Source organism: Trueperella sp. HMSC08B05, assembly GCF_001808405.1.
In the GTDB taxonomy this organism is placed as follows: Bacteria; Actinomycetota; Actinomycetes; order Actinomycetales; family Actinomycetaceae; genus Trueperella; species Trueperella bernardiae.
Window position 1 is genome coordinate 73,786 of sequence record NZ_KV793231.1, and the last position, 115,343, is coordinate 189,128.

Annotated in this window: 103 protein-coding genes, 1 tRNA gene and 1 riboswitch (2 of these 105 only partly in view); of the genes, 68 read left to right on the forward strand and 36 right to left on the reverse strand. The window is 66.6% G+C overall.

Annotation, left to right across the window (positions count from 1 at the left end):
- Both HMPREF3167_RS09760 and HMPREF3167_RS01540 read right to left on the reverse strand, forming a co-directional pair.
- Window positions 1–2, reverse strand: a 2-nt sliver of a protein-coding gene (locus tag HMPREF3167_RS09760) for a hypothetical protein (RefSeq protein ID WP_160326856.1). It extends 175 nt beyond the left edge of the window; only 2 of the gene's 177 nt are visible here; its start codon straddles the left edge of the window (only 2 of its three bases are visible, at window positions 1–2); its stop codon lies beyond the left edge, outside the window.
- Window positions 3–1,253 carry a PspC domain-containing protein gene (locus HMPREF3167_RS01540; RefSeq protein ID WP_070445101.1) on the reverse strand — a complete coding sequence of 417 codons (1,251 nt, stop codon included), beginning with the start codon at window positions 1,251–1,253 and terminating at the stop codon, window positions 3–5.
- Window positions 1,254–1,387: 134 nt separating this feature from the next.
- Between HMPREF3167_RS01540 and HMPREF3167_RS01545 the strand changes: the two genes are divergently transcribed.
- Together HMPREF3167_RS01545 and HMPREF3167_RS01550 are read left to right on the forward strand one after the other, a co-directional pair.
- Window positions 1,388–2,551, forward strand: a complete 1,164-nt coding sequence (locus tag HMPREF3167_RS01545; protein ID WP_070445104.1) for an ATP-binding protein — start codon at window positions 1,388–1,390, stop codon at window positions 2,549–2,551.
- The gene (locus tag HMPREF3167_RS01550) at window positions 2,548–3,189 is read left to right on the forward strand and encodes a response regulator (protein WP_070445107.1); all 642 of its coding nucleotides are present in this window, start codon (window positions 2,548–2,550) and stop codon (window positions 3,187–3,189) included. The genes HMPREF3167_RS01545 and HMPREF3167_RS01550 overlap by 4 nt, the downstream gene beginning before the upstream one ends.
- A 7-nt stretch (window positions 3,190–3,196) precedes the next feature.
- Here HMPREF3167_RS01550 and HMPREF3167_RS01555 read toward each other — a convergent pair whose 3' ends face one another.
- A complete protein-coding gene (locus HMPREF3167_RS01555) occupies window positions 3,197–4,564 on the reverse strand; it encodes an L-serine ammonia-lyase (protein ID WP_062612366.1) in 1,368 nt (455 codons plus the stop codon).
- 119 nt (window positions 4,565–4,683) lie between these two features.
- Here HMPREF3167_RS01555 and thrS point away from each other — a divergent pair, with 119 nt between their 5' ends.
- The 15 genes from thrS (at window position 4,684) to HMPREF3167_RS01630 (ending at window position 19,956) form a co-directional block, all read left to right on the forward strand.
- The gene (gene thrS, locus HMPREF3167_RS01560) at window positions 4,684–6,699 is read left to right on the forward strand and encodes a threonine--tRNA ligase (protein ID WP_371258049.1); all 2,016 of its coding nucleotides are present in this window, start codon (window positions 4,684–4,686) and stop codon (window positions 6,697–6,699) included.
- Window positions 6,700–6,708: 9 nt separating this feature from the next.
- Window positions 6,709–7,335, forward strand: a complete 627-nt coding sequence (gene pgsA / locus HMPREF3167_RS01565) for a phosphatidylinositol phosphate synthase (protein WP_068538334.1) — start codon at window positions 6,709–6,711, stop codon at window positions 7,333–7,335.
- Entirely contained in the window at window positions 7,332–8,291 is a 960-nt protein-coding gene (locus HMPREF3167_RS01570; RefSeq protein ID WP_070445110.1) for a phosphatidylinositol mannoside acyltransferase, read from the forward strand. Before pgsA ends, HMPREF3167_RS01570 begins: the two co-directional genes overlap by 4 nt.
- The gene (locus HMPREF3167_RS01575) at window positions 8,288–9,412 is read left to right on the forward strand and encodes a glycosyltransferase family 4 protein (protein ID WP_062612374.1); all 1,125 of its coding nucleotides are present in this window, start codon (window positions 8,288–8,290) and stop codon (window positions 9,410–9,412) included. Before HMPREF3167_RS01570 ends, HMPREF3167_RS01575 begins: the two co-directional genes overlap by 4 nt.
- Complete coding sequence (locus HMPREF3167_RS01580) at window positions 9,409–9,993, forward strand: hypothetical protein (RefSeq protein WP_068538331.1); 585 nt, start codon at window positions 9,409–9,411, stop codon at window positions 9,991–9,993. Before HMPREF3167_RS01575 ends, HMPREF3167_RS01580 begins: the two co-directional genes overlap by 4 nt.
- Before the next feature lie 4 nt (window positions 9,994–9,997).
- A complete protein-coding gene (locus HMPREF3167_RS01585) occupies window positions 9,998–10,534 on the forward strand; it encodes an NUDIX hydrolase (protein WP_244899202.1) in 537 nt (178 codons plus the stop codon).
- 52 nt (window positions 10,535–10,586) lie between these two features.
- Entirely contained in the window at window positions 10,587–11,345 is a 759-nt protein-coding gene (locus tag HMPREF3167_RS01590; RefSeq protein ID WP_062612380.1) for a YebC/PmpR family DNA-binding transcriptional regulator, read from the forward strand.
- 2 nt (window positions 11,346–11,347) lie between these two features.
- Complete coding sequence (gene ruvC, locus HMPREF3167_RS01595; protein ID WP_070445113.1) at window positions 11,348–11,956, forward strand: crossover junction endodeoxyribonuclease RuvC; 609 nt, start codon at window positions 11,348–11,350, stop codon at window positions 11,954–11,956.
- A gap of 79 nt (window positions 11,957–12,035) precedes the next feature.
- Entirely contained in the window at window positions 12,036–12,626 is a 591-nt protein-coding gene (ruvA, locus tag HMPREF3167_RS01600; protein ID WP_062612387.1) for a Holliday junction branch migration protein RuvA, read from the forward strand.
- Window positions 12,627–12,628: 2 nt separating this feature from the next.
- A complete protein-coding gene (gene ruvB / locus HMPREF3167_RS01605; protein WP_070445116.1) occupies window positions 12,629–13,639 on the forward strand; it encodes a Holliday junction branch migration DNA helicase RuvB in 1,011 nt (336 codons plus the stop codon).
- A gap of 99 nt (window positions 13,640–13,738) precedes the next feature.
- The gene (yajC, locus tag HMPREF3167_RS01610) at window positions 13,739–14,107 is read left to right on the forward strand and encodes a preprotein translocase subunit YajC (protein ID WP_062612392.1); all 369 of its coding nucleotides are present in this window, start codon (window positions 13,739–13,741) and stop codon (window positions 14,105–14,107) included.
- Window positions 14,108–14,130: 23 nt separating this feature from the next.
- Window positions 14,131–15,963 (forward strand): protein translocase subunit SecD, encoded by a 1,833-nt coding sequence (gene secD, locus HMPREF3167_RS01615; protein ID WP_070445119.1) that lies wholly within the window; start codon window positions 14,131–14,133, stop codon window positions 15,961–15,963.
- Window positions 15,963–17,051, forward strand: a complete 1,089-nt coding sequence (gene secF, locus HMPREF3167_RS01620; RefSeq protein WP_070445122.1) for a protein translocase subunit SecF — start codon at window positions 15,963–15,965, stop codon at window positions 17,049–17,051. Before secD ends, secF begins: the two co-directional genes overlap by 1 nt.
- Window positions 17,048–17,602: an adenine phosphoribosyltransferase gene (locus HMPREF3167_RS01625; protein WP_062612397.1), complete on the forward strand. Its 555-nt coding sequence runs from the start codon at window positions 17,048–17,050 to the stop codon at window positions 17,600–17,602. Before secF ends, HMPREF3167_RS01625 begins: the two co-directional genes overlap by 4 nt.
- A gap of 56 nt (window positions 17,603–17,658) precedes the next feature.
- Window positions 17,659–19,956 (forward strand): RelA/SpoT family protein, encoded by a 2,298-nt coding sequence (locus tag HMPREF3167_RS01630; RefSeq protein ID WP_068538327.1) that lies wholly within the window; start codon window positions 17,659–17,661, stop codon window positions 19,954–19,956.
- Here HMPREF3167_RS01630 and HMPREF3167_RS01635 read toward each other — a convergent pair.
- Together HMPREF3167_RS01635 and HMPREF3167_RS01640 are read right to left on the reverse strand one after the other, a co-directional pair.
- The gene (locus HMPREF3167_RS01635) at window positions 19,907–20,416 is read right to left on the reverse strand and encodes a hypothetical protein (RefSeq protein ID WP_070445125.1); all 510 of its coding nucleotides are present in this window, start codon (window positions 20,414–20,416) and stop codon (window positions 19,907–19,909) included. The two genes, HMPREF3167_RS01630 and HMPREF3167_RS01635, sit on opposite strands and share 50 nt — an antisense overlap.
- 106 nt (window positions 20,417–20,522) lie before the next feature.
- Window positions 20,523–21,884: a DUF349 domain-containing protein gene (locus tag HMPREF3167_RS01640; RefSeq protein WP_244899204.1), complete on the reverse strand. Its 1,362-nt coding sequence runs from the start codon at window positions 21,882–21,884 to the stop codon at window positions 20,523–20,525.
- Window positions 21,885–22,025: 141 nt separating this feature from the next.
- Between HMPREF3167_RS01640 and HMPREF3167_RS01645 the strand changes: the two genes are divergently transcribed.
- From HMPREF3167_RS01645 to HMPREF3167_RS01660, 4 genes are all read left to right on the forward strand, one after another.
- On the forward strand, window positions 22,026–22,745 hold the full coding sequence (locus HMPREF3167_RS01645) for an MBL fold metallo-hydrolase (RefSeq protein ID WP_062612403.1): 720 nt from the start codon (window positions 22,026–22,028) through the stop codon (window positions 22,743–22,745).
- Between the two features lie 70 nt (window positions 22,746–22,815).
- Window positions 22,816–24,135, forward strand: coding sequence for a histidine--tRNA ligase (hisS, locus tag HMPREF3167_RS01650; protein WP_070445128.1), 1,320 nt, complete (start codon window positions 22,816–22,818; stop codon window positions 24,133–24,135).
- Window positions 24,128–25,864, forward strand: a complete 1,737-nt coding sequence (locus HMPREF3167_RS01655) for a dynamin family protein (RefSeq protein ID WP_068538324.1) — start codon at window positions 24,128–24,130, stop codon at window positions 25,862–25,864. The genes hisS and HMPREF3167_RS01655 overlap by 8 nt, the downstream gene beginning before the upstream one ends.
- Complete coding sequence (locus tag HMPREF3167_RS01660; RefSeq protein WP_062612408.1) at window positions 25,861–27,420, forward strand: dynamin family protein; 1,560 nt, start codon at window positions 25,861–25,863, stop codon at window positions 27,418–27,420. Before HMPREF3167_RS01655 ends, HMPREF3167_RS01660 begins: the two co-directional genes overlap by 4 nt.
- Here the strand turns inward: HMPREF3167_RS01660 and HMPREF3167_RS01665 are convergent.
- Both HMPREF3167_RS01665 and HMPREF3167_RS01670 read right to left on the reverse strand, forming a co-directional pair.
- The gene (locus HMPREF3167_RS01665) at window positions 27,417–29,147 is read right to left on the reverse strand and encodes a DEAD/DEAH box helicase (RefSeq protein WP_082661070.1); all 1,731 of its coding nucleotides are present in this window, start codon (window positions 29,145–29,147) and stop codon (window positions 27,417–27,419) included. The genes HMPREF3167_RS01660 and HMPREF3167_RS01665 overlap by 4 nt on opposite strands.
- Before the next feature lie 70 nt (window positions 29,148–29,217).
- Window positions 29,218–30,618, reverse strand: a complete 1,401-nt coding sequence (locus tag HMPREF3167_RS01670) for an MFS transporter (RefSeq protein ID WP_070445131.1) — start codon at window positions 30,616–30,618, stop codon at window positions 29,218–29,220.
- 157 nt (window positions 30,619–30,775) lie between these two features.
- Between HMPREF3167_RS01670 and aspS the strand changes: the two genes are divergently transcribed.
- Genes aspS through HMPREF3167_RS01685 form a run of 3 tightly spaced genes read left to right on the forward strand, consistent with a single transcriptional unit; the run spans window position 30,776 to window position 34,461 of the window.
- Entirely contained in the window at window positions 30,776–32,590 is a 1,815-nt protein-coding gene (gene aspS, locus HMPREF3167_RS01675; RefSeq protein ID WP_062612412.1) for an aspartate--tRNA ligase, read from the forward strand.
- Entirely contained in the window at window positions 32,591–33,334 is a 744-nt protein-coding gene (locus HMPREF3167_RS01680) for a GNAT family N-acetyltransferase (protein ID WP_070445135.1), read from the forward strand. It begins immediately after the preceding gene.
- Window positions 33,331–34,461 (forward strand): hypothetical protein, encoded by a 1,131-nt coding sequence (locus tag HMPREF3167_RS01685; RefSeq protein WP_143601926.1) that lies wholly within the window; start codon window positions 33,331–33,333, stop codon window positions 34,459–34,461. The genes HMPREF3167_RS01680 and HMPREF3167_RS01685 overlap by 4 nt, the downstream gene beginning before the upstream one ends.
- On the opposite strand, the gene HMPREF3167_RS01690 is transcribed toward HMPREF3167_RS01685, so the two are convergent.
- Window positions 34,445–36,934 (reverse strand): MMPL family transporter, encoded by a 2,490-nt coding sequence (locus HMPREF3167_RS01690; protein ID WP_070445136.1) that lies wholly within the window; start codon window positions 36,932–36,934, stop codon window positions 34,445–34,447. The genes HMPREF3167_RS01685 and HMPREF3167_RS01690 overlap by 17 nt on opposite strands.
- Before the next feature lie 118 nt (window positions 36,935–37,052).
- Here HMPREF3167_RS01690 and HMPREF3167_RS01695 point away from each other — a divergent pair, with 118 nt between their 5' ends.
- The 29 genes from HMPREF3167_RS01695 (at window position 37,053) to hisG (ending at window position 67,611) form a co-directional block, all read left to right on the forward strand.
- On the forward strand, window positions 37,053–38,387 hold the full coding sequence (locus HMPREF3167_RS01695; RefSeq protein WP_068538319.1) for a replication-associated recombination protein A: 1,335 nt from the start codon (window positions 37,053–37,055) through the stop codon (window positions 38,385–38,387).
- 122 nt (window positions 38,388–38,509) lie between these two features.
- Window positions 38,510–39,130 carry a 30S ribosomal protein S4 gene (gene rpsD / locus HMPREF3167_RS01700; RefSeq protein ID WP_062612421.1) on the forward strand — a complete coding sequence of 207 codons (621 nt, stop codon included), beginning with the start codon at window positions 38,510–38,512 and terminating at the stop codon, window positions 39,128–39,130.
- A gap of 63 nt (window positions 39,131–39,193) precedes the next feature.
- Complete coding sequence (locus tag HMPREF3167_RS01705) at window positions 39,194–39,553, forward strand: DUF948 domain-containing protein (RefSeq protein WP_062612422.1); 360 nt, start codon at window positions 39,194–39,196, stop codon at window positions 39,551–39,553.
- A 57-nt stretch (window positions 39,554–39,610) separates the two neighbouring features.
- Window positions 39,611–42,277: an alanine--tRNA ligase gene (gene alaS / locus HMPREF3167_RS01710; RefSeq protein ID WP_070445137.1), complete on the forward strand. Its 2,667-nt coding sequence runs from the start codon at window positions 39,611–39,613 to the stop codon at window positions 42,275–42,277.
- A gap of 3 nt (window positions 42,278–42,280) precedes the next feature.
- A complete protein-coding gene (gene ruvX / locus HMPREF3167_RS01715; RefSeq protein WP_062612426.1) occupies window positions 42,281–42,739 on the forward strand; it encodes a Holliday junction resolvase RuvX in 459 nt (152 codons plus the stop codon).
- A gap of 1 nt (window position 42,740) precedes the next feature.
- A complete protein-coding gene (gene mltG, locus HMPREF3167_RS01720; protein ID WP_101923461.1) occupies window positions 42,741–43,892 on the forward strand; it encodes an endolytic transglycosylase MltG in 1,152 nt (383 codons plus the stop codon).
- Window positions 43,889–44,557: a hypothetical protein gene (locus HMPREF3167_RS01725; RefSeq protein WP_068538317.1), complete on the forward strand. Its 669-nt coding sequence runs from the start codon at window positions 43,889–43,891 to the stop codon at window positions 44,555–44,557. Before mltG ends, HMPREF3167_RS01725 begins: the two co-directional genes overlap by 4 nt.
- Window positions 44,558–44,634: 77 nt before the next feature.
- Entirely contained in the window at window positions 44,635–45,189 is a 555-nt protein-coding gene (locus HMPREF3167_RS01730) for an A24 family peptidase (protein WP_070445140.1), read from the forward strand.
- A 43-nt stretch (window positions 45,190–45,232) separates the two neighbouring features.
- A complete protein-coding gene (gene aroC / locus HMPREF3167_RS01735) occupies window positions 45,233–46,444 on the forward strand; it encodes a chorismate synthase (protein ID WP_070445144.1) in 1,212 nt (403 codons plus the stop codon).
- A complete protein-coding gene (gene aroB / locus HMPREF3167_RS01740; RefSeq protein ID WP_070445147.1) occupies window positions 46,444–47,994 on the forward strand; it encodes a 3-dehydroquinate synthase in 1,551 nt (516 codons plus the stop codon). The genes aroC and aroB overlap by 1 nt, the downstream gene beginning before the upstream one ends.
- Entirely contained in the window at window positions 47,991–48,521 is a 531-nt protein-coding gene (locus tag HMPREF3167_RS01745; RefSeq protein WP_062612436.1) for a nucleoside/nucleotide kinase family protein, read from the forward strand. Before aroB ends, HMPREF3167_RS01745 begins: the two co-directional genes overlap by 4 nt.
- An 81-nt stretch (window positions 48,522–48,602) precedes the next feature.
- Window positions 48,603–50,495, forward strand: a complete 1,893-nt coding sequence (locus tag HMPREF3167_RS01750; RefSeq protein ID WP_070445148.1) for a heavy metal translocating P-type ATPase — start codon at window positions 48,603–48,605, stop codon at window positions 50,493–50,495.
- 89 nt (window positions 50,496–50,584) lie between these two features.
- Entirely contained in the window at window positions 50,585–51,142 is a 558-nt protein-coding gene (efp, locus tag HMPREF3167_RS01755; protein WP_062612438.1) for an elongation factor P, read from the forward strand.
- Window positions 51,142–51,639 carry a transcription antitermination protein NusB gene (locus tag HMPREF3167_RS01760; RefSeq protein WP_068538311.1) on the forward strand — a complete coding sequence of 166 codons (498 nt, stop codon included), beginning with the start codon at window positions 51,142–51,144 and terminating at the stop codon, window positions 51,637–51,639. Before efp ends, HMPREF3167_RS01760 begins: the two co-directional genes overlap by 1 nt.
- 55 nt (window positions 51,640–51,694) lie before the next feature.
- Window positions 51,695–52,084, forward strand: coding sequence for a carbamoyl-phosphate synthase domain-containing protein (locus HMPREF3167_RS01765; protein ID WP_070445149.1), 390 nt, complete (start codon window positions 51,695–51,697; stop codon window positions 52,082–52,084).
- Window positions 52,084–55,350 (forward strand): carbamoyl-phosphate synthase large subunit, encoded by a 3,267-nt coding sequence (carB, locus tag HMPREF3167_RS01770; RefSeq protein WP_068538310.1) that lies wholly within the window; start codon window positions 52,084–52,086, stop codon window positions 55,348–55,350. The genes HMPREF3167_RS01765 and carB overlap by 1 nt, the downstream gene beginning before the upstream one ends.
- 173 nt (window positions 55,351–55,523) lie before the next feature.
- Entirely contained in the window at window positions 55,524–55,835 is a 312-nt protein-coding gene (gene mihF / locus HMPREF3167_RS01775; RefSeq protein WP_062612445.1) for an integration host factor, actinobacterial type, read from the forward strand.
- Window positions 55,836–55,897: 62 nt separating this feature from the next.
- A complete protein-coding gene (gene gmk, locus HMPREF3167_RS01780) occupies window positions 55,898–56,449 on the forward strand; it encodes a guanylate kinase (protein ID WP_062612447.1) in 552 nt (183 codons plus the stop codon).
- A gap of 51 nt (window positions 56,450–56,500) precedes the next feature.
- Window positions 56,501–56,767, forward strand: a complete 267-nt coding sequence (gene rpoZ / locus HMPREF3167_RS01785; RefSeq protein ID WP_062612449.1) for a DNA-directed RNA polymerase subunit omega — start codon at window positions 56,501–56,503, stop codon at window positions 56,765–56,767.
- On the forward strand, window positions 56,757–58,022 hold the full coding sequence (gene coaBC / locus HMPREF3167_RS01790) for a bifunctional phosphopantothenoylcysteine decarboxylase/phosphopantothenate--cysteine ligase CoaBC (RefSeq protein WP_244899205.1): 1,266 nt from the start codon (window positions 56,757–56,759) through the stop codon (window positions 58,020–58,022). Before rpoZ ends, coaBC begins: the two co-directional genes overlap by 11 nt.
- The gene (gene metK / locus HMPREF3167_RS01795) at window positions 58,019–59,203 is read left to right on the forward strand and encodes a methionine adenosyltransferase (RefSeq protein ID WP_070445152.1); all 1,185 of its coding nucleotides are present in this window, start codon (window positions 58,019–58,021) and stop codon (window positions 59,201–59,203) included. Before coaBC ends, metK begins: the two co-directional genes overlap by 4 nt.
- 30 nt (window positions 59,204–59,233) lie before the next feature.
- A complete protein-coding gene (locus HMPREF3167_RS01800; protein WP_062612453.1) occupies window positions 59,234–61,324 on the forward strand; it encodes a primosomal protein N' family DNA-binding protein in 2,091 nt (696 codons plus the stop codon).
- Window positions 61,325–61,466: 142 nt separating this feature from the next.
- The gene (gene fmt / locus HMPREF3167_RS01805; RefSeq protein WP_062612455.1) at window positions 61,467–62,378 is read left to right on the forward strand and encodes a methionyl-tRNA formyltransferase; all 912 of its coding nucleotides are present in this window, start codon (window positions 61,467–61,469) and stop codon (window positions 62,376–62,378) included.
- Complete coding sequence (locus tag HMPREF3167_RS01810) at window positions 62,375–63,784, forward strand: transcription antitermination factor NusB (RefSeq protein WP_062612457.1); 1,410 nt, start codon at window positions 62,375–62,377, stop codon at window positions 63,782–63,784. Before fmt ends, HMPREF3167_RS01810 begins: the two co-directional genes overlap by 4 nt.
- A gap of 20 nt (window positions 63,785–63,804) precedes the next feature.
- Window positions 63,805–64,467, forward strand: a complete 663-nt coding sequence (gene rpe, locus HMPREF3167_RS01815) for a ribulose-phosphate 3-epimerase (RefSeq protein WP_062612460.1) — start codon at window positions 63,805–63,807, stop codon at window positions 64,465–64,467.
- A 21-nt stretch (window positions 64,468–64,488) separates the two neighbouring features.
- Window positions 64,489–64,613: riboswitch (FMN riboswitch) on the forward strand.
- A gap of 67 nt (window positions 64,614–64,680) precedes the next feature.
- Window positions 64,681–65,451: an ABC transporter permease gene (locus tag HMPREF3167_RS01820; protein WP_062612461.1), complete on the forward strand. Its 771-nt coding sequence runs from the start codon at window positions 64,681–64,683 to the stop codon at window positions 65,449–65,451.
- Complete coding sequence (locus HMPREF3167_RS01825) at window positions 65,448–66,461, forward strand: ABC transporter substrate-binding protein (RefSeq protein ID WP_062612463.1); 1,014 nt, start codon at window positions 65,448–65,450, stop codon at window positions 66,459–66,461. The genes HMPREF3167_RS01820 and HMPREF3167_RS01825 overlap by 4 nt, the downstream gene beginning before the upstream one ends.
- Before the next feature lie 33 nt (window positions 66,462–66,494).
- Window positions 66,495–66,758 (forward strand): phosphoribosyl-ATP diphosphatase, encoded by a 264-nt coding sequence (locus HMPREF3167_RS01830; RefSeq protein WP_062612465.1) that lies wholly within the window; start codon window positions 66,495–66,497, stop codon window positions 66,756–66,758.
- Between the two features lie 7 nt (window positions 66,759–66,765).
- Window positions 66,766–67,611, forward strand: a complete 846-nt coding sequence (gene hisG / locus HMPREF3167_RS01835; RefSeq protein ID WP_068538305.1) for an ATP phosphoribosyltransferase — start codon at window positions 66,766–66,768, stop codon at window positions 67,609–67,611.
- A gap of 17 nt (window positions 67,612–67,628) precedes the next feature.
- Here hisG and HMPREF3167_RS01840 read toward each other — a convergent pair whose 3' ends face one another.
- The gene (locus HMPREF3167_RS01840; protein WP_062612469.1) at window positions 67,629–68,726 is read right to left on the reverse strand and encodes a DUF3866 family protein; all 1,098 of its coding nucleotides are present in this window, start codon (window positions 68,724–68,726) and stop codon (window positions 67,629–67,631) included.
- A gap of 32 nt (window positions 68,727–68,758) precedes the next feature.
- Between HMPREF3167_RS01840 and HMPREF3167_RS01845 the strand changes: the two genes are divergently transcribed.
- From HMPREF3167_RS01845 to HMPREF3167_RS01875, 7 genes are all read left to right on the forward strand, one after another.
- A complete protein-coding gene (locus tag HMPREF3167_RS01845; RefSeq protein ID WP_068538304.1) occupies window positions 68,759–69,667 on the forward strand; it encodes a helix-turn-helix transcriptional regulator in 909 nt (302 codons plus the stop codon).
- Entirely contained in the window at window positions 69,552–70,619 is a 1,068-nt protein-coding gene (locus HMPREF3167_RS01850) for a helix-turn-helix transcriptional regulator (protein WP_082661073.1), read from the forward strand. Before HMPREF3167_RS01845 ends, HMPREF3167_RS01850 begins: the two co-directional genes overlap by 116 nt.
- Entirely contained in the window at window positions 70,598–70,963 is a 366-nt protein-coding gene (locus HMPREF3167_RS01855) for a hypothetical protein (RefSeq protein ID WP_062612474.1), read from the forward strand. Before HMPREF3167_RS01850 ends, HMPREF3167_RS01855 begins: the two co-directional genes overlap by 22 nt.
- A complete protein-coding gene (locus HMPREF3167_RS01860) occupies window positions 70,960–71,859 on the forward strand; it encodes a diacylglycerol/lipid kinase family protein (protein ID WP_070445155.1) in 900 nt (299 codons plus the stop codon). Before HMPREF3167_RS01855 ends, HMPREF3167_RS01860 begins: the two co-directional genes overlap by 4 nt.
- Window positions 71,856–74,456, forward strand: coding sequence for a DEAD/DEAH box helicase (locus tag HMPREF3167_RS01865; protein ID WP_070445158.1), 2,601 nt, complete (start codon window positions 71,856–71,858; stop codon window positions 74,454–74,456). The genes HMPREF3167_RS01860 and HMPREF3167_RS01865 overlap by 4 nt, the downstream gene beginning before the upstream one ends.
- 218 nt (window positions 74,457–74,674) lie before the next feature.
- Window positions 74,675–76,141, forward strand: a complete 1,467-nt coding sequence (lnt, locus tag HMPREF3167_RS01870; protein ID WP_068538301.1) for an apolipoprotein N-acyltransferase — start codon at window positions 74,675–74,677, stop codon at window positions 76,139–76,141.
- The gene (locus HMPREF3167_RS01875) at window positions 76,138–76,881 is read left to right on the forward strand and encodes a polyprenol monophosphomannose synthase (RefSeq protein WP_070445161.1); all 744 of its coding nucleotides are present in this window, start codon (window positions 76,138–76,140) and stop codon (window positions 76,879–76,881) included. Before lnt ends, HMPREF3167_RS01875 begins: the two co-directional genes overlap by 4 nt.
- 20 nt (window positions 76,882–76,901) lie before the next feature.
- Here the strand turns inward: HMPREF3167_RS01875 and HMPREF3167_RS01880 are convergent, their stop codons facing one another.
- From HMPREF3167_RS01880 to pepN, 5 genes are all read right to left on the reverse strand, one after another.
- Window positions 76,902–77,255 carry an RNA polymerase-binding protein RbpA gene (locus HMPREF3167_RS01880; RefSeq protein WP_062612484.1) on the reverse strand — a complete coding sequence of 118 codons (354 nt, stop codon included), beginning with the start codon at window positions 77,253–77,255 and terminating at the stop codon, window positions 76,902–76,904.
- A 311-nt stretch (window positions 77,256–77,566) separates the two neighbouring features.
- Window positions 77,567–78,079 (reverse strand): MerR family transcriptional regulator, encoded by a 513-nt coding sequence (locus tag HMPREF3167_RS01885; protein WP_070445164.1) that lies wholly within the window; start codon window positions 78,077–78,079, stop codon window positions 77,567–77,569.
- A 175-nt stretch (window positions 78,080–78,254) separates the two neighbouring features.
- Entirely contained in the window at window positions 78,255–79,004 is a 750-nt protein-coding gene (locus tag HMPREF3167_RS01890; RefSeq protein ID WP_062612487.1) for a transcriptional regulator FtsR, read from the reverse strand.
- Complete coding sequence (locus tag HMPREF3167_RS01895) at window positions 79,001–79,447, reverse strand: FHA domain-containing protein (RefSeq protein ID WP_062612701.1); 447 nt, start codon at window positions 79,445–79,447, stop codon at window positions 79,001–79,003. Before HMPREF3167_RS01895 ends, HMPREF3167_RS01890 begins: the two co-directional genes overlap by 4 nt.
- Before the next feature lie 79 nt (window positions 79,448–79,526).
- Entirely contained in the window at window positions 79,527–82,040 is a 2,514-nt protein-coding gene (pepN, locus tag HMPREF3167_RS01900) for an aminopeptidase N (protein WP_070445167.1), read from the reverse strand.
- A 70-nt stretch (window positions 82,041–82,110) separates the two neighbouring features.
- Between pepN and HMPREF3167_RS01905 the strand changes: the two genes are divergently transcribed.
- Together HMPREF3167_RS01905 and HMPREF3167_RS01910 are read left to right on the forward strand one after the other, a co-directional pair.
- A complete protein-coding gene (locus HMPREF3167_RS01905) occupies window positions 82,111–82,872 on the forward strand; it encodes a dimethylarginine dimethylaminohydrolase family protein (protein ID WP_070445170.1) in 762 nt (253 codons plus the stop codon).
- A gap of 88 nt (window positions 82,873–82,960) precedes the next feature.
- Window positions 82,961–83,037 (forward strand) — tRNA-Pro (locus HMPREF3167_RS01910).
- A 250-nt stretch (window positions 83,038–83,287) separates the two neighbouring features.
- Here the strand turns inward: HMPREF3167_RS01910 and HMPREF3167_RS01915 are convergent.
- The 8 genes from HMPREF3167_RS01915 to xerD form a co-directional block, all read right to left on the reverse strand.
- Window positions 83,288–84,409, reverse strand: coding sequence for a 6-phosphofructokinase (locus HMPREF3167_RS01915; RefSeq protein WP_068538297.1), 1,122 nt, complete (start codon window positions 84,407–84,409; stop codon window positions 83,288–83,290).
- A gap of 76 nt (window positions 84,410–84,485) precedes the next feature.
- Window positions 84,486–85,898 (reverse strand): ribosome biogenesis GTPase Der, encoded by a 1,413-nt coding sequence (der, locus tag HMPREF3167_RS01920; RefSeq protein ID WP_068538513.1) that lies wholly within the window; start codon window positions 85,896–85,898, stop codon window positions 84,486–84,488.
- A gap of 19 nt (window positions 85,899–85,917) precedes the next feature.
- Window positions 85,918–87,699: a prephenate dehydrogenase gene (locus HMPREF3167_RS10155; protein ID WP_068538296.1), complete on the reverse strand. Its 1,782-nt coding sequence runs from the start codon at window positions 87,697–87,699 to the stop codon at window positions 85,918–85,920.
- The gene (locus HMPREF3167_RS01930; protein WP_062612495.1) at window positions 87,696–88,445 is read right to left on the reverse strand and encodes a pseudouridine synthase; all 750 of its coding nucleotides are present in this window, start codon (window positions 88,443–88,445) and stop codon (window positions 87,696–87,698) included. The genes HMPREF3167_RS10155 and HMPREF3167_RS01930 overlap by 4 nt, the downstream gene beginning before the upstream one ends.
- A complete protein-coding gene (scpB, locus tag HMPREF3167_RS01935; protein WP_062612497.1) occupies window positions 88,442–88,993 on the reverse strand; it encodes an SMC-Scp complex subunit ScpB in 552 nt (183 codons plus the stop codon). The genes HMPREF3167_RS01930 and scpB overlap by 4 nt, the downstream gene beginning before the upstream one ends.
- Window positions 88,986–89,831: a segregation and condensation protein A gene (locus HMPREF3167_RS01940; protein ID WP_070445173.1), complete on the reverse strand. Its 846-nt coding sequence runs from the start codon at window positions 89,829–89,831 to the stop codon at window positions 88,986–88,988. The genes scpB and HMPREF3167_RS01940 overlap by 8 nt, the downstream gene beginning before the upstream one ends.
- Window positions 89,831–90,688, reverse strand: coding sequence for a ParA family protein (locus HMPREF3167_RS01945; RefSeq protein ID WP_070445176.1), 858 nt, complete (start codon window positions 90,686–90,688; stop codon window positions 89,831–89,833). Before HMPREF3167_RS01945 ends, HMPREF3167_RS01940 begins: the two co-directional genes overlap by 1 nt.
- 30 nt (window positions 90,689–90,718) lie before the next feature.
- Window positions 90,719–91,645, reverse strand: coding sequence for a site-specific tyrosine recombinase XerD (gene xerD, locus HMPREF3167_RS01950; protein WP_083281031.1), 927 nt, complete (start codon window positions 91,643–91,645; stop codon window positions 90,719–90,721).
- A gap of 97 nt (window positions 91,646–91,742) precedes the next feature.
- Between xerD and tkt the strand changes: the two genes are divergently transcribed.
- From tkt to HMPREF3167_RS01970, 4 genes are all read left to right on the forward strand, one after another.
- The gene (gene tkt / locus HMPREF3167_RS01955; protein WP_070445177.1) at window positions 91,743–93,818 is read left to right on the forward strand and encodes a transketolase; all 2,076 of its coding nucleotides are present in this window, start codon (window positions 91,743–91,745) and stop codon (window positions 93,816–93,818) included.
- An 8-nt stretch (window positions 93,819–93,826) separates the two neighbouring features.
- Window positions 93,827–94,927 carry a transaldolase gene (gene tal, locus HMPREF3167_RS01960; protein WP_148132366.1) on the forward strand — a complete coding sequence of 367 codons (1,101 nt, stop codon included), beginning with the start codon at window positions 93,827–93,829 and terminating at the stop codon, window positions 94,925–94,927.
- Window positions 94,928–94,992: 65 nt separating this feature from the next.
- Window positions 94,993–96,519, forward strand: coding sequence for a glucose-6-phosphate dehydrogenase (gene zwf / locus HMPREF3167_RS01965; RefSeq protein WP_062612507.1), 1,527 nt, complete (start codon window positions 94,993–94,995; stop codon window positions 96,517–96,519).
- A 5-nt stretch (window positions 96,520–96,524) separates the two neighbouring features.
- Window positions 96,525–97,436 (forward strand): glucose-6-phosphate dehydrogenase assembly protein OpcA, encoded by a 912-nt coding sequence (locus HMPREF3167_RS01970; RefSeq protein WP_070445181.1) that lies wholly within the window; start codon window positions 96,525–96,527, stop codon window positions 97,434–97,436.
- A 195-nt stretch (window positions 97,437–97,631) separates the two neighbouring features.
- On the opposite strand, the gene secG is transcribed toward HMPREF3167_RS01970, so the two are convergent.
- The 9 genes from secG to uvrA form a co-directional block, all read right to left on the reverse strand.
- Window positions 97,632–97,877 carry a preprotein translocase subunit SecG gene (gene secG, locus HMPREF3167_RS01975; RefSeq protein WP_062612511.1) on the reverse strand — a complete coding sequence of 82 codons (246 nt, stop codon included), beginning with the start codon at window positions 97,875–97,877 and terminating at the stop codon, window positions 97,632–97,634.
- Between the two features lie 112 nt (window positions 97,878–97,989).
- Complete coding sequence (gene tpiA, locus HMPREF3167_RS01980; protein WP_070445184.1) at window positions 97,990–98,766, reverse strand: triose-phosphate isomerase; 777 nt, start codon at window positions 98,764–98,766, stop codon at window positions 97,990–97,992.
- Window positions 98,767–99,960: a phosphoglycerate kinase gene (gene pgk / locus HMPREF3167_RS01985; protein WP_068538290.1), complete on the reverse strand. Its 1,194-nt coding sequence runs from the start codon at window positions 99,958–99,960 to the stop codon at window positions 98,767–98,769. It lies immediately after the preceding gene.
- Between the two features lie 124 nt (window positions 99,961–100,084).
- Window positions 100,085–101,089 (reverse strand): type I glyceraldehyde-3-phosphate dehydrogenase, encoded by a 1,005-nt coding sequence (gene gap, locus HMPREF3167_RS01990; RefSeq protein WP_062612517.1) that lies wholly within the window; start codon window positions 101,087–101,089, stop codon window positions 100,085–100,087.
- Between the two features lie 209 nt (window positions 101,090–101,298).
- Window positions 101,299–102,279, reverse strand: a complete 981-nt coding sequence (whiA, locus tag HMPREF3167_RS01995; RefSeq protein ID WP_062612519.1) for a DNA-binding protein WhiA — start codon at window positions 102,277–102,279, stop codon at window positions 101,299–101,301.
- A 47-nt stretch (window positions 102,280–102,326) separates the two neighbouring features.
- Window positions 102,327–103,274 (reverse strand): gluconeogenesis factor YvcK family protein, encoded by a 948-nt coding sequence (gene yvcK, locus HMPREF3167_RS02000; protein ID WP_070445186.1) that lies wholly within the window; start codon window positions 103,272–103,274, stop codon window positions 102,327–102,329.
- Window positions 103,271–104,224 (reverse strand): RNase adapter RapZ, encoded by a 954-nt coding sequence (gene rapZ, locus HMPREF3167_RS02005; protein ID WP_062612523.1) that lies wholly within the window; start codon window positions 104,222–104,224, stop codon window positions 103,271–103,273. The genes yvcK and rapZ overlap by 4 nt, the downstream gene beginning before the upstream one ends.
- Window positions 104,225–104,243: 19 nt before the next feature.
- Window positions 104,244–106,226 carry an excinuclease ABC subunit UvrC gene (gene uvrC, locus HMPREF3167_RS02010; RefSeq protein ID WP_070445189.1) on the reverse strand — a complete coding sequence of 661 codons (1,983 nt, stop codon included), beginning with the start codon at window positions 106,224–106,226 and terminating at the stop codon, window positions 104,244–104,246.
- Window positions 106,227–109,091, reverse strand: coding sequence for an excinuclease ABC subunit UvrA (gene uvrA, locus HMPREF3167_RS02015; protein WP_070445192.1), 2,865 nt, complete (start codon window positions 109,089–109,091; stop codon window positions 106,227–106,229).
- 94 nt (window positions 109,092–109,185) lie between these two features.
- Here uvrA and HMPREF3167_RS02020 point away from each other — a divergent pair, with 94 nt between their 5' ends.
- Together HMPREF3167_RS02020 and HMPREF3167_RS02025 are read left to right on the forward strand one after the other, a co-directional pair.
- On the forward strand, window positions 109,186–109,461 hold the full coding sequence (locus tag HMPREF3167_RS02020) for a YciI family protein (protein WP_062612532.1): 276 nt from the start codon (window positions 109,186–109,188) through the stop codon (window positions 109,459–109,461).
- Window positions 109,445–110,437, forward strand: a complete 993-nt coding sequence (locus HMPREF3167_RS02025) for a bile acid:sodium symporter family protein (RefSeq protein ID WP_062612535.1) — start codon at window positions 109,445–109,447, stop codon at window positions 110,435–110,437. The genes HMPREF3167_RS02020 and HMPREF3167_RS02025 overlap by 17 nt, the downstream gene beginning before the upstream one ends.
- Before the next feature lie 5 nt (window positions 110,438–110,442).
- Here the strand turns inward: HMPREF3167_RS02025 and HMPREF3167_RS02030 are convergent, their stop codons facing one another.
- The 5 genes from HMPREF3167_RS02030 to rpsA form a co-directional block, all read right to left on the reverse strand.
- Window positions 110,443–111,522 (reverse strand): TerC family protein, encoded by a 1,080-nt coding sequence (locus tag HMPREF3167_RS02030; protein WP_083281039.1) that lies wholly within the window; start codon window positions 111,520–111,522, stop codon window positions 110,443–110,445.
- A 241-nt stretch (window positions 111,523–111,763) separates the two neighbouring features.
- Window positions 111,764–113,812, reverse strand: a complete 2,049-nt coding sequence (gene uvrB / locus HMPREF3167_RS02035) for an excinuclease ABC subunit UvrB (protein WP_062612537.1) — start codon at window positions 113,810–113,812, stop codon at window positions 111,764–111,766.
- A 29-nt stretch (window positions 113,813–113,841) separates the two neighbouring features.
- On the reverse strand, window positions 113,842–114,693 hold the full coding sequence (gene coaE, locus HMPREF3167_RS02040; protein ID WP_062612539.1) for a dephospho-CoA kinase: 852 nt from the start codon (window positions 114,691–114,693) through the stop codon (window positions 113,842–113,844).
- A 2-nt stretch (window positions 114,694–114,695) separates the two neighbouring features.
- Window positions 114,696–115,244 (reverse strand): pyroglutamyl-peptidase I, encoded by a 549-nt coding sequence (locus HMPREF3167_RS02045; protein ID WP_062612541.1) that lies wholly within the window; start codon window positions 115,242–115,244, stop codon window positions 114,696–114,698.
- 87 nt (window positions 115,245–115,331) lie between these two features.
- Window positions 115,332–115,343, reverse strand: the final stretch of a protein-coding gene (gene rpsA, locus HMPREF3167_RS02050; RefSeq protein WP_062612544.1) for a 30S ribosomal protein S1. The gene runs 1,455 nt beyond the window's last position; the window shows 12 of its 1,467 coding nt (coding positions 1,456–1,467); its start codon lies beyond the right edge, outside the window; its stop codon occupies window positions 115,332–115,334.

Genomic DNA, 115,343 nt, shown 5'->3' on the forward strand with positions numbered 1-115,343 from the left:
ATTTAATTTCCTTTCGGGAGTGAGCTGAGATAGAGGGATCCGTAGGAGAAGTTGATGGTGGCCGTAGTGACGGCATCGGGGTTGGTGATGGCGGCGGGGGAGTAGATGCGCACGCTCTCCCCGGCCCCGAGGTGGACGTTGCTCCACCATCTCTCGTCCGGGTTGTCGCCCGTGTCGTAGACGGGTTCGGTCCAGGTTTCGCCGGCGACGTCGACCCGCCAGGGTTCCCAACCGTTGAGGGCGACGTCGGCCACGCCGTAGACGTCTTCGTTGCGGGTGACTTCGATAATGATTGGGTCTGATTCTCTGAAGAGGTAGGGGGCGTCGGCGAGGATGAAGGCGTCGACGTTGTAGTCGCGCAGCTGGCCGGGATCGCTGTTGACCCCGGAGTGGGACACGGACAGCAGTGAGGGCCGCTCGCTCGAGCCGAAGGAGACGAGCTCGAGGTTCGGCGCGGTCACCATGGATGTGGGCATGATGAGGGCGATCGCGAGCGCGGCCGACGCCGGCAGGGCCAGGAACCAGGCGAGCGCGGTGAGCCATGTGGCTCGCAGGCCGCGCACTCCGGCGTACATGACGCCGATGGCGACGATACCAAGGCCCACGCTGAGCGCCATGAGGATCGCGGCGACCTTGCCCGGCACGGCGAGCAGCGCGATCGCGCTGCCGATAAAGGCGATGGCGACGACGACCGAGATGGCCTGTCCGCCAAGTGCCGGCTTTTTGGACTTGGGCTCCTTGAGCGGCCGCACCGGGTGAGCGGGCGCGGGGAATTCTGAGCCCGGCCCGTACGGCGCGGACCCGAACTGGGCGGCATCGTACACGCCACGCGGCGTGCTTCGCCGCCCGTTGCGCCAGAGCACGAAGAACACAGAGACGAGGATCACCAGTACGCCCATCAACGCCAGGCCGGGGGCCCGGTTGAGCGCGAAGTCGGCCCAGACGGCGACGAATGGCACGAAGACCACCGCGCCCACCAGGATGAGGATGATGGAGGCCGCAAACGCGGAGTCAGGATTGCGCAGCGCGCCTTCGGCCACGATCTCCTCCGTGGCGTAGGAGGGAATGAGGAGCCAGCCGAGCCCATAGAGGAGGAAGCCGATTCCGCCGACGATGGCGAGCGCAACGAAGGCCAGGCGGACCAGCACGGCGGAGATGCCCCAGCGGTGGGCGAGGCCGGCACAGACGCCGCCAGCGAGTGCGTCAGGCGTGCGGCGCAGGGGCCGGGAGCGAAGGGAGTCGTAAAGTTTCATGTCTTCATTCTTCGCTATCGACGGGCCCGAATCGGCCCTGAACACCCCTGAAAGAACCCTGATCCTTCCCCGAAAACCCCTGATTTCGGCCGTTCGTGGTTGGGTTCGGGGCCGCGGGGTGAGACGATCGAAGCATGGAAGACTATGCAGATCTCTTGGCGCCGTGGGCCACCGCGCGCCCGGCCCTTGAGCGGCGGGAGCCCAAGATCCTGGCCGGCGTGTGCCAGGGACTCGCCCAGCACCTTGGCGGGTCGGTGCGCATGTGGCGGTTGGCCTTCCTTCTGCTGTGCTGGACCGTGGTGCCCGTGGTTGTCTACGCGGTGCTCGCGCTCACGCTGTCGCGCGAGGGGGCCGACGTCTCCACGCGCCGGCTCGTCAAGCCGCTCGCGTCCGGCGAGGACTCCCGGCCCACCACCGCCGTGGCACTCGGCGCGATGGGCGTCATCATCCTGCTCGTGATCGTCGGATACTTCCCGGGCGCGCTCGCCGTGCTTCCGCTCGCACTCATCCTCGCCGGCGGCGCGATCGCCTGGTCCGTCCAGGGCCGTTGGGCCAGCCTCGCGCTCGGAGTCGGCCTGCTGGTTGCAACGATGGGCGCGGTCGTCGTCGTGGAGAACGTGGTCGACAGCGCCGACGCCACCACCGCATTCCTTACGGGCTTCGCCGCGCTCGCCGTGGGCGCCTTCGTCCTCTACCCCTCCCAGATGCGTTCGCGCATGCACGCCCGCGAGCAAGACGCCCAGCTCGTCCGGGAGGAAACCCGCGCCGACATCGCTGCCCACCTGCACGACTCCGTCCTCCAGACCCTCGCCCTCATCCGCTCGCGTGCCGACGACGCCGACGCCGTCCGTGTCCTCGCTCGCCAGCAGGAGGCTGAGTTGCGCGACTACCTCTATTCAGACCGGCGTGATGACACGTCGGTAGCCACTGTCCTCACCCGGCGTGCGCGGGAGGTGGAGGCGACGTACGGCGCGCAGGTCGACGTCGTGATTACGGGGGATATGGAGGTGACGGCGCGGACGCAGGCCCTCATCGACGCCGCCGGGGAGGCCCTGACGAACGCGTGCAAGCACGGAGGTAGCCCCATCTCGATGTACGCCGAGCTGGGGGACGGCGGGGATGTGTGGGTGCGCGACCGCGGTGAGGGCTTCGACGTGGGTAGCATTGGTGAGGACCGGCGCGGGGTGCGCCACTCGATCTACGGGCGCATGGAACGCGCGGGCGGGCGCGCGAACATCCGCTCCCCGCTACCGACGGGCGGCACCGAGGTCCACATGAGCGTGGAGGAGGAACAATGAAAGTCATCGTGGTCGACGATCACGCCCTGGTCCGCGCGGGCATCATCGCCCAGATCGACGGGCAGGGCGTTCAGGTGGTAGGCCAGGCGGCGAGCGTGGACGAGGCGATCGATGTGATCCGGGCCGTGGACTGTGACGTCGTCCTGCTCGACGTCCACCTGCCCGGCGGCGCGGGCGGAGGCGGCGCGGAAGTCATCCGGGCTTTCGCCGGCGAAGGCGGCCCGCGCTTCCTTGCCCTTTCGGTGTCGGACGCGGCTGAAGACGTTGTGTCCGTCGTGCGCGCGGGTGCGCGCGGCTACGTCACCAAGTCCATCAACAGGGACGAGCTCATCGAGGCGCTCGAACGGGTGGTAGCCGGCGACGCCGCCTTCTCACCCAAGCTTGCGGGCTTCGTCCTTGACGCCTTCGGCACGTCGCGCAGCGCCGTGGCCGAGCGTGACGAGGAGCTCGACCGGCTCTCGGCGCGCGAGCAGGACGTCATGCGGCTCATCGCCCGCGGCTACACCTACAAGGAGACCGCCTCCGAGCTGTTCATCTCGGTCAAGACCGTGGAGACCCACGTGTCGGCCTGCCTGCGCAAGCTTCAACTTTCCAACCGCAAGGAACTCTCGCGCTGGGCGGCGGCCCGGGGTATCTAGTCGCCCGTCAGCACTCGATGACGTTGACGCCCACGTGCACCGCGAGCCCGCCGAGTGCCGTCTCCTTATATTTGGCCTGCATGTCCTTGCCCGTCTCGCGCATGGTGGCGATGACGGAGTCGAGGGAGACGAGGTGCGAGCCGTCTCCGCGCAGGGCGGTGCGGGCGGCGGCCACGGCCTTGATTGCGGCGATGGCGTTGCGCTCGATGCAGGGGATTTGCACCAGGCCACCCACCGGGTCGCAGGTGAGACCGAGGTTGTGTTCCATCGCGATCTCGGCGGCGTTTTCCACCTGGCGGGGACTGCCACCGAGCACGGCGGCGAGGCCCGCGGCGGCCATCGAGCACGCCGATCCGACCTCACCCTGGCAGCCGACTTCGGCGCCCGAGATGGAGGCGGTGGTCTTGAAGATCATGCCGATCGCGCCGGCGGTGAGGAGGAAGGTCTCCACCGCATCGGCGTCGAGCCCGATGAAGTCACGGCAGTAGTGCATGACGGCCGGGATGATCCCGGCGGCGCCGTTCGTGGGCGCGGTGACCACACGGCCGCCCCCGGCGTTCTCCTCGTTGACTGCCAGCGCGTAGAGCCCGATCCAATCCATGGCCCGAAGCGGGTCGAGGGCGTCGGATTCGGCGAGGAGGGCGGTGTGGAGCTTCGGGGCGCGGCGCAACACCTGGAGGCCACCGGGGAGCACACCCTCGTGACCGAGCCCGGTGGCAACGCACCCCTGCATGACCTCCCAGATGGCGGCCAGCCCGCTCGCGATCTCCGCCGTGGTGTGCAAAGCGAGTTCGTTGGTGCGCGCAACTTCGGCGATCGACATGCCGGTGCGATCGCAGATGAGGAGCAGCTCGTCGGCCGTGCGGAAGGGGTGGGGGAGGTCGGCGGTGGGGATGATGGCCATGTCGGCGTCCTCCTCGCACACCACGAAGCCGCCGCCCACGGAATAATAGGTGCGCTCAAACACGAGCTCCTCGCCGCTCCATGCGCTCATCGTCATAGCGTTGGGGTGCCCGGGAAGCTCGGTACGGCCGATGAGCTCGATGTCGGTGGCCGGGTCAAAGTCGATGGTTACCTGCCCGTCCGCCGTGGCGAGCGGAAGGCGACGATCGGTGCGGACCTTCCCCACGGCGTCGCCGACCCGCTCAGGCTGCACGCGCGCCGGTTCAAAGCCCATGAGGCCGAGGATGACAGCCTTGTCGGTGCCATGCCCGATCCCGGTGGCGCCCAGCGAGCCGTAGAGCCGCACCCGCACGCGGTGAACCGTGCCGGGCAGGTGGCCGGCAAACATGTGGGCGGCCGTCATCGGCCCCGACGTATGCGAGGACGACGGGCCGATCCCGATCTTGAACAGGTCAAACACGCTTAAGCTCATGGGACGATAGTAACGGTATGCAGGGCTTCACATGAAGGTGAGAAAAGAGCCGCTCACGTGGCGGGGTATGATGGCGACGTGCGTACCTTGTCTGTGCGTACCGGATGAGAGGAGCCAGGGTGCCCAACCTAGTAATTGACGGCGACTCGCTGCAGATCAGCGAGTCCGTGAGCGGCATTGACCACTTCAAGGACAGCAAGGAGATCGTAGCGCTTCGCGTGGACGGCGAGCTGAAGGACCTGGCCACGGACCTGGCCACGTTGCCCGACGGCGCCACTGTCGAAGGAGTCACGATCCACGAGCAGGACGGCCTGAACATCCTGCGCCACTCGGCCACCCACGTGCTCGCCCAGGCGGTCCAGAACAAGTTCCCGTCCGTCAACCTCGGCATCGGCCCGTTCATCACCGACGGCTTCTACTACGACTTTGGCAACATCCCCGCCGTCACCCCCGAGCTCCTCAAAGAGCTGGAGAAGGACATGGCGCGGATCGTGAAGGAGGGCCAGCGTTTCGTGCGTCGCCCGATTTCCGACGACGCCGCCGCGGCCGAGCTCGCCGACCAGCCCTACAAGCTCGAGCTCATCTCCCTCAAGGGCGGCTCCGACGCCGATAACGACCAGGCGGCCGAGGGGGCCTCGGTGGAGGTCGGCGGGGGAGAGCTGACGATGTACGACAACGTCAACCGCCGTGGGGAGACCGTCTGGACCGACCTGTGCCGCGGCCCGCACCTGCCGAACACGAAGCTCATCGGCAACGGGTTTTCCCTCACCCGCTCCTCGGCCGCCTACTGGCGCGGGGACCAGGCCAAAGACTCCCTCCAGCGCATCTACGGTACCGCGTGGCCGAGCAAGGACGAGCTGCTCGCCTACAAGACACGGATCGAGGAGGCGCAAAAGCGGGACCACCGCAAGCTCGGCAACGAGCTCGACCTCTTCTCTTTCCCTGACGAGATCGGCTCCGGCCTGGCAGTCTTCCACCCCAAGGGCGGCATCATCCGCATGGTGATGGAGGAATACTCCCGCAAGCGCCACCTGGAGGCCGGCTACTCCTTCGTTAACACCCCGCACATCACCAAGGGCAACCTCTTCCAGATCTCGGGCCACCTGGATTTCTACCGCGACGGCATGTACCCGCCCATGCACATGGACGAGGTGGTCGACGCCGAGGGCAATGTGGTCAAGGAAGGCCAGGACTACTACCTCAAGCCGATGAACTGCCCGATGCACAACTTGATCTTCCGCTCCCGCGGGCGCTCCTACCGCGAGCTGCCGCTGCGCCTGTTCGAGTTCGGCACGGTCTACCGTAACGAGGCCTCCGGCGTCATCCACGGCCTGACCCGCGCTCGCGGCTTCACCCAGGACGACGCCCACATCTACTGCACCCGGGAGCAGATGAAGGAGGAGCTGACCGCGCTGCTCGACTTCGTGCTGTCGCTACTCAAGGACTACGGCCTGGACGACTTCTACCTCGAGCTGTCTACCAAGGATCCGAAGAAGTACGTAGGTGATGACGAGGTGTGGGAGGAATCCACGCGCGTGCTCGAGGAGGTGGCCACCGCCTCCGGCCTGGAGCTGGTGCCGGATCCGGAGGGCGCCGCCTTCTACGGGCCGAAGATCTCGGTTCAGGCCAAGGACGCACTCGGGCGCACCTGGCAGATGTCCACCATTCAGCTCGACTTCAACCTGCCCGAGCGCTTCGAGCTCGAATACACCGCACCCGACGGCTCGCGCCAGCGCCCGGTGATGATCCACCGCGCGCTCTTCGGCTCGATCGAGCGCTTCTTCGGCGTGCTGACTGAGCACTACGCGGGGGCCTTCCCGGCGTGGCTCGCGCCGGTGCAGGTGCGCTGCGTGCCGGTGGCCGAGGCCTTCGACAACTACCTGTTCGAGGTGGCGGACAAGCTGCGGGCGCGGGGCGTGCGCGTGGAGGTCGACACCTCCGATGACCGCTTCGGCAAGAAGATCCGCAACGCCTCGAAGGACAAGATCCCCTTCACGCTTATCGCTGGTGGCGACGACGCGGCGGCCGGCGCGGTCTCCTTCCGCATGCGCGACGGCTCGCAGGACAACGGCATTGCCGTGGACGAGGCGATCGAGCGCATCTGCGCGGCCATCGACAACCATGAGAACCAGTAGGGAGTAGCCATGCTGTCTCGCAGCGGCCGGCCGCTGGCCAAGGTCATCTTCGGCCCTATCGCCAAGGCCCTGGTCCGGATGGGGGTCACCCCCAACGCCGTCACGATTGTGGGCGGGGTGGCCTCCTCGGCCGCCGCGCTGGTCCTCTTCCCGCTCGGCTACCTGCTGGTGGGTGCGCTTGTGGTGACCATTCTCGTCATCTTCGACAACCTCGATGGTCAGATGGCGCGCATGACGAGCAAGAGTACGAAGTTCGGGGCCTTCCTCGATTCGACCATGGACCGCTTCGCGGACGGGGCGATCTTCGCCGCGCTCGCCATGTGGGGCTACCTCCAAGCCGACGAGCCGACGAAGGCCTGGGTGGTGTCGGGAGCGATCGCGGCCGCCGTCGTCGGCGGAATCGTTCCGTATGCCCGGGCGCGCGCCGAGGGCGTGGGCTATTCGGCGTCGGTGGGGCTGGCCGAGCGGGCCGACCGCCTGGTGTTCGCCCTCATCCTCGTGCTCGCCACCGGGTTTGGAGCCACGCACTGGGTGATGGCGATCGGTCTGTGGGTGCTCGCGGTGCTTGCCCTGTTCACGGTGGGGCAGCGGATCGTCTACGTCTACAAGCAGATGGCACAGGCTGGTGACGCGTGAATATCCTGCGCGTATTTGCGGCCGCCTCGTGGCTGGTGAAGACGCTGCCTGAGCCGGTGGGCCGGGCGATCTTCCGGGCCGTTGGTACGGTCACGGGCGCGTCGAACATGCGCGGGGCCGTCCAGCTGCGGGCGAACCTTGAACGGATTGTGCCCGCGGCCGGCTCGTGGCGGGCGCGGCGGCGCAGCGCGAAGGCCATGCGCTCGTACATGGACTACTACTATGAGATGTTCCGGCTGAGCTCGCTCACCCCCGACCAGATCGACGCACGCGTGAGCTGTGAGAACGTCGAGGCGTTCCGGGAGCACCTGGCGGCGGGGAGGTCCGCGTCGGCGGCGCTGTTGCACACCGGCAACTGGGACCTGGCAGGGGCCTGGGCCACGAAGCACCTCGCGCCGGTGCACTCGATTGCAGAGAAGCTCAATCCGCCCGAACTCGCGGACCAGTTCCTCGATTTCCGCCGCTCGATCGGGTTGACCATCTACCAGACCGGCGGCGGGGCGATTGCGAGCCTCGAGCGCTCGATGCGCGAGGAGTCGGTGATCGTCACGCTCCTGTGCGACCGCGACCTGTCGGCCTCCGGTGTTCAGGTGAATCTGACGGGCAAGCCGGTGCGCGTGGCGGTCGGCTCGGCCCTGCTTGCCCAGCGCACGGGAGAGCCCATGTGGCCGATCACCATCGTCACCGACGATTTCGGCCACGACGCCGAACGGGTGCGCCGCTCCGGGAGCCGCTACGGTATCAAGATCATCTTCGGCGAGCCGATCAGCGCCGGCGTCGGCCCGGAGGCGAGCGCGGAGGAGCGCGAGGCCGACATCTTGCGGATGAACCAGGAGTGGCTGGACCAGGTGGGGCCGTTGCTTGCCACGCACGTGACGGATTGGCATATGCTTCAAAAGGTATTCGTCGAGGACCTGGACCCCGAGCGGCTGGCCAGGGCGAAGGAAACCACATGAAGATAGGAATTGCCTGCGGGTATTCGTGGGACGTGCACGGGGGCGTGCAATATCACATCCGCGATCTTGCCAAGGAGCTCATCGTGCGCGGACACGAGGTGTCGGTCATTGCACCGGCGGAGAACACGCCTGCGGAGGAGTTCGTGTGCCCCGTCGGCGCGGCGATCCCGGTCCGCTACAACGGCTCGGTGGCCCGCCTCAGCTTCGGGCCGCGGGTGAACCGCGAGGTGCGTAAGTGGCTCAAGCAGGGCGACTTCGACGTGCTCCACGTGCACGAGCCCTTCACCCCGTCGGTATCGATGCTGGCGCTCATGAGCGCCGAGTGTCCGGTGGTCTCCACCTTCCACACGGCGATGGACCACTCGCGCATGCTGACGCTCGCTTCCCCGTTCCTCGTGCCAATCCTGGATAAGATCCAGGCGCGCATCGCGGTGTCAGAGGAGGCCCGGCGCACGGCCGTCCAGCATCTGGGCGGGGACGCCTGGGTGATCCCCAACGGCGTGTTCGTCTCCGACCTGCAGATCGACGGTCCTGACCCGCGCTTCACCGGCACGCCCGAGGCGCCCACGCTGGCCTTCCTTGGCCGGCTGGACGAGCCGCGCAAGGGCCTGCCCGTGGTCGCCGAGGCCTTTGACCAGATCCGCGCGGCGCATCCCGGCGTGCGGATGCTCGTGGCGGGCAAGGGCGATGAGGATGAGGCCCGGCGCATGTTCGGCGCCGACGCGCAGGCCGTGGAATTCTTGGGCCCGGTCTCCGATGAGGACAAGGCGCTCTTGCTCGGCAGTGCGGATGCCTATCTTGCGCCCAACACGGGCGGGGAGTCGTTCGGCATCATCCTAGTGGAGGCGATGAGCGCGGGCGCGTTCGTCGTCGCCTCCGACATCCCGGCCTTCCGCGCGGTGTTATCGGATGGGGAGTTTGGCGTGCACTTCCGCAACGAGGATCCGGGCGACCTGGCACGCGTGGTCAACGAGGCGCTCGCCGATCGGCCGATGCGCGAGCGGGTGGCCACGCTCGCCTCCGAGGCCGCCTGGCGCTACGACTGGGGGACCGTGGCCTCCCACATTCTGTCCGTCTACGAGACAGCGATCCGCACGGCAAGGATCGAGGTGGAGCCGTGATCTGGAAGACCGTCCTCCTCGTGATCCTTGGCCTCCTTATCCTCTCCGTCATCGCGGCGACCCTCTATGCCCGCTCGCTCGACCGCGTCCACAAGAACGTCATGAAGTCGCGCGTGGCCCTCGAGCGCGCGTTGGCCGACCGGGCCCAGGCCGCCCTTCGCGTGGCGCGCTCGGGCGTACTCGACGTGGCAAGCTCGATCGTACTGGCCGACCTCGCCACCGAGGCGATCGAGGCCGCCGCCTACCCGATTGTCGACGACGGCCTGGACGCCATCGACATCGACGACGAGGGGCGCGCGCTCACCGGGCGCGCGGGCGAGGCGCCGGACCGCCTCAGCCTCGAATCGGAGCTCAGCCGTGCACTGCGCCACTCGGTGGACCAGTTGGATTCCGCCCCGCCGGAGCTGGAGGGCCTGGAGCGCGCCCGGATCGCGGTGCAGATGACGCGCCGCTTCCACAACAACCACGTTGCCCAGGCGCGCCGGGTGCGGCGTAACGCCTTCGTGCGCCTGCTCCACCTGCACGGCCGGGCGCCCGAGCCGCAGATGGTCAACCTTGACGACCGGCTCGACCGTGAGTGAGACCGTGAGCGAGTGGCCACTCGACGCCGACGGCTTCCCGCACCGCAGCGCGGGCCGCTGCGTCGTGTTCAACACGCGCGGCCAGATCCTCATGATCCTCGGCCACGACATCGACCGGCCCGACTACCGCTGGTGGTTCACGCCCGGGGGCGGGCTGATGGAAGGTGAGTCGCCGGCTGAGGGCGCGGCGCGCGAGCTCACGGAGGAAACCGGGCTGAGCGTGGAGCCGGGGCGGCTGGAAGGGCCCGTGCTCGACCGTCGTTCGACCTTCCGCTTCTACTACGTCACGCGCAAACAGGACGAGCTCTTTTTCCTCCTGCACGTGAACGAAGCCGAGGAGGCGCGGATCGACTCTCGGGCCGGCGCGCGCCTGACCGAGCAGGAGTTGGAACTATTGGACGACATGCGCTGGTGGGACCTCGATGAGCTCGCCGCGGCGGAGGAGTCCGGGGAGCTTGTTTTCCCCGTCGGGCTCGTCCAGATGGCCCGACGGTGGCGCTCGGGCTGGGACGGCGAGCTCATCCACGCCGTTGAAGAATAGACGCGCGGGCGTTGTACAATGACCTGCGTACGTGAGTCGAAAGGAAGAATACGTGTCAGGACATTCCAAGTGGGCAACCACGAAGCACAAGAAGGCCGCGATCGATGCTAAACGCGGCAAGCTGTTCGCACGCCTCGTGAAGAACATCGAAGTCGCGGCGCGCTCGGGCGGCGGCGACCCCGATGGTAACCCCACCCTGTACGACGCCATTCAAAAGGCCAAGAAGAACTCCGTGCCGGCCGATAACATCAACCGCGCCGTCAAGCGCGGCTCGGGCGAGGGCGGGGACGCCGTCAACTACGAGTCGATCATGTACGAAGGCTACGGCCCCGGCGGTGTGGCGATCCTGCTTGAGTGCCTCACAGATAACCGCAACCGTGCGGCGTCCGACGTGCGCGTGGCGCTGACCCGCAACGGCGGCACGCTGGCCGACCCGGGCTCGGTTGCCTACATGTTCTCCCGCAAGGGTGTTGTTGAGGTGCCGGCCGAGGGCAACGACGAGGACGAGCTGCTCATGGCCGTTCTCGACGCGGGCGCCGAGGAAATCACCAACTACGGGGAAACCTTCGAGATCCTGTCCGAACCGAACGACGTGGTTGAGGTGCGCAAGGCCCTGCAGGGCGCGGGCGTGGACTACAACTCGGCCGAAGTGCAGTTCGTGCCCTCGATGAAGGTGGGCGTGGACCTGGACACGGCGCGCAAGGTCATGAAGCTCATTGACGCGATCGATGACCTCGACGACATCCAGAACGTCTACTCCAACGTCGACATCTCGCCCGAGATCGCGGCGCAGCTGGAGGAAGAGGACTAAGAGTGCGTGTCCTGGGCGTTGATCCCGGCATGACGCGCTGCGGGATCGGCGTGGTCGATGCGCGGGGGAGGCAGGTGACAATCGTCGCTGTCGACGTCGCCCACACCAAGCCCGAAATAGCGCCCCACCAGCGCCTGCTCATGATCTCGAATGCTATCGAGGAGGCAATCCGGCTCTACCGGCCGGAGGTGGTGGCGATCGAGCGGGTCTTCGCCCAGGAGAACGTGCGCTCCGTGACCGGCACGGCCCAGGTGGCAGGGATCGCGATGCTAGCGGCGGCGAAGGCATCGTTGCCGCTCGGAATGCACACCCCGTCGGAGGTTAAGGCCGCCGTGACGGGCAACGGCCGGGCCGAGAAGGCCCAGGTCCAGCTCATGGTCCAGCGGATCCTGCGCCTCGATGCCCCGCCGCGCCCGAAGGACGCCGCGGATGCGCTCGCCGTGGCGATTTGTCATGCCTGGCGTGGAGGAGCCACCCACCCGGACCGCTCCCAGCACGGCGGCGCCGGCATGTTGCCGCGCGTCGAGGGCAAAGACCTCACCCCGGCTCAGCGGATGTGGGCCAACGCCGAACGACTATCGCGTAGGCACGGCGCCGTCGAGCCCAAGTAGCTGACCTGCCACGGCGCCCCTGTCGACACGGCCAATCACGAACGGCTATAATCAAACATATGTTCGAATCGGAGGGTACATGATTGTTTCCTTGCGCGGTCCGGTCCTGCGCGCGTCGGCCACGGAGGCCGTCATCGAGGCAAGCGGCGTCGGTTACGTTTTTTCTGCCACCCCCGACACGCTCGCCCAGCTACGCGTGGGAGAGGAGGCCTTCGTCCATATCGCGATGGTCACCTCGCGCGAGGGGGAGTCGTCCCTTTTCGGTTTTCACGACGACGACGCGCGGGTCACGTTCGACGTGCTGCGGTCCGTCACGGGGATCGGCCCCCGGTCGGCGCTGACGATCCTGGCCACGTTGCCGCCCGATGAGCTTCTCCGCGCGATCGAAAGCAAGGACGAGGCGAGCCTCGTGCGCATTCCGGGGGTGGGGAAGAAGTCAGCCCAGCGGATGGTGCTGGAGCTGGCTGGAAAGCTTGGCCCGGCCGTCGGGGCGGAGCCGGCGGAGTCGGCATCGTCGCATGAGGAAGACGTGATCGCGGCGCTCGTGGGCATGGGCTGGAAGGAGCGCGACGCGGCGGCGGCACTGGCCGAGGCGCTGAAGGTCACGCCCACGGGCACGCTCGCCCAGCTGCTGCGCGCGTCCCTGCAGGTCCTCGGGCAGCGGAGGTAGCGGTGAACGAGTACACGGATCCGGACGCCACCGATATCGAACGTGCCCAAGAGGCGGCACTACGCCCGAAGGTCCTCGAGGAGTTCGTGGGCCAGGAGGTCGTGCGTGACCAGCTCTCGCTCGTGCTCGAGGCGGCCGTGCAGCGCAACAAGTCGGCCGACCACGTGTTGCTCGCCGGGCCGCCGGGCCTGGGCAAGACCACGCTGGCGATGATCATTGCCGCGGAGGTCAACGGCGCGTTGCGGTTGACCTCCGGGCCGGCAATCCAGCACGCAGGTGACCTCGCCGCCGTCCTGTCCTCCCTCAACGAGGGGGACGTGCTCTTTATTGACGAAATCCACCGCCTTGCCCGCACGGCCGAGGAGATGCTGTACCTGGCGATGGAGGATTTCCGTGTAGACGTGATGATTGGCAAGGGGCCGGGCGCCACGTCGATCCCGTTGCCGCTGCCGCCGTTCACGGTGGTCGGAGCCACCACCCGATCGGGCCTGTTGCCGGCCCCGCTACGTGACCGCTTCGGGTTCACCGCGCACCTCGATTTTTACTCGGTGCCCGAGCTCGCCCTCATCGTGGAGCGCAACGCGCGCAAGCTCGCCGTCGAGCTCACTGCGGACGCGGCCCATGAGATCGCCTCGCGCTCGCGCGGCACGCCCCGCATCGCCAATCGGCTGCTGCGCCGGGTGCAGGATTGGGCGCAGGTGCGCGGCAGCGGGGTGCTGGATCTCGACGCGGCGCGCGCCGCCCTCGGGGTGTTCGAGGTGGACAAGAAAGGACTCGACCGGCTGGACCGCGCCGTGCTCGACGTACTGTGCATTCGCTTCCGCGGCCAGCCCGTGGGCCTGTCCACGCTCGCCGTGTCGGTGGGCGAGGAGCCAGAGACCGTGGAGACCGTGGCCGAACCCTACCTGGTGCGCCAGGGTTTCATGATCCGCACCCCGCGCGGGCGGCAGGCCACCTCGCTCGCTTTCCAGCACCTGGGCCTTGCGGCGCCGGAGGAGACGCTGTTTTCGTGACTCGCTCCACGGCGGGAGAACATCGACCGTCTGGGTGAATGCGGGTAGACTTGTACGGTTGTCACAAAGCAACAAACGCTTTGGTCGATTGGAGAAAAGATGCCCGGTATTCCCGTTGAGTTGGTGATCCTCACGGTCGTCATGCTCGGTTTTTTCTGGCTGATGAACCGTGGCGCGAAGAAGGCGCAGAAGGCTCAACTCGCCAAGCGCGAAGAAGCCCTCGTGGTGGGCAATAACGTCATGACGCAGGCCGGCTTTTTTGGCCGTATCGTTGACATTGATGGTGACGCTGTAACCCTCGAATCCCCCTCGGGAGATGAGACGGTGTGGCTGCGCACGGCGATCGTGGCCCAGATGGACATCCCACTCGGCAACAGTGAAGAGGATGAGACGGAGGACGTCGAGGCATTCCTCGACTCCCAGGAGGCCGACCCGGACCTTTCCGACGATTCCAACACCGATAAGTAAAGACGAGGCTCAAAGGAACTAACGTGTCGTCAAGCCACCTGGAGGATCCGACGCCGAAGCCGTGGCGCCGCTTGACCGTCCTCTTTATCCTTGTTCTCGCACTCGTGGGCTCCCTCATCGCAGGGAGCCTGAGTGGCGACAAGACCAGATTCACCCCGGATCTCGCACTCGACCTCGAGGGCGGTACCCAGATTATCCTTACCCCGGTCACAACCGACGGCTCGGAGGTGACTGCCTCCGATATCCGCGAGGCAATCAACGTCATCCGCCAGCGTGTGGACGCCACGGGCGTGGCTGAAGCCGAGATCACGGCCCAGGGCGGTTCGAACATCATCGTCGCTCTGCCGGGCACGCCGTCGAAGGAGACGCTCGACCTGGTGCGCACGTCGGCCGTGCTGCGCATGCGCCCGGTGCTGTCGATCCTGAACCCCGCGCCGATGGATGCCCAGTCGGTCGTCGCCGCGCTGGGGGAGAATGCGGGCGATCTTGACCCGGCCACGATGGACGCGGCCGCGGTCGATGAGGCGATCCGAAAGCTCGCTGACGTCGACGGCGATGGGGAGCTGTCGGCCGAGCCGGCGCAGACGCCGGAAAACGCCTCGGATACGAACTGGATCACCGAGCAGGTGATGTACGACGCGTACACGCTCGATTGCACGGTTCCCGATTCGCGCCCGGCGGAAAAGACGGATAGCCCGGACACCGCGATCGTTGCCTGCGAGCCGGATACGACCACCAAGTACATCCTTGGCCCCTCGGAGCTGGACGGCACGCAGCTTGACAGCGCGTCGTCGTCGCCGGCCACGAACCAGCAGGGCCAGCCCACGGGCGGCTGGGCAGTCAACATGTCCTTCAATTCCGAGGGCGGGAAGATCTTTGGCGATGTCACCACGCGCCTGTCTGAGCTCAAGGAGCCGCGCAATTCGTTCGCGTCCGTACTCGATGGCCGCGTCATTTCCTCGGCCCGCGTGTCCTACCCGATCACGGGCGGCCAGGCGCAGATTACCGGCCGCTTCACGGCGGACGAGGCCGGGGCGCTGGCGAACCAGCTGAAGTTCGGCTCGCTGCCGTTGCAGTTCAACGTCCAGTCCGAGGAACAGATCTCCGCGACCCTTGGCGCCGAGCAGCTGAGCTCGGGCCTCATCGCCGGCCTGGTGGGCCTGGTCCTCATCGTCATCTACATGATCTGGCAGTACCATGCCCTGGGCGTGGTGGCGATTGGCTCGATCCTCACCTCCACGGGCCTGTCCTACCTCATCATCAGCCTGCTGTCGTGGACGATGGGTTATCGCCTGTCGATGGCGGGAGTGCTCGGTATCATCATTTCGATCGGCGTGACGGCGGATTCGTTCATCGTCTATTTCGAGCGCATCCGTGACGAGATCCGTGACGGCCGATCCGTGGCCAGCGCGGTTCAGCACGGCTGGAACCGTGCCCAGCGTACGATCATCATCTCTGACCTGGTCAACCTCACCGCTTCGGTGGTGCTCTTCCTTCTCACGGTTGGTTCGGTGCGCGGCTTCGCCTTCACACTCGGCGTGACCACGGTGCTTGACCTCGTGGTGGTCATGATGTTCACCTACCCGATCATGACCCTGATTTCGCGCAGCGCGTTCTTCGGGAAAGGCAAGCGCGGCTCGGGCATGGACACGAAGAAGCTTGAGTCAACTCCGCGCTACCGTGGGCGCACGGTGCCCGAGCGCAAGCAGAACAAGCCCAAGGATGCGATGGTGGCCGCCGACGGCGCCGTCATCCACGACTACGAGATGCCCGACGCCCGTTTCACCGGCGAATCGCTTGCCCAGCAGCGTGCTCGCCAGAGGCGAGAGGCGCGCCGGAAGGAAGGAGACCAGTAATGTCGATGTACTCCTTTGGTAACGGCCTGTACACGGGCAAGCGTTCCTACAACATCGTGGGGCAGCGCAAGCTGTGGTTTAACATCGCGATCGTCGCCGTCCTTCTCTCGCTGGCGTCGTTTGCGATCCGCGAGCCGAACCTCGGTATCGAGTTCCGCGGGGGCTCCCAGTTCACGGTCTCGGGCACGGCCACCCTCGATCACCAGCCGGCGTACGACGTCGTCGGCAAGGTGTCGACGTCGGTGCCGCGCGTGTCCGATGTTGGCCAGGAGGCCATCCGTGTCCAGACTGAGTCGCTGGACGACACGAAAACCCAGGAGGTGCGCGCCGGCCTGGCCGAAGCCTACGACGTGCCGGAAGCGGACGTGACGTCTACGTACATCGGCCCTTCGTGGGGCCAGGACATCCTGGCCCAGGCGATCCGAGCCATGGTGATCTTCATGGTGCTGATCTCGGTGGTCCTCATCATCTACTTCAAGTCTTGGACCATCGCGGTCGGCGCGATCGGCGCGCTCTTGCACGACTTCGTAGTCACGCTCGGGATCTACTGGATCTTAGGCTTCGAAATCGCGCCCGCCACGATCATCGGCTTGCTGACGATCATGGGCTACTCGCTCTACGATACCGTGGTGGTGTTCGACAAGGTGCGTGAGAACACGGCCGAGCTCGAGCACCAGACGCAGATGACGTACGCGGAGGAAGCGAATCTGGCGATCAACCAGACCCTCATCCGTTCGCTCAACACCTCGGTCACCGGCTGGCTGCCTGTCATCTCGGTGCTGATCGTCGGTGTGTGGTGGCTGGGCGCGGAGACGCTGCGCGACCTGGCGCTGGTCATGTTCGTGGGCATGGTGCTCTCGGCCCTGTCCTCGGTGTTCCTGGCGGCTCCGCTGGCGGTGTGGCTGGCTGAGCGTGATCCGAAGATCAAGGCACACACCGCCCGCGTCACTGCGCGGCGCGAGGAGATTGGCGTCGAGAGAACTGACAATGAGAAGGAAAGTGCGGGTACCGTGGTAACCGAGCGTGTTTCCGGCGGCCATAAGGGCCAGCGGTCCCAGCCGAAGCGAAAGAAAAGGAATAAGCGATGAGCACTGAGGCTATCTTCCCTCAAGACTCCGTAGCACTTGTTAAGTCCCACGTGCGCGAGGTGGAGGACTTCCCGGCGCGTGGTGTCCTCTTCCGTGACATCACGCCCCTGATTGCCGACGGCGAAGCGTTCGCCTCCCTCATCAAGATCCTGGCCGATCGTTACCGCGGCAAGTGCGACGCGGTGGCGGGCCTCGAATCGCGTGGCTTCATCCTCGGCGCCCCGCTCGCTCACGAGCTCGGGATCGGCATGCTGACCGTGCGTAAGGCCGGGCGTCTGCCGGGCCCCGTCGTCGGCGTGAATTACGACCTGGAGTATGGGTCGGCTCGCATGGAACTGCAGCCCTTCACGGTGAAGGACGGCATGCGCGTGCTCGTTATCGACGACGTGCTCGCCACCGGTGGCACGGCGGGCGCGGCCTTCCACCTCATCGAGAAGGCGGGCGGCAAGCCTGCTGGCCTGTGCGTGCTGCTCGAGCTGGCTGACCTCGGCGGGCGTGAGTACCTGGCCGAGCGCTACGACTACCCGGTGGAGTCGGTCATCAGCTACTAGGCCTGCGCCCATGTGGGGCTTCGTCATTGCTGATCACGGTGACGTATAATCCCCACATGGATGCAAAGGTCAACGAAGAGGAACCGCGGGTACGCTCGCGGCTTTCCTGGCTCGGGCGCAAGAGCGATACGCCCACCCTGCTCGAGCCACTCATGCGCGCTATCGGCAACCGCAAGCTGGATAAGGCGCGCATTATTCGTGCCTTTGAAACCGCCGAGCGCGCGCACGCTGGCCAGATGCGAAAGTCGGGTGAACCTTACATCACCCACCCGGTGGCAGTGTCCACGATCTTGGCCGAGCTAGGGATGGATGAGGACACGCTGGTGGCCGCGCTCCTGCATGACACGGTGGAGGACACGAGCTACTCGCTCAAGCAGCTCACGCGCGACTTCGGCTGCACGGTGGCGTTGCTGGTGGACGGGGTCACGAAACTCGACAAGGTCGAATACGGCGAAGCCGCCCAGGCGGAGACCGTGCGCAAGATGGTCATCGCGATGGCGAAGGACATCCGCGTGCTGCTTATCAAGCTGGGCGATCGGCTCCACAACGCGCGCACGTGGAAGTATGTGAGCCCGGGCTCGGCGCAGAAGAAGGCGCGTGAGACCTTGGAGATCTACGCCCCGCTTGCCCACCGTCTGGGTATGAACTCGATCAAGTGGGAGCTGGAGGACCGCTCGTTTAAGGAGCTCTACCCGGCTGTCTACTCCGAGATCGAGCGAATGGTCCAGGACCGGGCGCCGGAGCGCGAACGCTACATCTCGCAAATGAAGGCCGAGTTGGAGCGGGAGCTGGGCAAGGCCAAGCTCCGCTGCACGATCTCGGGCCGGCCCAAGCACTACTACTCGATCTATCAGAAGATGATCCTGCGCGGGCGCGATTTCGAGGACATCTACGACCTCATCGGCGTGCGCGTGCTGGTGGAGGAGATCCAGGACTGCTACACGGCCCTCGGCATCGCCAACTCGCTCTACGTCCCCGTCCAGGGGCGCATCAAGGACTACATCGCTTCCCCGAAGTTCAACCTCTACCAGTCGATCCACACCACCGTGATCGGGCCGGGCGGCAAGACGGTGGAGATCCAGATCCGCACGTATGAGATGCACAAGCGCGCCGAGTTCGGTGTCGCCGCTCATTGGCGTTACAAGGAGAACCCGAACGCGGAGAAGGCGGATACGAGCGCGCAGGCGGACACGCAGCTGGAGTGGCTGCGCCAGCTGGTGGATTGGCAGCGCGAGACGGCGGACCCGAAGGAGTTCCTCGACTCGCTGCGCTTCGAGATGTCGGGCAGCCAGGTCTACGTCTTCACCCCGATGGGCGAGGTCATGGAGTTGCCCACGGGTTCGACTCCGGTAGACTTTGCCTACGCCGTCCACACCGAGGTCGGTCACCGCACGGTGGGGGCGAAGGTTAATGACAAGCTGGTCACCCTCGATCACCGGCTCGAATCTGGCGACACGGTAGAGATCATTACCTCTCGCTCAGAGGACTACGGGCCGTCCCAGGACTGGCAGGAGTTCGTGGCCACCCCGCGGGCGCGGTCGAAGATCAAGGCGTGGTTTACGAAGTCGCGCCGCGAGGAGACCGTGGAGCAGGGCAAGGACAAGCTGGCCCGCGCGATCCGCCGCAAGAACGAGCCGGTCCAGCGCCTCATGTCACACGAGACGCTCAAGGCCGTGGCGCAGGACCTGTCCAAGCGAGACGTCACCGAGCTGTATGCCAGCATCGGGGAGGGTACGATCTCTCCGGAGACCGTGGTGCGTCGCCTCATTTCTTCCCAGGGCGGCACCGCCGGCGTGGAGGAGACGATGGCCGAGGCGGTCACTCCCACGCGCATCCAGCACCAGCAGATCGGGTCGGCGTCGTCGGCGGTCATCGTCTCAGATATCGAGGACACGGACGTGCTGGTCAAGCTCGCCAAGTGTTGTATGCCGGTGCCGCCTGACGAGATCGTCGGCTTCATCACGCGCGGCAGTGGCATCTCGGTGCATCGCAAGGACTGCACGAACATGCGTTCGCTCAAGCGTGAGCCGGAGCGTTTCATTGACATCGCGTGGGCCGACGACGCCGACTCGAACGTCTTCCTCGTCCAGGTCCAGATCGAGGCGCTCGACCGCAAGGGCCTGCTGGCGGACGTCACGCGTGCGCTATCAGAGCACGACATCAACATGCTCACCGGCTCGATGAACACCTCCAACGAGCGAGTGGCCCGGCTCAACTTCACCTTCGAGATGGCGGACCCGCGCCACCTGCAGCAGGTGCTGACCGAGCTACGCAAGATCGAGGGCGTGCACGCCGCCTACCGGCTTACGGGCTCGGCGAGAGAGGCTGTCCGAGCTCACGGGGGAGCTGAGTAAGGATCTCGCGCACGCGCGTGATGCCGTGAGTGGAGAGCTGGTAGGCCCGCTGTTCGATGGCCGCCACACTGGTGCCGGCGCGCACGAGCAGGCACAGGAGTTCGACCGAGTCTTCGCGGTTGGCCATGAGGTCGATCGCGGTGCGCTCGAGTGTGGTGACGAACTTGCCGCCCACTTCGGTCAGGTCCGTGCCCGGCATCGACGACGCCGGCACGGCGTCCACCTGCTCTTGGAGCTGGGGCGTGTGCCAGCCGGTGTGGATGAAGAGGGCTGATTCGCGCACGAAGGCCTTGCCCGGCTTGCGCATGGCAAGGAGCTGGGCGCGTGATTCGGGCGTCTTGCACAGGTCGACCCCGACGTAGCCGATGTCGCCGATGTCGATCATGAGGCCGGCGCCGGCGAGGGTGCGCGCCTCGTGGTGCTCGGCGAGTGACTGAGGTTGATAGATGTGGAGCGTCATGAGGTGATTCCATCACGTCGCGCGAGGGACGCTGCGCGTCTTCCCACACCTGTGGACAAAGAAAACGCCGCCGGAAAAACCGGCGGCGTCTTCCACGTCATTCGGCCTAGTCGCCTTGGACCGCGCTCAGCCATGCCTTGCGGGCGGCGAGGGCGTCCTCGTACTCCTTGACCTTCTTCTCATCCCCTGCCTCGCGGGCCTGGGCGATCTGGGTCTCGAGCTCGTCGATGAGGTGCTGGAGCTGTTCAGCCATGCCGGCGGAGCGCTCGTCCTTCTCCGGGTCGGAGTTCTTCCACTGCTCGGATTCGGCGTCGCGGATCTGGGTCTCGATGTCACGCATGCGGCCCTCAGTGCGCTGCATGTCAGCACGCGGCACGCGGCCGATGGCGTCCCAGCGCTCGCCGATCGCGCGGATCTGCGCCTTGGCGTAGTCGATGTCGGTCACCGGCAGGAGCTTCTCGGCCTCGGCCAGTAGCTCGAGCTTGCGGTCGCGGTTGGCGGCGAACTCCTCGTCGATCTCGGCGTTGTAGGCGTTGCGGGCCTCGTAGAAGCGGTTCTGGGCGGCGCTGAAGCGCTCCCACAGCGCGTCGTCTTCACGCTTGTTCATGCGGCCTGCGCGCTTCCACTCGTTCATGAGCTCGCGGAACTGGCCCGAGGTAGGGCCCCAATCGGTGGAGTCCGCGATCGCCTCGGCGCGTGCGATGAGGGCCTCCTTGCGCGCGGTGATCGCCTTACGCTCCGAATCGCGTTGCGAGAAGAACTGGCGGCGGTGGCGGTCAAAGGTGGTGCGTGCCGAGGAGAAGCGCTTCCACAGCTCTTCTTCCGTGGTGCGGTCAATGCGCGGGGAGTGGCGCTGGGCGTACTTCCACTGCTCGAGCAGGTTGGTCAGCTCCGCGCGCGAATTCTTCCAGTGCGTGTTCGCCGGGTCCTGCGCGGCGACCGCCTCGGCCGCCTCGACGATCGCGGTGCGCTCGGCAACGGAGGCCTTCTTCGCCTCTTCGCGCTCGGCCTTGACCTGGGCGCGGCGCTCTTCGGCGGCGCCCTCAAGGCTTTCCACGCGCTTGCGCAGCGCTTCGACGTCGCCGACGACGGCGGGCTCGCGCAGCTGCTCGGTCAGCGCCTTGATGGAAGCTGAAATTTCCTCGGGGGAAATGTTGGCCAGGCGGGCCTCGAGCAGGCTTACCTCGTTTTCCAGGTCGAGGTAGCGGCGCACGTACAGGCCGAGGGCGTCCTTATCGGAGCCATCGATCGTGTACTGGCCGACGATGCGTTCGGCGTCGTTACCGGAGGAGCGCAGCCACACGTTGCCTTCGTCATCCACGCGGCCCCACTTGGCGGCCGCCGCTGCCGCCGCGTCGTCGACCTCGGGAACCGGGGCTGCCACCTGCGGCTTCGGGCGGGGCGCCGGGATCGGCGTTTCCTGCGGTGCCTCGGTTGTGTTCATGGACTCGTTCGTGGACTCGGTCATGAGATTCTCCTCAGTAGACGGGGTTGGCGGTGCCACACCGTTCGCGTATGTCGTGGAACAGTCTACGCGGTTTATAGTCCATTTTTCGCATTCTGGTTATCTTAGATGCGCTCAAAGTTGGCTTAACGGTAGCGTGAAGACATGTACTTCCTTCGTAACAGTGACACGTTCCTTCAGGCCAACACCTACATCCTCGCCGCGCAGTCCTCCGCGCTCGTGGTCGACCCGGGCGCCGGCTCGCACGCCTGGGTGCCCGGCGCGCTCGAGAAGCGCGGGCTGAGCCTGGGTGCCGTTCTGCTCACTCACGGCCACCCGGATCACGTGTGGGACGTGGCGACGGTCGCGGGATCGGCTCCGGTCTACATCCCGGGCCCGGACATGTACCGGATGGACGACCCGGCCGCCTACCTGCCGGTCGATCCGTCCCGCGCCCTGGCCCTTTCGCGCATGGGCGCCCAGCCCTGGGTCAAGCCCGAGGGCCTGCGTGAGCTACCGGCCGAGGCGTTTTCGGGGCCCTTCGAGATCGTGCCGGGAATCTCGATCCGCGCGCTGCCGGCGCCCGGCCACTCCGAGGGCTCCACGGTCTTCCTCCTCGAAGGCAATCCCGCCCCGGACCGCGAGGGCGCGATGATGTCCACCGGCCAGGTCGAGCCGATCATGCTGGCCGGTGACGTGCTGTTCAACGGGGGAGTGGGTCGCACGGACCTGCCGGGCGGTGACGAGCAGAAGATGGCCGCCAGCCTGCGCCTGCTGGTCCAGGTGATCAAGCCCGAGACCGCCGTCTTCCCCGGCCACGGCCCGTCCACCACGATGTTCCACGAGGTGCGCCACAACCCCTACCTGCACGCGGCGATGAGCTAAATTAGCGCTGATTCGGTGTTGGGGCGCGGCTGATTCTTAGTTCGGGGCCGAAAGATGGAAGAATAGGCCCATGGCTAAAATTGCACCTCTGTCTGGTTTTCCCGAATGGCTCCCCTCCGGTCGCATCGTCGAACAGCACATGATCGACGTCCTGCGCTCCACGTTTGAGCTGCACGGGTTCTCCGGCATCGAGACCCGCGCGGTGGAGCCGGTGGAGCGCCTGCTGTCGAAGGGCGAGACGTCGAAGGAGATCTACCTCCTGCGCCGCCTGCAGGATCAGGGCGCGGACTCCGAGCTCGGGTTGCACTTTGACCTCACGGTCCCGCTGTCGCGCTACGTGCTGGAAAACGCCGGGCACCTTGACTTCCCCTTCCGCCGCTACCAGATCCAGAAGGTCTGGCGTGGCGAGCGCCCCCAGGACGGGCGTTTCCGCGAGTTTTTACAGGCCGACGTCGACGTGGTTGGGCAGGACACGCTGGCCTTCCACCACGAAATCGAGCTGCCGCTCGTCATGGTAGACGCCCTGTCCAAGCTCCCGATCCCGCGGGTGAAGATCCTCGCCTCGAACCGCAAGGTCGCCCAGGGCTTCTACCAGGCGATCGGGCTGGAAGACGTGGAGGAGACCCTGCGCATCCTTGACAAACTCGACAAGGTGGGGCCGAAGGTCGTGGCTGAGATGCTGGGCGAGATTGGCGCGAGCGAGGACCAGGCGCGCCTGGCGCTCGAACTCGCGGGCATTCGTGGCGACGACGCCGGCGTGGCCGATCGCGTCCTCGCCCTCGGCTGCCGATCCGAGCTACTGGACGAGGGTCTCGAAGAGCTGGTGGCCTTGGTCGAGGGAGCGAATGACCTGATCCCGGGCTCGGTGAGCGCGGACCTGAAGATCGCCCGCGGCCTGGACTACTACACGGGCTCGGTCTACGAATCGGTGCTCGAGGGGCACGAGGACCTGGGCTCGGTATGCTCGGGTGGCCGCTACGATTCGCTGGTCTCGGACGGCAAGAAGACCTACCCGGGGGTGGGCCTGTCGATCGGCGTCTCGCGCATCCTCGCCCGCGTCATCGGCCGGGAACTGGTCACGCCCACGCGCAAGGTGCCCACCGCCGTGCTCGTGGCGGTCAACGACGAGGGCGAGCGCCGCCACGCCGAAAAGACGGCTCAGCAGCTTCGGGGGCGCGGGGTCGCGGCCGAGGTCTCGCCGAACTCGGCGAAGTTCGGCAAGCAGATTCGCTACGCCGATCGACGCGGCATCCCCTTCGTGTGGTTCTCCACCGACGACGGCGAGCAGGTCAAGGACATCCGCTCCGGCGAGCAGGTGGTTGCTGACGCCGCGCAGTGGGTCCCGCCGGCCAGCGACCTTACCCCCGAGCTTCGGGGGAGCGATGAATGACTTTCCCCAGCTGCCCTCGCGGGTAGCGGCCGAAGTGCGTCCGTTCCGCGAGAGCCTCGACGCACTCGTTTTTCCGTTGGCAATGGCGGGGAGCGAGGATAGCCTGTCGCTGTATGCGGATGCGATCAACCAGCTCGATGACTACGTCATCCCGCGCTACGAGACGCTCGAGGCCCCGCTGCTGGCCGTCTTCGGAGGTTCCACGGGCGCCGGAAAGTCCACCCTCATCAATTCGATGCTGGGTGAAGAGGTGGCACTGGCCTCCGCGATCCGGCCCACGACGCGCCGGCCGCTCCTGTTGCATCACCCCGAAGACGCACACTGGTTTACGGATCAGCGCATCTTCCCCCACCTGGCCCGCGTCATCTCGCACGGCCCCGCGGACCTCGATTCTGCGGGCGAGGCGGGCGACGAGCTCGAGATCCGTGCCACTGACCTGATCCCGCGCGGGATGGCGCTCCTTGATTCGCCGGATATTGACTCGGTGGTGGTGGAAAACCGCCACCTCGCGGCGCAGTTCCTGGCCGCCGCCGACCTGTGGGTTTTCGTCACCACCGCCGCCCGATATGCGGATGCGATCCCGTGGGCGATGCTCGATGAGGCGGCCGAGCGCAACGTCGTCGTCGGTATCGTGCTCAACCGCGTGCCACCGGGGACGGGAGCGCAGGTGCGCCCGGACCTGGACCGGATGCTCGGCGAGCGCGGGCTCGACCACGCGCCGCTTTTCGTCCTGTCCGAACAGAAGCTGCAGGACGGGATGGTTGCCGCCGCCGACGTCGCTCCGATCCGTGGGTGGCTCGAGGGCCTGGCCTCCGATGCGCAGGTGCGGGCCTCGGTGGCGCGTCAGACCCTGACGGGCACGGTGGACAAGCTCCTTCACACCGCCTCTGACATCCTGGCCGGCTACGACGAGCAGCTCGCGGGCGCGGATTCCCTGCGCTGGGACATCAACGCGGCCTTTGACCGCGCGGAGGACGCGCTGCGCCGCCAGGCCTCGGACGGCTCGTTGCTGCGCGGCGAGGTGCTCTCGCGCTGGCAGGACGTGGTGGGCACCGGCGAATGGGCCCGAAAGCTTGAGAAGGGCGTGTCCTCGCTGCGCGACCGCATCACGGGCTTCTTCAAGGCGAGCGTGGATACCTCCACCGTGGAGGAGGCGCTCGAGGACAACGTGCTGGCACTGCTCCTTGCCGAGGCCGACGCTGCTAACGCCCACATCAGGGACGCGTGGCGCGCCGGGATCGCCGGGCCGCTGGTGGAACGCGCGAAGGAGCGCCTACGCGGGGAGGCGGAGCGGCGGGAGGCCGCCGAGCGGCTCGTGCGCGAATGGCAGGCCGCCCTCATCGCGCTCATCCGTAATGAGGGCGAGTCCAAGCGGCTGACGGCCCGGGCGCTCGCCTTCTCAATCAACGCCGTGGGCGTTGCCCTCATCATCGTCGTCTTCGCCTCCACCGGGGGGCTGATCGGCGGGGAGATCGCTGTGGCGGGCGGCACCGCTGTCGTGGCACAGCGCGTGCTCGAAGCTGTTTTCGGCGACGAGGCCGTGCGCCGGATGGCAAAGGAGGCGCGCGAGGACCTGGACGCGCGCGTGCGGGAGTTCCTCGGGGCGGACCGAGCGGCATGGCAGGGTGTCATCGACGAGCTGGGCCTCAGCCGCCAGATCCGCGACGACTACGCGCGCCAGCTTCGGGCTTTAACCGAGGCGAAGATTGCCGACGGGAGGAACCTATGAGCCTGACTGAGTCGATCGGAGACCTCCACGCGGCTGTCGAGATCGCGCAGGCGAAGGTCCCTGGCGCGGTGGGCGAGGCCGCGCTGGTGCTCGACCGCGCAGTTCAACGCCGGTCGTTGACCACCGACGCCACCGTCATCTCGGTTGCCGGCCCCACGGGGGCGGGCAAGTCCTCGTTGGTCAACGCGATCGTGGGGCGCCCGGTGACGCGCGCGAGCGCGATCCGGCCCACCACCGCCCAGCCCGTGGCCGTCACGAATACGCCGGCCGCCGAGATCCTCGACTGGCTCGGCATCACCGAGCGCCACGAAGCCCCGCTTACCGACGCGGGCGCGGCCGTGCTCATCGATCTTCCCGACGTCGATTCCACAAACTTCGATCACCGCGAAGCGGCCCACCGGCTGACCGAGCTGGTCGACGTCGTCGTGTGGGTGCTCGACCCGCAAAAGTACGCCGACGCCGTGGTCCACGAAGACTACCTGGCCGAGCTCGCCGAGCACGCGGCCACAACGATTGTGGTGCTCAACCAGGTCGATAGGCTGGACGAGGCCACGCTCGCCGACGTCCTGGCCGACACTCGCCGCCTCCTGCGCGCCGACGGGCTCGAGGTCCCGGTGCTCCCGGTGTCCGCGACGACGGGCCGGGGCGTGGACGCGCTACGGGCAAGGATTGACGACATCGTGGCCGAGCGCGCGGCGGCGGAGAAAAAGCTCGCGGCGGACATCCGCACCGAGTCGCGCAACATGCTCGGGCGCATTCATGCCGACGGCGGGCGGCCCGCGACAACGGCCGCCGACGTCCCCTTCGAACCTGTTGCCTCGGCGCTCGCCGTGGCGGCGGGCTCGCGCGTGGTGGCGAAGGCATCAGCTGACTCCTACGAGCGGCGGGCGAGGCAGGCCACCGGCTGGCCCGTCACGCGCTGGCTGGCCCGGCGCGGGATCGATCCGCTCAAGCGCCTGCGCCTCGACACGGGCGGGGTCTTGGACGTGGTAGCGTACGTTTCGCCGTCGCAGGCGGCGGTGGCCCGCGGCAAAATCCGCGAATATGTGGAAGCCTCGACAGCACACATGCCCGCCGCGTGGGCACACCAGACCCGCGAGGAGTTGGGCGAGCGCGCCGAGCGGCTCATCGGCGGACTCGACACCGCGCTCTCCGGGGTGGACGTCGAAGCCCGCCGTCGGCCCGCGTGGTGGCTGCTCATGAATCTGTTGCAGTGGCTGGCGCTGGCGGCCGCGATCGCCGGCGGCGTGTGGCTGCTCGGGCTCGCGTTCGCTGATTCGCTCCAGCTGCGCCTCAGCGAGCCGCCCGGGTGGGGGATCTTCCCGCTACCCACGCTCATGCTCGCCGGCGGGCTTCTTGCCGGCTGGCTCCTGGCCGCAATCGGGCGGGTGCTCGCCGGGCACGGAGCTCGCCGCATGCGCCAGCGCGTAGGTGCGCGCATCGACGTCGCCTTCGCAGACAAGGCCCGCGCCGAGCTTGCCGTGCTGGACGAGGAGCGCTCGGCCTACGCCCATCTCCAGGAACTCCTGGGCGGGCTGACGAAGTCGAGCGCCTAGCGGAAGTGGCGCGGCCGGCGCTGAGCGCGGTCCCGGCCGCGCATACCCGGGCCGGAGTCCTTGGAGATGTTGAGGTCACGCCCGGACACGCGCGCCTTGGCGATACGGCGCTGGGTGTCGCGGTCGATCTCGCGGTCGATCTGGACGAGCGAGAACGTGGGGTAGATGTCGATTCGGCCCAGCTGGGATCCGTTGAGGCCGCCCTCGTTCGTGAGCGCACCCACGATCGCGCCGGGGGAGACGCCGTCGCGGCGCCCAACCTCCACGCGGTACATCGTGCCTTCGCCCTCGAAGGTCTTCGGCTTGTTCTTCCGGCCCTCGCGACCCTGGCGTGCCGGGCGCTCTTTGCGATCCTTGCGCCCCTTCCGGTCCTCGCCTTCGAAGCGGGCGGTGAGGCGCTCGGGCTCGTCGTCGGACTGCGGGCCCGGGTCGCGCACTCCGATTGCCAGCAGCGCGGCGATGAGGTCCTCCGGAGAAAGCGGGTGCTCGGCGTCTACCTGCTCGGCACGGAACTCGGCAATGACGTCGCGGTAGACCGACAGGCGGCCCACTTCGTAGCGATCCTTGGCCTCGGCCATGAGCCGGCGGGCGCGCAGACCGGACACCTCGGCCGGGGTGGGCAGCTCTACCTGCTCCATGTGAGCGCCGGTGATGTGCTCGATGCGACGCAGGCGGCTACGCTCCTTGGGCGTGACGAAGGTCAGCGACGTGCCCTCGCGCCCGGCGCGCCCAGTGCGGCCGATGCGGTGGACGTAGGTGTCGACCTCGCGCGGCACGTCGAAGTTGACCACCAACCCGATGCGCTCCACGTCGAGCCCGCGGGCGGCGACGTCGGTGGCTACCAGCACGTCGAGCGTGCCGGTGCGCAGGCGATCGACAAGCTTCTCCCGGTCGCGCTGCTGCACGTCACCGGAGAGGGTTGCGGCTTGCACGCCGCGGGTGGATAGCTCGATGGCGAGTTCCTCGGCAGTGGCGCGGGTGCGGACGAAGACGAGGGCGGCGTCGGCCGGCGTCGTGGCAAGCACGCGGGCAAGAGCGCCGATCTTGTGGCGCGAGGGCACCACCGCATAGGTCTGGTGGATCGTCTCGATCGTGGATGCCGGGGGAGCCACCGTGACCTCCACTGGGTCAGTCATGTGTGTCTCGGCCACGCGGCGGATCGGCGTGGGCATCGTGGCCGAGAACAGCGCCGTGATGCGCTCCTCGGGCAGCCCGGAGGCGATCTTCTCCACGTCCTCGGCAAAGCCCATGCGCAGCATCTCATCGGCCTCGTCGAGAACGAAGTAGCGAACGGAATCGAGCTTGAGCGCGCCCTTGTCAATGAGGTCCATAACGCGCCCCGGCGTGCCGACCACCACCTGCGCTCCGTCCTTCAGCGCGCCGATCTGTGGCACGTAGGACGAGCCGCCATAGACGGCCACGACGTCCAGGCCCGTGGTAGTGGAGGCAAACTTGTCTATCGCGTCGGCGCCTTGCATGGCGAGCTCGCGCGTGGGGGCGAGCACGAGGGCCTGGACCTTGGGTAGGTCAGGATCGACATGGGTGAGCATCGGCAGGGCGAAGGCCGCCGTCTTGCCGGTGCCCGTCTGGGCCACGCCGACGACGTCGCGCCCCTTGAGGAGGGGTGGAATGGCCTCGGCCTGGATCGGGGTGGGCTGGACGTAGCCCATGTCGGAGATGGCGGACAGGATGTGTGCGGGCAGGTTGAGCCCAGAAAATGACGTCATAAGTACCTAAGAGTGCGAAAGCCAGGCCGGATAAAACGCGGCGGCGCGGCGCGAGTGCGCCGCCATCAGTCTAGTGTTCGGAGGTGGTGGCCGACAGCGACGCAGGGGTGACATCTAGCACCCGAGAGCCCACCCACACGCCCACCGCCAAGATCGCGGTCATCGTGCCGATCACCCACACGAAGGCCGCGTGGCCCTGGGGGAGGGTGAGGGCGTAGATGATGCCGCACCAGGCCACGAACAGTGCTGAGCCGAGCGTGTCGGCGATCGACAGGGAGGCCGATGTGCGCCCGTGCCGCTCGGGCGGGGTCAGTGCAAGGGCGTGGACCGTGAGAGCGGGGTAGACCAGCCCAATGCCGAAGCCGGCCACGAGCCAGCCGATGAGGGCCGTAGCTCCGGGCACCGATGCGGATGCGGCCGTGATGGTGGCCGCCGTGCCGAAGGCCTGGACGAGCGTGCCGACGACGGGCGCCGCCGCCCGGTAGCGTTCGTCCGTCACGCGCCCGCTCACCCACGAGCCGATCGCCCAGGTCACCGAGCCGAAGGTCATGATCATGCCGGCCTGGGTTGCGGACCAGCCATGGACCTCCTTAAGCATGAGCGGGAGGAAGACCTCCACCGCGATGTAGGTGCCGTTGATCGCCAGGCGCAGCAGGACGGTGGCGGGCAGGCCGCGCCGAGCACGGAACGTGGCCCGCGGCAGGAGCGGACGGGCGAGGAACAGCACGAGGGCCGACAGACCGATGACCAGCGCGATCGCCTTTGCGTCGAATTCCTCGGCGCTGAGTCCGGAGAGTAGCTGGATGCCGAGGATCACCACGCCGGCCGTGGAGGAGAAAGCCACGGTGCGCTTGTAGCCGGAGACCGGCTGGTGTTCGTGCAGGTCCGGGAACCGGCCGAACTGCTTGAGGATGACCGGCGCGCTGAGGATGAGGAGCACGGGCACGATGCCGAAGACGAGGCGCCAGTTGAGGTGTTCGACAAAGAAGCCGGCCACCAGCGGGCCCACCAGGGAGGGCAAGACCCACGCGGCGGCGAAGGAGGAAAAGATGCGCGGCTGGCGCGCAGGCTCCACATAGTTGCCGACGAAGACGTAGAGCGGAACCACGATGAGGCCTCCGCCCAATCCCTGAATCGCACGCCCGAGCACGATGATTTCCACCGACGGCGCGAGCGTGGCCACGATCAGCCCGCCGGTGAAGAGGGCCAGGCCCGTGTACAGGGAAACTTTCGGTCCCTTCGCGTCACACCACGGCCCGGCGAAGGCGGTGGTGATGAGCTGGGTGGCGAGCGTGACGCCCGAGGCGAGAGCGTAGAGGTTGCGCCCGTCAAGGATGTCGACCACGTAGGGCATGGCAGTTGCCACGGCGAGGGCCTCGAAGGCGACCAGGCTGATGAGACTCACTGCGAGGATCACCAGCCACTGCTCAAGGCTCCGACTAATTCGCTGCTTCTTTCGTGCTTGTCTCACACCACGATCGTAAGATCCAATGTTGGAAACGGCACGCCTCGCCAGGTGTGATCTTAGCCCGCTTCGGCGTAGAGTTTTCCACGTGTTCCCCGCCCGTCTCGCGGGAGGACATCACCCGCCCGTCTCGCGGGTGAGACCACAATTGAAAGAGGTATACGTGATTCGTACCCGGATGGCAGGATCCCTGCGAAAAGAAGACATCGGCAGCACCGTCACTCTGGCGGGCTGGATCGATCGGCGTCGTGACCACGGAGGGATCGCCTTCCTTGATCTGCGTGACGCCTCTGGAATCGCCCAGGTCACGGTCCGCGAGGAGGTCGCACACGAGCTGCGCTCCGAGTTCGTGGTCAAGGTGACCGGCACCGTCATGGAGCGCCCCGAGGGCAACGCGAACGCGAACCTCGCCACGGGTGACGTCGAGGTGGAGGCCATCGAGGTCGAGATCCTCAACCCCTCCGCGCCGCTCCCGTTCCAGATCTCGGATCACGCCGAGGACGCGGGCTCTGTTAACGAGGAGACCCGCCTGAAGTTCCGCTACCTCGACCTGCGCCGCTCGTATGAGCAGAAGGCCATCCGCCTGCGCGCGAAGGTCTCCCAGGCTGCCCGCCGCGTGCTGGACGGCCACGACTTCGTGGAGATCGAGACCCCGACCCTGACGCGCTCCACGCCCGAGGGCGCGCGCGACTTCATCGTGCCGGCCCGCCTCGCGCCGGGCTCGTGGTACGCCCTGCCGCAGTCGCCCCAGCTGTTCAAGCAGCTGCTCATGGTGGCCGGCATGGAGCGCTACTACCAGATCGCCCGCTGCTACCGTGACGAAGACTTCCGCGCTGACCGCCAGCCCGAGTTCACCCAGCTCGACGTCGAGATGTCGTTCGTCAACCAGGACGACGTCATCGCGGTGGCTGAGGACGTGCTCAAGGAGATCTGGGCGCTGATTGGCTACGATCTCACGACGCCGATCCCGCGCATGCCGTACAAGGAGGCCATGGAACGCTTCGGTTCTGACAAGCCGGACTTGCGCTTTGGCCAGGAGCTCGTGGACCTCACCGAGTACTTCAAGGACACCCCGTTCCGCGTATTCCAAAACGAATACGTGGGCGCAGTCGTCATGCCCGGTGGCGCCTCCCAGCCGCGCCGCACGTTCGACAAGTGGCAGGAGTGGGCGAAGGCGCGCGGCGCCAAGGGCCTGGCCTACGTCACCATCTCCGAGGACGGGACCCTGGGCGGCCCGGTGTCGAAGAACATTTCCGACGCCGAGCGCGAGGGCCTGGCCGAGGCCACCGGCGCCAAGCCAGGCGATTGCATCTTCTTCGCCGCCGGCAAGCCGGCCGCCTCGCGCGACCTGCTCGGGGCCGCCCGCCTCGAGATCGGCAAGCGCTGCGGCCTCATCGACGACAACGCCTGGGCGTTCGTGTGGGTGGTCGACGCGCCGCTGTTCAAGCCCACCGCCGACGCCGAGGCGGAGGGCGACGTCGCTGTTGGTGGCGGCAAGTGGACGGCGGTCCACCACGCCTTCACCTCGCCCAAGCCCGAGTGGCTCGACTCCTTCGACCAGGACCCGGGCAATGCCCTGGCCTACGCCTACGACATCGTGTGCAATGGCAACGAAATCGGCGGCGGCTCGATCCGTATCCACCGCGCCGACGTCCAGGAGCGCGTGTTCAACGTCATGGGCATCGACGAGGAGACCGCGAACAAGCAGTTCGGCTTCCTGCTCGAAGCCTTCAAGTACGGTGCCCCGCCGCACGGCGGCATCGCCTTCGGCTGGGACCGCATCGTCTCTCTGCTCGTGGGCGCGAAGTCGATTCGCGACGTCATTGCCTTCCCCAAGATCGGCAACGGCTGGGACCCGCTCACGGATGCCCCGGCGCCGATCACCGTGCAGCAGCGCAAGGAGGCCGGTGTGGACGCCAAGCCCAAGGCCAAGAAGGACGCCGACAAGGGCGAGGCCGAGAAGGCCGACGCCGAGTAGATGCTCGGAGCGTCAGCGGCTTTTTGGCGCCTGAACGCCTGGGGCGGGGAGGTCCTCGAACGCGAGGAATCTCCCGGCCTCGGCCTGGTGCTACTTGGCGGGGAGGCCGGCCCCACGCTCATCGCGTACGGTGAGCCCGGGTCGGCCATCCCGGCCCTGACCGACCTCGCAGGCCGCGGGGTTATTCCTGCGCGCACAATGATCAACCGCGAGGTCTACGGCGCGCTCGACGAGCCCCTGCGCGAGCACTTCGGCCCGAACTGGGGGCACGCCTGGGACTTCTTCTGGGCCGACCGCCCCCTCGCGCCGGTGGAGCACTGCGATTCCGTGGAGTTTTGTGCTGCGGGCAGCGCCCAGATGGACGGCGTGCGCGAGGAGATTCGCGCCGCCCTGCTTGCCTCCAACCCGATTTCCGACGCCGTGGGCGAGCTTGACCACCTCGACTGGTTCTTCCTGCGCGCCCCCGATGGCAATATCGCCACCGTTATGGGCGCAGAGAAGGTCGGGGAAGGGATAGGTTTCCACGGGCTTGGCACCGTCCCCGACTACCGGGGTAACGGGTATGGGGGAGCGACGATGGTGGGAGCCGTCAATGCTGCCCTCGAACGCGGTGCGTTCATTCGGTTTGGCGTGTGGGCCTGGAACGAGGGCGCGATGCGGCTCTATACCCGGCTCGGCATCACCCACGACGGTGCGATTATCTCCGGGCGCGCCGAGCCGTTTGAAGAACTGAGGGGCACGTGAGCGCTCGGCTGATGCGCAGCCCCCTCGGGCTCGCGGTGGTCCTCGCGCTTGCCGGCTGCTCGGTCGGCGGCGCGGACGCCCTGTGGTCGATCCCCGTGGGCGGGCTGTACAACGTGCAGTTTGCCGACCTGGGCGACGTCGTCGTCATCCCCCGCGGGCAGGCCATTGAGGGCTACGACACCTCCGGCACGCAGCTGTGGAGCGTGACGCTCGCCGACGAGGCCGAATCGTGCGTTGCTGCCGGCGCGGGCGCGATGTGCGTGGCCGGCACCCAGATCTTCGTAGGCCGCGACGGGCAGGCGGTCGCCCGGCCCGACCTAGCCTTCATCGCCCAGGCGGGGGACAAGGCCTACTACGCGCGCGGCGACGCGGACGGCGTCGTGCTCATCGAGGCCGACGCCGACGCCCCGATCGACCAGCTCGGCGGGGAAGTGCTCGCTCGCTACGAGGGGCGTACTTCTTATTTGCCGGACGGCACGCCTGTCGAGCGCGCCGATTCCTATCCCGAGCCCCTCCAGCGCCTCCTCGACGTGGGCGTGCTCGACGCCGACTCCCCGTGGCTCAACCCCGCTGGAATCGCCTCGATCGCACGACCGCTGGCCGACGGCTTCGTCGTCGTCGAGGCCGGGCAGATCACCGTCAGCGACGTCGAGCCGACCGTGCTCACGCTTTTCGACTTGGACGGCAACGAGACCGCGCGCCTCGAGGCCACGCCCGCGCTGACGATGAACCTCAGCCCGCGCTGGACGCTCGCCACGCTCGAGCAGATCGTGGAGGAGGCCAACGCACTCGATACCTCCCGCGCCTTTGTGTTCGACGACGCCCGAGTGGTCGGTTTCGAGCAGGCCCTTACCGACTCCGTGGCCCCCGGCTACGCCGACGTCGAGGCGCTGATCGTGGGCGGGCAGATGCTCCGCTTCGATGCGATCCGGCCCGAAACCCTCCAGCTCTCCGTGCTCGACTACCCCTACGTGTCCGTGGCGGGCACCGGCTCGGGATCGGTGGTGGCGACATTCGACATCGTTACCGGCGAGCGCGTGATCGAGGCCAGCTGCTGGCAAAACGGCGCCGTCTACTGCGCCACGCCCACGGAGCTGTCCAAGATCGACCTCAGTGGACGATCTTGAACTTCTCGTAGACCTTCTTCAGCGGCGCGGGCGCCCACCAGTTCCACTTGCCGAGTAGCGTCATGGTGGCCGGCACGAGGAGCATGCGCACGAGGGAGGCGTCGATGATGACAATCATTGCCAGCGCCACGCCCACCTGTTTGATCGCCAGCATGTCGCCGAAGATAAAGCCGACAAACACGGCCACGATGATCGCGGCAGCCGAGGTGATGATGCGCCCGGAGCGCTGCAGGCCCATCTCAACCGCCGTGTCGTTGTCGTGACCCGCGTCCCAGTATTCCTTGATACGGGCGATGAGGAAGACCTCGTAATCCATGGCCAGGCCCAGGCCGAAGGCGATGGAGGCGGCGACCACGAAGGTCTCCAGGCCCACCGACTGCGGCAGGCCCAGCAGGCCGTGCTCGAAGACGAAGACCGTGGCGCCCATGCCGGCAAACAGTGAGAGCGTGTTGATGACAAGGGCCTTGATCGGTGCGATGACCGAGCCGGTCATGAGGAAGAGCAAGATGAGCACCGCGATCGCCACGATCGTCACCGCGATGGGCGCGCCGTCCTTGATCGAGTTCGTGAAGTCGAGCTGGAGGGCGGCCGCGCCTCCGACGTACGTGTCGTAGCCGGCGTCGTAGGCGCGCAGCTCCTTGACCGCGTTGGTGACCTCGGGGCCCACCTGGTCGGGAGCGTCCATATGGAACTTGATGAGGGTTTCGCCATCGTTCATCGCTTCGGCGGGGGCCACCCAGTCCACCCCGTCGATCTGCTCGATGCGATTGATAAGGTTGGCGGCGTCGTCCGGGCTCGTGTCGGCGATGACGGTGATGGAGGGGGCGGCGAGGATCTCGTAGTCCTGCATGCCGTCGTAGGCGCGGGCGGCGCTCGTGTGCTCGGGGATATATTCCATGAAGTTCGAGCGCATCGTGAGGTCGCGAACCGGCATCACCATGAGCACGAGGATTGCGGTGACCGTGATGAGGATCGGCCACGGGCGGCGGTGGACCCACTTCGCCAGGCGCGAGAAGGTGCCCTCGTCGGAGGCCGTGTCGCCCACCTTCTTCACGATCGTGCGGAAGACGGGCACGCCCGAGAGCCACGAGGGGCGCACGAGCCGGCGGCCGAGCAACGTAATCATGGCTGGCACCATGAGCACGGCCGTGGAGACCGCGAGGATGGTGACGATGATGCCTCCGATCGCGATCATCTTCAGCATAGGCGCCTCCATGACGGCCAGGCCGGAGATCGCGAAGGCGATGGTGAGGGCGGAGAAGGAGACGGTGCGGCCGGCCGTGGCCACCGTGGCGGCGACGGCGTCCGTGACCACTCCCGAGACATCGTCGGGAAGCGCGTGCGGGTCAAGCCCGCGCCGCTCGAGCTGCTCGGTGACCTCCTCGCGGTAGCGGGAGACGATGAGCAGGCCGTAGTCGATCGAGAGGGCCATGCCGATCACGGAGATGATGTTGAGGACGAAAGAATCGACGTTCGTGACGTGGGTCAGCACCCACAGCAACCCCATGCCCGTGGCGATCGAGGTCAGTGCGCCGATGAGTGGCATGCCGGCGGCGATCAGGCCGCCGAAGACGACCACGAGGAGGAAGAGCGCGATCGGCAGGCCCACCGCCTCGCCGGTGATGAGGTCAGACTTGACCACCTCCATGATCGCGCTCTCGAAAACGGCCGAGGAGCTGACGTCGGCGTGCGCGTCCGGGTTGACCTTCTGGATCTCTTTTTCGAAGGTGGCGGTGGCGGCGAGCACGTCGTCGGTGGGGGAGGAATCCTCCGCGGCCTCCACGCTCACCACGAAGCCGCCGTCCTTGCGCAGGGCGTCGGCCGGGTTGTCCTGCTTCGCCATCTCCTCGGCCACGGCCTGCCGCGCACCTTGCTCTATCTGGGCGGTGGCGGTCTCCCTGGCCTGTTGCTCCACCTGGGCGCTCGCCTGCGCGCGGGTCTGGGCGGCCACCTCGTCGGTGGGCGCGCCTGGGTACTGCTGGGAGAACTGGGCCACCGCCCCGTCCACGGCCTGCTGGATCTGCGGCTCGGCCTGGGCAAGGGCCTGCTGAACCGCGCGGTCGATCGTGGCCTGGTTCTGCTCGAGGGCCTGGGCGACGGCGTCGTCGGTGGCCCTCTGGATGCCCTCGGTGAACTGTTCCTCAACCGAGAGGGGGTCGACGACGTCGGTGACACCGGAAATGGAGGTCAGCTGCTCGCGGAAGTCGGCGATCTGCGTGGAGACGTCGGCGGTGTCGACGCCCTGGACCACGATAACGGAGGAATCGGGGGCCGTGTCCGCGTTCGTTTTCTGAATGACGATGTCGGATTCGGTATTCGGCACCATTGACTCCGACGACTGCATCCGCGCGAACAGGTTGCCCTGGCCGAATCCCCACAGCGCCGAGGTGGCGCCGAGGACCAGGAGAAGGACCCAACCGAGGACGAAGAAGTGTGGTCTGCGCGCGATGGCGTGGCCGATCCGATCAAACATAATCTCACCTTCCCATGTGCCTCTATTATGCCAATCTTCGCCCGCGCCAGTCACTCGAGTTCGCCGTCCGCGCTCGGGCGTGCGCAAGTTTGTCGGAGGCGGGAGATATGCTGAAGGAATGGATCTGTTTGACTCCCAATCGATGAGCGTGGACGGTACTCCGGCCGATACCTCCGCGCCGCTTGCCGTGCGCATGCGTCCGCGCACGATCGATGAGGTGGTGGGCCAAAGCCACCTGCTCGGGCCGGGCCAGCCGTTGCGTCGGCTGATCGAACCGGACCGCGGGGGCGCGCCCAGCTCGGTGTTCTTGTGGGGCCCTCCCGGAATCGGCAAGACCACCTTGGCCTACCTCGTGGCGCGCCAGGGCAATCGTCGTTTCGTGGAGATCTCGGCCGTCTCGGCCGGCGTGAAGGAAGTGCGCGCCGTCATCGCCGAGGCGCGCGACCACCTGGTCACCGACGGCACCGACACGGTCCTGTTTGTGGACGAGGTCCACCGCTTTTCCAAGACCCAGCAGGACGCGCTGCTGCCGGCGGTGGAAAACGGCTGGGTGATCCTTATCGGCGCCACCACCGAAAACCCCTCGTTTTCCGTCATCTCCCCGCTGCTCTCGCGTTCACTCCTGCTTACCCTCCACCCGCTTACCGACGCCGACATCGAGACCCTCGTGCGCCGCGCGCTGACCGACGAGCGCGGGTACGGCGGCAAGGTACGGGCTGAGGATGAGGCGGTGGCCGAGATCGTCCGGCTCGCCGGCAACGACGGGCGGCGCTCGCTCACCATCCTCGAGGCCTCCGTGGTGGGGGACCACCTCACGCTTGCTGACGTCGAAGCGGCGGTTGACGTCTACGCCGTGCGTTACGATCGCGGCGGCGACCAGCACTATGATGTGATCTCGGCCTTCATCAAGTCGATCCGCGGATCGGACGTGGACGCGGCCATCCACTACCTGGCGCGCATGCTCGAGGCGGGGGAGGACCCGCGCTTCGTGGCCCGACGCCTCATGATCTCCGCGGCTGAGGACGTGGGGATGGCAGACCCGTCGGCGTTGCAGACTGCCACGGCCGCGGCGCAGTCCGTGGCGCTCGTGGGCATGCCGGAAGCACGCATCATCCTGGCCGAGGCGGTGGTCCACCTCGCCACCGCACCGAAGTCCAACCGCGCCTACCTGGCGATCAACAAGGCGATCGCTGACGTGCGGGCGGGCAAGATCGGCGCGGTGCCCGTCCACCTGCGCGACCAGTCGGTCAAGGCCTCGAAGGTTGCGGCGCAGTCCACGGGCCGCAACATCCCCTACGTTTACCCGCACGACGTGCCGGACGGCGTGGCCGCCCAGCAGTACCTGCCCGACGAGCTGGTGGGCACCGCTTACTACGAGCCCCTGAATCGTGGTTACGAGGCCAATATCACGTCCCGGCTGGAGCGGATCCAGGCGATTTTGCGGGGTAAGTAGTGCTACCATGTCACGGTTGCTTCCGTTGAAGTGACACTCCCACGCGGAGTCCATCCTGGGGCCTTAGCCGTTTGTTGTTGGTCCCGTGCATTGCACGCCATGAGTAGACAGGAGAGATATTTATGGCTGGAAACCGTTCCCGTAAGTCGGTGCGTCAGTCGCGCGCCCTTGGTATTGCCCTCACCCCGAAGGCGGAGCGCCTCATGCAGCGCCGCCCGTACCGTCCGGGCGAGCACGGCCGCGGCCGCGTCAAGGAATCCGACTACTCGATTCGTCTGAAGGAGAAGCAGCGCCTGCGCGCACAGTACGGCATCCGCGAGGCCCAGCTTCGTAAGATCTGGGATGAGGCCCGCCGCATGGAGGGCATGGCCGGTGAGAACCTGGTCGAGCTCCTCGAGATGCGCCTCGACGCCCTCGTGCTTCGCGCCGGCTTCGCCCGCACGATCGCCCAGGCCCGCCAGGTGGTCGTCCACCGCCACGTCCTCGTGGACGGCAAGCTCGTGGACCGCCCGTCGTTCCGCGTCAAGCCCGGCCAGGTCATCCAGATCAAGCCGCGCTCGCAGGCCTCCCCGCAGTTCATGGTGGCGGCCCAGGGCCAGCACGCCGACGTCCTGCCCGCCGTCCCCGAGTACCTCTCGGTTGACCTGACCAAGCTCCGTGCCGAGCTGGTGCGCCGCCCGAAGCGTGCCGAGGTTCCGGTCACGTGTGACGTGCAGATGGTCGTCGAGCACTACTCGCGATAAGCTATCTGGACAACGCGCCGCGGTTAGCCGTGGCGCGTTGTCATTTCCAGATAAGCTAGCCCCATGGCAGACATTACTCTTGGACAGATCGCCGGCGTGCTGGCGGCCCTCGGTTTCCTCGTACTCGTGTATTTCTCGATTAAGCCGTTGCGCAAGCTGTGCGATGTGCTCGATCGGATGACCGAATCGCTGCGGGAGCTCACTGAGCACACCCTCCCGGCGATTGATGAGGCGGCCCAGACCGTGGCCGAAACCAACCTGCAGGTGAAGAAGCTTGACGCGATCACCGAGGCGGCCGCCCGCACCTCCGAGGACATCTCGGCGATGACCACCTTGGTCACTTCCACCGTTGGCGCGCCCTTCCTCGCCGCGCGCAAGGGGGCGGAGAAGGTGCGCGACGCCTTCGGTCCCAAGAAGCTTTAGATTTTTCTGTTGTTGTAACGCTACCAATGTGCTCACGCGCTTTGAGATGGGAGTTCAATGCGTACTTCTGAGATTCGTCGCCGCTGGCTCGACTACTTCGCCAAGCACGACCACGAGATCGCCGAGTCGGTTCCACTCGTGTCCCCGGATCCGTCCATCCTCTTCACGATCGCCGGCATGGTGCCGTTTATCCCGTACATCGTTGGCACGGAGGAGGCACCCTTCCCGCGCGTGGCCTCGGTCCAGAAGTGCATCCGCACGAATGACATCGACAACGTGGGCCGCACCACCCGCCACGGCACGTTCTTCCAGATGTGCGGCAACTTTTCCTTCGGCGATTACTTTAAGGAAGGCGCGATCGACCTCGCCTTCGGTTTGCTGACCACGCCTGTCGACGACGGCGGCTATGGCCTGGAGAAGGACCGCCTGTGGGTGACGATCTGGGAGGAGGACGAGGTGTCCTACAACCACCTGACGCAGGTGGTGGGCCTCGATCCTAAGCACGTGGTGCGCCTCGCGCGTGAGGAGATCTTCTGGTCCACGGGCCAGCCTGGCCCGGCGGGTGGATGCGCCGAGATCCATTACGACCGCGGCCCGGACTTCGGCCCGGAGGCCGTGGGCGGCAACGTTGACCCGGGCGGCGACCGCTACCTGGAGATCTGGAACCTCGTGTTCGACGAGTTCATGCGCGGTGAGGGCACGGGCAACGACTACCCGCTGCTCGGCAAGCTCGACCAGACCGCGATCGACACGGGCGCGGGCCTGGAGCGCATCGCCTACCTGCTCCAGGGCAAGAAGAACATGTACGAGATCGACGAGGTCTACCCCGTCATCGCCGCCACCGAGGAGCTGACGGGCAAGGAGTACGGCGCGGATGAGGAAGATGACGTGCGGATGCGCATCGTGGCCGACCACGTCCGTTCCGCGCTCATGCTGATCGGCGACGGCGTCCGCCCCGGTAACGACGGGCGCGGCTACGTGCTTCGCCGCCTCATCCGCCGCGCGGTGCGCTCGGTGCGTCTGCTCGGGTTCGAGGGGATGGCGCTGCCCACCCTCCTGCCGGCGTCGATGAACGTGATGAAGGAGTCCTACCCGGAGCTGGAGCGTGACTTCGCGCGCATCTCCCAGATCGCCTACGGTGAGGAGGAGGCCTTCCGCCGCACGCTCGAATCGGGCACCCAGATTTTCAATGAGGCGGTGCGCCAGGCGAAGGCCGACAGCGCTGAGCTTCCGGGCCAGACGGCCTTTACTCTCCACGACACCTACGGCTTCCCGATCGACCTCACGCTCGAGATGGCCCACGAGGCCGGGGTCGAGGTCAACGAGGAGGGCTTCCGCGCCCTCATGCAGGAGCAGAAGGACCGCGCCCGCGCTGATGCGCTGGCGAAGAAGACCGGCCACGTGGACGCCTCGGTTTACCACAAGATCGAGGAGGAGTCCGGGGGTGCAACCCGCTTCCTCGGCTACACGGACTACGCCGCCGAGGCGAAGGTAGTGGCCATTCTCAAGGACGGCCAGCCTGTGCCGTTTGCCGAGGCGCCGGCCCAGGTCGATGTCGTGCTCGACCAGACCCCGTTCTGGGCCGAGCAGGGCGGCCAGCTGGCTGACCACGGCACGATCTCGGTGGCGGGCGGCGGACTGCTCGAAGTGGGCGACGTGCAGATGCCGATCAAGGGCTTGTTCGTCCACCGCGCCAGCCTCACCGAGGGCTCGGTGGCGCTTGACGACGCCGTCTACTGTCAGATCGACGTCGACCGCCGCGAGCAGATCGCCCGCGCTCACACCTCCACGCACATGGTGCACGAGGTGCTGCGCGAGGTGCTCGGCCCGGAGGCCACCCAGGCTGGTTCGGAGAACGCGCCCTCGCGGATGCGTTTCGACTTCCGTCACGGCTCGCAGGTTTCGGCTTCCGACCTGTCGGCGATTGAGGCCGAGGTCAACAGCAAGCTGCAGGACAACCTCGCGGTCACAGACCAGATCATGAGCCTGGATGAGGCCAAGACGCTCGGCGCGATGGCGCTCTTCGGGGAGAAGTACGGCAAGGAGGTCCGGGTCGTCTCGATCGGGGGAGACTGGTCGCGCGAGCTGTGCGCCGGCACCCACGTGGGCGACACGGGCGAGATCGGCCTGGTCTCCATCCTGGGCGAGTCCTCGATCGGTTCGGGCGTGCGCCGCGTGGAGGCGCTGGTAGGTCGCGGGGCCTACGCCGAGGGCGCCAAGGAACGCGCGCTCGTGAGCCAGCTCAGCTCGATGACGCGCGTGCGCCCCGAGGAGTTGCCCGAGCACATCGAGTCGCTCATGGCCAAGCTACGCAAGGCGGAGAAGGACCTGGAGACTCTGCGCACCGAGAAGCTGACCGCCGGCCTCGCCGCGCTCATCGAACAGCGCCGGCAGGCGAATGGTGTCAACGCCGTCATCCACGATTTCGGCACGGACGCCGATCCAAACCAGGTGCGCCAGCTCGCCGCCCAGATCCGCGAGCGCCTGGGCGAGGCGCCCGCCGTCGTCGCGCTGACCTCGGTGTCGAAGGGCCGCCCGTCGGTGGTCATCGCCACGAACCAGGCCGCGCGCGAGCACGGCATCAAGGCCGGCAAGCTCGTGTCGGTTGCCGCGAAGATCCTCGGAGGAGGAGGCGGCGGAAAGGACGACATGGCGCAGGGCGGCGGCCAGGATCCGGCCAAGATCAAGGAAGCGCTCAGCGCCATCTTCGGTCAGATCGGCTAGGCCGTGAGGGTAGGTGTTCGATTCGGGGTCGACGTCGGTGCCGCGCGCATCGGCGTCGCCCGAAGCGACTCGGCGGGCATCCTCGCCACGCCCGTGACCACGCTGCGTAGCGGCAAGGGCGACGTCGACGCGGTGGCGAAGATGGTCCGCGAGGCCGACGCGCTCGAAGTGATCGTGGGCCTGCCGCTCAACATGGACGGTACGGAGGGTGCATCGGCGAAGAAGGCGCGCTCGTGGGCGCGCCGGCTCTCGCGGCGGATCGCGCCGGTGGCGGTGCGGATGCTGGACGAGCGGCTGAGCACGGTGCAGGCGCACCGCCAGTTGCACGAGGCCGGGCGTAAGGAGATCACCCATCGGCGTGTTGTGGATCAGGCGGCAGCGGTTATCATTTTGGAAAACGCGCTGGAACAGGAACGCATGAGCGGTCGTGTACCGGAGCTGGTGCAGACTGCGGAGGAATAACGTGTCACAGCTTTTTGAGAAACTCCCTGATTCGCAGGGTAAGAATAAGGCGGGTTTGCGCGCCACGCAGCGGCGCAAGCGGGGCCTGCGCACGGCCGTGGTCACGTTCGTCGCGGTTGTTCTGCTTGTCATGTCGGCCGTTGTGGCTCTGCCGCACGTGCAGTCGCTGCTATCGCTTGATCGGCCGAGCGCCCAAGACTACGAGGGCGAGGGGAGTGGTGAGGTCATCGTGACCATTCCCGAGGGCTCGACCGGCCGGGATATTGCCGCGATCCTCGTGGAGGCCGACGTCGTCGCCTCCGAGCGCGCGTTTGTAGACGCGTTCCAGGCCGATCGCCGTGCGTCGTCGATCCAGGCTGGCTCGTACCGGATGAAGTCGAAGATGTCGGCGGTGGCGGCGCTTGCCAGCCTGCTCGACCCGGGTTCGCGGGCCGAGCTGAACGTGACGATCCCGGAGGGCTTTACCCTCCAGCAGGTGACGGACCGCCTGGTCAACGTCATGGGCTACGACGCGGCGGAGATCGAGGCCGCGCTGGCCGACCCCGAGGGGCTGGGCCTGACCGCGGAGGCGAACGGCAACGTGGAGGGCTGGCTCTCGCCAGTCACCTACTCGTTCGCCCCGGATACGACGGCGAAGGAAGCGCTGTCCACGATGGTGTCCAAGCGCGTGAGTGAGTTGCGCTCCTCGGGGATCCCGCAGGAGAAGTGGGCGCGTACGATCATCGTGGCCTCGATCGTGGAGCGCGAGGTCAATTGGCCGGACTACTACGCCCAGGTGGCCCGCGTCATCGAGAACCGCTTGAATGATTCGGGCCAGGTGAATGGCAGGCTCCAGATGGATTCGACCGTGCTGTATGGCGTGGGCAAGTCCGGCGGCGTGCCCAGCCGCGAGGACCTTGCGCACGACAACCCGTACAACACCTACCTCCACGCGGGCCTTCCGCCCACCGCGATCTCCAACCCGTCCATCGAGGTCATCGAGGCCTCGGCGAACCCGCCGGCGGGGGATTGGCTCTACTTCGTGACCGTCAACCTGGATACGGGCGAGACGAAGTTCGCCTCCAGCCTCGATGAGCACAACGCCAATGTCGAAGAGCTCCGCCAGTGGGTGTCCGATCACCCGGATGCCGCCCAGTCCGAGAGCGACAATTGATCGGGGTAATCGGGCTCGACCCGGCACCGTTTCGGCTTGCCGGTGAGGTGGCCGAGCTCGGCGCCGTCAACCTCGACTTTCCCGGCGCCGGCTTCGCCTTCGAGATCGACGCCGCCCCTGACTTGAGGGAGGAGTGCGACGTCGTGGACGGACTCGCGTCCCGCGTGGGCGCGATCGACACGCTCGCCTTCCAGCCGATGGGTGCCTCCCGGATGGCGGTGGGCTTCGCCGCGCTGCCGGGCGCGCTCGGGCGGACGCTCGATGCCCATCTCGGAGTGCATTCCGGCGGCGGCACGCGCCGGGCAGTCATCGTGGGCTCGGGCGCGGCGGCGGCATGCTCGGTGGCGGCCCTCGTCCAGCACCGCTACCAGGTCCTCATCGCGGCGGATGCCCCTGGAGTGGCAGTGAGCGCCGCGCACAAGATGAACGTCGACGTCGAGCTCGTGCGGCCCGCAGCGCTTGCGGACGAGATCGACCTGCTGGTCCAGACAGTGGCTGAGCGGCCCGAGGTGGCTCCGCGCGTGGTGGTGGACCTGGCCGGTGTGTGGGCGGAAGCAGACTGCCGGGTGATCGGTGCAGCGGAGGTCACAGCGCGCCAGCGACAGGACCAAATCCGGGTGCTGACGGGCAAGAACGTTGAGCAGGCCGAGATCCTCGCCCTGTAATCAAGGGCGGGATACCAGCGGCGCCGGGCCTGTGGAGAACTTCGCGGCTGAAGTGCGCGAATCGCTAGCCTGAGGGCATGCATCCGCTCCTTTACGATTCCATGACGAACCGCCAGGCCGCGCTCGTGGTGGTGGCGAGCGCGCTCGCCTCCGCCTGGACGGCAGGGCTTGCCTGGGCCTGGCAGGGGCAGTGGTGGCTGCCGGCCGTCTGCGCCGCGCTGTTCTACCCGCCGCTGGCCATCAACGCTGTGATCGACGCCCGTCACCACGTGTTGCTGAAGAACTGGACGCACCTGGCGGGCGCGATCGCCGTCCTAGCCTTCGTGGCGGCGGGAGCGCCGTGGCGGGGCCTGGCGGTCGGCGCGGCGGTGGCGGTGCCGATGTTCGCGGGGTCGGTCTTTTCGCGCGGGCGGCTCATGGGCATGGGGGACGCGCGGCTCATCGTGGCGCTCAGCCTGTTCAATTCGATCTGGAACCCGCTCGGCGCCTTGTACATGATCTGCGCCAGCTTCGTTCTGCACGTGCTCTACGTGCTCGCCCGCTCGCTGTTTGCTCGCGTGACGCTGCGCTCCCGCCACGCGCTCGGACCTTGGCTCGTGGCTGGGTCCTTCCTTACGTTTGCCATCGCGTGAGCGCCCCGGGCACCGGGCGGCGCAAGATGGCACAATAGGGGGCATGATTCGGTGGAGTACGGCAGGTGAGTCCCATGGCCCGGCACTGGTGGCCCTCTTCGAGGGTATGCCGGCGGGCGTGCGCGTGACCAGTGAGGACATCAAGCACGCGCTGTGGCGGCGACGGCTCGGCTACGGGCGTGGCAGCAGGCAGAAATTCGAGCAGGATGAGCTGACGATCCTGTCCGGGATCCGCCACGGCGAGGCGCTTGGCTCGCCCATCGCGCTTGAGATCGGCAACTCGGAGTGGCTCAAGTGGTCCACGGTGATGAGCGCCGACCCGGTCCCGCCTGAGGCCCTCCTTATCGACGCCGGTACGGGCGACGAACGGGAGGTCTCCCGGAACAAGCCGCTCACCCGGCCGCGCCCGGGGCACGCTGACCTCGTGGGGATGAACAAGTACGGCTTCGACTCGGCACGCCCCGTTCTCGAGCGGGCCTCGGCCCGCGAGACGGCGGCCCGGGTGGCGCTCGGCGAGCTGGCAAAGCAGCTGCTGCGCCAGGCGGCGGGCGTTGAGATCGTCTCTCATGTGGTGGAGGTCGGCTCCGTGCGCGGTTCGGACCTCACGCTCCCCACGCCGGAGGATACCGCCACGCTCGACGAGTGCGACGTGCGCCAGCTGGATCCCGAACTGGCCGCCGCCTTCCGTGCCGAGGTGGACGCGGCGAAGAAGGACGCGGACACGCTGGGCGGCGTCGTCGAAGTGGTGGGCTGGGGCGTGCCTCAAGGGCTGGGCACGCACGTGCGCGGGCAGGATCGCCTGGACGCGCGGCTGGCCGGCGCGCTCATGTCGATCCAGGCGGTGAAGGGCGTGGAGATCGGCGACGGCTTTGAGACGGCCCGCCGGCGCGGGTCGGCCGCGCATGACGAGATTGTCCGCGAGGCCGGGCACCTGGCACGGCTGACAAACCGGGCCGGCGGCATTGAGGGCGGCATGTCGAACGGCGAGCCGATCGTGGCCCGCGTGGCCTACAAGCCGATCTCGACAGTGCCGCGCGCGCTGCGCACGATCGACACCGCCACGGGCGAGGCGGCCACGGCCCTCCACCAGCGCTCCGACACCACGGCCGTGGTGCCCGGGGCCGTGATTGCGGAGGCGATGGTGGCGCTCGTGTTCGCCGAGGCGCTCGTGGAGAAGTTCGGCGGGGACTCGCTGGCCGAGATCCGGCGCAACCTGGATTCGTGGTGGACCTCGATCGACGAGGTTCGAAGGTAATGGGACCTCGCGCGATCTTCATCGGGATGCCCGGGGCGGGCAAGTCGACTGTAGGCAGGCGGGTCGCCGCCGCGCTCGGCCTCGAATTTCGCGATTCGGACGAGCTCATCGCCGAGCGCACCGGTCGCTCCGTGCCCTCGATCTTTGAGTCCGAGGGGGAGGCCGCGTTCCGCGAGATCGAGGCCGACGCGATTGAGTGGGCCAGCCACGAGTTCGAGGGCATCCTCGCGCTCGGCGGCGGGGCCGTGCTCCACGAGCGTACGCGCCGCTTGCTGGCCGACCAGCACGTCGTCCTCATCGAGGCCACCGACGAGGAGCTGACCCGGCGGGTGAGCCGTTCGCGGACCGTGCGCCCGCTGCTGCGCAAGGATCCGGCGGGCCAGATCAAGAACCTGCGCCGCCATCGCTCGACGCTCTACCATAGCGTCGCCAATTACGTTGTTTTGTCTGACGCGCGCCCGGTGGCCCGCGTCGTTGATGAGGTGGTGAATTACTTGGAGGCTCCCCACAGGCGCATTGCTGTTGCGGGTCAGGACTACGAGGTGGTGATCGGGCACGCGCTCGCCTCGGACGTGGTCAAGCTTGCGACCACGAAGTCGCGGGCGCTGGTCGTTTACGGCGAGGACGTGTCGCGGTATGCCGAGCCGATCATTACCGAGCTGACGATCTCCGACATCCCGTCCTCGGCTTTCATCATTCCGCGGGGCGAGGAGGCGAAGACGGCCGAGGTCCTCGAGCGCGGCTGGCACGCCGCCGGGGATGCCCACCTTGGGCGCGACGGCGTGGTCATCGCGGTGGGCGGGGGAGCGACCACCGACCTGGGAGGCTTCCTCGCCGCCACGTGGCTGCGGGGCGTGGCCGTCATCCAGGTGCCCACCACGCTGCTGGGCATGGTGGACGCCGCCGTGGGCGGCAAGACGGGTATCAACTCCGCCCACGGCAAGAACCTGGTGGGCGCGTTCCACCCGCCGCTCGGCGTCTTTTGCGATGTTGATACGCTCGCCACGCTCGACGCCGCTGAACTGCGCGCTGGCATGGGTGAGGTGGCCAAGTGTGGCATGATCGCCGACACCGAGATCCTCAGCATTATTGAGGCCGGCGACGCCGAGGCGAAGCGTTTCGAGCTCATCGCCCGCAGTGTCCAGGTCAAGGCCGACATCGTCTCGGACGACCTGCGCGAGTCCGGCCAGCGCGAGTTCCTTAACTACGGCCACACGCTGGCCCACGCGATCGAGGCCTCCTCCGATTACCGGGTGCGTCACGGCGAGGCGGTGGCAATCGGTTGCGTGTTTGCCGCAGCCCTTGCCGAGGCCGCCGGGGTGGGGCCCGCGGGCCTGGCCGAGCATCACCGCAAGATCCTCGCCGCACTCGAGTTGCCCACCACGTACGCGGGCGCGAGCCGCGAGGAGTTGCTCGCGATAATGTCCTCGGACAAGAAGGTGCGCGGCGGCCAGCTCCGCTTCGTCGTCCTGCGCGAACTTGGCGTGCCCGAGATCCTCACCCCCACGCCCGAGCAGCTGGATGTCGCCTTTGCGGAGGTGGGCCTGTGAGTGCGATCTTCCTCATCGGTGCCCCGGGCACGGGCAAGTCCGCCGTCGTGGGCGAGCTCGCCAAGCTCGGCTTCACGGCCGCCGACGTCGACGCCGCGGTCGCGGCCGCGCACGGCTACTCGCTCGAGGACTTCTACGTACTGCTCGCCCCGGAGCAGCGCAAGGTGCTCGTTGCCGAGGCGCTGTCCGACTTCCTTGACGACGTCGACTCCGACCCGGCCGGCCGCTGGGCGCTGGCTATCCCCTCGGACGCGCTGGGGGACTCGCTGGATGACCCCGAGCACGTGCCTGTCCGCGAGCGCCTGCGTGTGGGCACGGTGGTCAAGCTGACGGCCGACCTGTCCACGCTCGTCACTCGCAACGGGCTCATCGGCCAGCGCTCGGCCACTCTGGTCATGCCGCGCAAGGAGTTCCGGCTTATGCTGGGCGCTCGGGACGAGGTCTACGATGCCGTCGCGGACCGCATATATGATACAACACGGCGAGATGTGGCCGAGCTGGCGAAGGAGCTCGTAGGGCTGGTTTAGCAGTGCTTCGCTTAGGTTTACCTACACTAGGGCCGCCTTACCTTCGTTGTTACTGGAGTCGTTCCAGAATACGATAGGGGTATGGCCAAGAAGTTTGTCTCCCAGTATCCGCTCGTGGCAGTCATCGCCGTGGTCGCGGCTGTCGGCGTTGTGCTCACCGCGATGGGCAACGAGCCTGCCGCCAAGGTGATCGTCTCCGCGGTGGCGCTCCTCATCGCCGCTCTGCAGTTCAAGGGCATGATCGACACCCTGAGGGAGCACAGCTTTGGCATCGACATCCTCGCGGTCACGGCGATCGTCTCCACCGTGGCGGTGGGCGAGTACTGGGCCGCGCTCGTCGTGTGCCTCATGCTCACCGGCGGCGAGGCGCTCGAGGACTATGCCGAGGGCCGGGCGAGCGCGGAGCTGACGGCCCTGCTCGAAGGCGCGCCGACCGTGGCCTACCGCAAGGCGGACGGCGGGATCGAACAGATCGACGTCGATGAGGTGGCGGTGGGCGACGAGCTGGTGGTCCGCCCGCACGAGGCGGTGCCGGTGGACGCCGTGCTCCTGTCGGAGTCGGCGCTGCTGGATGAGAGTCAGCTGACGGGCGAGTCCATGCCGGTCAGACGCCGCGCGGGTGACACGCTGCTCGCGGGCTCCATGAACGACGCAGACGCGATCGAGGTCCGGGCCCGAGCTGTCGCGGCCGATTCCCAGTACCAGCGCATCGTCTCGCTCGTTACCGAGGCGCGCGAGTCCAAGGCGCCGTTCGTGCGGCTGGCCGACCGAGTGGCCCTTCCCTTCACCATCATCGCCTTCATCATCGCGGGGGCTGCGTGGGCGGCCACGGGCTACCCGATGCGTTTTGCCCAGGTGCTCGTGGTGGCCACCCCGTGCCCGCTCATCATTGCGGCGCCGGTGGCCTTCATGGCCGGCATGTCACGCGCGGCCCGCGGCGGCATGATCATCAAGAACGCCGGCACGATCGAGCAGATTGCCAAGGTCTCCTCTGTCGCCTTCGACAAGACCGGCACACTGACCAAGGGTGAGCCGGAGATCACGAACGTGGTGAGCGAGGATCCCGAACGCATGCTCCGCCTCGCCGCGAGCGCCGAGTTCTACTCCTCCCACCCGCTCGCGCAGGCGATCGTGGCGGCCGCGGATGACGTGGCCGAGCCCGAGCAGGCGCGCGACGTCCCCGCCCAGGGCGTCATTGCCCAGGTCGAGGGGCGCCAGGTCAAGGTGGGCAAGTACGGTTTCGTCATGGACACCGACGCGTCCGCGCCGGTCGAGGTCCGCCCCGGATTTACGGCGATCTTCGTCTCCGTCGACGGCGGCCTGGCCGGTCACGTCGAGCTGTCCGACCCGATCCGACCCGAGACTCCGGGCGCGCTCGAGGCGATCGGCGCCATGGGCGTGCAGCGCACGGTCATGCTGACCGGGGACGCGGAGGACACAGCCCGGCGCGTAGCGGGCGAGCTCGCCATCGACGACGTACGGGCCGGCCTCCTGCCCGAAGACAAGGTCCGCGCGGTGACCGAAATGGGCCCCAAGCCCGTGCTCATGGTGGGCGACGGCGTCAACGACGCCCCCGTGCTCGCGGCGGCGGACGTGGGCGTGGCGATGGGCGCGCGCGGATCGGCGGCCGCGGTGGAGAGCGCCGACGTCGTCATCATGCTCGACGACCTCTCGCGGCTCGCCCGCCTCCTCCTGGTTGGTAAGCGCACGATGCGGGTGGCCTGGCAGGCCATCGCGATTGGTGTGGCCTTCTCCGTGGTCCTCATGCTTATCGGCGCCACCGGTGTCATGCCCGCCTTCGTGGGCGCCTGGATGCAGGAGCTCGTGGACCTGGCCTGCATCCTGTGGGCACTGCTGGCCGCGCGCCCGTCGCGGGCGGAACGCAAGCTAAACGGGTGCGAGTCGGCGGGCGTCGTCGTCGAGAAAAAACGGGAGGCCGCTCACGGCGCCAGACGGCCCGCCCCGGTAGCATAGCGCGCAATGCCACACGATACGGGTGCGGAAATGCGGGGCATGCACGCTAAACTTGTGTCGAGATACGGCCAAACAAAGATTGGATAAACGTGGCAACGACGAACGACCTCAAGAATGGCATGGTCCTGAAGATCGACAACCAGCTGTGGCAGGTGGTGGAGTTCCAGCACGTCAAGCCGGGCAAGGGCCCCGCCTTCGTGCGCACCAAGCTACGCAACGTCCTGTCGGGTAAGAATGTCGACAAGACGATGAACGCCGGGGTCAAGGTCGAAACGGCCACGGTTGACCGCCGCGACATGCAATACCTGTACAACGACGGGGAAGACTTCATCTTCATGGATCTCGAGACCTACGAGCAGCTGCCCGTGTCGGCGGCCGTGGTGGGGGACGCCAAGAACTACATGCTCGAGAACCAGAACGTCATCATCGCGATGCACGACGGCCAGGTCCTCTTCATCGAGCTGCCCTCCTCGGTGGTCCTCGAGATCACGTTCACCGAGCCGGGCCTGCAGGGCGACCGCTCGAACGCGGGCACCAAGCCGGCCACCCTCGAGACGGGCTACGAGATCCAGGTGCCGCTCTTCATCGAGCAGGGCACCAAGGTCAAGGTTGATACCCGCACCGGCGAGTACCTGAACCGCGCCTAATGGACAACAACTCTCGCCCCAATCCCAAGCGGAAGGGTAGGTCCCTTCAGCGGCAGATGGCACTCGACGTGCTGTTTGAGTCCGATCTTCGCGGCACGGACCTGCGCGCGCTCCTCGAGGAGCGCCGGGTCGTGTCCACCCACATGGTCCCCATCGGGGACTACGGGGTCACGATCGTCTCCACGTACGCCGATAACGCCGCCGACGTCGATTCGATGATCGAGGCGGCATCACCGAAGTGGTCGATCGAGCGCATGTCGATCGTGGATCGCTGTCTGCTCCGCGTGGGGGCCACCGAGCTCATGTTCTTAGGGGTGGACCTGCCCGTGGTGGCCTCCGAGGTCAAGTCTCTGGCCCGGGACATCTCCACGGATCGGGCGGTCCCGTTCCTCATGGGCGTGATCAATAGGATTGGCGAGATCCGCGCCGGTGAAACCGCCGGCTTGAATGACGACATCGAACAGTTGCCGGTCACGGGACATCATCCCGAACCGTAAAGGCGTTAGGACGCCGGTCATGTGGCCGGCGTCCTTTTTTATGAATGGAGGATGCATGAGCACGGCGAGGATCATCTTCGAAGATGGGACGGAGGCGCGCGGACTGGCCTACGGCGCGCGTGGGACGGTGAGTGGGCGCGTGGTCGTCTGTTCCTCGGCCACGGGCTACGAGCAGGCACTGCGTGACAGTGCGGGAGCGATCGTGCTGGTCACCACCCCGCACGTGGGCAACACGGGCCTGATGGGGGAGGGGCCGCTCACGGCGGCCGGACTCATCGCGCGAGATCCCGTCCCGCGCTCGTCGTCCGCCTTCGCGGTGGCCGAGCTGGAGGAGCGGCTGCGCGCGGACGGCGTCGTCGGCATCCGTGAGGTCGACACCCGGGCCATCATGCGCCGCGTCCGCGGCGGCACCACCACGCTCACCATCGTTTCAGAGGAGAACTAATGCCACGTCGCACCGACATCGAATCGATCCTCGTCATCGGCTCGGGCCCGATCGTCATCGGCCAGGCCTGCGAGTTTGACTACTCGGGCACGCAGGCCTGCCGCGTGCTTAAGGACGAGGGCTACCGGGTGGTGCTAGTCAACTCCAACCCGGCCACCATCATGACCGACCCGGACATGGCGGATGCCACCTACGTCGAGCCGATCACGCCCGATGTGGTGGCCCAGATCATCGCCAAGGAACGTCCCGATGCCGTGCTCGCCACCCTCGGCGGGCAGACAGCGCTCAACACCGCGATGGCGCTGGCTGACGACGGCACGTTTGCCAAGTACGGCGTGGAGTTCCTGGGCGCAGACGCGGACGCGATCCGCAAGGGCGAGGACCGCCAGGCCTTCAAGGACGTGGTGGAAGCCTGCGGCGGGGAGAGCGCCCGGTCCTATATCGCCCACACCCTCGAGGAGTGCCACGAGGCGGCCGAGAAGCTGGGCTACCCGCTCGTCGTCCGGCCGTCCTTCACCATGGGCGGGCTCGGGTCTGGCTTGGCCCACAACCAGACCGAGCTCGACCGGATCGTGGGCGGCGGCCTGCGCTATTCAGCCACCGCCGAGGTGCTGCTTGAGGAGTCGATCCTGGGCTGGAAGGAGATCGAGCTCGAGGTTATCCGCGATGCCAACGACGTGGCGATTCTCGTGTGCTCGATCGAGAACTTCGACCCGGTGGGTGTTCACACCGGCGACTCGATCACCATGGCCCCGGCGCTCACGTTGACCGACGCCGAGTACCAGGCGGTGCGCGAACTCGGCATGTCGATCATCCGCGAGGTGGGCCTGGCGGCCGGAGGCTGTAACATCCAGGTGGCGATCGAGCCGGACACCGGGCGCATGGTGGTCATTGAGATGAATCCGCGCGTCTCGCGCTCCTCGGCGCTGGCCTCCAAGGCAACTGGCGTGCCGATCGCGAAGATCACCACGAAGCTTGCGGTGGGCTATACGCTTGATGAGATCACGAACGACATGACCGGCGAACCGCTCTCGGCTGGCGACCCGGCGGTGGACTACGTGGTGGCCAAGGTGCCGCGCTTCGCATTCGAAAAATTCCCGGCGGCGGACGACACACTGACCACCACGATGAAGTCGGTGGGCGAGGCGATGGCGCTCGGGCGAAACTTCACTGAGGCGCTGCAAAAGGCGATGCGCTCGATCGACAAGAAGGGCGCCGTCTTCCACTGGGAGGGCGAGGTAGACGTGCCCGCGCTCCTTGAGGCGATTAAGCGCCCCACCCAGGACCGCATCATCCAGATCCAACAGGCGCTGCGCGGCGGGGCGAGCGTGGAGCAGATCAACGAGGCCACGGCGATCGACCCGCTCTTCCTCGACCAGATCGTGCTCATCAACGACGTCGCCCGCGAGATCACGCAGGCCGAGGCCCTCACCGCCGATGTCCTGACGAAGGCCAAGCGGCACGGTTTTTCTGACCAGCAGATCGGGGCGATCCGCGGGATCTCAGAGGCGACCGTTCGCGAAGTGCGCTGGGCCTACAACCTTCACCCGGTGTACAAGATGGTGGACACGTGCGCGGGTACGGCCGAGGCGTCGACCCCGTACATGTACTCCACTTACGAGCAGGAGTGCGAGGTCATGCCGCGCGAGAGGCCGGCCGTTATGATCCTGGGCTCGGGGCCGAACCGGATCGGCCAGGGCCTGGAGTTCGACTACTCGTGCGTGCAGGCTACGTTTGCGCTCAAGGATTACGAGACGATCATCGTCAACTGCAACCCGGAGACCGTCTCCACCGACTACGACATCTCCGATCGCCTCTACTTCGAGCCGCTCACCCTGGAGGATGTGCTCGAGGCCTACCACGCAGAGCTCAAGGCAGGCCCCATCGCCGGCGTCATCGTGCAGCTCGGTGGGCAGACCCCGCTGTCGCTGGCGCAGGACCTCAAAGCCGCGGGCCTACCGATCGTCGGCACCACGCCCGACGCGATCGACATGGCCGAGGACCGCAAGCTGTTCGGCACGGTGCTCGAATCGGGTGGCCTGCAGGCACCCGAGTACGGCACGGCGATGTCGGACCAGCAGGCGGTGGAGGTCGCCGAGGCGGTGGGCTTCCCGGTGCTCGTGCGCCCCTCCTACGTACTGGGCGGGCGCGGCATGCAGATCGTGTACTCACGCGAGGAACTGGACGAATACCTGGCCAGGCACGAGTCGGAGAAGACCGACGCTTCGCGCGCGTCCTCCCCGCTCCTTATCGACCGATTCCTCGACGACGCCACCGAGATCGACGTCGACGCCCTCTATGACGGCGACGAGCTTTTCCTCGGCGGGATCATGCAGCACATCGAGGAGGCCGGCATCCACTCCGGAGACTCGGCCTGCGTGCTGCCCACCCTCACCCTGTCCCAGGCGATGATTGACCGGATCTTCGCGGCCACGGAGGCGATTGCCCGCGGGGTCGGCGTGGTGGGCCTGGTCAACATTCAGTTTGCCATCCAGTCCGGGGTGCTCTACGTCATCGAGGCCAACCCGCGCGCCTCGCGCACGGTTCCCTTCGTCTCGAAGGCCACCGGCGTAGCGCTTGCGCCCGCGGCAACCCGTGTCATGATGGGCGAGAAAATCGCCGACCTCAAGACCGAGGGTGCGCTTCCCGACGTCGACGCCCGCGTTCTCGACCTGGTCAGCCCGATCTCGGTCAAGGAGGCCGTGCTGCCGTTCAAGCGCTTCATGACGAAGGAGGGCACGGTGGTCGACACGGTGCTCGGGCCCGAGATGCGCTCGACGGGCGAGGTCATGGGCATCGCCTCGACCTTCCCGGCGGCCTTCGCCAAGTCCCAGAGCGCGGCCTACGGCGGGCTTCCCACCGAGGGCGGGGTGTTCGTGTCGGTGTCGAACAGGGACAAGGCCACGATGATCTTCCCCGTCCTCCAGTTGGTGGACATGGGCTTTACGATCTACGCCACCAAGGGCACGTCCCACGTTCTCGACCGCTATGGGATCCCCACCAAGCCGGTGGCCAAGCTGTCGGAGACGGGCGAGGTCAACGTCGTCGACCTCATTACCTCCGGCGCCATCGACATGGTGGTTAACACCCCCAACACGCAGGGGGCGCGTGCGGACGGCTATTCCATCCGTGCGGCGACCACGGCGGCGAACCTGCCGATCATGACCACGATCTCAGAATTCTCCGCGGCCGTGCAGGCGATCAAGAACATGCGCAGCCAGAATCTCGGGATCAGGTCCTTGCAGGAGCACCATGCGTCCAAATAGCGGACCCCACACGTGGCCGACATGTCCGATTTCCAACATATGGGCGGATGCGTGACGCGCTGACCTGCGGGAACGCAATTGTTATGAAACAGCTATGAAAAATACTGGAAAATCCGCCCAATTTAGCGCCATGAACGCTATATTGGCGGTAAACCAGCACACAGGGAGGCATCATGGCGTTACCACATCTCACGGCGGAAGAGCGTCAGGCGGCTCTTGAGAAGGCGGCTGTTGCGCGCAAGAGGCGCGCGGAAATCAAGGCGCAGCTCAAGAGCGGTGAGCGGAAGCTGTCCGAGGTACTTGAGCTCGCCAAGGAGGACGCCGTGCTTGCCAAGCTCAAGGTGACGTCCTTGCTGCAGTCGCTTCCTGGGGTGGGCCCGGCTAAGTGTGAGGCCGTGATGGAGGACGCGAAGATTTCGCCGTCACGCCGCCTGGGTGGCCTTGGCAAGCACCAGGCTCACCACCTGGTTGAACTCTTCGGCTAAGCGCCGCATGAAGCGCCCCGGGCTACTTGGGCCGCCGGGGCGCTTTCTGGCACCATAGGTATATGCAGGCATTCGTTCTTACTGGTCCCACCGCTGTTGGAAAAGGCACCGTGATCGCCGAGCTGCGCAAGGAGATGCCGGATCTGTGGTTTTCGATTTCGGCCACCACGCGCGCTCCGCGCCCTGGCGAGGTTGACGGCGTCAACTATTTCTTCGTTACTCACGAGGAGTTTGACCGCCTCGTGGCCGAAGGGCAGATGCTCGAGTGGGCGGTGGTCCACGGGCTGAACAAGTACGGCACACCACGAGGGCCGGTCGATGAGGCACTCGCGCAGGGGCGCACGGTCCTCCTTGAGGTCGATCTGGCGGGCGCCCGGCAGATCCGTGAATCAATGCCGGAGGCCGCCCAGATTTTCCTGGCCCCGCCGTCGTGGGAGGAGCTCGAGGCGCGGCTGCGTGGCCGTGGCACGGAGAGCGCGGAGGAACAGCGTCGTCGGCTCGAGACGGCGAAGGTCGAGCTGGCCGCGGAGGGCGAGTTCGATGAGGTAGTCGTCAACATAACAGTGGCACAGGCCACCGAGGACATACTTAAGATTATGGCGGAAGGCCGCTAGAATATAAGGCCGATGCCTTGTTTCAAGGCGCCAATTCGTGGAGAGGCAAACATGTTCGGAACCACCCCCCATCCCGAGGGCATCACGTCGCCGGCGATTGACGACCTGCTGGAGAAGGTTGATTCGAAGTACACGCTGGTGGTCTACAGCGCCGCGCGTGCTCGCCAGATCAACTCCTACCGTCAGGAGATGAAGTCGGGCGATCAGAACATCACCAACATCGGCCCGCTCGTTCCCGCTCTTCCTGAAGACAAGCCGCTGTCGGTGGCGCTGCAGGAAATCGATCAGGATAAGCTCTCGCTGACCGTTGAGAACTAACGCCTCGGGAGCCTCCCTGCTGGGAGGCTCTTTTGTATCCGCCCCGCGCGTGCTGATCGGGGTGTGCGGCGGCATTGCCGCGTACAAGGTCGCTGTTGTGGTGCGGCGCCTGCGGGAGGCCGGTGTCGACGTCGTCGTTGTGCCCACGCCCGCGTCCCTCGATTTCGTGGGGGTCACCACCTGGGAGGCCCTGTCTGGCAATCCGGTTCATGTCTATACACCCGAGGGTGCGGAGCGCGTGGTGCACGTGGCCACCGGCCAGCAGGCGGACCTGGTGCTCATCGCGCCCGGCACCGCGAACACGATGGCAAAGATCGCGGCCGGCATCGCCGATAATCTGCTCAATGCCTCCGTGCTCGTAGCCACCTGCCCGGTGATGATCGCCCCGGCGATGCACACCGAGATGTGGAACAACGCGGCCACCCAGGCGAACGTTAAGACGCTCGCCGAGCGCGGGGTGGAGTTCATCGGCCCGGCATCCGGCCGCCTCACCGGCGCTGATTCGGGCGTGGGGCGCATGGTCGAGCCCGAGGAGATTGCGGGCGCCGTCCTCACACGCCTCGGCCTGAACGACTGTCGTGGCGCAGGCGAGCTGGAGGGCACCTCGCTTGTCATTTCCGCTGGCGGGACCCGCGAGCCGATCGATCCGGTGCGCTTCATCGGCAACCACTCCACGGGCCGGATGGGAATCGAGCTGGCGAACCAGGCCGCATGGCGCGGGGCCTCCGTGTCGCTGGTGGCCGCCAACATCGAGTCCGCGATGCTGGCGCAGGTCGATTCGCGCGTCGTCATCGTGCCCGTGAGCAGTGCGCTCGAGCTGTCCGAGGCGATGAAAGCCCGCGCGGATGCCGACGTCCTCATCATGGCCGCAGCCGTGGCTGATTATCGTGTCGCCGAACGTAGCGCGACCAAGATTAAGCACGGGGACTCAGTCGAGCTGAGCCTCATTGCTAATCCCGATATTCTTGCGGGCCTTGTCCGCAACCGCCGCCCGAACCAGATCATCGTAGGCTTTGCCGCGGAGACGGGTGACGACACCAACGATTACCTGGAGTTCGGCCGCCAAAAAGCGCGCAAGAAGGGCGCCGACCTCCTTGTCATCAACCGTGTGGGAGAGCGCGCCGGTTTTGGCGACGTCGACACGGCCGTGACTATCGTTGACGCCAGCGGAGCAACCGTTGGCGAAGCTGCCGGCACCAAGCGAGAGGTGGCCGCAGCGATCATGTCCACCATCCCCTCAAGGAAGAATCTGTGACGAAGCTCTTTTCATCTGAATCTGTGACCGAAGGCCACCCGGATAAGGTTTGCGACCGCATCTCTGACACCATCCTCGACGCCCTGCTTGCCAATGATCCCTCGGCGCGCGCGGCCGTGGAGACCGTGGTGACCACGGGACTGGTCGCGGTCGTTGGCGAGGTGACGACCAACGGTTACGTCGACATCCCGGCGCTCGTGCGCAACGCGATCCGCGACATCGGCTACACCTCCTCCGAGATTGGGTTTGACGCCGATTCGTGCGGCGTGCTCGTCTCCATTGACCAGCAGTCGGCGGACATCGCCGGCGGCGTGGATGCCTCGCTCGAGGCGCGCACGGACGCGGGCGCGGACCCGCTCGATCAGCAGGGCGCCGGCGACCAGGGCCTCATGTTCGGCTACGCAACGAATGAGACCGAGTCCTTCATGCCGCTGCCGATCCACCTGTCCCACCGCCTGGCCCAGCGCCTGACGGAGGTGCGCAAGCGCGGCATCGTGCCGGGCCTGCGCCCGGACGGCAAGACCCAGGTGACGGTCGATTACGACGGCGATCGCCCGGTTCGCGTCCGCACGGTGGTCGTCTCCACCCAGCATGATGCGGACGTGAGCCAGGAGTGGCTCTCGCGCGCGATCCAGGAGCACGTGGTGCTACCGGTGCTCGAGGCCGAGGCGGGCGTGGACACCTCCGAGGTGGAGGTGCTGGTTAACCCGTCGGGCCGCTTCGTTATCGGCGGCCCGCAGGGAGACGCGGGCGTGACGGGCCGCAAGATCATCGTTGACACCTATGGCGGCATGGCCCGCCACGGCGGTGGCGCTTTCTCGGGTAAGGACCCGTCGAAGGTGGATCGTTCGGCGGCCTACGCGGCGCGCTGGGTGGCGAAGAACGTGGTGTCGGCCGAGCTTGCCGACCGCTGCGAGGTGCAGATCGCCTACGCGATCGGCCGGGCCCGCCCGGTCTCGGTGCGCATCGATACGTTTGGCACAAACCACGTGGAGGAGAAGGCGATCGAGAAGGCGGTGTCGGCCGTGTTCGACCTGCGCCCGGCCGCGATCATTCGCGACCTCGATCTGCTGCGCCCGATCTATGCCGCCACCTCGGCCTACGGCCACTTCGGGCGAAACAACCCCGATTTCACGTGGGAGCGCACCGATCGTGTCGAGGAGCTGCGAGCAGCGATCTAAATTGTCGGAGGCTCATGATTCAATGAATTCATGACGAACGACGAGCTGTTTGGCCTCCCAGATTTTGGGCATCAGGAAGAGTTGCTCTCCCTGAGCCCTGTGGCACGCCGCGTCGGCGGGGTGGATCGCCCCGTAGCGCGCGTGCTACTCGACATGCCCCAGCCGCACATGGACCACCTCTTCGATTACGAGATCCCGGAGAAGATGGCGGCCGTGGAAGAAGGCGCTCGCGTGGTGGTCAATGTGGGCCAGCGCAAGGTGGACGGGTTCGTTGTCGGGCGTAGCGAGGTGACACAGGTGGCCTCGCTACGCCCGCTTGCCCGTGTGGTTTCCCCGATGCGGGTTCTCACCCCGGAGGTGCTCGAGCTCGCTCGGGCGGTCGCCGCCCGGCAGGCGGCGCCGGTGGCGGACTGCCTGCGCCTGGCCATCCCGCAGCGCCACGCCCGTGCCGAACGGGAGTTTTTCGACGACCCGCCGTCGTTCGGGGCACCGAAGGTGCTCGATGACGCGCCGTGGTCGGCCTACATCGGCGGGCCGGAGTTCGCCACCGAGGTGCGAGCCGGATCTCACCCCAGTGCGGCGGTGCAGATGCGGGCCCGGGATCGGGTCCACCACCTTCTGCCGTTCCTCTTGAGCGCCGTGCGGGAGGCGGGAGAGTCGGTGCTCATCGTGGTGCCCACCCCCACGATTGCGCGCCAGCTTGCGGCGGATGTGGAGCGGTTGGTGGGGGAGACGCCCGCGCTCATGCTGTCTCAGGACGAGCACGCCACGCGATACCGCACGTTCCTGGCGGTGCTCACGGGCCGGGCCAGGATCGTGGTGGGCACGCGTGCGGCGGCGTGGGCGCCGCTGGAGAAGCTGGGCATGGTGGTGGTCGTGGACGATCACCACTCGGCGCTACGCGAAAGGCGCAGTCCCTACGTCCATGCCCGCGAGGTGCTGGCCCTTCGCGCCAAGCTCAGCGGTGCGTCCTTCGTGTCCTTCAACTTCGGCCCGTCCCCGGAGCTGGCCGCGATGGTGCAGCGAGGGCAGGTGAGGTGGATAACCCCGGCTCTGAGCGAACACCGGGGCGGGGTGCCGCAGATCATGGCGGCGCAGGATTTCCGCACCGAGGGAATTGACCTGGCCCGGATGCCTTCGTCGGTCTTCGCGGTCACGCGCGAGGGGCTGACGCGTGGGCCGGTGCTCTTCCTCGTGCCGGAGGCAGGTTACGTGCCGGTCACGGCGTGCAACAGGTGCCGGGAGCTTGCCACCTGCCCGGTGTGCGGGGGATGGCTGGCGATCAGTCATCCGGGCGCGCCCCTGCAGTGTTCGCGCTGCTCGCAGGTGGTGCGCCAGTTCCGGTGCGCCTCGTGCGGGGGCGGGCAGGTGCGCGCCGCGCGGATCGGATCGCAGCGCACGGCCCAAGAAGTCGGGCGGGCGTTCCGGGGCACCCCGGTCCACGTGGCGGGGGTTGGCCAGTCGGCCGGGCTTGACGGGTCGGCGCGCATCGTCGTCTCCACTCCCGGCGTGGTGCCGGACGTGGAGGGCGGGTATGCGGCCGCCGTCGTGCTTGACTCGGGCTACCTGTTACGCTCCAACCGCCTGGACGCGGAAGTCCATTTTCTGCGCATAATCGCCCACGCCGCCGCCCACACCCGGGCACGCAGTGAGGGCGGGAAGATGCTCGTGGTGGGGGACGTGCCCACGCCCCTGGTGGGAGCCCTTCACACGTGGGACATGGCGGGCTGGGCCGAGGGCGTGCTCAGTGAGCGCGGGCCGATCGCTCTGCCGCCCACGTCGTGCTGGGTGGAGGTGCGAGGGGATCACGCGGGTCTGCGTGACTTCCTCGGGCTGCTGCGTGCCGTGTCGGCGCAGGCGGAGGGCTCGCCTAGTTCCGGCGCGCCCAGGTCTGGTGGTGCGGACCTACCGGTGGATGCGCTGCTTGGCGGCGGCGCGCACGACGTCGTGCCCGGGATCGCGGTGCTTGGCCCGCAGGTGGCGGGCGATGGCCTGGTGGCCTACCTGCGCTTTCCCGAATCGGAACGCGCGGAGAAGACAGCGGCCGTGTATGCGGCCGTGCGGGAGGCCTCGGCGCGGCGGGTGGCGGGCGTGCGGGTGCGAGTGGACCCCGAACTGTAGGCCGGTGCTGGACAGGCGAGCCGGGGCGAACTGTGGAGGCGACGCCGAACAGGTGGGCCGGGGGCTGGACCGTGAGGGCAGGGCCGAACTGGCAGGGCGCGCTGAACTGTGAGGGCACGGCCAAAGCCCGTAAGATGGACGGGTGCGTATTATCTTTGCTGGAACCCCCGATACCTCGGTTCCCTCCCTTGAACGGCTGAACGAGGACCATGAGGTCCTCGCCGTGCTCACCCGCGCCCCGGCGCCGGTGGGCCGCAAGCGCGTGCTGACGAAGTCGGCCGTGCATGACCGCGCCGAGGAGCTGGGTCTGTCCGTCCTCACCCCGGCCACGCTCAAGGACGCCCAGGTGCAGGCGCAGATCGCGGAGCTGGACCCACAGGCCGTGGCCGTCGTCGCCTACGGCCTGCTTGTGCCTCAGGAGCTACTGGACGTGCCCGAGCACGGCTGGCTCAACCTTCACTTCTCGCTGCTGCCGCGCTGGCGGGGCGCGGCGCCCGTGCAGTACGCGATCGCGCACGGGGACCGCGTGACGGGGACGGCCGTGTTCCAGATCGAGGCCGGGCTGGATACCGGGCCGGTGTACGACGTGCGCGAGCACGCGATTGCCGATTCGGACACCGCCGAATCGCTGCTGGCCGTGCTCGCCGAATCGGGTGCGCGGCAGCTGTCCGAGGTCTTCACCGCCCTCGACTCCGGCGTCGCGAGTGCCAGCCCGCAGGAGGGCGAGGCGACGCTCGCGCCGCGGCTCACGTCGAAGGATGCCCGGATTGACTGGTCGGCGCCCGCGGAGGCGGTCTCCGCCCGCACCCGCGGATGGTGGCCGGCGCCCGGCGCGTGGTCGGAGATGGCCGGCACGCGCGTCAAGCTCGGCCCGGCGGCGGTGACCGACGTCGAGGGCCTGCGCCCCGGCCAGATCGGTACCGACGGGCTGGTCGGCACGGGTACGACGGCCGTGCGGCTGTCCCGCGTGGGGCCCGCGGGCAAGGCGTGGATGGAGGCCGCAGACTGGATTCGCGGTTTGCACGGGGAGTCGAGTTTTGAGGTGGCACGATGAGTGAACGCCCTGCGGGATGGCGGCCCGGCCGCCGGCAGAGCGACGCGGCCCGCACTGCCGTGTTCGAGGTCCTGATCGACGTGGAGACGAACGGGGCGTATGCCAACATCGCCCTGCCCAAAGCGATTCGGGCCGCGCGGCTGAACAAGCAGGACGCGGCCTTTGCCACCAACCTGTGCTACGGCACGCTACGTCTGCAGGGGCGGTGGGACGCGATTCTCGCCCACTGCATGGACCGCGAGCCCGAACCCGCCGTCAAGGTGTTGGCGCGCATGGGTGTCCACCAGCTCTTCGCCCTGCGCACCCCGCCCCACGCCGCGATTAACGAAACGGTCATGCTGGCCCGCCACCACGTGGGCACGGGCGCATCGGGCTTCGTCAACGCCGTGCTGCGCCGGGCGGGCGAACGCACGCTCAAAGAGTGGCAGGACCAGCTCAAGGCCGACCACGGCAAGGTCTCCTCGGTGGGCTTCCTCGCCGACTGGTTCTCTCACCCGCGATGGATCGTGCGCGCGCTGTCCGATGCGCTTGCGGCTCACGGCCGCCCAAAGCGCGACCTCATCTCGGTGCTCAAGGCTGACAACGAGCCGGCGGGAGTGGCCCTCGTGGCCCGCGACATCTCCATCAACGCCCTGCGCTCGGACATCGGGCGTGGCCACATGAGCTCCCAGCCAGGCCACCTCGTGGACTCGGCGCTCATCCTCGAAGGCGGCGACCCCGGGCGGGTCTTTGCCGTGCGTGACGGGATCGCCGGCGTGCAGGATGAGGGCTCGCAGCTCGTGACCCGCACGTTCGCCGCGGCCCCGGTCGACGGCGAGGACGCCGCGTGGCTCGACATGTGCGCCGGACCGGGCGGGAAGACGGCCACGCTCGTGGCGCTAAACCCGTCCGTTACCGTCTTCGCCAACGAGCTCCACGAGCACCGGCTCGACCTCGTCGCCGAGAACGTAGCCCCCTGGGCCAACCGGGTTCAGCTCCGGCTGGGGGATGGCACCGACATCGGCACCGAGCAGCCTGGCCAGTTTGATCGGGTCCTCATCGACGCCCCCTGCACGGGCATCGGCGCTCTCAGGCGTCGTCCGGAGGCCCGCTGGGCGAAGGAGGCGGGCGACGCGCTTGACCTCGTGCGCCTGCAGCTGTCCCTCCTCGAGTCTGGTTGGGAGGCCGTGCGACCGGGCGGCGTCGTCGGCTACTCCACGTGCTCGCCGTACCTGCCCGAGACCACCGGGGTGGTCGAAACCTTCCTGGCCGGCCGCGACGACGTCGAGGTGCTCGACACCCGCGAGCTCGCCTCTGCTCAGGCGAAGTTCCCGATCGTGGGGGAGGGCCCCTACCTTCAGCTGTGGCCTGACCTGCACGCCTCAGACGCCATGTTTCTTGCACTCTTGCGCAAGCGGGCACACTAGGCGCCGGCTAGAATTGGCCTATGAGAATCTCCCCTTCCATCCTCAATTGCGATTTTTCTGACCTGCGCGGCGAGCTGGCCAAGATCAGCAACGCCGACTGGGCGCACGTGGACATCATGGACAACCACTTCGTGCCGAACTTGACGATGGGCGTGCCAATCGTGGAGTCGATCGTGGGGGTGACGCCGATTCCGGTGGACACCCACCTCATGATCGAAGATCCGGACCGCTGGGCGCCCGCGTTTGCGGAGGCCGGGGCGAAGTCGGTGACCTTCCACGCGGAGGCGGCGGCCGCCCCGCTGCGCCTGGCACGTGAGTTGCGGGCGATGGGCGCGCGCGCGGGCCTAGGCCTTAAGCCCGCCACGCCGATCGAGCCCTACCTTGACATCCTCGATGAGTTCGACATGATCCTCATCATGACTGTCGAACCCGGATTTGGTGGCCAGTCTTTCATCGAGTCGATGATGCCGAAGGTGGCCCGCACCCGCGAGGCGGTCAACAAGTCGGGCCTAGACGTGTGGATTCAGGTGGACGGCGGTATCTCGCGCAAGACGATCGAGATCGCGGCCGAGGCCGGTGCGGACACCTTCGTGGCAGGTTCGGCAGTCTACAAGTCGGAGGACGCCTACGCCGAGGTCGAGGCCCTGCGCGAGTTGGCGATGCGTCACACACATTCGCATTAAAGCGCCTATACTGGGCACATGCACATGCTCCGGGGTCAGTGAAAATCTGAACCGGCGGTGAAAGTCCGCGACCCGGCCAGTTTGGGCCGGTTGATGGGGTGGAATTCCCCAACCGACGGTAATAGTCCGGATGGGAGGAGCAATGAGGCGGCGCATGCCGCCTGCACGCGTACGCGCGTGCGTCCTTCCCGGCGCGTGCATGGGAAGGGACGAATGAAGCGGATGACATGGGCGGCGCCGATCACGGTCGGCGTCGTCGCGTTGCTTGTCTGGATCGCCGTGACCGAAACGGGCGTGGTCGGGCAGTGGATCCTGCCGAGCCCGCGTAAGGTCGGGGCGCGACTCGTCAGTGGGCTCGAGCAGGGCTACCTGGTGGATGCCACGGTCCAGACTCTGTATGAGGCACTGCTTGGGTGCTTTTTCGCGGCGCTGATCGGCATCCCGCTTGGCTTTGCTATCGCCCACTGGCGGACGTTGGCGGCCTCGGTTCAACCCTATTTGGCGGCCTCTCAGGCGATTCCTGCGGTGGCCATCGCTCCCATGCTCGTGATCTGGGTGGGTTACGGAACGGCTCCCATTGTTGTGCTGTGTACGATCATGGTCGTCTTCCCCATCGTCATTAACACCACGGTGGGGGTGCGAAGTATCGATCCGGACATCATCGGGGCCGCGCGCCTCGATGGGGCCGGATCGTTTCGCTTGGTGGGGATGATCCAGCTTCCCCTGGCGGCGCCGAATATCCTGGCTGGTCTGCGCAACGGCTTCACCCTGTCGATCACGGGTGCGGTTGTTGGGGAGATGGTCATCGGCGGGCGCGACGGGCTGGGCATCGTCCTTGTCGGGGCGCAGGCGCTCAACGATATCTCGGGGATGTTCGCCGCGATTGTCATCTTGGCCGCGTGCGCGATCGTGATCTACGTTCTTTTACTCATCGCAGAGTCCAGGGCCAACTGGGCCGTGGAAGGAAGACAAGGTAGAAAATGAAGAAGGTACTTGCGCTGTTTGCACTCCTGGCGCTGACGGCGTGCTCGGGCCAGCCGGTCAACGGCCCCACAGCCGCCACGGCGGACAGCCAGGCCACGCAGGAGCAGGCCGATCCGGCCGCGCTGACGATCGGGCTGACCTACATCCCCGACGTCCAGTTCGCCCCCGTCTACGTGGCGCTCGAGAAGGGCTATTTCGCCGACGAGGGCCTGGATGTCACCATCCGCCACCACGGCGCGCAGGAGTCCCTGCTTGGCGCGTTGCAGTCGGGCGAGGAGGACGTGGTTTTCGCCGGAGGCGACGAGATGATGCAGGCGCGAAGCACCGGGGTCGACGTCGTGAACTGGGCGACCATGTACCAGCGCTACCCGGTGGTCCTCATCGCAAAGACCGATTCGGGGATCACATCGCCCGCGGACCTCGCGGGCAAGTCGGTGGGCCTGCCCGGCCCCTACGGGGAAAACTACTTCGGGCTACTTGCCATGCAGAAGGCGTACGGTCTAGACGACATGCAGGTGGACTATATCGGCTACACGCAGGCGGCGGCACTGAGCTCGGGCCAGGTGGATGCCATCATCGGTTTTACGAATAACGACGCCGTCTCCATGCGTCACGCCGGCATCGACGTGGTCGAGATGCCGCTGGTGGAGGGTGACCTGCCGCTGGTTGGGGTGGGACTCGGGTCGATCAACGTAGAGCCGGAGACGATGGCGAAGGTGCTGGCCGCGATGGAGCGAGCCACTGCGGACGCGGCGGCCGACATCGAGGGCACGCTCGACATCGTCACGGGCTACGTGCCAACGCTGGCGGAGCCGGACCAGCGTGAGCTGGCCGGCAAGGTGCTGGAGGCGACCCTCAAGCTCTACACCGGCGGGGAGTCATTCGGCGCGCAGGACGAGCAGGCGTGGGAGGCGATGTCGGCATTCCTCGAGGACAACGGCCTGCTCGAGCAGCCCGTGCCTGCTACCGAGGCCTACACGCTCGACGTTCTTAAGGCACGGACGAACTGAGCTGACTGGCCTGGGCGCGGCTACAATGGAGGCGTGAAAACGTTTGAAGAGCTCTTTGAGGAACTGTCAACGAAGGCCATCGAGCGCCCTGAGGGCTCGGGGTCGGTGAAGGAACTGGACGCCGGGATTCATTTCATCGGCAAGAAGATCATCGAGGAGGCCGGCGAGGTCTGGATCGCGGCCGAGTACCAGTCGGATGAAGAGCTGGCCGAGGAGGCCTCCCAGCTGCTCTACCATCTCCAGCTCATGCTCATTGCCCGTGGCCTGACCTTGGCCGACGTCTACCGTTACCTCTAGGAGAGTCATGCTTCGCATTGCCGTGCCCAACAAGGGTTCCCTGTCCGAGCCGGCCTCGCGCATGCTTGCCGAGGCCGGCTACCGTCAGCGCCGCGAGTCGCGAGAGCTCGTGCTCGTGGATGAGGACAACGACGTCGAGTTCTTCTACATCCGCCCACGCGACGTGGCGGTGTACGTAGGAGCCGGCACCGTCGACGTCGGCATCACGGGCCGCGACCTGCTGGTCGATTCGCAGGCGAACGCGATCGAGCACCGCGGGCTGGGTTTCGCGCGCGCCACGTTCCGCTTCGCCGCTCCCGGCGGGGAGCACATAACGATCGCGGATCTGGCCGGCAAGCGAATCGCCACGTCCTACGATTCGCTGGTGAGCAGTTACCTGGCCGATCGCGGCATCGAGGCCTCCGTGGTCCACTTGGACGGCGCGGTGGAGAGCTCGGTACGGCTCGGTATTGCGGACGCGATCGCGGACGTGGTCGAGACCGGCTCCACCCTGCGCGCGGCCGGTATGAGCGTGTTCGGCGATCCGCTGTTGCGCTCGGAGGCGATCCTTATCCGAAACGCCGACCAGGAGGTCGGTCACGACTTGGAGATTCTCGACGGGCGGCTCGAGGGCGTCATCATGGCGCGCAACTACGTCCTCATGGACTACGACATTCAGCGCGACCGCCTCGAGCGCGCCGTCATGCTCACGCCCGGCTACCAGTCGCCGACGGTCTCGCCGCTTCACGACGAGGACTGGGTGGCCGTGCGCGCGATGGTGGAGCGCAAGAAGATGAACGCGGTCATGGACGATCTTCACGACGTCGGGGCGCGCGGTATCCTCGTCACCCCGATTTTGACCTCGCGCATTTAGCGCCAGGTGCCTCGTTCTCACTCCCCGGTAGCTGCGCTGCCGGGGAGTAGTCGTGTAGCGTATTCGCCCGCGGCTGCTGCTGCGAGGAAGGACAGTCGGTCTTCTTCGTACGTGCGGCCCATGGTCCGCAGGGGAGCGGGCGGGGTGCGAAGCGCGGCATCGAGGTGCTCGGCGGGGTAGGGCACGAGCTCGAGGTGATCGCGCTTGAGAGCCGCTACCTGGGACGCAAGTCGGGCGGCGACGTCGTCGGGAAGAGTGACCGTGGGGACGACGACGGCGCAGGGCACGTGCACCACGTTGGTGAGCACGGTCAGCGAGTGGTGGGAGATGCCGATGTGACGCTCGCGCGGGTCGGCCTGGGAGGCGCGCAGGGCGGCGACCGGGCGGCCGCCGAGCACGTGGGCGGCGTTGAGCGCCTCGCCGATCGAGGTGCCGGAGAAACCCCAGCGGGTGTCGGTGCCGAGGTTGCCCGGGCCCTGGGTCACAACGGCGACGTCGGCCTGCCAGACGAGGCGGGCGGCGAGGAGGGCGGTGTGGATGTTGACGGCTTCGAGCTCGCCGCCGTAGGCCTGGCCGGCCGAGATCGTGCCAAGGATGTGGCCGGCCTCGCGCAGGGCATGGGCGGTCTGGGAGAACCAGGCGGGCAGGGCGCCGCCGTCGGTCATGACGTAGGCAATTCGCGCGTCGGGCCGGCCCGCGTGGATGCCGGCAATGATGGCAGGAAGGGCGGAGTGGAGGTCTGCGGCGATGACGGGCATGCCGTCGATTGAGTCGGCCTCGCGAAGTAACGCGTGGTAGGGCGATTCTTGCTCGTCCACGCCCAGCACCATGTACTGCATCGGCGTGTAGCGCGCCTTGACCACGTGGCCGGGCCCCGAGGGTGCCACGGGTAGGCGGCCGGGGACGGCGATAATCATGACGAAGCCGCCGGTGCCAAGCCCGCGGTCGTGGGCGGCGGTGGCCACGAGCACCTCGTCTCCCACCTGCGGATCGCCGACCTGCGGGAGGTAGGCCAAGGCCCGCACAAGCCTGCCGCCGGGTAGCCGTGCGTCAAACTCGGCGGCCTCACCCCACCTCTTGCGCTCTGCCACAATCGTTGCGTGCTGCCAGTTCATGCCTGCCACTTTAGTCGAGTAACCTAGTGGGTATGAAGAATGAGCGGACTGCGACCGAACGGCGATTCTCGCTGCTGGTCGCCCTTCGCCGGAGACAGCCGACGGCGCGCCAACTCCTCTCCAGCCCCGCCTACCGCGATCTCGATGCGGCCCACGCCCAGCGCTACCTGGAGCGCGACTTGCAAGACCTGCGCGCATCCGGGTACCGGATCGACGTCGACGCCGATAACCGCTACATTTTGGTGGATCAGAACATCCTTGTGGACGGCACGGACGTGGAGATGAGCCTGCTGCGCTCGTTGCTCGGTTCGCGGGATGCCTCAGTGATGCTGGCCTCGGCGAAGTCGGCCGTGACCAAGCTGCTGTCCTGGGGAGAGACGGACACGGAGGACTTCTGGCTCGCTGCTCGCCTTCCGCATGGCGACTGCGCGTTGACGATCGCGCCGGCGATTCAGCGCCAGTGCCGCATCGCCTTCGAGTACCGTCCCACTTCGAGCCAGGTACCCACCCGCCGCGTGGTGGAGCCAATGCGCCTCGAGATCCACCTCGATGCCTTTTACCTGCGCGGCTACCAGGTCTCCAGCGAGTCGGGTAGCGGCAGCGGGATGCGCCTGTTTAAGCTCGACAGGATCGCCGGCAAGGTTGAGGTGCTGGATGAGCCGATTACCCATGACGCCGTCGACGCTTTCCTCACCACGTTTACGCCTGTCGACGCCGTCGTCCACACCATGCGCGAGCTGCCGCTTGCGTCCCAGGCGGTTCAGGTACGCGAGCTAGACGGCGGTTACGAGCTCACGCTCGAGGGCGTTGATCGCGCCCAGCTGTATGAGGAGCTCTTCTTCTACGGGCTCGACGCGCGGCTGGTCGGCCCGCCTGATCTCACGGCTGACTTCGAAGGCCGCGTGGCCCACCTGGCACGGCTCGGAGGTGGTGATGACTGACCTGTCGCTTTCGCGCAAGCTCGCGATCCTCACCTACCTCAGCCGCGGCCCCAAGACTCTCCAGCAGCTGGCCACGCACTTCCACACCTCGACCGACCGGATGTCGCGTGAGCTGCACGAGCTGTTCGTGTTCGAGATCGAGGACCGGGGCTACTATGAGAACCCGGTCGACATCGACTTTTCCGAGGAAGGCGCCGACGGCGAGGTCCGCCTCATTGACGACACGACCGGCATGGCGCCCTCGCTCTCACTGGCCGAGGTGCTCGTCATCGTGGCCCTCATCGACGACCTGGTGGCCGCCGTCGACGCCGATACCCGGCTCAACCTCCTGCGCCTGCGGGAGCGCATCGCAGTGGCGCTGGGGGAGCGGGGGTATGCCTCGGCGCTGTGGCCAGCCCCGGCGGTCAACGCGCGGAAGGTCACCGACGTGCTGACGGCGGCGATGCGGGAGACGAAGATGGTCCAGCTCGCCTACCTCAAGGCGGGCCCGGACCTGCGCGTGGTGGAGGAAAGCGTGAGGGTTGTCCCCGCCTTGATCTCCACCGGCTCGCGCCCACGGCTCGTAGCCGGCAAGAACGGCGAGCTACGCACGTACCGCCTGGACCGCATCGCGGCGGTGGACGTGCTCGAGGAGTCGTTCAAGATCTCCGAGCGTGAAGCGCTCGTGGCGGCCTTCGACGATGAGGCGGCGTTTACTGGCGAGCAGGTGACGATCCGGTGCACGTCCGCGGGCCGCTGGGTCACCGAAACCCTGCCCGTGGATTCGTTCCACGAGGTCGATGGCGGCCTGGAGATCGTGCTGACGGTTCGCTCGCTCGCCTGGCTTCGCGCCCTGCTCGTGCGGATGGGGGACGCGGTGATCGGCGTCGAACCGGAGCGGGTTGCCCGCGAGATCGCCGCGCAGGCGCGGCGCTACCTGGAGGATGGCTTATGTGGTTCTGGATCCTGCTGATTGGCCTGACCGCCCTGGCGGTCTACCTGGGATATACATTGCGGGATGTGTGGCGTTCGGCCAAGCGGCTCGGCACCCAGTTCGGCGAACTGTCGCGGGTGGCCGACGCCATGACGGCTCCCGAGCGTGAGCGCCCGCCGCTCGGAGACCTGTATGCGGACCCGGAGCGTGTGCGCGAGGCGCGCGAACAGCGCCGTCGGATCCGGGCGGAGCGGACAGAACTGCGGCGTTGTAACCTGGCAGCCGCGCGCGAGCGCTGGGACGAGCTGGACGAAACCTCCTTCGACTCGATCGGGCCCGAGGCCCGGGAGCGCGCCCGCCAGCGGGTCAAGGGGCACGCATGAAGGTGGCACTTGCTCTGAATCCGAGCTCGGGCAAGGGCCGCTCGGAGGGCTACCGGGCGGTTTTGCGTGAGGTGCTGGAGAAGTACCCGGTGGAGATGGTGTGGCTGCCGGCCGGCACGCGCGAGGAGAGTTTCGCCGCGATGCGTGAGGCGATCGACGAGGTGGATGCGCTCATCATCGTCGGTGGGGACGGCTTCATCCACAACGCCGTGAACGCGGTGGGGGATTCGGGCGTGCCGCTGGGGATCGTGGCCGCCGGATCGGGCAATGACATCGCCCGCGAGTTCGGTCTGCCCATCCACTCGGTCCACGACTCGGTCCACCAGATCGCCTCCTGCCTGCTAACGGGCCGGCACCGGGACGTCGACGTCATGGAGATTTCCTGGGAGGGCGGCAGCGAGCGGGCGCTCGCCATCGTCTCGGTGGGCATCGACGCCGACGTCAACGTGCGCACGAACCACATGTCCTGGCCGAAAGGGAACACACGCTATTTGCGTGCCCTGCCCGGCGCGATCGGTAGCTACCGGCCCTTCGGCGTGCGGCTGACCATGGACGGGCACACGTCCGAGGGGCAGATGACGCTGCTGTCGATCGCGAACACGCGCTACTTCGGGGGCGGCTTTTGCATCTCTCCGGGTGCACTGCCTGACGACGGCCTGCTCGACGTCGTCGTCACCCGTGGTTTGCGTGCGCCTGAGATCGCCGGGCTGCTCGGTCGGCTCGTGGTCTACCGGCACCTGGCCGATCCGCGCGTCCACCTGTACCGTACCACGGAAGTCCGGGTGGAGCAGGGCCCGGGCGGCACGCTGCCCATGCTCATGGCCGACGGCGAGGAGATCTGCCGGGCGCCCGCCACGATCCGCCTCCTGCCCAAGGCGTTGAGGCTGGTCATATGATCTTAGAGAACTTCGTGGACCGCTACCGGACGCGTGGCATCGTCCTTGACGACTTCCAGTTGGATGCGATCGAGGCGCTCGAGTCCCGGGACGTACTGGTCAGCGCTCCGACGGGCGCGGGCAAGACCGTGGTGGCCGAGTACGCGGTGGAACTCGCGCTGGCCCGCTCGAAGCGCTGCATCTACACCGCGCCGATCAAGGCCCTGTCCAACCAGAAGTACCGCGACCTGGCGGGCGAGATCGGCGAAGACTACGTCGGCCTGCTCACCGGCGATCAGACAATCAACCGCGACGCCCCGATCCTGGTGGTCACCACCGAGGTGCTACGTAACATGCTCTTCCAGCGCGATGAGATCGTGGCCGACATCGGCTACGTGGTGCTGGACGAGGTGCATTACCTCAGCGACGAGTTCCGCGGCCCGGTCTGGGAGGAGATCATCCTCCAGTTGCCCGCCCACGCCCGCCTCGTCTCCCTTTCCGCCACGATTTCGAACGTGGAGGAGTTCGCTAGCTGGCTACGCTCGGTGCGCGGGGTCACGGAGGTGGTGGTCTCCCGGGAGCGCCCGGTGCCGCTCGTGCAGCACGTGGCGATTTCGCGCCGGCTCGAGCCTCTGTTCGCGGGTGGTGAGATCAACCAGCGCCTCGTTCAGGCCGACGCCTCGCTTTCTTCCGGCCGACGACGCCGCCCCACCAGCTTCGCCCGCCGTAAGCGGGTGCTGAACCAGCTCCAGGACGCTGACCTACTGCCCGCGATCGAGTTCATCTTCTCTCGCAAGGGTTGTGACCGCGCGGTGGGGGAGCTCCTCGATTCGGGGATCACCCTCAATTCGGCTATGCAGCAACGCGAGGTGCGGGCGCGGTTGCGCGAGCTGCGCGCGGACCTCAGCGAGGAAGACCAGCGCGCGGTCCGCTTTGGGTTTTGGGCCAAGGCGATGACGCGGGGCTTTTGCGCTCACCACGCCGGCATGTTCCCGGCCCTCAAGGAGCTGGCGGAGGACCTCATGGAGGATGGCCTGCTCAAGCTCGTCTACGCCACGGGCACGCTCGCTCTCGGCATCGACATGCCGGTGCGCACGGTGGTCCTCGAGGAACTCCAGCGTTGGAACGGTGCCGACTTCGTGCCCCTCACCGCTACCGAATACACCCAGCTCATCGGGCGAGCCGGCCGGCGCGGGAAGGACAAGGTGGGCCACGCCGTCGTCATGCACACCGACGAGCTCGACATCCAGGAGCTCGCCGACCTCGGCTCGGGGCGCGTGGAGCCGCTCCAGTCGGCGTTCTTTCCCTCCTATAACTCGGTGGTCAATCTCCTCGCTTTTCATCCGTACGAGGACGCGCGGGCGATTATGGGCACCTCGTTCGCGCAATACCAGCGCAACGCTGAGCTGGGCGAGGTGCGCGGCCGGATTGCGCGCGTTCGCGCCCGGCTCGAGGAGGTCGAGGCCGAGCTCGCGGGGGAATGCCGGGACGGGAGCCTGCCCGACTACCTGCGCCTGCGGCGCACGGCCAAGCGCGCTAGCAAGGCCGAGCGCAAGCGCGCCAAACGCGAGTACCGCAAGCACATCGCGGATTCGTGGGACGTGGCCGCCACCGGCCGGCTGTACGCCTTCGCGCGCGGCGGGGAGCTGGACTACGGTGTAGTGCTGTCGGTGGGGCCGAAGTTGCGGCTCGTGGACCTCAACGGCGACATGGCGTGGCTGCGTGAGGAGGAGCTGTCCTCCGAGCTGCGCGACCTGGGCACGATTCCCATGCCCTTCGGACTGTCCCCGAGGAAGGTCGAGGTCAGGACCGATATTGCGGACGCGATGTGGGAGGCCGTTGGGGAGCGGATTGAGCTGGGCACCGACCGGGATCTCACCGGCTCGTGGGACCGCTTCGCCGTCACTTCCTCCGACGAGCTTGACGCCCACCCCGTCCACCACTGCCCGGACCTGACCGAGCACATTCGCACGGGCAGCGAGTTCACCTCGCTGCTGGACAACCTCGAGCAGCTCGAGGCGGACTCGGAGGCCTACGACGATTCGGTGGCCAAGGAGTTCGACGCCACCGCCGGCGTGCTCGCCCGGCTCGGCTACCTCCAGCCCGGGGCCGAGGGGCTCCGCACCGGGATGGTCAAGCTCGCGACCGGCGCTGCCATGCTGCGCGGGATCCACAACGAGGCCGACCTCCTCATTGTCCAGAGCCTTGCCGAGGCCGCTTTCGCCGAGCTCACGCCGGAGGAGTTCGCAGGCGCGTGTTCGGCCTTCCTGTGCGACCGACGGCTCGGGACCGATCGACCCACAGGCGGGGCGCTGCGCGCATCCTGGCAAGCGATCGAGCGTAACGTTGAGTTCCTGCACCGCGTGGAGGAGAGCTTCGGCATCGTCCGCACCCCGGAGCCGTTCTCGGGCGGCATCGACGCCTTCGCCGCGTGGGCCAGCAGGGCCGACCTGGAGTCTGTGCTCGCCATGGGCAACCTGGTGGTGGGGGACTTCATCTCCGCCAACCGGCGCCTCATTGACTTGCTCGGTCAGATCGAGCAGGTCGCGCCCGCGGAGGATCTGCGCGACCTGGCGGGCCAGGCGGTCAGGCTCATACGCCGCTGGCAGTGGCTCTAGCGGAGCTTCGAGCCGGGGCCACCGCCATCGTCGAGCGTAGTGAGCGAGCTCATGGCGGGTGAGCGGGCGATTCGGCAAACCGAGTTGCCGGCCGGCTCGAGCCGCCCTACCCTGTAAGGAGCAGGAAGGTGTCAGTGCAGGCCCTGTTCGATAGAAAACGATCCCCGATCGGTCCGAGGAACAGCGGCCTGCACTTTATTATGTCGTAAGATCTGAACGTGATCGGAATCCTTTTCGCAGTTCTTGGCGGCGTGGCACTGTGGTTTGCCACCTCCTCCGGGCTGTGGATCCTGGGATTCTTCTCGATCTCGCTGCTGTGGCTGGCCGTCCGGGGCAGAGGAGTGGCCGTCGGGTTTGGCCTTGGCTGGTTGTGGGGCATCGCCTTCTTCCTGCCGCTTGTCCGGTGGGCGGCCGTCTCCACTGGGCTTGTTGCGGCGCAGGTTGCGCTCGCCGCGGTCGAGGGCCTGTACCTCGGCGTCGTGGGGGCAATGTGGGCGCTGCTGGCGAAAGAGGAGAGGCTCGCACGACCCTGGTTGCGCGCCCTGGCGGCGGCCGCCGTTTTCCTCGCGGTCGAACAGATCCGGGGAATGTGGCCCTACGGCGGCCTGCCATGGGGAACCCTCGCCTTCACGTTCACGAACTCGCCGCTGGTTAACTACGCCCCCTATGGCTCCACGGCGCTGGTGGGGGCGGTCGCCGTCGTCGTCGGTGTGATTGCTGCGATGTTGCTGCGAATGAGCTACCTCCAGGCCGCGACCTCGGCGGTGGTGGTGCTCGCGCTCGTCATCGCACCGGTGGTCTTCCCGGTGGGGGCGCGCTCGTCGGGGAGCCTCAACGTGGCCGTGGTCCAGGGCAACGTGCCGCCCGCTGGCACGGATAACCGGGCGCTAGTGGTGACCGAGAATCACGTGCGCGCCACGCGCGAGCTGGTCGAATCCGCCGAAACGACGCCCGACCTGATCTTGTGGCCCGAATCTTCTTCCGACCGCGACATCCGTGCCGACGACGCGGCGGGTAGCCTCGTCTTTGACATGGTGGCCGACCTCGGCATCCCGCTCGTCATGGGTACGCAGGAGTATGTGGAGGGCGGGCGCTACAACGACGTTTTGGTCATTTCCCCGGACGGGATCGTGGGCCGCTACTCGAAGCAGCACCCCGTCCCGTTCGGCGAATACATCCCGCACCGCGAGCTTATCCGTAGTTTTACGGACGTCGTGGACCAGGTCGTCACCGACATGCTTGCGGGCACGGGGGAGGCGCGCGTGAATGTGCCCTCGCTTGGCGTGAAGGTGGCGGTGCCGATCTGCTTCGAGGTGGCCTACACGCAGATCGTGGCGGAGGCCGTGCGGGGGAGTCATTTGCTCGTCATTCCTACGAACAACGCCTCCTTCGGCACGAGCGAGCTGTCCGCCCAGCAGTTCGCGATGACCACCTTCCGCGCGGTGGAGACCGGGCGCACGGCGATCCAGGTATCGACGTCGGGCATTACGGGCGTGGCGGACCCGCGCGGTGTGGTCTATGAGACGGACCTGTTCACGCGGGACGCGCGGGTGGTCAAGGTGGCGCTGCACGAGCAGACGACGTTCGCTACTCGCACGGCCGAGCAGCGCGCGATCCTCGTCTTCGTGCTCGGCGCGTTGGGCGCTATCCTAGCGATAGGAATGTCGAGGCAAGGACGGTCATGAAGGTAGTCATCTGTATCCCCACCTACAACGAGCGCGAGTCGCTTCCGGGCCTCCTGGATCGCACGCGCGCGGCGGTTCCGGAGGCGGACATCCTCGTCATCGACGACAGCTCGCCGGACGGCACGGGCGCCTACGCCGACGAGCGGGCGAAGGCCGACCCGCAGATCCACGTCATGCATCGCACGGCCAAGGAGGGCCTCGGCAGGGCCTACCTGGCCGGTTTTGAGTGGGCGATCGAGCACGGGTACAGCCACGTGTGCGAGATGGACGCCGACGGCTCACACAGGCCCGAACAGCTACCCGACCTCCTTGCGCGAGCCGACAAATCGGACAAGCCCGAGCTGGTGATCGGCTCGAGGTGGACCGACGGTGGGGAAGTGGTGAACTGGCCCAAGCATCGGGAAGTGCTCTCCCGGGCCGGAAATCTCTACATCAAGATGTGGCTCAACCTGCCGGCAAAGGATGCCACCGCCGGGTTCCGTGTCTATCGCGCCGACGCCCTCAAGCGGCTCGACTTTGCGGCCGTGGAGTCCAGGGGGTACTTCTTCCAGGTGGACATGACATTGAAGATGGCCGACGTCGGCGCGCGCATCGCGGAGGTGCCGATCTCGTTCGTCGAGCGCAAGGCCGGCACGTCGAAGATGAGCGGCAACATCATCCAGGAAGCTTTCCTGCGCGCCACGAAGCTCGGCATGGAGCGACGCGGCGCGCAGCTGAAGGCACTTCGGCGCAGGGCCTAAGCAGACCGAGCGCTAGCGGATTAGTGCAGGCGCTTGTACAGCTTGCCCTGACGAAGAAGCTCCAGGCGCTCGTCGAGCAACACCTGCAGTTCCTCAACCGAGCGGCGCTCGAGGAGCATGTCCCAGTGGGTGCGCTGCGGCTTGGCCGGCTTCTCGTCATCCTCGCCGTCAGCTCCGCCGATGAGCTCGGCGCGCTTGCCACACTTGCATTCCCACACGGCGGGCGCCTCGGCGTCCTCGGCGAAGGTGACGGTGAAAGTATGCCCGTCCTCGCAACGGTAGCTTTCCTCGCGGCGCGCCACGAAGGCGACTCCGGCGTCGGACTCGAGCGAGTGTGCGCCGATCTTCATGCCGCGCAGTGAACGTTCTGCCATGTGTCTCTCCTTCGTTTACGTCTATTCTAATGCCGACGTGCGGCCGCCCATTCCGGGCTGGCGGAAGGGGCGAGATAGCGCGGAAAGCGGCGGTTCGAGATCTGTCGCAAATCCTAGCGCCAATCCGATAATGTACATTATGTCAAAATAGCGGAGAGAAGCTCATAAAGCGTGCGGTTCTGCTTTTCTGATGTTCGCGACCCTACTCGGGGCCACTCTCCCGCGCTGAAGCTCTGGCCAGCTTTGATCGGAACGGCTTTCGCGGAAACTCCGGCTGGCGCACCGACGCCCCTGGTTGAGGTTCTCGCTTCTTAGATCGCGTTACGCTTGGCGGCACGACGTGCGGCGAGCTCGTCAATCGGCTCGTCCTGCGCGCGCTCGGTGGGAAGCTCGGACAGCTCGCCCTCGACTTCGCGCCACACCTTGCCCACGGCGATGCCGAACACGCCCTGGCCGCCCTGGATGAGGTCGATGACCTCGTCGTTCGACGTGCACAGGTACACGGACGCACCGTCGCTCATGAGCGTCACAGCCGAAAGATTCTCCACCCCGTACTCGGTGAGCTGGGCAATCGCCACGCGGATCTGCTGGAGGGACACGCCCGTATCGAGCAGGCGCTTAACCACCTTGAGCACCAGGACGTCACGAAAGGCATACAGGCGCTGGGAGCCAGAACCCTTCGCCGACCGGATCGAGGGCGAGACCAGGCCAATGCGATCCCAGTAGTCGAGCTGACGGTAGGTGATGCCCAGCGCGCGGCACACGGCCGGCCCGCGGTAGCCGGTCTCCGTGTCAAGATCCGGCAACTGGCCCCCAAAGAGCATTCCCTGTGCGAGCTGCGGGTGTGCGCCATGTGCGGTTGCGTCACTCACGTCAGCCTCCTTCGAATTGTTACTCCTAGCGTAAACCGGAAGTGGGGCGATCTCAACGAAGCTGGTTGAAACACGCACGGCGTGTCTTTGTGCCGTGTCTCAAGTTCAACTTGAAGGTTTGCTCCCCCTACCTCAGCTGGACGTCGATGTTCTCCGTCAACAGCGCCCGGTACAGATTCGTCAGCATCGTGGCCAGTTCCGCCGACTCGTTAACCACCCGCTCCTTGGCCAGCGGCGTGTTGCGCGCCCGCTCGGTTGCAAGATGGCTGGCCACGTTGGCGGCGTGGGCGTGGGCGGAATTCTTCACCTGGCGAAGGCTGCGCAGGTCCATCCCAGCCTCCCCCAGCATCTTCGAATACCGCACGATGTCCACGGCGTGCGCCGTGAGCCGGCCGCGGGCGTCGGGAATGATCATGCCGGCATCCACCAGCTGTTCGATTTCGGACAGCGCCGTGCCGGTCAGGGCTGCGAGCTCCTCCTTGCGGATGCGGATGCCCGGTGTGGGGCGCACGTCCGGCTCAGAACTCAGCGCACGCAGCTTGCCCGGGTGCTCCTGGGTGGCCCTCCCGGAGTCGAGTTGGGCGAGCATCTCCTTGATCTGCGGCAACGGCACGTAGCGGTCGCGCTGCTCGACCAGGATGAAGCGCAGGCGCTCCACGTCGGCAAGCGAAAAAATGCGCTGATTGGACTCCGTGCGGTACGGGTCAATCAGCCCCTGCGACTCGAAGTAGCGGATCTTCGAGGCCGCGAGAAACGGGAACTCCTGGCGCAGGTGCGAGGTGACCTCACCGATCTTCAGCGTGGGTTCGTGCGACAGATCGTGTGGCCAGGAGCTGGGAAGAGACTCCTCCCCCGCGCGCCGTGGCAGGGGGTTCATTCTGCCTGCCGGGACGCGTAGAAGGTCAGCTGGAACTTGCCGATGCGCACCTCGTCGCCGTCGTTCAGCTTGGCCTCCTCCACCTGCTGGAGGTTGACGTACGTACCGTTGAGCGAGCCGATGTCGCGCACGTAGAAATCGCGCCCGTTACGCAGGAAGAAGGCGTGCTTACGCGACACCGTGACGTCATCAAGGAAGATGTCCGACTTCGGGTGACGCCCCACCGTGGTCGAGTCCGCATTGAGCAGGAAGCGGGCCCCGGCGTTTGCGCCGGTTTGCGCGATGAGCAGAGCGGAGGTGGGCGGCAGCGCGTTGATCGTGGCAGAATCCTCCGGGTCGAGCCCCCGCACCACGGGTGCAGCCTCCACGGCGTCGTTGATCGCCGTAAAACGCGACGTCGACGTGGGGTCAATCCCCTGCGGGTTTACCTCGAAATCTGCCATCACTTCCCCTTCCATTATTCACTCAACTTTATCTCACCGGTGCAGGCGTGTCATGGCTGGTCGGCAACTGGGCACTAGCTCACGCCGCCTGCGCGCGTAGCATCCGCAGGTGCTCGTCGCGGCAGTCGAGGATGACCTTGCGCAGCGCCCCGGGCGCCTCCGGGTTGGCCTCCAGCCACGCGCCTGCCGCCACGACGTCCGGGTGCTCCTCCGGGCTCGCCGCCTCGCCCAGGTCACCCATCGGGTAAAGGCCATAGATGATGCGCTCGGCGATCTCCTGCGAGCGCGAGGACCAGATCTCAGTCAGCTGAGCGAAGTAATCCCCGATTGCGACCGCCTTCTCCTCGGCGCGTAACGGCTGGCCCAGGCCGTCAATGAGGGCCTGGACGTGGTCGTTCGACAGCCCGCCGGCCAACACCTTGGCCAGCGTCTCCGCAGCGGCCCCCGGCATCGACGCACACGCACACATATGTTCCACGACGTCAGCCGCCGTGCCAGTGTTTTCAAGCTCGGCATCCAGCTCGTCCCGGCTTGCGTTCCCGGTGGCTGCCCGAGCGGTGAGGTACATCCAGCGCAGGTCCTGATCCGTGGTCTGCTCGAGCAGGCTCACGAGGGCGTCGTCCCGGCTCGGCAGTGACTGCCCGGCTCGTGCCGCGGCGCGGGACCAGATGAGTCGGGTGTCGTCGTCGCCGGAAATATTGGCCACGGCGTCGTCGAAGAAGCGCTCGAGCTCGGCCTCGCGCGCCTCCGCCGTCGTGTAGGAGCGCAGGGCGGCAATAGAGTTGAGCGTGCGCGCGGCGAGCAGGCTCGAGCTGGTGCCCTCGGCCGAGCGGGCGGTGAAGCGGGCGTAATCGGCGGCGGGGAGTAGGCCATCGCGGACCATCTCCCACAGCGCGGAGCTGACCACCGACTGGGCGAGCGGCTCGTCGAGCTCGTGGGCGAGCGCGGAGGCGAGTGAGCGCTCGTCGAAGGAAATCTTGATGTAGGAAAGGGCAAAGTCGTTGGGCAGGATGAGGTCCGCGTCCGGACCGATCTCATCCCAGGCCACGGTCACCTGGTCAGTGAGCTCGACGTCAGTGGCGCCCGTGCGGGCCAGCCGGTCGCCGTCGAGCCTCCAGCCGGACACGCGCAGGTGATGCGGGCGGGTGATCGGCGCGCCGTTAGGATCGGTGCCAACCTGGCGAAGCGTGACGCCGCCGGGCCCACGCTCGATCGTCACCGAGGACACCCTGGCGGTCTCCAGCCACTGCCTCGCCCACGCGCGCACGTCCTTGCCCGACGCCGCCTCGAGCGCCTCGAGCAGGTCGGCGAGGGTTGCGTTAGCAAAAGCCTTGTCCTTGAACAGCTGGGCGGCGCCGGCGAAGAACTCCTTCTCCCCCACCCACGCCACGAGCTGGCGCAGCACGGCCGCGCCCTTGGCGTAGGTGATGCCGTCAAAGGCCTGGTCGGCGGCCTCGAGGTCCACGATGTCAGCCACGATCGGGTGCGTGGTCGGGTACTGGTCGTTGCGCAGTGCCCAGGACACGCGCGCCCCGGCGAAATTCTCCCACGCCTCCGTGTACTGGGTGGCCGCCACCATACTCCAGGCACCCATGAACTCGGCGAAGGACTCCTTCAGCCACAGGTCGTCCCACCACACGGGCGTGACCAGGTCTCCAAACCACATGTGGCTCATCTCGTGCAAGATCGTGTTGGCGCGGCCGGCGCGCTGAGATCGGGTGGACTGGCCGCGGTAGATGTAGGCGTCCTCGGAGAAGGTGACGCATCCCGGGTTTTCCATCGCGCCCAGGTTGTATTCGGGCACGAAGACCGAATCGTACTTGCCCCACGGGTAGGGGAAGTTGAAGACCTTCGGCAGCAAGGCCAGGCCCTGCTTGGTCACGGTTGAGATGTCCTCCAGGTCGAAGTGTTCCTTGAGTGAGTCGCGGCAGTAAAAGCCGAGCGTGATCTTCTGCCCATCTACCTCTGCGACGTCAGTGAAGGCGTGGTAGGGGCCACCGATGAACGCCGTGAGGTAGGTCGACATACGCTTTGTGGTGGCAAACTGCGTGCGGCTCGTGGCCTCGCCCCGGCTGTTCGTGCCCGCATCGGCGCTTTTCGTGGCCTCGCCGTTCGAGAGCACCACCCACGTGGCAGGCGCCGTGATCGAAATCGTGAACGTGGCCTTGAGGTCGGGCTGTTCAAAGTTCGGGAAGACGCGGCGAGCGTCAGCGGGCTCGAACTGGGTGTACAGGTAGGTCTGGCCGTCCACAGGGTCACGGAAGCGGTGCAGCCCCTCCCCCGTGGTCGAATACGTGCCGCGGCCTGCAACCTCCACCACGTGCCGTCCCTGCGGAATCTCCACGGACACGCGCGCGCCATCGAACGTAAACGGCACCGCGGCGTCGTCGATACTGACGCTGGAGACCTCGACGCCAATGAAGTCGAGGAAAGTCGAGGCGCTCTCCCCCGCCGTCAGCTCGATGCGGGAGACCACGCCGAACGTGGCGGTGTCGGCGGTTGCCTCGGAGACGTCGAGGTCGATGGTGTAGCCGTCCAAGCTCAACAGCTCGGCGCGGCGGCGGGCTTCTTCACGCTTCAGATTCTCAGTCACTGCTCAATTCTCACCCCTGCACATGGTACTGACAAGTCCGCGCGGCGCGCTGACCGGCTAGTCTAGGGCTATGAACCTTGACTATGTGCTTGTACGCCGTCCCTCTCCCCTCATGGCGCGTGGCCAGCTGACCCACCTTCAGCCCACGGCGATGAGTTACGAACTCGCGCTCAAACAGTGGCAGGACTACTGCGAGGTGCTCTCCCGCTACACCGACGTGGTGGAGGTAGAGCCGACGCCCGAGCTGCCGGACTCAATCTTCGTGGAGGACACCGTCTTCACCTACGGTAACGTGGCCGTACGCACGAACATGCACCCCACGCGCGTCGCCGAACAGGACAGCCTGGTCGCCGTGCTCGAGGGGCGCGGATTCAACGTCGTCGACCTGCCGGCCGAGGCCCGACTCGAGGGCGGCGACGTGCTGAAGTTCGGCGGCAAGGTGTGGGTGGGCCTGTCCACGCGCACAAACGACGCCGGGCTGGCGGCCCTGCGGGAGATCCTCGTGCCCCAGGGTGTGGAGGTCGTGGGCGTGCCGGTCGAGCACGCGCTGCACCTGAAGTCGTGCCTGACCGCGCTGCCGGACGGCACCTTCATCTCTCACAAGGGCTACGCGCCGCCCGCCGAGTACTTCCCCGGGCTGCGCTACGTTCCCGAGTTCCTCGGCACGCAGGTGGTGCTGCTCGGCGGGGACAGCCTGCTGATCTCAGCCTCCGCACCAAAGACCGCCGACTACCTGCGCGGGCTCGGCTACGACGTGGTTGAGTGCGAACTGACCGAGATTGAGAAGATGGAAGGATCGTGCACCTGCCTGTCCGTGCGAATCCGGCAGTAGTCAGGCACTGTGGTGAGCCGCACCACCTCGGCCCAGATTTGGTAAAATGGCTGAGCTTTCGGCTAAGATCTATACGTCCAACGCGACACGGGCTATAGCGCAGTTTGGTAGCGCACTTGACTGGGGGTCAAGGGGTCGTGGGTTCAAATCCCGCTAGCCCGACCAGTAGCCCCGGCGCACAGCGCCGGGGCTTTTGTTTTCCCAGGGGGCGGGGCCGAAACCCGATATTTGCGGCACAATTTCGACTTCATTTGCACATATATTCAGACCTGGCTCAGATCGTCCCGCAGATTCTGGCCTACCATGACGTATGTGTGAACAACAGTTAGGTGGCAGCTCGCCGTCGCGAGCTGCCACCTACACGATCCAGTGAATGAAAATTCGGCGTGGCCATCTGGCCTGTCGGCGACTTGGCCTAGTCACCCATCGCCGTGCCGACCTCCCGGGCCGCTTCGATCCACTCGTGATCAGTGGGGACGTACTTGACCTTGCCGGCCACCGACTCGAGGTCCACCAACTCGGTGCCGTGCCCACGGTCGGCCACCATCACGTTAAAGTGACCCTCGGCGACCGCAGCCGCGCCCGCCACACCGAGGCGGGTGCCGAGCAGGCGATCCGCTCCGTTCGGGGTGCCACCGCGCTGGACGTGGCCGAGGATCGTCACACGCGCCTCCAGGCCCGTCAGCGCCTCGAGCTCCTGGGCGAGTGCGAGTGAGGTGCCTCGGTGCGAGCTCTCGATCGCCTTCACCGACTGCTTCGCGATCGCCTTCGCCTCCGGCGTGGAAGCATCCTTGACGAGGGCACGCGCGTACTCGAGCTGCCTGGCCTCCTCGATCGGCATGGCGCCCTCAGCGACGGCGACCACCGAGAAGCTCAGACCGTTCGCCCGGCGTCGTTCGATCTTCGCGGCGATCGCCTCCACCGAGTACGGGATTTCTGGAATAAGGATGACGTCGGCGCCGCCGGCGATACCCGCGCCGAGCGCGAGCCAGCCCGCGCGGTGGCCCATGAGTTCCACCACGATGATGCGGTGATGCGAGTGAGCCGTGGAATGTAGGCGGTCAATCGCCTCGGTGGCGATCTCGAGCGCCGTGGAGAAGCCGAAGGAAGAATCCGTGTAAAGGATGTCGTTGTCGATCGTCTTCGGCAGGTGAATGACGTTGAGCCCGGCCTCGGCAAGCCGGTGAGCGTTCTTCGCCGTTCCACCGCCGCCGAGGCAGACGAGCGCGTCGAGCCCGGCGGCGTCGTAGTTGTTCACGATGGTAGGGATCATGTCCTTGCGCTCGCCGTCGACCATCATGCGGTGGACCTTGTCACGCGAGGTGCCAAGGATCGTGCCGCCCGTGGTGAGGATGCCCGAGAGCTCCTTGGCCTCAAGCTCCACGTAGCGGTTCTCCGCGAGCCCGCGCATGCCATCGCGGAAACCGACGAGATCCCAGCCGTAGTTGCTGATCGCGGCCTTGCCAAAGCCTCGGATCGCCGCGTTCAAACCGGGCGCGTCGCCGCCCGCGGTCAAGATTCCAATTCTCTTAGTCATACCTCAATTATGGCCCATGGCCGCACAACATGTGGGCGATCAGTCCGCGTGAGCGGGCGCCCACACCCGCGCCAGGCTACTTCCGCTGGCGCCGCTCGCGCACCCGCACCGAAATCTCCACGGGCGAACCGAGGAAATCGAAGGTCTCGCGCAGGCGGCGTTCGATGAAGCGCCGGTAGCCATGGTCGAGGAATCCCGTGGTGAAGAGCACGAAGCGTGGCGGCTGGGCCGCCACCTGGGTGGCGAACAGGATGCGCGGTTGGCGTCCGCCCCGGACGGGGTGCGGGTTCGCGGCCACCAGCTCCCCGAGCGTCGAATTAAGCTTGGAGGTGGTAACGCGCTTGTCCCACGAATCGAGCGCCTTCACCATCGCGCGTGTCAGCCGGTTCGTATGCCAGCCCGTCTTGGCGGAGATGTTGATGCGCTCCACCCACGGCATCTGCACAAGCTCGCGCTCGATGTCGCGGTCAAGCTGGGCCCGCCGGTCGTCGTCCACCAGGTCCCACTTGTTGCACACGAGCACCATGGCGCGCCCGGCGTCGATCACCTGCTGCATGATGCGCACATCCTGCTCGGTCAGCTCCTGCGAGGCGTCGATAAGCATGAGCGCGAGTTCGGCCTTGTCGATCGCGCGCTGCGTGCGGAGCGAAGCGTAGTAGTCGGCCCCGGACTGCATGTGCACACGACGCCGAATGCCCGCGGTGTCCACGAAGGTCCAGGTACGTCCGTCGAGCTCCACGATCTCGTCCACAGGGTCGCGCGTGGTGCCCGCCAGGTCGTCGACCACCACGCGGTTCTCCCCCGCCAGCTGGTTGAGCAGGGAGGACTTGCCGACGTTCGGCTTGCCCACCAGTGCCACGCGGCGCGGCCCCTTGCCCGGCCGCTCCCGGCGCACGCCCGACACCTTCGGCAGGACGCGCATCGCCTCGTCCAGCAGCTCCCCCGATCCGCGCCCGTGCAGGGCCGAGACCGGGAACGGCTCCCCCAGCCCGAGCGACCACAGGTAGGCCACGTCCGCCTCTTGCGCGGGCGAATCGACCTTGTTTGCGGCGAGCACGGTGGGCTTGCCGGAGCGGCGGATGAGTTCGACGATCCGCTCGTCGTCGTCGGTCACTCCCACGTTCGCGTCGACGACCAGCATGACGGCATCGGCCTCCCGGATCGCGATCTCGGACTGGTCGGCCACCGAGCGGTCGATGCCGGTCACGTCGATCTCCCACCCGCCGGTGTCGACCACCGTAAAGGCGCGCCCGTTCCATTCGGCGTCGTAGTACACCCGGTCGCGCGTCACCCCGGGGGTGTCTTGCACGACAGCGACCCTGCGGCCCACCACACGGTTGACCAGGGTTGACTTGCCCACGTTCGGTCGGCCGACGATGGCGAGCACCGGGTTCGTCGGCGCGGGCTCGGCTGGCGCCAGCTGCGGGTCGAGGTCGAGCAGCGTGGCGTCGTCTTCCTCGAGTTGGTAGTCCTCTAGGGTGGAGCGCATGAGCTCGTAGTGGACGTCCTCAGTCACGGTAACCCTCCGGGATCAGTGCGATGACGGCGGCCACGACCTCGTCAATGCCCAGGGCTGACGAATCGATGGTGGTCACCCCGTCCTCGGCCACGGTGAAGTTGATGACCGTGGAGTCGTCGCGGTCGCGGCGCAACACCTCGTCACGCGTGGCGGCGATGGCGGCCTGGTCCGCGGCCCCAAGGTTTTCCTTGGCACGACGAGCGAGGCGCGCCTCCTCCGACGCCGTCAGCAACACCCGCACGGGTGCGTCCGCGGCCACGACGGTGGTGATGTCGCGCCCCTCGGCCACGATCCCCCGGCCCTGCGAATGGCCGGACGCCGTGGTCTCCTCGGCGATGATCGCCTGCTGCATGCGCACCATCTCGGCTCGTACGCCGAGGTTGACCGCCAGCTTCGAGACCACCTTCGCCACCTCCGAGGTGCGGATAGCGGCTGTGATGTCATGATCGGCACACATGAAGCGCTGGTTGTCTGGGTCCAGGTCAATCGACAGCGGCATAGACTGGGTGGCGGCGAGCACGGAGTCGGCGTCGTCGAGGTCGATCCCCTCGTGCATGGCCCACCATGTGGCCGCGCGGTACATCGCGCCCGTGTCGAGGTAGGACAGCCCGAGTTCGCGGGCCACGCGCTTGGCCACCGTGGACTTGCCCGAGCCCGATGGCCCGTCGATGGCGATTACCAACGGCTTGGGGCTTTCACTTCTCACCACTTGCCATCCCTTCTGTTCCAGGCCGCGCTCCAGGGGTAGACCCTGATGCGGGTTGACCTTGACGATGACCCGGCCCACCTGTTGGCGTGCCGAGTGCTCCATCTCGAGGTCCTCAATGTTAATTCCGAGTTCGCCGATCTCCGCAAACAGCCGTCCGAGCATGCCCGGCTGATCCGGGATGAGGACGATGACCTCGGCGTAGGACGTGCGTGCCCCGCCGTGCTTGCCTGGGATACGGGCGACGCCCTTGTTGCCGTCAGCGATCACGGAGGAGATGCGGTCCAGCCCCGATTCGCGGTCGAGTGTGACAACCAGCGCGCCCAGCCGGGCCGAAATGCCGCGCAACACATTGGCGATCTCGGTGCGGTTGCCGTTGATGATCGAGGTCCACAACAGCGGGTCCGATTCGGCGATGCGTGTGACGTCACGCAGGCCCTGCCCGGCCAAATCGAGGGCTTCGGCGGGCGCGTCGCGCAGGGCCGCGGCCACGAGCGAACTCATGAGCTGGGGCATGTGGGACACGAGCGCAACCGCGTGGTCGTGTTCGGCGGCGCTGAGCATCGACACGGAAGCGCCCATGTCCACCGCGAGCGTGCGGATGGTGCCCACCGCCGCCTGCGACGTGCGCTCGTTCGGGGTGAGCACCCACGGGCGGCCTACAAACAGGTCGGCGTCCGCGGCGATCGCCCCCGAGCGCTCCTTGCCCGCCATCGGGTGCGAGCCCACCCAGCGCTCAAATCCGGGGTGCCGCTCCAGCGCCGCGGCGATCTTGTCCTTCACCGACGCCACGTCCGTCACCACCGCGTCCGGGAAGCGTTCCAGCGCGCTCGCCACGGCCCCGGCTGTCACGTCCGGCGGAATGGCGACGACGACGATCGACGGCGCGGACACCGGCTCCAGTGTGCCGGCCCCCAGGTCGCGCGCGAGGGCGGCGGCCACCGGCGAGGCGTCCTCGATGTGAACCTCCACCCCGGCCCGCCGCAGGCGTAGCGCGATCGACGTGCCGAGCAGGCCGGTGCCGATCACCAGCACCGGCGAGGCAGTCAGGACCGTGTCGTTCACAGATCCACCATGCTCATGAGCGCGCCGAGCTCGGTGCCGGCCACCTGGCGCACCTGGCCCGGCTTGAGACGCCCGATGGTGATGTTGGCGAACTGCGTGCGCACCAGGTCAATCACCGGGAAGCCCACCTCGTCCATGATCCGGCGCACGATGTGGTTGCGCCCCGAGTGCAGGGTCAGCTCCACGATCGAGTGCTTCTTGCCCGCCTCCCGCAACACAAAACGGTCAACCTTGACCGGGCCGTCGTCCAGGGTGATCCCCTTCTCCAGCACCTTGGTCAGGCCGCGCGGCACCGTGCCCTCCACGCGGGCCACGTACGTCTTCGGCACCTCGTAGGAGGGATGGGTGAGGCGGTGGGCGAGCTCGCCGTCGTTGGTCAAAAGAATGATGCCCTCCGTGTCGGCGTCGAGGCGCCCCACGTGGTAGAGCCGCTCGGTGCGGTCTTCAATGTAGTCCGCAAGCGTGGACCGGCCCTGGTCGTCGCTCATTGTGGATACGACGCCGCGCTCCTTGTAGCACACGAGCGTCACCTTTGTCTCGTCCAGCTGCACACGGTTGCCGTCCACGTGAATGATCGCATCGGGGCGCACGCGGATGCCGAGCTGCTGGACGACGTAACCGTTAACCGTCACCCTGCCCTGGGTGATGAGCTCTTCGCAGGCGCGGCGCGACCCGATGCCGGCGTGTGCAAGCACCTTTTGCAGGCGCTCACCGCTGGAGTCGTGCAGGTCCTGTGTGCGCGTCATCGTAGCTCCTTTTCGACCTCGTCGAGGTCGGCGTCGTCGGGAAGGTAGGGTGCCAAGGGGGCGAGGTCGTCGAGCGAGTTCATGCCCATCTTCTCAAGAAAAAGCGCGGTGGTAGAATACAGGCTCGCGCCCGTTGCCGCCGTGGTTCCCACCTGCTCGACCAGCCCCCTGGTGACCAAAGTTCGAACAACAGAGTCTACCTCAACACCACGGATTGAAGCGATTTGTGCCCGCGTACACGGCTGGCGGTAGGCGATGACGGCCAGCGTCTCAAGTGCCTGGGCCGACAATCGGGAGGACTGGCCCGAGGTGACGAAACCGGCCACGATCTCGCTGTAGCGCGGGTGGGAGTAGAAGCGCCACCCGCCACCCGCCTCGCGCAGCTCGAATCCGCGCTGGTCATCGGCGTATTGGCGGACCATGGCGTGCAGGAGGGCCTCGGTCTCAGCCTCGGGCAGGTCGATCGCGGCGGCCAGGTTCGCCACCGGCACCGGCTCGGGCGCCACCATCAAAATCGCCTCGAGGGCCCCGCGCTGAAGGTCACTCATCGCTTTCCTCACTCTCCTTCTTCCACGACGCCGTTGACCCGCTTACGTCCGCAGCCGGGCCGGGCGTCGTCGTTCCCGCCTGCACCGGCGTGGCCGTACGCGTGACGAAGAGCGTGGCCAACGGGCCGTCCTGCTCGACGTCGACCTCCCCGCCGCGCAGCATCTCAAGCACCGCGAGGAAGCGTGAGACGACGGTTGCCACCGAATGCGCCTGCCGGCACAGCTCGGTAAACGACACCCGGTCCCCCGCAACCAGGGTCTGGCGCAGGTAGTCCACCTGGGTCTCCACCGGAACGAGCGGGTCGTGCAGGTGGTCGAACGTGACCTCGTCGGGCGTGCGCGTGAAGACCCGCGCCGCGAGCAACGCCAGGTCCTCCACCCCGATCCGCAACTCGACCTCGGGCAGAAGACTGCGCAAGCCCTCCTCCATCGGCACGTCGCGCCCGTGGGCAAGCGACTGTACGGCGAGGGTGGCGGCCATGTGCGCGGCCACGTCCTTGTACGCCTTGTATTGGAGGAGCTTGGCAAAGAGCAGGTCCCGGGCGCTGAGAATCTCCAGGTCCTCATCCTCCTCGACCTCCTCCTGCGGCAGCAACCGCGCCGCTTTCATGTCCAGCAAAGTGGCCGCGACCACCACGAACTGGGACATCTGCGACAGGTCGGCATCCTGGGCGCGCACGAACGCCAAGAACTCGTCCGTGACCTCGGCAAGCGCCACCTCGGTCACGTCGAGCTTCTTACGCGAAATCAGCGACAGGAGGACCTCAAAGGGCCCCGAAAAGATGTCGAGATCGACTGCGAATCCATCGGAGCTGAAGAGATCCTCGCCCGCGCTCACTAGGGGGCGCCGCCGCGGGAAATCAGTTCGCGGGCAAGGCAGCGGTATGCCTGGGCGCCCTTCGACTTCGGGTCGTAGCTGGTGATCGGCTCGGCCGCCACCGTGGCATCGGGGAAGCGGACCGTGCGCGGGATCTGGGTCTCGAACACCCGGTCCCCGAACTGCTGGCGGATCGTGGAGATAACCTCGCGGGCGTGCAGCGTGCGGGTGTCGACCATGGTGAGCAGCACGCCGTCGATCGACAGCTGCGGGTTGAGCCGGTCTTGCACGCGCTCGATCTGGTCGATAAGAAGCGCCACGCCGCGCATGGCGAAGAACTCCGCCTCCAGCGGGATCATCACGCCGTGAGCGGCCGTCAGCGCGTTGATAGTGAGCAGGCCGAGGGAAGGCTGGCAGTCGACAATAATAATGTCGTAGTCATTGACCACCGGGCGCAACACGCGAAGGAGCGACTGCTCGCGCGCCACCTCGTTAATGAGCTGAATCTCAGCCGCCGACAGCTCGATGTTCGAAGGCACGATGTCGAGGTTTTCGGTAGAGGTGTGGTGAATAATCCGCGTGATATCAGGCTTGGCGGAGAGCATCTCGTCGTACAAGGTCCGCTCCAGGCTCATCGCGTTGATGCCCACGCCCGCCGATGCCGCCCCCTGCGGGTCGAAGTCCACGATCAGCACCTTGCGCCCATATTCGGCCAGTGCCGCGGCGAGGTTGATCGAGGTGGTCGTCTTGCCCACGCCGCCCTTCTGGTTGCACATGGCGATAATGCGGGCAGGGCCGTGGGAATCCAGATCGCCGGGTAGCGGGAAGTCGCGGTCCGGATCTAGTTCGTCGAGGAGATCAGTCTGTACAGGAGTCACGGCACTAATCTACCTGATGTCGGTAACTTCTTAAGCCTGCAAGGCGCGAGGGTGGGAACTGGCATACGTCTCACGCATGGTCTGCGTGGTGACCTTCGTGTAGATCTGCGTGGTGGTCACCGACGAATGCCCCAGCATCTCCTGTACGATCCGCACGTCCGCCCCGCCCTGGAGCAGGTGCGTGGCAAACGAGTGGCGGAAGGTGTGCGGGGAGACACCCTCGATCCCTGCGCGCTCGGCTATCGCTTGGATCGCCGTCCAGGCCAGCTGCCGGGTCAGCGGCTTTCCGCGGGTGTTGAGGAATAACGACGCCGTCCCACTCCCCTTCGCGGCCAGCGCGGGCCTGCCCCGCACCAGGTAGGCCTGAAGCGCATCGATCGCGTACTGGCCGAGCGGGAGGATGCGCTCCTTTCGGCCCTTGCCGAACAGGCGTATTGTGGCCGAATCGAGGTCGATGTCGTCGGCGGTGAGCCCCACCGCCTCCGTGATGCGCGCGCCCGTGCCGTAGAGGATTTCGACCAGGGCGCGATCGCGCAGGGCGAGCGGACCGTCCCAAAACGACGCGGCCTCGATGAGGGCGCCCATCTGCTCGACCGTGATCGCCTTGGGCAGGCGTTGACCGATCTTCGGCGGGCGCAGATCGACGGTGGGGTCGGTGGACGTGCGGTCCTCGAGGTAAAGAAAGTGGTGCAGGCGCCGGATCGCCGTCACCATGCGGGCTACCGAGGAGGTGGCGAAGACCGTGCCCGCTGCGCCGCCGCGCAGGTAGTCGACGAAGCTGGCCGCGTCTTCGTCGGACACGCCGGCAAAGCTAGTGACGCCGCGCGAGCGGAGGTGGTCCACATAGTGCGCGATATCTCGCCGATAGGCTGCCAGGGTGTTTGCCGAGAGCGAGCGCTCCACGCCTAAATGGGCGAGGAATTGGGCGATATCGCGCGCAAAAGGGTCGTCATGCACTTTAGCGCGTTTGTCCACGTCTTACGCTCCCTTTGTGAGATGACCGCGTAGACTTTACTATAACCGCTCATCCGTACCCTAAACGAAGGAGTTTTTCATGACGTTCGAATGGAGCGACCTCGATCAGAAGGCCGTTGACACCGGCCGCGTGCTGGCTGCCGACGCCGTCCAGAATGTTGGCAACGGCCACCCGGGTACGGCCATGTCGCTGGCGCCCGCGGCCTACCTGCTCTTCCAGAAGGTCATGAAGAATGACCCGGCAGATGATTCCTGGCTCGGCCGCGATCGTTTCGTCCTGTCCGCCGGCCACTCCTCGCTCACCCAGTACGTACAGCTCTTCCTGGCCGGTTACGGACTGGAGATGGAGGACCTCGAGGCACTGCGCACCGAAGGCTCCCTCACCCCCGGTCACCCCGAATACGGCCACACCAAGGGCGTGGAGATCACCACTGGCCCGCTTGGCCAGGGTCTGGCCTCCGCGGTCGGCATGGCGATGGCCTCCCGCCGCGCGCACGGCCTGTTTGACCCGAAATCGCCGGCCGGAGAATCGGTGTTCGACCACTTCGTTTACGTCATTGCCGGCGATGGCTGCCTGCAGGAGGGCGTGACCTCCGAGGCGTCATCTGTTGCGGGCACCCAGAACCTGGGCAACCTTATCGTCATTTATGATGACAACCGCATCTCGATTGAGGACGACACGTCGATCGCTTTTTCGGAGGACGTGCTCGGGCGCTACGAGGCCTACGGCTGGCACACCCAGCACGTGAGCTGGCTGGGTGAGGGCGAGTACCGCGAGGACGTGGAAGCGCTCTACGAGGCGATCGAAGAGGCCAAGAAGGTCACCGACAAGCCCTCGATCATCAAGCTGTCCACCATCATTGCCTGGCCTGCCCCCACCAAGCAGGGCACCGGCGCCTCGCACGGCTCGGCCCTTGGTGAAGAGGAGATTCGCCAGACCAAGGAGATCCTGGGCCTTGACCCAGATAAGACCTTCTTCATCGATCCCGAGGTGCTCGAGCACACCCGCGCCCAGGCCAAGGCCAGAGCTGCGGAGGCTCGCGCCGCGTGGGAGCCGAAGTTCGAGCAGTGGGCCAAGGACAACCCGGAGGGCAAGAAGCTGCTTGACCGCGTGCTCGCCCGCGAACTACCCAAGGGCTACGCGGACGCCTTCCCCACCTTCGAGGCGGGCAAGGCCGTGGCCACCCGTGCGGCCTCCGGCGTGGTGCTCAACGCGATCAAGGACACGCTACCCGAACTGTGGGGCGGCTCCGCTGATCTTGCGGGGTCGAACAACACGATCATGAAGGGCGAGCCGTCCTTCTTCCCCGAGGAGCGCTCCTCGGCGATGTTCCCGGGCAACAAGTACGGGCGTAACCTGCACTTCGGCATCCGCGAGCACGGCATGGGCTCGATCGTCAACGGCATCGCGCTCGATGGCCTGACCCGCCCGTATGGCGCCACCTTCTTCGTATTCGCCGATTACATGCGCCCGGCCGTACGTCTGGCCGCGCTCATGAAGACCCCCTCGACGTTCGTGTGGACCCACGACTCGGTGGGTGTGGGCGAGGACGGCCCCACCCACCAGCCGATCGAGCACCTGTGGGCCTACCGTGCAATCCCGGGCCTCGACATCGTGCGCCCGGCGGACGCGAACGAGACGTCCTACGCCTGGCGTGGAATCCTCGAGCGCTCCGACCGCCCGGCGGGCCTCATCCTCTCCCGCCAGAACCTGCCGGTTCCCGCGCGCGGCGAGGGCGAACTGGCCTCGGCCGAGGGCGTGCTCAAGGGCGGTTACGTGCTGGCGGATGCCGAGAAGGTCGACGTCGTTATCATCGCCACCGGCTCGGAGGTCTCCGTGGCTCTCGAGGCTCGCGAGGAGCTGGCCAAGGAGAGCATCGGAGCGCGCGTCGTCTCGATGCCGTGTCTGGAGTGGTTCGCCGAGCAGCCGGAGGACTACCGCGAGTCGGTCCTGCCCTCGGACGTTAAGGCGCGCGTGTCTGTCGAGGCGGGTTCCACGCTCGGCTGGCGCGCTTACGTGGGTGACGCTGGCCACATGGTCGGCATCGACCACTTCGGCGAGTCCGCTTCGGGTGACCTGCTGATGAAGAAGTACGGCATGACCGCGGAGAACGTGGTCAAGGCCGCCAAAGAATCCATCGCCGCTGCCAAGTAGGAGGCAACGTGTCTAATCTTGCAAAGCTGTCCGAGCTGGGCGTGTCCATCTGGCTCGACGACCTGTCCCGCTCCAGGCTCGATTCGGGCAACCTCGAGGACCTCATCCGCAACTACAACGTTGTGGGCGTGACCACCAACCCGTCCATCTTCCAGGCGGCGATCTCCGGGTCGGACGCCTACCGGGAGGACGTGGCGCGGCTCGCGGAGGCGGGTAAGACCGCCGAGGAGATCATCACCGAGCTCACCACCGACGACGTGCGGCGGGCGTGCGACCTGTTCGCCCCCACGTTCGAGGCGAGCAGGGGCTATGACGGGCGCGTCTCGATCGAGGTCGACCCCCGCCTGGCCCACAACCCCAACCCCACGTTCGCCCAGGCCAAGGAGTTGTGGGCGAAGGTTGACCGCCCGAACGTCATGATTAAGATCCCGGCAACGAAGGCGGGCCTGCCCGCGATTCGCGACGCGATCGCCGAGGGGCTGTCGGTCAATGTCACGCTCATCTTCTCAGTCGAGCGCTACGAGGAGGTCATCGACGCGTACTTGAGCGGTCTCGAGGCAGCCCGCGCCGCGGGCAAGGACCTGTCGACCATCCATTCCGTCGCCTCCTTCTTCGTCTCCCGCGTGGATACGGAAATCGATGCGCGCCTGGAGAAAATCGGCGGCCAGTCTTCGCTCGACATGCGTGGTAAGGCAGGAATCGCGAACGCGCGCAACGCGTATGCGGCCTTCCTCAAGCACTTCGAGTCGGAGCGCTTCCGCGACCTGGAGGACGAGGGCGCCAACTTGCAGCGGCCGCTGTGGGCGTCGACTGGCGTGAAGAACCCCGACTACTCCCCCACCATGTACGTGAACCAGCTCGCCACCACCCACGTGGTTAACACTATGCCGGAGGCGACCCTGTGGGCCACGAAGGATGGCGCGCAGCTCGACGCCGACACGGTGCGTCCGAACCTGGACGCAGCGTCGAACACGATGAAGCACTTGACCCTCCTTGGCATCGACGTCCCCGGCGTCGCCGCCAAGCTCGAGGAGGAAGGCGTGGAGAAGTTCGAGACCGCGTGGGAGGAACTCATCGACACGGTCACCGACGCGATGAACGCGAACTAGGGGTAAAGTAAGGAAGGCAGGGTTGCCCGCTCGGGCGACCCTGCCTCACTTTATGGAGGTGCTACATGCACGAGTGGACGAACCCGCTCCTGTCCGACGGCGACACCCGGCTCCTACGGGTGGCCAGCCCGTGCGGATTGGTGCTTTTCGGCATTACGGGCGACCTGTCAAAGAACAAGATCCTGCCCGCCATCTACGACCTGTCGCATCGTGACCTGCTACCGGCGTCGTTCACGCTGGTGGGGGTGGCGCGCCCGAAGGCCTCCATCCCAGACCTCGCCACCTGGGTGGAGGATGCGATCCGCGCGGGCACGAAGACGGGGATTGACGAGACGGCGCTGCGTCAGCTCATGGCCGGTTTCCGGGTGGTGCAGGGCGATTATGATTCGCCGGAAACCTTCGCCACGCTTAAGTCCGAGCTCGAGGCGGCGAACGTGGAGCGTGGCACGGGCGGCAACTATGCTTTCTACCTCGCCATTCCCCCGGCGCTGTTCCCCCAAGTCCTCACCGAGCTTAAGGACGCCGGGCTGGCCAGCCAGGAGGAGGGGTGGCGGCGCGTCGTCGTCGAAAAGCCCTTTGGTAGCGATCTGGCGAGCGCCCAGGAGCTGGATCGGATCGTCACCGGCGTTTTTGACGAGTCTTCGATTTTCCGCATCGACCACTACCTGGGTAAGGAGACGGTGCAAAACATCCTCGCCCTGCGCTTTGCCAACGAGCTGTTCGAGCCGATCTGGAACAACGCTCACGTGGACCACGTCCAGATCACCATGGCTGAGGACATCGGGATCGGATCGCGCGCGGGTTATTACGACGGCGTGGGCGCGGCTCGCGATGTCATCCAAAACCACCTCCTCCAACTGCTGGCGCTGGTGGCGATGGAGGAGCCAACGTCGTTCGAGGCGGACGCCCTACGCCGCGAGAAGGAGAAGGTCCTCAAGGCCACCCACCTCATTGGCGGCCCTGACACGTCCTCGGTGTTCGCCCAGTACGCCTCGGGCTGGCAGGGCGGGGAGCGCGTGCGCTCCTACCTCGAAGAAGACGGGGTGGCTGCCAACTCGCGCACCGACACCTACGCAGCCCTCCGGCTCGGGATCGACACGCGCCGCTGGGCCGGCGTGCCCTTCTACCTGCGGGCCGGCAAACGGCTCGGCCGGCGCGTGACCGAGGTGGCGCTCGAGTTCCGCCGCCCGCCCTTCCTGCCGTTCACCAAGGAGCAGATGGCGGGTATGGGCGCGAACACGCTGGTCATCCGCATCCAGCCCGACGAGGGCGTCACCTTCCGCTTCGCCTCCAAAGTGCCGGGCGCCCAAATGCTGCTGCGCGACGTGACGATGGACTTCGGCTACGGCCACGCCTTCACCGAGTACGCCCCCGAGGCCTACGAGCGCCTCATCCTCGACGTCCTGCTCGGCGACCCGCCGCTCTTCCCCCGCCAGACCGAGGTAGAGCTCGGCTGGAAGCTCGTGGACGAGGTCACCGGCTACTGGGATGCCACGGATCGCCCCATCGAAACGTACGAGCCCGGATCGTGGGGGCCGCTCGGCTCGGACGCGATGCTCGGCCAGGACGGTAACGCCTGGCGCAGGCCCTAGGAGGAATGATGAAGAAGATTTCACACACCACGTCGGCCCGCCTGGCCCGCCGCCTCAACGAGCTGCGCGGCGAGGGCACGTACGCGCTTGGCAAGGTCTTGAACCTCATCGCGGTGGTCGTCGACGACGACGGCGTCCGCGCGGTTGTCGACTCCGCCCTCGCTGTGGCCGAGGCCCACCCACTGCGCATCATCGTCGTCCTGCCCGATGCCACCGACGACGGCGATGCCCGCCTCGACGCCGAGATCCTCGGCAACGAGGACGTGGGCCCGGCGGAAGTGATCATCCTTCGCCCCTTCAACGGTGCGGGCACTAGCAGGGTGTCGCTCGTGACCCCGCTCCTGCTCCCCGACGCGCCCGTCTTCACCTGGTGGGTGCAGGAGGCGCCCACCTGCCCCACGGATAGGACCCTGGGTCAGATCGCGTCCCGGCGTATCACGAACGCGAATGCGGCGGACAACCCGCTCGGGGCGCTCAAGGAGCTGGCCGCCAAGCGCGAGGCCGGGGACACTGACATCAACTGGGCGGGCATCACCATCTGGCGTTCCCAGCTGGCCGCGCTCCTCAACGAAGGCCCCCACGAGGACGTGGAGCACGCCGAGGTCGGGGGCAACACGGGCCGGGTGGGTTCGCACATGCTCGCGGCCTGGCTGCGCCTGCGCCTGGGCGTGCCCGTCGAGCTCACGCACACGGATACGCCCGGTATCGAGTACGCGATCCTCCACCGGCCCTCAGGCCCGCTGTCGATCAGCCGGCCTAGCGACGGCGACATCGCCGTGCTTGGCCGCCCTGGCAGGTCCGACCTCCAGATCTCCATGCCCATGCGCTCCCTGCAGTCCCAGCTGATCGAAGAGTTGCGCACCGTGGGTGAGGATTCGGAGTTCGCGGTGGTGCTCGCGGCGATCGCCGAGGACTAGAGGCCAGCATCCGTCCGGGTGCTGGCCGTCCGGGTGCTGGGAGGGATTTGAATGTACTGGACGTTTTCGGGGCGATCTCCTCATATAAGAAGATCGCCCCGGATTCGTCCAAAGTATTTTAATCGCCGGCTCACCTCTGACTCGCGGCACGAAAAACGCGCCCGGGAAAGGGCGCGTTCTTGAGCTTTCCTCGGTCTAGCCCTGGAACTTCGTGATGAGGCCAATCAGCACGATCGACGTCACCCACACCAGCGCCACACCCACCGTGATGCGGTTCAGGTTGCGCTCAGCCACGCCCGAGGAACGCATCGAGGTGGAGATGCCACCGCCGAACACGTCAGACACACCGCCGCCACGGCCCTTGTGCAACAGAATCGAGCCGATAAGGAGGAGGCTCGAAAGCACGAGCACAATGATGCAAAGAATAAGGAGAACGTTCACGATATTCTCTTTCGGTCGGGACCGGCGCCTGGCGCCACATACCGTACCAGTGTATAGCACGGGAGGGGAACAGCGTGAATGCCGCTCCCCTCCCGGGTGTGAGACCTATCGCTTAGACGAGGAAGGTCACGATCTTCGCGAACTCCGTGGCATCAAGCGAAGCGCCGCCCACGAGCGCGCCGTCCACATCCGGCTGAGCCATGATGTCCTTGACGTTGGAAGACTTCACCGAGCCGCCGTACTGGATACGAACGGCCTGCGCCGTGGCGTCGTCGTAAAGTTCGCCCACCTTGACGCGGATCGCGCCGCAGACTTCCTGGGCGTCCTCCGGGGTGGCGACCTCACCGGTGCCAATGGCCCAAATGGGCTCGTAAGCGATGACCGACTTGGCCACCTCCTCAGCGGTGAGACCCGCGAGCATCTCCTCGATCTGGCCGAGCACGAAGTCGACCTGGTTGCCGGCCTTGCGCACGTCCAGCGCCTCGCCGCAACACATGATCGGGGTCATGCCCGCATCCAGGACCTTCTTGGCCTTCTTGCCCACGAGCTCGGAGGTCTCACCGTGGTACTCGCGGCGCTCCGAGTGGCCAACCACCACGTAGGTGCAGCCGAGCTTGGTGAGCATGCCGGTGGAGATTTCGCCAGTGAAGGCGCCCTTTTCGTGGATCGACACGTCCTGCGCGCCGTACCCGATCTCAAACTCCTCCGACTCGACGAGGGTCTGCACCGAGCGAATGTCGGTGAAGGGGACGATCACGGCCGCCTCGGTGGTGGCGTAATCGTGCTTGAGATCCTTGAGGGTGAGGGCAAGCTTCTGAACCAGGGAGATCGCCTCGAGGTGATCGAGGTTCATCTTCCAGTTGCCTGCCATAAGCGGGGTGCGGGTCATTTAGTCCTCCAAAACTGCAATGCCGGGAAGCTCCTTGCCCTCGAGGTACTCGAGGGAGGCGCCGCCGCCGGTGGAAATGTGATTGAACTTGGCCTCGTCGAAGCCGAGGGTGCGAACCGCGGCCGCGGAATCGCCACCGCCGACGATCGTGAAGCCCTCAGCCTTCTCCATCGCCTCGGCGATGGCCTTCGTGCCGTTGGCGAACGCCGGGAACTCGAACACGCCCATGGGGCCGTTCCACACGATCGTCTTCGAATCGGCGATCGCGGCGGCATAGCCCTCACGGGTCTTCGGGCCGATGTCCAGGCCCATCTCGTCAGCCGGCATCTCGCCGGTGTCGTAGATGGAGGCCGGGGCGTCAGCGTTGAACTCCGGAGCGGTCACGTTATCAACCGGGACGAGGATCTCGACGCCGGCCTCACGAGCCTTCTTCAGGTACTCGCCAGCCTTCTCCACGAAGTCCTCCTCGAGGAGGGAGGTGCCCACCTCGTTGCCCTTCGCCTTGAGGAAGGTGTAGGCCATGCCGCCGCCGATGAGCAGACGATCGGCCTTGTCGAGCAGGTTGTCGATCACGCCGAGCTTATCCGAAACCTTCGAGCCGCCCAGGATCACCGTGTAGGGGCGAGCCGGGTCCTTCGTGGCCTTCGACAGGGAGTCGATCTCCTTGAAGACGAGCTCGCCGGCAGCGCTCGGCAGCTTCTTCGCGATGTCGTAAACCGAGGCCTGCTTGCGGTGAACAACGCCGAAGCCGTCGGACACGAAGGCGTCAGCCAGCGCCGCGTACTCGGAGGCAAGCTCCTCGCGCTCCGCATCCACCTTCGAGGTCTCGCGAGCATCGAAGCGGACGTTCTCCAGCAGGACGACGTCGCCGTTTGCCATATCGGCGGTCAGCGCCTTCGCGGACTCGCCAACCGTGTCCTCAGCCAGCTTCACGTCCTTGCCCAGCAGCTCCGACAGGCGGGCGGCCACGGGCGCCAGCGAGAAGTCGGGGTTGACCTCGCCCTTCGGGCGGCCCAGGTGCGCCGAGACAATGACCTTGGCGCCCGCGTCAATGAGGCGGGTGAGGGTGGGCAGGGCGGCGCGAATACGGCCGTCGTCCGTGATGTTCTTTTCCTTGTCCAGCGGGACGTTAAAGTCCGAGCGGACAAAAACCTTCTTGCCGGCGAGATCGCCGAGCGAATCGATGGTCCTCATGAATTCTCCTTTTCTGATCGGGCGCGCGCGAGCACTAAGACGCGCGGGCGCCCGGAGGAAGACATTTTCTGTAAAAGTGCCCGCACATGTCGCGCATGTGCGGGCACTCTACTTGGCGACGCGCTTAGAGCGACTTGCCGACAAGAACGGCGAGGTCAACGAGACGGTTCGAGTAACCCCACTCGTTGTCGTACCAAGAAACAACCTTGACCTGGTTGCCGATGACCTTGGTCAGGCCGGCATCGAAGATCGAGGAGTGAGGATCGGTCTCGATGTCCTTCGAGACGATCGGATCCTCGGTGTACTTCAGGATGCCCTTGAGCTCGCCCTCAGCAGCCTTCTTGATGGCGGCGTTGATCTCCTCAACGGTGAGCTCGCGCTCGGCCTCGAAGGTGAGATCGGTAGCGGAGCCGGTCGGAACCGGGACGCGCAGAGCGTAGCCGTCGAACTTGCCCTTGAGCTCGGGCAGGACCAGGGCAACAGCCTTGGCAGCACCGGTGGAGGTGGGGATGATCGACAGGGCAGCGGCGCGGGCGCGGCGCAGATCCTTGTGCGGGCCATCCATGAGGTTCTGGTCAGCCGTGTAGGCGTGAACCGTGGTCATGAGGCCCTTGACAATACCGAACTCTTCGTTCAGAACCTTTGCCATCGGAGCGAGGCAGTTGGTGGTGCAGGAAGCGTTGGAGATGATGTTGTGCTTGGCGGGATCGTAATCGCCGTGGTTCACGCCCATGACGATCGTGATGTCCTCGTTCTTCGCCGGGGCGGAGATGAGGACCTTCTTGGCGCCAGCCTCAAGGTGCTTCTTGGCGTCATCCGCGTTGGTGAAACGGCCGGTCGACTCAATGACGATGTCAACACCGAGCTCGCCCCACGGGAGGTTCGCCGGATCGCGCTCCTCGAAAGCCTTAATGACGCGGTCGCCAACCTTGATCTCTTCGTCCGTGTAGGTGACCTCCTCTTCAAGGGCACCGAGGATCGAATCGTACTTCAGCAGGTGAGCGAGGGTCTTGTTATCGGTCAGATCGTTGACCGCAACGATCTCGATGTCCGCACCCTGCGCAAGAGCTGCACGCGTGAAATTACGGCCGATACGGCCAAATCCGTTGATTCCAACCTTAATGGTCACTCTTGTCCTCCTTGTGTGGACGCACCACACGTTGTGAATGGATTAGCGGGAAGTTCCCGCAACGATCGCTGGACGCGCGTCTCGCGTGGCCGCTCACGTTTCGTAAAGATTCTACAACGAATCGCGCAAGGCCCGCAGGGACCTAAGCCGTTTCTTCACACATAGCTGACAAGCTCGACGCGCCCTGCCCGCGTGTGAAAAGGACGCCGCTACAGCCGATGCTGGACGTCGGAGACGGCATCCATCGTGTCAGGGATTCCGAGCTCGGCCGCCCGCTTGTCGGCCATCGTGTTGAGCCGGCGCAGGCGCCCGGCCACCGCGTCCTTCGTAGCCGGCGGGTTGAGCCGCCCACCCAGCATGTTGAGCGAATCCTCCGGGTACTGCATGCGGAACTTGCCCACCTCGCGCAGGTTGTCGGGCACCTCCTCCCCCAGGATTTCGAAGGCACGCTTGACACGGATGACAGCGACGACGGCCGCGTCGGCCGACCTGCGCATGTTCGCATCGTCAAAGTTGGCCAGACGGTTGGCCTGGCCATGGACCTCGCGCTCGGTACGCAGATCCTCCCACAGCAACACCCCGTCGTTTGATCCCATGCGACTGAGCATGTCCGAGATCGCATCCCCCTCGCGGATGTCCACCCGGTAGGCGCCGCGGGCCTCGCGCGCCCGGTAGGGGCTCTCCAAACGACGGGCGAGCCCGCCGATCCCGTAAGCAGCCTCCAGGGAGGGGCAGGTCAGCTCAAGCGCCGCATTCCGGCCAGGCTCCATGAGGGACCCGCGCGCGAGGAACGCCCCGCGCCAGGCAGCCGCCGCGTCGGCCTTTGACCCACCCACGATCTGCGCCGGCAGCCCGCGCACAGGCCGTCCCAGCGTGTCGAGCAATCCGAGCCTGCGCGCGATTCGCTCGCCGTTCTTCGTAATCCGCACGACGTACGTGTTGCCCGCCCGCCCGGAGTTCTTCACCACCACGAGGTCCGCATCAACGGAGAACACCGCCTTGATGAGCTCGCACATGTGCCGGGCCGCGCCCGGGTGATCGAGCTCAGCCTGGAGCGTGACCACGCCGTCGTTAATCTGGAGCCCGCCGGCAAATCGGAACATCACCGAAACCTCGGCGGTCATCGACGACGCCGTCCGCGGAAACACCGCGGACAGTTCGTCCTTCAAGGTGACGGTCAACGGCGGCATGATTCCTCCCAAGATGTGTGCGGGACATCCATTATACGTAAAGGCTTTTACCAGCGCGGACTTGAGCCGAGCAACTCGCGCAGGGCCGAGGCGAGGAAAAGCACGTCGTGGCGCGCGGGATCACTGCGATCCGCGAGCGGCCGGGCCAGGATCTCCGCCCCGCACTCCTCCGCCTCCCGCGACAGCTTGCCCCAGTGAGTACCGGGGCCGTCGTCGATAACAATCCGGTCAAGCGCCAGGCTCGGGGCGTGCTCGTGGAAGGAGCGCACGTGATCGGCGGGTGAGAGCGTACGCGTCTCGTCGTCGGCAACAAGGTTGATGAGCAGTGCACGTTTGGCCGGGGTGGCCGCCAGCGCCTCGTACAGCTCCGGTACGAGCAAGTGCGGGATGACGGAGGTGAACCAGGAGCCGGGGCCGAAAATCACCCAGTCGGCGTCGTGAATCGCCGCGATCGCCTCGGGCACCGCGGGCGGGTTTTCCGGGATGAGGCGCACCTGCTTGATCTCCGCCTTGCACGTGGCCACCCCCACCTGGCCAAAGATCGTGTGCGGACCGGAATCGTCGCACACGTCTGCCTCAATGCGCAGCGGCGTGGACGACATCGGCAACACCGTACCCGCGGCATCGAGCAGCCGCCCCACAAGATCCAGCCCCTTGACCTGGTCCCCCAGCAGATCCCACACGCCCGTGATGAGGAGGTTGCCGAGCGAATGGCCGTTGAGCGGGCCCTCGGAGGTGAACCGGTACTGCATGACGTCACGCCAGGTCAGCGCCCACTCGCCGTCGTCGCACAGGGCCGACAGCGCCATGCGCAAATCGCCGGGTGGGAGGATGTCGAACTCTTCGCGCAGCCGGCCGGAGCTGCCGCCGTCGTCGGCCACGGTCACGATCGCCGTGATGTTGCGCGTGAGCAGGCGCAACGCGCTGAGCGTGGCGAACAGGCCGTGTCCCCCGCCCAGCGCTACCACCTTCGCGCCGCGCGCCCCGCTGGTCATTCGCGCCCCAAGTCTCGATGGAAAACCCGCACGGAATGCCCCCGCGCGCGCATGAGCTCGGCCAGCCGCTCCGTCATCGCCACCGAGCGGTGCTTACCGCCCGTGCACCCGATCGCGATCGTCACATACGGCTTGAGCTCGTGCTTGTAGCCCTCGAGGATCGGATCGATGAGGTTGGCGTATCCTCCGATGAACTCCTCCGCGCCATCGATGCTGAGCACGAAGTTGGACACAGGCTCGTCCTTGCCCGTCAGGTGCCGTAACTCGGAGACCCAATACGGGTTGGGCAGGAAGCGCACGTCCGCCACGTGGTCGGCGTCCATCGGCAGGCCGTACTTGAAGCCGAAGGACATGATCGTCAGGTGCGGATCGTCCTCCCCGGCCTCCTGCATGTTCTGTCGGATCTTGCGCGCCAAGTCATGGACCGTGAGCGACGAGGTATCAATCAACATGTCGGCGCGCGTGCGCAACTGGGCGAGCACCTCGCGCTCGAGGCGAATCCCGTCAAGCAGGCGCCCGTCCCCCTGCAGCGGGTGCGGCCGGCGCACGGACTCGTACCGGCGCACCAGAACCTCGTCCGAGGCGTCAAGGAACATGATCCGGTAATCCTGCCTGCGCTCCTGCAGCTGATCGAGCACCTCCACCAACTCCCGGAAGTACTCACGCGAACGCACATCAACGACCGCGGCCAGCCGGCGCACCGCCTGCCCGTCCACCGGCGAGATGAGACCCGCCAGCGCGCTCAGCAGGCGCGGGGGCAGGTTGTCGACGACGTACCAACCGATATCCTCAAGCGTGGCAGCCGCGCGCGACCGGCCCGCCCCGGACATGCCCGTGATAATGAGGATTTCGGGGATATCCGCGGCAGGAAGGCTCACCTCGCGGTCAAGCTCGGGTACCAGGCGCGGGATCTTGCCCGTGTCATTAATGTCATCGTGGGAGATCGTCATAACACTATCGTGCCAGTTTTCACTCCGACTTTCCTGAAAAGTGAGCGACGATCGCGGCGGCCATCGCCGGCCCAATACCCGGCACGGCCTGCAGGTCCTCCGCACTTGCCGCCTTGATCCGAGCCACGGACTTCAACTGCTTGAGCAACGCCGCCTGCTTCACCGGCCCCAGACCCGGGATCTCATCCATGGCCGAGCGCGTCATCGACGCCGAGCGCCGCTTGCGATGGAACGTAATGGCGAAACGGTGTGACTCATCGCGCAGGTGCTGGAGCAGCCGCAGCGCCGGGGACGTACGCGACAGGATAATGGGGAACTCCTCCCCCGGCACCCAGATCTCCTCCAGGCGCTTAGCCAGCCCGATCACGGTCACGTCCGCGCCCAGCTCGTCAACCACCCGCTGGGCGGCGTTCACCTGCGGCAGGCCGCCGTCGACGACGATGAGGTCCGGCCGGTACGCAAAGCGCGGCTTGGGCTCGGGGGACACGACTTCGTTGGCCTCGGCTTCGGGTGCGTCAAGCTCCCCGGGCGCACCCGGCTCCGGCGCGGGTGCTACGAGCCGCTTGAGGCGGCGGCGCAACACTTCATCCATCGCCGCCGTATCATCACGCGCCCCCAGCCCGTCCTCGCCGCGCACCACGAAATGCCGGTAGTCGGCCTTCTTCGCCAGCCCGTCCTCAAACACGACCATCGAGCCGACCTGGTGCGTGCCCTGCGTGTGCGAGATGTCGTAGCCCTCGATACGTAGCGGCGCGCGGGGCAGGTCAAGCCCCACACGCAACTCCTCGAGCGCCTGGGAGCGCTCCGTGATGTCGCCCGCCCGGGCCAACTTGTGACGCTGGAGCGCCTGCGCCGCATTCGTCTTCACCGTCTCCATCAGCTGCGCCTTCGGCCCGCGCTGCGGGGTCTTGATCGCCACCTTCGCCCCGCGCAGCTCGGTCAGCCACGAGGCGATCGTGGCGGCGTCGTCGGGCATGGTGGGCACCCAGATCTCGCGCGGGAGGGCCGATGCGGCCGTGTGGTCGACGTCGTCCACAGACCTGGCGCGCGACTTCGCCTTCCCGCCCGTGTGCTCGCCGTACACCTGCACCAGCAGGTGGTTCACCAGGCCCTCGGCTCCCTCGTCCTCGATCGCGGAGATCCAGCCGCGCTGGCCGCGAATCCGCCCGCCGCGCACGTAAAACACCTGCACCGAGGCCTCCAGCTCGTCAAACACGAGCCCAAAGACATCGGCGTCCACGTCCGCATCCAGCACCACGGTGTTGCGCTCGGCCACCACCTCGAGTGCCCGCACGTCGTCGCGCAACCGGGCCGCGCGCTCGAAGTCAAGATCGGCGGAGGCCGCCGCCATCTCCTTCTTCTTCTGCGAGATGAGGTCCTCCCCCGTGCCGTCAAGGAAGCGCACCATCTGCCGCGCGATGTCCCGGTGCTCGTCGCCGCTCACCCGCCCCACGCACGGGGCCGAACACTTGCCGATGTAGCCCAGCAGGCACGGGCGTCCCGAGCGCTCTGCCCCGCGAAACACGCCCGCCGAACACGAACGTATCGGGAACACGCGCAAGAGCTGGTCGAGCGAATCGCGCACCGCCCACACCTTCGTATACGGCCCGTAGTAGCGGTTCCCACGCCGGTGAGCGTTACGGGTGACCATCACCCGCGGGAACTCCTCGCTCATCGTGATCGCCAGGTACGGGTAGGACTTGTCGTCGCGGTACATGACGTTGAAGCGCGGCGTGAACTCCTTGATCCACGAATACTCCAGCGTCAGCGCCTCGATCTCGGAGGCGACCACCACCCACTGCACCCGCACCGCCGTGAACACCATCTGGCGCGTGCGCGGGTGGAGCAACGCCGGATCCTGGAAGTAGTTCTGCAGGCGCTGGCGCAGGTTCTTGGCCTTGCCCACGTAGATGACCCGTTCGTCATCGTCGATAAAACGATAGACGCCCGGGTCCCTGGGAATATCGCCCGTCTTCGGGCGATAGCTTTCCGGATTGGCCATCTACAAGGTTCCCGCCTTATCCAAGATCGGCTTGAGGTAGTGGCCCGTGTGCGAGTCGGCCACCATGGCCACCTGTTCCGGCGTGCCCTCGGCGACGACGAGCCCGCCGCCCTTGCCGCCCTCCGGCCCCAGGTCGATCACCCAGTCGGCCGACTTGATGACGTCAAGGTTGTGTTCGATGACGATGATCGTATTGCCCTTATCCGCCAGCTCTTGCAGCACGCCGAGCAGCTTGCGCACGTCCTCAAAGTGCAAGCCGGTGGTCGGCTCGTCGAGCATGTAGACCGTGCGGCCCGTGGAGCGCCGGTGGAGTTCGGAGGCAAGCTTGACCCGCTGGGCCTCGCCTCCCGAGAGCGTGGTGGCCGGCTGGCCGAGCTTGATGTAGCCCAGACCCACGTTCTCCAGCACTTCGAGGTACTTGGTGATGCGGGTGACCGAGCCGAAGAACTCGCGCGCCTGCGAGATGGTCATGTCGAGCACCTCGGCCACGTTCTTGCCCTTGTAGTGCACCTCCAGGGTCTCGCGGTTGTAGCGCGTGCCGTGGCACACCTCGCACGGCACGTACACGTCAGGCAGGAAGTTCATCTCGATCTTCAGCGTGCCGTCCCCGGAGCAGGACTCGCAGCGCCCGCCCTTGACGTTGAAGGAGAAGCGCCCGGGCCCGTACCCGCGCACCTTCGCCTCCTCCGTCTCGGCAAACAGCTTGCGGATCGGGTCCCACATGCCGGTGTACGTGGCCGGGTTCGAGCGCGGGGTGCGCCCGATCGGCGACTGGTCCACGTGAACCACCTTGTCAAACTCCGCCAGGCCCTTGACCTTGCCGTGCTTGCCGGGCAACGTCTGGGCGCGGTTAAGCTTGTTGGCCAGCACCCGGTACAAGATCGTGTTAACGAGTGAGGACTTGCCCGATCCGGACACGCCCGTCACTGCCGTCATGACGCCGATCGGGAACTTCACGTCGATGCCGCGCAGGTTGTTCTCCCGCGCGCCCGTCACCTCGATCTGCTTGGTCTTGTACACGCGACGCCGGCTCGTGGGCACCGCGATCTCCCGCGCGCCCTTGAGGTAGGCGCCCGTCAGCGACTCTTCGCAGTCCACGATTCCAGCCGGCTCGCCCGAATAGACGATGTGGCCGCCGTGCTCGCCGGCGCGCGGGCCGATGTCCACCACCCAGTCCGCCGCCCGGATCGTGTCCTCATCATGTTCGACGACGACGAGCGTGTTACCCAGATCCCGCAGGCGTAGCAGGGCGGAGAGCAGCTTCTCATTGTCGCGCTGGTGCAGGCCGATCGACGGCTCGTCGAGTACATAGAGCACGCCCACCAACCCCGCGCCGATTTGGGTGGCCAGGCGGATACGCTGGGCCTCACCACCTGAGAGCGATCCCGCGGAGCGTGACATCGTGAGGTAGTCCAGGCCCACGTTGACCAGGAAGGTGAGCCGGGCCAGGATCTCCTTAAGGACGGCGTCGGCGATCTTGCGCTCGCGCTGCCCGAGCTCGATGTGCGACAGGTAGTCGAGCGCGTCCACGATCGACAGCTCGGTCAGCTCAAAGATGTTGAGCTCCCCCACCCGCACCGCGAGCACCTCGGGGCGAAGGCGCGCTCCCCCGCACACCTCGCACGTGACCTCGCGCATGAAGCCCTCGTACCGTTCGCGCGACCACTCCGAGCTGGTCTCATCGTGCTTGCGTTTGACGAAGTGCAACACGCCCTCGAAGCCCGTGGAGTAAACCTTCTCCCGGCCCCAGCGGTTGCGGTAGGTCATCTTGACCTTGTAATCCAGACCGTGCAAGATCGCGTCCCGCGCCTCGCCCGACAGGTCCTTCCACCGCGTGTTGAGGTCGAATCCGAGCTGCTCACCCAGGCCCTCGAGCTGGCGCATATGGTAGTCGCGAGCCGGGCCGGACGCCGTCGTGGTCCACGGAATGATCGCACCCTCTTCCAGCGTCATGTCCTCATCCGCAATCACCAGGTCTTCCGAAACCTGCACCGTGTAGCCGATGCCATCGCACGCCGGGCACGAGCCGTAGGGGGCGTTGAAGGAGAACGTGCGCGGCTCGATCTCCTCGATCTCCAGCACGTGGTCATTCGGGCAGGAGCGGTACTCGGAGAACTTCCGCTCGCGCTCCGGATCGTCCGCATCCCGGTCCACGAACTCGACGATGAGCCGCCCGTCGGCCAGCCGCAGCGCGGTCTCCACCGAGTCATTGAGGCGCGAACGCATGCCCTCGCGAATCGCGAGCCGGTCCACCACCACGTCGATGTTGTGCTTCTTCGTCTTGGCCAGCGTGGGCGGATCGGTGAGCCGCACCTGCTGTCCATCCACCCGCGCGCGCGAATACCCGTCCGCGCTCAGCGTGCGGAACACGTCCGCGTGCTCACCCTTGCGGCCGCGAATGACCGGCGCGAGGATCTGGAAGCGCGTGCCCTCATCCAACTGCAGCAGGCGATCGACGATCTTCTCCGCGCTCTGCGCCTCAATCCTCTCCCCGCACACCGGACAATACTGTGTGCCCGCGCGCGCGTACAGCAGACGCAGGTAGTCGTAGACCTCCGTAATCGTGCCCACCGTGGAGCGCGGGTTGCGGTTGGTGGATTTTTGGTCGATCGACACCGCGGGCGACAGGCCCTCAATGAAATCCACATCCGGCTTGTCCATCTGCCCGAGGAACTGGCGTGCGTACGCCGACAGCGACTCGACATAGCGGCGCTGGCCCTCGGCAAAAATCGTGTCGAACGCCAGGGAGGACTTCCCCGAGCCGGACAGGCCCGTGAACACCACCATCTTGTCGCGTGGAATCTCCAACGAGACGTTCTTCAGGTTGTGTTCGCGGGCGCCTTGAATGCGAATGTCGTCATGCACGACCTCAGTCTAAACAATGCCTCCGACACAATCGAACGCTTGTTTGACGTTTTTGCCACAGCCCGCCCCTTGACCACTCCACTAGAATGAGCGCATGGCAATTTACGCGATTCGATACACCTACGTCAGCGATACCGAGGCGCTCGCCGCCGTGCGCCCCAAGCACCGCGAGTTCCTCAAGTCCCTTTTCGACGACGGCGTGCTCCTCGCCTCCGGCCCCCTCGAGGGCAACCGTGCGCTCATCATTGTGGAGGCCGACGACGCTGTCGCCGCACTCGCGCTCGTCGATGCGGACCCGTTCAACCAGGCTTCCCTCATCACCGACCGCGAAGCCCTCGAGTGGACCCAAGTTTATGGCCCTTGGGCTTAAGCGTTTCCTTCGTCCTGACTTCCTCCTGACGGGCATCATCACCGCCCTCATTTTGGGCCTGGTGGTGCCCGTCCCGGAACGCCACATCTCCTGGCTCTCGGAGCTGGCCGATATCGGTGTGGGCATGGTCTTCCTTGTCTACGGCATGCGCCTGCGCACCAGCGAGGTCATCGAGGGCATGCGCAACATCAAGTTGCAGGTGTCCGTGCTCGTGGCCACCTACGTTATCTTCCCGCTCGTTGGTCTGGCCATGTATTACACGCTGGGCGGGATCATCGGGGCGTCCTTCGCCACGGGCCTGCTCTACCTCAGCCTGTTGCCCTCGACCGTACAGTCCTCGGTGACCTTCGTGTCGATCGCGCGCGGTGACATCGGGGCGGCAGTGTGTTCCGCGACCGTGTCCAACATCCTGGGCATGTTCCTCTCCCCGCTCCTCGTATTGCTCTTCATGAACCTCGAGGACGCCCACACCGGCGGCATCGAATCCGTGCTCCTCAAGCTTCTGCTGCCGTTCATCATTGGCCAGCTACTCCAGCCGCGCCTGGGCGACTGGATGCGCGCCCACCGCAACATCACCAAGTACACGGACAACTGCGCCATCATCCTCGTGGTCTTCGTGGCGGTGCTCAAGGCCACGGCCGACAACGCCTGGAGCTCGGTCACGCTCGGCGGCTTCATCGTGCTCTTTATCGTCCTCAGCGCCATGCTCGCCATCATGCTGGCAGTGACCTGGTACGGCGGCAAGCCCCTGCACTTCAAGCGCCCCCAGCGCATCGTGCTACTGATGTGCGGCTCGAAGAAGTCGCTCGCCACCGGCCTTCCCATGGCCAAGGCGCTCTTCGACCCGGCAATCGTGGGTGCCGTGGTCGTGCCCGTCATCATCTTCCACCAGATCCAGCTGATGGTGTGTGCGATGATCGCGCGCCGGCTCGGCGACCAGGCGGAGGCGGAGGAAGCCGCGGCGTCGTCGTCGTGAAGCGCTTAGCCCTCGGCGCGCTCGGCCTGCTCGGGCTCGCCAATACTCGGCTTGCGGCGCTCACGCGGCTCGATGCTAGCCGCCTTGACCGCCGGGGTCTCCTGGCCCGCGTACTTGCGCGAGCCGATCAGGGAGGCGACCACGGTGATAAGGATCGCCCCCAGGATCACGCCCACCGACACGCCGATCGTAGGCTCGGGGATCGCGGTCAGAATGTCGTAGCCATGAAACGCGTGCACGAGTAGCTTGAGTGCAATGAAGCCGAGGATGACAGCCAGGCCGTAGTGGAGGTAAATGAGGCGTTCAAGCAGCCCGTCCACCAGGAAGAACAGCTGGCGCAACCCGAGCAGGGCGAACGCATTCGCCGAGAAGACGATGAACGGCTCGCGGGTGAGGCCGAAAATTGCGGGGATCGAATCGAGCGCGAACATGAGGTCGATCGTGCCCACCGTGATGATGCATAGCATGAGCGGCGTGATCCACGTCTTGCCACTGCGGCGGACCAACAGGCGGTCGCCCACGTAGCCGTCAGTCACGTTCGCCACCCGAGCAACCATCCGGGTGACAAGAGTCGGCTCATAGCCCTCCTCGCCCGCGTGGTCATGCGCCTTGCGCTTGCGGCCCTCCTGAATCCCGTCAATCACCTGCTTGATCGCCGTGTACAGCATCCACGCCCCGAAGATGAAGAACACCCAGATAAAACTCTCAATGAGCTTGGCGCCAATAAGGATGAAGATGAGGCGCAACACGAGCGCGATGATGATGCCATACAGCAACACCTTCTGCTGATAAATGCGCGGCACCTGGAAGGAAGCGATGATGATAATGAAGACGAAAATGTTGTCCAGCGACAGGGAGTATTCGGTGAGGTAACCCGCGAAAAACTCGGTGGCAAACGTGCCGCCGTGACGCAGGTAGGTCAAGACGCCGAACACGAGCGCGAGCGACACGTAGAACGCAGTCCACCGCGCGGCCTCCCCCAGGGTGGGCTCATGCGCACGGCGCACGTGCCCAAACAGGTCCACCGCAATGAGTCCCACCACGATCACGCCGAGCAGCACCCACTCCCACGGAGCCACATGCATCTGAGATGCGACGGGTGCGGTGTAAATGAGCGTTGAAGCCAACACGGTATGCCTTTCCGGTACGAACGATCAGGTACCGGAGGTCTCTTCCCGCCTGACGAATCAGGCCGCGGCCCGGGCGTGACGCCGTACTGACGAACCGTTATTGAGTGGGAGTACTCCCCTCCGTCTCAGTCGATCCTAGCGTACGCGGCCCGCCCGGCGAACGCTGCGCCCGCGTGGGGTGGACAACACCCGGGGCCTACGCCTTCTCGATCTGGCGCAGTTCCTTCTTCACATCCAGGATCTCGTCACGCAGCCGGGCCGCCAGCTCGAACTGCAACTGCTCAGCGGCCGCGTGCATCTGCTCGGTGAGGTCCTCAAGCAGCTGGTGGATCTCCCGCCCGTCCTTCGGCAGGCGCTCGGAGATCGAGGCCTCCTTGCGGTAGCCACCCTCGAGCAGGGTTTCGGTGTCCACGTCTTCGCGCGCGAGCATGTCGGTGACGTCCGAGATTCTCTTCCGCAGCGGCGCCGGGTCGATCCCGTGCTCGGTGTTGTAGGCGATCTGCTTTTCCCGACGCCGGTTCGTCTCGTCAATCGCCTCCTTCATGTTCGGCGTGATCGTGTCGGCATACATGTGCACCTGCCCCGACACGTTACGCGCGGCGCGCCCGATCGTCTGGATGAGCGAGGTGGTGGAGCGCAAGAATCCCTGCTTGTCGGCGTCGAGAATCGCCACGAGGGAGACCTCGGGCAGGTCGAGGCCCTCGCGCAGGAGGTTGATCCCCACAAGCACGTCGAACTTGCCCAGTCGCAGCTCGCGCAGGAGCTCGACGCGGCGCAGCGTGTCGACGTCAGAGTGGAGGTATTCGACCTTGATGCCGCGCTCGGCCATGTAGTCGGTGAGGTCCTCGGCCATCTTCTTCGTCAGCGTGGTGACGAGCACGCGCTCGTCACGCGCCGTTCGGATGCGGACCTCCTCCAGCAGGTCGTCAATCTGGCCCTTCGTGGGCTTGACGATGATTTCCGGGTCCACCAGGCCAGTGGGGCGAATAATCTGCTCCACCCAGCCATCCGACTTCTCCAGCTCGTACTTGCCGGGGGTGGCCGACAGGTAGACGGTCTGCCCGATGCGCTCCAAGAACTCATCCCACTTCAGCGGCCGGTTGTCCATCGCCGAGGGGAGCCGGAAGCCGTAATCGACCAGCGTGCGCTTGCGCGACATATCGCCCTCGTACATCGCCCCGATCTGCGGCACGGTCACATGCGATTCGTCGATGACCAGCACGAAGTCCTCCGGGAAAAAGTCCAGGAGCGTGTTTGGCGGGGTGCCCGGGCCGCGGCCGTCGATGTGGCGCGAGTAGTTCTCGATCCCCGCGCACGATCCCAGGTTGCGCATCATTTCCAGGTCGAAGGTGGTGCGCATCTCCAGGCGCTGGGCCTCGAGCAACTTGCCCTGCTCGCGCAAAACCTCCAGCCGCTCGTCGAGCTCCTCCTTGATCGAAGCCATCGCACGCTCCATGCGCTCCGGGCCCGCCACGTAATGGGAGGCGGGGAAGATGTGTGCGTGGTCGGTTTCGCGGATGACGTGGCCGGTGAGCGGGTGAAGCAGAGAGATCGAGTCGACCTCGTCGCCAAAAAACTCGATGCGCACGGCCAGCTCCTCGTAGACGGGGATGATCTCCACCGTGTCCCCACGCACGCGGAACGTGCCGCGCGTGAACGCCATGTCGTTGCGCGTGTATTGCATCTGAATGAACTGCTTGAGCAGCTGATCGCGATCTAGCTGATCGCCCACCTTCAACTGGACCATCCGGTCCACGTACTCCTGCGGGGTGCCGAGACCGTAGATGCAGGACACGGAGGCGACCACCACCACGTCCCGCCTGGTCAGCAACGAGTTCGTGGCTGAGTGGCGCAGTCGTTCCACCTCGTCGTTAATCGAGGAATCCTTCTCGATGAACGTGTCCGACTGCGGCACGTAGGCTTCGGGCTGGTAGTAGTCGTAGTAGGAGACGAAGTACTCTACCGCGTTGTTCGGCAACAGCTCGCGGAACTCCGCGGCCATCTGCGCCGCCAGGGTCTTGTTCGGCTCGAGGATGAGGGTGGGGCGCTGAATCTGTTCGATCAGCCACGCCGTGGTGGCCGACTTACCCGTTCCCGTGGCGCCGAGCAGAACCACGTCCGATTCACCATTGTTGATCCGCTCGGCCAGCTCCTTGATCGCTTGCGGCTGATCGCCCGAGGGCGTGTACTCGGAAATGACTTCAAACGGAGCATCCTGGCGGACGATATCGGTGATAGGTCGCATGCCCTCAGGGTAGCGCCTTCCTCCGACAATTAATATTGGCCACCTGACAGGTTCGCCCGTAGGTCAAGGGCGGGGTTGGCCAGACGCCACGACGAGCCCTGCCAGACCCAGCCGGCGCGCACCATCGCCTCCTCGCTGCCGGTGACTGCGAGCCCTGCCTCCGCGCGCGGGCGCACCCCGTGGTAGCGCAGGCGGTCGAGCTGCAGGCCGACGTCGTCGTTGACGGCGAGCGCCGGGTCCCACGGCCGCGCCGGGCTCCAGGTGCCCGAGCGTAGATTCTCGGCAAAAGGTAGCACCCAGCCCTCCCACGCGGCCATAGCAGCTGACTCCAGGCTCGCCTCGTCGGATTCGTTGACGATGACGAGGTCGCTGATGTCGGCCCGCTCCTCGTCGCTGGACTGAGCGGCGATGCGGGCGCGGGCGTCGGCCTCGGACATGCCGCGGGTGAGCAGCAGGCGCTCGGCGCGCACCTCCGGCGCCGCCGCGATGGAGACGTTGGCAACCATCTCGAACTCACGGCCGTAGCCAGCGAGCAACGGGATATCATAGACGATCACTCCGTCCGGATCTTCACGACGAGCCCCCGCGATCTGCTCGTCCACGCTCGCCCAGATCGCGGGGTGCGTGATGTCGTCAAGGGCCTGGCGTTCGGCCGGGTCGGCGAAGACGATGTCGGCCAGGGCCTGCCGGTTGAGCGCGCCGCCATCCAGCACGCGCTCCCCCCAACGATCGGCGATCTGCGCGAGCGCCGGGCTGCCCGGTTCGAGGATGGCGCGCGCCGTGCGGTCGGCGTCGATGACGCGCGCTCCAAGCCCCGCCCAGATGGTAGCCACGTGCGACTTGCCCGACCCGATCCCGCCGGTGAGCGCAAGCGTCAGCATGGTTATTCCCCCGCGATCTCGAGCAGTAAGTCCACCAAGGCCGCACCGTCGTCAAGGGAGAAGTGCTCCTGCGGTGGCAGGTGGAGGAAGCCAGCGCGGGCCGAATTCTGGATCGCCGTGAACATCACCGTGTTGCACACGTACAGCCCCGCGCTGCGCGACTCCTCAAGCGGGAAGCCGGCTTCGCGGGCCCGGGTGATCATCTCCTTGAACGGCAGCGTAGTCTCCAGCGCGAGCGGAGCGCCGGCGTCGACCTCCTCCCCCGTAGCGATAAAGCCGGAGTTATCAGCAACCCGGGCATCCCGACGGTTCATCGCGAAGCGTTCGATCGTGGGAACCGTGCGGTCGGCCGCGAGGCCAAGGGCAATGTGGACGTCGAAAGCGCCGAGCTCGGCCACGCGGGCGCGGGCGGCACCGTACTCAACCGGCAGGATCTCGACCGTCAGCTCGTCCGCGCGCTGCCACTCCTCCCGCACGAGCCGCGCCACGTGCTCAGTGGGATTGAAGGAATTCGTGTGAAATGGCCCGAAGGCGGTGAGCAAGATTCGCATGCACCCAGCTTACGTGCCGCGCAAACAAAAACTGGGGAGCACCCCACGGTGCTCCCCAGCCAGTTGCTCTAGCTTGTCAGCTGATGCTTAGTTGCCCGT

Coding starts and splice junctions, on each gene's coding strand:
- HMPREF3167_RS01730 (WP_070445140.1), top strand. CDS start 44,635: ATGCATCCGCTCCTTTACGATTCCATGACGAACCGCCAGGCCGCGCTC.
- HMPREF3167_RS01665 (WP_082661070.1), bottom strand. CDS start 29,147: ATGACGTCATTTTCTGGGCTCAACCTGCCCGCACACATCCTGTCCGCC.
- HMPREF3167_RS02025 (WP_062612535.1), top strand. CDS start 109,445: ATGGCCCTTGGGCTTAAGCGTTTCCTTCGTCCTGACTTCCTCCTGACG.
- HMPREF3167_RS01760 (WP_068538311.1), top strand. CDS start 51,142: ATGGACAACAACTCTCGCCCCAATCCCAAGCGGAAGGGTAGGTCCCTT.
- HMPREF3167_RS01855 (WP_062612474.1), top strand. CDS start 70,598: ATGTGGTTCTGGATCCTGCTGATTGGCCTGACCGCCCTGGCGGTCTAC.
- scpB (WP_062612497.1), bottom strand. CDS start 88,993: ATGAGTGACCTTCAGCGCGGGGCCCTCGAGGCGATTTTGATGGTGGCG.
- HMPREF3167_RS01930 (WP_062612495.1), bottom strand. CDS start 88,445: ATGACGCGCACACAGGACCTGCACGACTCCAGCGGTGAGCGCCTGCAA.
- HMPREF3167_RS02020 (WP_062612532.1), top strand. CDS start 109,186: ATGGCAATTTACGCGATTCGATACACCTACGTCAGCGATACCGAGGCG.
- rapZ (WP_062612523.1), bottom strand. CDS start 104,224: ATGACGATCTCCCACGATGACATTAATGACACGGGCAAGATCCCGCGC.
- aroB (WP_070445147.1), top strand. CDS start 46,444: ATGGGACCTCGCGCGATCTTCATCGGGATGCCCGGGGCGGGCAAGTCG.
- HMPREF3167_RS01970 (WP_070445181.1), top strand. CDS start 96,525: ATGATGAAGAAGATTTCACACACCACGTCGGCCCGCCTGGCCCGCCGC.
- HMPREF3167_RS01695 (WP_068538319.1), top strand. CDS start 37,053: ATGGATCTGTTTGACTCCCAATCGATGAGCGTGGACGGTACTCCGGCC.
- carB (WP_068538310.1), top strand. CDS start 52,084: ATGCCACGTCGCACCGACATCGAATCGATCCTCGTCATCGGCTCGGGC.
- HMPREF3167_RS01680 (WP_070445135.1), top strand. CDS start 32,591: ATGCTCGGAGCGTCAGCGGCTTTTTGGCGCCTGAACGCCTGGGGCGGG.
- rpsD (WP_062612421.1), top strand. CDS start 38,510: ATGGCTGGAAACCGTTCCCGTAAGTCGGTGCGTCAGTCGCGCGCCCTT.
- HMPREF3167_RS01915 (WP_068538297.1), bottom strand. CDS start 84,409: ATGACTAAGAGAATTGGAATCTTGACCGCGGGCGGCGACGCGCCCGGT.
- aroC (WP_070445144.1), top strand. CDS start 45,233: ATGATTCGGTGGAGTACGGCAGGTGAGTCCCATGGCCCGGCACTGGTG.
- hisS (WP_070445128.1), top strand. CDS start 22,816: ATGGCTAAAATTGCACCTCTGTCTGGTTTTCCCGAATGGCTCCCCTCC.
- HMPREF3167_RS01545 (WP_070445104.1), top strand. CDS start 1,388: ATGGAAGACTATGCAGATCTCTTGGCGCCGTGGGCCACCGCGCGCCCG.
- HMPREF3167_RS01865 (WP_070445158.1), top strand. CDS start 71,856: ATGATCTTAGAGAACTTCGTGGACCGCTACCGGACGCGTGGCATCGTC.
- HMPREF3167_RS01690 (WP_070445136.1), bottom strand. CDS start 36,934: ATGTTTGATCGGATCGGCCACGCCATCGCGCGCAGACCACACTTCTTC.
- pgk (WP_068538290.1), bottom strand. CDS start 99,960: ATGAGGACCATCGATTCGCTCGGCGATCTCGCCGGCAAGAAGGTTTTT.
- HMPREF3167_RS01895 (WP_062612701.1), bottom strand. CDS start 79,447: ATGGCAGATTTCGAGGTAAACCCGCAGGGGATTGACCCCACGTCGACG.
- HMPREF3167_RS01640 (WP_244899204.1), bottom strand. CDS start 21,884: ATGACCGAGTCCACGAACGAGTCCATGAACACAACCGAGGCACCGCAG.
- HMPREF3167_RS01880 (WP_062612484.1), bottom strand. CDS start 77,255: ATGGCAGAACGTTCACTGCGCGGCATGAAGATCGGCGCACACTCGCTC.
- HMPREF3167_RS01655 (WP_068538324.1), top strand. CDS start 24,128: ATGAATGACTTTCCCCAGCTGCCCTCGCGGGTAGCGGCCGAAGTGCGT.
- der (WP_068538513.1), bottom strand. CDS start 85,898: ATGCGCTCCACCCTAGAGGACTACCAACTCGAGGAAGACGACGCCACG.
- HMPREF3167_RS01555 (WP_062612366.1), bottom strand. CDS start 4,564: ATGAGCTTAAGCGTGTTTGACCTGTTCAAGATCGGGATCGGCCCGTCG.
- HMPREF3167_RS01890 (WP_062612487.1), bottom strand. CDS start 79,004: ATGAACCCCCTGCCACGGCGCGCGGGGGAGGAGTCTCTTCCCAGCTCC.
- HMPREF3167_RS01860 (WP_070445155.1), top strand. CDS start 70,960: ATGAAGGTGGCACTTGCTCTGAATCCGAGCTCGGGCAAGGGCCGCTCG.
- whiA (WP_062612519.1), bottom strand. CDS start 102,279: ATGCCGCCGTTGACCGTCACCTTGAAGGACGAACTGTCCGCGGTGTTT.
- HMPREF3167_RS01820 (WP_062612461.1), top strand. CDS start 64,681: ATGAAGCGGATGACATGGGCGGCGCCGATCACGGTCGGCGTCGTCGCG.
- tkt (WP_070445177.1), top strand. CDS start 91,743: ATGACGTTCGAATGGAGCGACCTCGATCAGAAGGCCGTTGACACCGGC.
- HMPREF3167_RS01765 (WP_070445149.1), top strand. CDS start 51,695: ATGAGCACGGCGAGGATCATCTTCGAAGATGGGACGGAGGCGCGCGGA.
- yajC (WP_062612392.1), top strand. CDS start 13,739: ATGCCCGGTATTCCCGTTGAGTTGGTGATCCTCACGGTCGTCATGCTC.
- ruvA (WP_062612387.1), top strand. CDS start 12,036: ATGATTGTTTCCTTGCGCGGTCCGGTCCTGCGCGCGTCGGCCACGGAG.
- tpiA (WP_070445184.1), bottom strand. CDS start 98,766: ATGACCCGCACCCCGCTTATGGCAGGCAACTGGAAGATGAACCTCGAT.
- uvrC (WP_070445189.1), bottom strand. CDS start 106,226: ATGGCCAATCCGGAAAGCTATCGCCCGAAGACGGGCGATATTCCCAGG.
- pgsA (WP_068538334.1), top strand. CDS start 6,709: ATGCTGTCTCGCAGCGGCCGGCCGCTGGCCAAGGTCATCTTCGGCCCT.
- alaS (WP_070445137.1), top strand. CDS start 39,611: ATGCGTACTTCTGAGATTCGTCGCCGCTGGCTCGACTACTTCGCCAAG.
- HMPREF3167_RS01540 (WP_070445101.1), bottom strand. CDS start 1,253: ATGAAACTTTACGACTCCCTTCGCTCCCGGCCCCTGCGCCGCACGCCT.
- zwf (WP_062612507.1), top strand. CDS start 94,993: ATGCACGAGTGGACGAACCCGCTCCTGTCCGACGGCGACACCCGGCTC.
- secF (WP_070445122.1), top strand. CDS start 15,963: ATGTCGATGTACTCCTTTGGTAACGGCCTGTACACGGGCAAGCGTTCC.
- rpe (WP_062612460.1), top strand. CDS start 63,805: ATGAGAATCTCCCCTTCCATCCTCAATTGCGATTTTTCTGACCTGCGC.
- HMPREF3167_RS02030 (WP_083281039.1), bottom strand. CDS start 111,522: ATGCATGTGGCTCCGTGGGAGTGGGTGCTGCTCGGCGTGATCGTGGTG.
- HMPREF3167_RS01905 (WP_070445170.1), top strand. CDS start 82,111: ATGAACCTTGACTATGTGCTTGTACGCCGTCCCTCTCCCCTCATGGCG.
- HMPREF3167_RS01660 (WP_062612408.1), top strand. CDS start 25,861: ATGAGCCTGACTGAGTCGATCGGAGACCTCCACGCGGCTGTCGAGATC.
- HMPREF3167_RS01625 (WP_062612397.1), top strand. CDS start 17,048: ATGAGCACTGAGGCTATCTTCCCTCAAGACTCCGTAGCACTTGTTAAG.
- HMPREF3167_RS01645 (WP_062612403.1), top strand. CDS start 22,026: ATGTACTTCCTTCGTAACAGTGACACGTTCCTTCAGGCCAACACCTAC.
- HMPREF3167_RS01630 (WP_068538327.1), top strand. CDS start 17,659: ATGGATGCAAAGGTCAACGAAGAGGAACCGCGGGTACGCTCGCGGCTT.
- HMPREF3167_RS01550 (WP_070445107.1), top strand. CDS start 2,548: ATGAAAGTCATCGTGGTCGACGATCACGCCCTGGTCCGCGCGGGCATC.
- HMPREF3167_RS01875 (WP_070445161.1), top strand. CDS start 76,138: ATGAAGGTAGTCATCTGTATCCCCACCTACAACGAGCGCGAGTCGCTT.
- HMPREF3167_RS01635 (WP_070445125.1), bottom strand. CDS start 20,416: ATGACGCTCCACATCTATCAACCTCAGTCACTCGCCGAGCACCACGAG.
- gmk (WP_062612447.1), top strand. CDS start 55,898: ATGCAGGCATTCGTTCTTACTGGTCCCACCGCTGTTGGAAAAGGCACC.
- mihF (WP_062612445.1), top strand. CDS start 55,524: ATGGCGTTACCACATCTCACGGCGGAAGAGCGTCAGGCGGCTCTTGAG.
- yvcK (WP_070445186.1), bottom strand. CDS start 103,274: ATGACCAGCGGGGCGCGCGGCGCGAAGGTGGTAGCGCTGGGCGGGGGA.
- HMPREF3167_RS01705 (WP_062612422.1), top strand. CDS start 39,194: ATGGCAGACATTACTCTTGGACAGATCGCCGGCGTGCTGGCGGCCCTC.
- rpoZ (WP_062612449.1), top strand. CDS start 56,501: ATGTTCGGAACCACCCCCCATCCCGAGGGCATCACGTCGCCGGCGATT.
- hisG (WP_068538305.1), top strand. CDS start 66,766: ATGCTTCGCATTGCCGTGCCCAACAAGGGTTCCCTGTCCGAGCCGGCC.
- HMPREF3167_RS01800 (WP_062612453.1), top strand. CDS start 59,234: ATGACGAACGACGAGCTGTTTGGCCTCCCAGATTTTGGGCATCAGGAA.
- HMPREF3167_RS01825 (WP_062612463.1), top strand. CDS start 65,448: ATGAAGAAGGTACTTGCGCTGTTTGCACTCCTGGCGCTGACGGCGTGC.
- HMPREF3167_RS02045 (WP_062612541.1), bottom strand. CDS start 115,244: ATGCGAATCTTGCTCACCGCCTTCGGGCCATTTCACACGAATTCCTTC.
- HMPREF3167_RS01845 (WP_068538304.1), top strand. CDS start 68,759: ATGAAGAATGAGCGGACTGCGACCGAACGGCGATTCTCGCTGCTGGTC.
- HMPREF3167_RS01850 (WP_082661073.1), top strand. CDS start 69,552: ATGAGGAGCTCTTCTTCTACGGGCTCGACGCGCGGCTGGTCGGCCCGC.
- HMPREF3167_RS01840 (WP_062612469.1), bottom strand. CDS start 68,726: ATGAACTGGCAGCACGCAACGATTGTGGCAGAGCGCAAGAGGTGGGGT.
- HMPREF3167_RS01885 (WP_070445164.1), bottom strand. CDS start 78,079: ATGCTCTTTGGGGGCCAGTTGCCGGATCTTGACACGGAGACCGGCTAC.
- uvrB (WP_062612537.1), bottom strand. CDS start 113,812: ATGCGACCTATCACCGATATCGTCCGCCAGGATGCTCCGTTTGAAGTC.
- HMPREF3167_RS01810 (WP_062612457.1), top strand. CDS start 62,375: ATGAGTGAACGCCCTGCGGGATGGCGGCCCGGCCGCCGGCAGAGCGAC.
- HMPREF3167_RS01750 (WP_070445148.1), top strand. CDS start 48,603: ATGGCCAAGAAGTTTGTCTCCCAGTATCCGCTCGTGGCAGTCATCGCC.
- coaE (WP_062612539.1), bottom strand. CDS start 114,693: ATGCTGACGCTTGCGCTCACCGGCGGGATCGGGTCGGGCAAGTCGCAC.
- HMPREF3167_RS01575 (WP_062612374.1), top strand. CDS start 8,288: ATGAAGATAGGAATTGCCTGCGGGTATTCGTGGGACGTGCACGGGGGC.